Origin of the sequence: Bacillus sp. WP8 (assembly GCF_000800825.1) — a bacterium.
Taxonomy (GTDB): domain Bacteria; phylum Bacillota; class Bacilli; order Bacillales; family Bacillaceae; genus Bacillus; species Bacillus safensis.
Window position 1 is genome coordinate 2,186,475 of the sequence record NZ_CP010075.1, and the last position, 113,953, is coordinate 2,300,427.

Consider the following 113,953-nt stretch of genomic DNA (forward strand, 5'->3'; position numbering starts at 1 on the left):
TTTTCTCCACGTTCTTTCCTCCCCAATGTCGATTCCTTTAGTCTTTTGCATTTCTCTTCTGAGTGTTCAATTCGACAAAACCATGCTATCCCCTTTAAAAAACTTTAATTTTCCGAATAATAGAGCATTATCTAGCTTTTTCTATGTTTTTCTTAAAGAATCGACGATTATTGCAATTTGACAACATGCTTTTTTCCATTTTGTCGAAAAATCTCTTTTTCCTTATTTTATAACATGATGGAAGAGAAAGAAAGGGTAGAAAAAACTGCCGGAAGATTCGCGGCAGTTAAATGATCAACTTGCTTTTTTGTTTTTTTGATAAAGGTCGATTCCTGCTTCGGACAGCATCCATTCAATGTGTACGCCGTACCCGCTAGTCGGATCATTGACGAATACGTGTGTGACAGCTCCAATGACTTTGCCATTTTGAATGATGGGGCTTCCGCTCATTCCTTGGACGATTCCGCCCGTTTTACTTAAGAGCCGCTCATCTGTTACCTTCAATACCATTCCTTTAGTTGCTGGGAATTTCTGCGGTGTTGTGCTGACGATTTTAATATCAAACTTCTCCACTTTATCATGATCCACAACGGTTAAAATTTCTGCTGGGCCTTCTTTTACTTCATTTGATAAAGCGACTGGAAGTGGTTTATCTGCTACATGATTTTCAAGCTTTTCGGTTAACGTACCAAAGATACCAAAAGGGCTGTTGCGGGAGATATCTCCTATTGTTTTTCTTTCGGAAGAAAATCTCGCCAATTTTTCTCCAGGATTGCCTCCTGTACCTTTTTCAATCGATGTCACGGTTGATCTGACAATTTCGCCATTATCGACAACAATTGGTTTTTTTGTATCCATGTCAGAAATCACATGCCCAAGGGCACCATATTTTTTAGATGAAGGTTCAAAAAAGGTCATCGTGCCGATTCCTGCTGCAGAATCACGAATGTAAAGACCAATTCGATAGATGCCTTCACTTGCATCTTTTGCGGGTGTTAATGTTGTTTGAAAGGTTTTATGATCTCTCTTTATGAGCAAACGAAGGGTTTCACCCGTTTTCCCTGCTTTCTGAATAAATGGGGTGAGGTCATTCATTTTCTCCATTTTTTGACCATTGATTTCAATGATCATATCCCCTGATTGAATGCCTGCGGCTTCACCTGGTGATTTTTTGCCGTCTGCTGTTGTGATTTGATGAAAACCTACAACGAGAACTCCTACAGAGTGGAGCTTGACGCCAATGGATTGTCCTCCAGGAACGACTTTTAATTCAGGGAGAACATCAACTTTTGTTTTCTTAATAGGAAATCCTTTAAAATCATAAACAATTTCGGCTTTTCCCGCCTTTTGTCCTGTAATATCCAGCTGATTCTCTTTCTCTGAAAGGCTAAAGGCTGGCGAAGAAGCATTGGCTGACGCTTCAATCGATGTGTCAATTGAGTGCTTCTGTTTTTCAAATACAGCAACATTTGTTGGAATGCTGATGTATTCCTTCACTATGCTCATAAACCCTGTACTTATTAAAGAAACAAGGAGAATCACACCAATGGCTTTTCTCATCTTTTCGGGCATTCATTTTTCACTCTCCTCGCTCCTTACCCACACCAGAACACTCATGTTTTGGCTACATCTTTACTTTTGCCTTCTTCGAGAGGATTTATAACCGGCAGCTTTAGAAAATGATTGGATAAATTGATAAAAGAAAAAGACGATTTTATGGGTATATACGCCGTCTTTTACACAACATAAAAAAGGCAGCTGATGATTCAGCTACCCTGTTGTTTTGACATCATTTGCTTGGTGCAATAGTTCTTTTGCGTGCTGTTTTGTCAGCTCTGTGACTTCCACACCGGCAATCATCCGGCCAATTTCACTCACTTTTTCTTCATGACTTAATGGTTTGACACTCGTCAGTGTTCTGCCCGCTTTTGAGCGTTTCGAAATGAAGAGATGTGTGTCAGCCATTGCGGCTACTTGAGGCAGATGTGTAATGCAGAGCACTTGTGATCCAGATGCTACTTTGTAAATTTTTTCAGCAATGGCTTGTGCGACTCTGCCGCTGACGCCTGTATCAACTTCATCGAAGATAATGGATGTGACGTCTTGTTTGGCTGAGAAAATACTCTTCACAGCGAGCATGACACGTGAAATTTCTCCACCTGAGGCTACTTTCGATAAAGATTTCATCGGTTCGCCTGTATTTGTAGAAATGACAAATTGTGCTTGGTCGATTCCATTTTTCCCGAGCTGGACAGGTTTTCCGTCTAATAGCGGACAATCGGTGCTTCCAAAAGGCGCATATCGAATAGAAAAAGCTGTGTCAAATGAAGACTTCTCCATATACAAATCCTTGAGCTCCGTTTGGATTTGCTTCGCTAGCTTTTTGGCCCATTTTTTACGCAGCTCCGAAACGTTAAGTGCTTCCAGCAGGGCATCACGGCTCATCGCATCCAGTTTATTCTTGAGCGTCTGCAGATGGCTGTCTCGATTTTGAATTTGATCGATTTCTTCTTCAATCTTCGCCGCATACTCCAAAATTTCCTCAACGGTTGTGCCGTATTTTCGTTTTAACTGCTTCATTTCATTCAGCCTGGATTCAATAAAATCAAGACGAGCCGGATCGAATTCTAATTGATCCAGCATGCTTCGCATTTGGAAAGTTGAATCCTCTAATAAGTAGTAGGAATTCGATACTTGTTCAGATAGCTTTTTCAAATCATCATTGATCTCAGACACTTGCTCAAGCTCGCTTGAGGACATGCCAACCCAATCTAGTCCTCCTTGCTCATTACGCAAAGCGTTATACGCGTTTTGGAGTGAGGAATAGATTTTCTCGTAGTTGCTGATTTGATGACGCTCTTCCTGAAGCTTCTCATCTTCTCCCGGCTCTAACTGCGCTGCCTCAATCTCCTCTAGCTGAAATTGCAGTAAATCTAAGCGGTGCACCATTTCCTGCTCATTCTCGGACAGCTGCCTGAGCTTTTGAGCCGTCTTCATATATTGATCATATGCTTCTTGATACTGCAAGAGAGCTGGTGCAATTTCTTCTGCTCCAAATTGATCGAGCAAATGCAGATGATTTTCATCTTCCATAAGCAGCTGGTTATCGTGCTGACCATGTATATCAAGCAAAAGCCGTCCTACTTCACGTAAAAGTGAGATGGTGACAAGCTTTCCATTAATCCGGCAAATGCTTTTCCCGCTGTTGTTAATATCACGGCGGAGGATCATCATTTCATCTGATGCGTCAATTCCCTGCTCTTCGCATAGAGCAAATACAGGATGATCGGCTGGTACAAGAAAAAGCCCTTCCAGCTCTGCTTTTTTTTCACCGTAGCGGACAAATTCAGAGGACCCTCTTCCTCCCACGAGAAGTGAGACAGCATCAATCATGATGGATTTTCCGGCACCTGTTTCCCCTGTTAGGACCGTGAGTCCTTTTTCAAATGAAACCGTTAACTCTTCAATGATTGCAAAGTTTTTAATGGTTAGTTCTGCTAACACTCATTTGACACCTCTTTTAGTAAACCTGATTCTTTATAGAAGCTCTAAAATTTTGCTCGAAACTGTCTCTGTATCATCTGGAGTGCGGCAAATGATTAAAATGGTATCATCTCCGCAAATCGTTCCCATAATTTCTTCCCAATCTAAATTATCCATTAAAGCACCGATTGCCTGAGCATTACCCGGCATTGTTTTCAGAACAATTAAATGACTGGCAGCATCCATTTTAATAAATGCATCCATTAGGGATCGTTTCAGCTTTGACAGCGGGTTAAACCGCTGATCAGCAGGAAGACTGTATTTATATGTTCCATTGTTCGTCGGAACTTTCACTAAATGTAATTCTTTAATATCTCTAGAAACGGTCGCTTGTGTGATGTTATATCCATCGGCTTTCAAAATATCGACCAATTCATCTTGTGTTTCAATTTCTTGGCTTGCAATGATTTCTCTAATTTTAATATGCCTTTGACCTTTATTCATATTTGACCCCCCTAGGCGTTTTATTCTCAGTTTGTCTTTACGTTCTATGTTATATGATGCACACTTCAAAAAACAAGCATTACGTGAGATCCAGCCGATTTCGTCTTTTGACCATGTAAAAAGGAAGACAAAGGGCTAAAATAAAGATCATTTTAACCCTTTGTCAACAATCTGAAAAGGAATAATAGCGAGCTATTATTCCTTTTGTATCAATCATCTCATGTGTCAGCCGGCTCAGGGCTGTTTTTCTTTTCTTTCAATACAGAATGGGCTTCCTTCACGACTTTCTCAAGTTCTGAAACCGGAAGCGCCGTATTCTCCTCTTGATCAGGATGAAGCACTAAATGAAGCAGAAATTCAATATTTCCGTCTCCACCAGTGATAGGCGAAAACGAAACATCCTTTACATCATAGCCTTCTTTAGCAGCAAATTGATTCATCTCTTCTAGTACACCGAGGTGGACAGACGGCTCGCGCACGATGCCTTTTTTCCCAACAAGCTCTCTGCCCGCTTCAAATTGAGGCTTGACGAGTGCAATACAGTCCCCACCCGGAACAAGAATATGCTTTAAAGCTGGCAGAATGAGTTTAAGTGAAATAAAAGATACATCAATTGAAGCCACTTCTGGCAATCCTTCAGTAAAATCAGCTGGGATGGAATGGCGAAAATTGGTGCGCTCCATGACGATCACCCTGTCATCCTGCCTTAATTTCCACGCAAGCTGATTGTAGCCAACGTCTACAGCATATGATTTGACCGCTCCATTTTGAAGAGCACAATCCGTAAATCCGCCTGTAGATGAGCCAATATCAATCAGCAATTTCCCTTCAACTGTCAGGTCAAATTCTTTGAGCGCTTTTTCGAGCTTTAACCCGCCTCGGCTTACGTATTTGAGAGGATTCCCCTTCACTGTGAGCGGAGTATCACGAGCAATTTTCTCTCCTGGTTTATCCAAACGGTTTTCATTTGAGTAAACGATTCCTGCCATGATGGCACGCTTTGCTTTCTCTCTTGTTTCCATTAGTCCTTGTTCGACTAATAAAACGTCAAGTCGTTCTTTCTTTGATGTCATGATCCAATTCCTTTTCTTGGTGCTGCGGGAAGCAGGCCACGCAAAGTCTCAGCAGCCTGTGCTTTCGTCAGACCAATTTCTTCAAGCAGGGCATCAACACTTCCATGCTCAATAAATTGATCTGGGATACCCATCCGTTCTACTTTGATATGTGATGCTTTCTTGTCGTGTACATATTCTAATACACTGCTGCCAAACCCGCCTTGGAGCACAGCTTCTTCAATCGTTAAAATCGGAATCCCTTCAGAAAGAATGTCATGTAGCATCGCTTCATCAAGCGGCTTAATAAACCGGGCGTTGACGACACGAATTGATTTTCCTTCTTTTTGAAGTTCCTCAGCTGCTTGCAGCGCCATTTTAATCGTCGTACCGAATGTTAAGATGACAGCATCTTTCCCTGGACGAAGAACCTCCCAAGACCCAATCGGAATGGTTTTCAGCTGTTCATCCATTTTCACGCCCAGCCCATTTCCGCGCGGGAAACGCATGGCAATAGGACCGTCATCATACTGAATGGCTGTATTGACCATGTGCTGACCTTCATTTTCATCCTTCGGCATCATGAGCACCATATTCGGCATATGACGCATGAAGGCAATATCAAACACACCTTGATGCGTTTCTCCATCTGCACCGACAAGACCCGCACGGTCAATCCCGATAAATACATTGAGGTTCTGGCGGCAAATATCATGCAGCACTTGATCATAAGCTCTTTGCAGGAACGTTGAATAAATCGCTAAAAATGGCTTCATATCCTGCGTCGCAAGCCCAGCTGCCATTGTGGCTGCATGCTGCTCAGCAATTCCTACATCAAACATTCGCTCTGGAAATTCCTTTGCAAAGCCTTCAAGTTTTGAGCCAACAGGCATCGCAGGTGTGATGGCCACAATTCGCTCATCTTTCCGCGCAAGCTTTCTGACTGTTTCACTGACAAGACCACTCCATGACGGGGCAGCTGCTGCTGGCTTTACAAAATCACCTGTATCAATTTTGTATGGACCTGTGCCGTGCCAAGTCCCAATTTTATCGGATTCTGCCGGCTGATAACCTTTTCCTTTTTTCGTGATGACATGCAGCAAGACAGGACCTTTTGTTTTCTTTGCATATTCAAGGTTTTCAAAAAGATCTTCATAAGAATGTCCATCGACAGGACCTAAGTAAGTGAATCCCATTTCCTCAAAGAACATGCCAGACACAAGTAAATACTTGAGGCTGTCTTTAATACGCTCTGCTGTGGCAGCAAGCTTTCCGCCTACAGCTGGGATCCGCTTGAATAAATATTCGAGCTCGTCCTTTACCCATTGGTATTTGCCTGCTGTGCGCAGTCTGCCAAGCATTGTGTGAATCGCACCGACGTTTGGTGCAATACTCATTTCATTATCGTTTAAGATGACGATCATATCTTTCTTTTCATCACCGATATGATTCAGAGCTTCCAGCGCCATACCTCCGGTTAATGCACCATCTCCGATAATCGGCAAGATATATTCATCTGTTCCTTTAATATCACGCGCCGCCGCCATACCCATCGCGCCAGATAATGACGTTGAGCTGTGGCCTGTTTCCCAAACATCATGCTCGCTTTCGTTTCGTTTAGGAAAACCGCAAAGTCCTTTATATTGACGAAGTGTATCAAACTCCGCCCCTCTTCCAGTTAACAGCTTGTGAACATAAGACTGATGTCCAACATCCCAAAGGAATTTGTCTTTCGGGCTGTCAAATACTTTATGAAGGGCAACCGTAAGTTCAACGACACCCAGGTTCGGACCGATATGCCCGCCAGAGTTAGCCAAGGACTCAATTAAAAACATGCGAATGTCAGCACTAAGCTCCTCTAATTCTGCTATCGACATTCCTTTTAGAAACGTTGGATTTTTTATTGATAAAAGATCCAATCAGGATCAACTCGCTTTCAACAAAATTTCTATCTACATATATAATGCCTTATTCCTACGAAAACCAAGCGGGAATAAGAGTTGTCTCATCATGATAAACTGTTTACAGTTTACCACAATTGCTCGAAGACCCTCAAATCTAGGCTGTTTTTAATGATCTCTTGAGGCGATCAGATCACATAACTCATGCAGCAATTGCTGCTCTAATTCAAGATTTGAGACAATTTCTTTTGCACATGTGATGTGCTCGTGCAGTTTTTCTTTTGCTCCTGAAAGCGTTAATAAAGAAGGATATGTCGACTTTTCATTCGCTGTATCAGAGCCGACCCGTTTTCCTATTTTTTTTTCGCTTCCTTCGAGATCTAAAATGTCATCACGGATTTGAAAAGCAATACCGATATGATAGCTGAATTCTCTTAGTTTTTCGATTTCGTCATCTGATGCACCTGCCAGCATGGCACCTGCTGTGACGCTGAATGTGAGAAGCTTTCCTGTTTTCCGGGCGTGAATGGATTCTAGTTCTGCAAGCGGGACTTGTTTTTGCTCTGCTTCCATGTCATCAAATTGACCGCCAACCATTCCTAGCGCACCTGCTGACTTCACAAGTTCATCTACGATTTTGAGTTTTTGGTCAGGAGAGACACTGCTAGATAGCTGAGATGTAATCAGACGGAAGCTTTCTGTTAAAAGAGCATCGCCAGCGAGAACCGCTGTTGCTTCCCCGTATACTTTATGGTTGGTCGGCTTTCCTCTGCGAAGGTCATCATCGTCCATGCAAGGAAGGTCGTCGTGTATCAATGAATACGTATGAATCATCTCTACAGCACAGCCAACCGGTATGCCATCTTCTTCTTTTTTGCCGTAGGCATGTAATAAAGCAAGAACGAGAACAGGACGAATTCTTTTCCCTCCAGCTTTAAGAGAGTAAAGCATCGAAGATTTTAGGTCTTCAGGAATCTTCAATTCCTGAACATATGTAAATAAATAATCTTCAATGGCCTGTTTTCGTGTTGTTAAAAAATCCTGCAAATTACTTTTCACCAGCATCTGCCTCCTTCACTGAGAAAGGAGCCAGCTCACCGTCCTCTTTTAAAATGAAATCCATCTGCTTTTCAACGTGCTGTAATTTTTCATGACAAAGCTTTGAAAGTGTCATGCCTTCTTGAAAATAATGAATAGCTTGCTCAAGTGGTACATCTCCTTCTTCGAGCTTCCCAACGATCTCCTCAAGACCTTTCATCGCTTCTTCAAATGTCATTTGTTCTTCTTTTTGTTTATTTGATTCTGTCATGATGATTGTCCCTCCTTCTCAATAACCTCACAAATCAGACGTCCATCCTTCATGGTGATAGCCAGCTGATCCTTCGTATCGACTTGGTTCACACTTTTAATCAGTTCATCGTCTTTATAGGCTAAACTGTAGCCTCTTTCCATCACCTGAAGTGGATTTAATGCATTTAGTTTACCAAGAACAGATTGGAACTGCGAATGAATTGTTTTCATTTGCACATTCATGCTTCGGATGAGCTGTTCTGTTTCATTGGCATGGCGTTTTTTTGCTTGAAGCAGCTGTTCTTTTGGATGAAGCGGCTTCAACCTGTATGTCTGGCGGTCTAGTTGACTGCGTTTTTGTTCAATTTGTCTCGTCAGCTGTTTTTGAAAACGGTCAAATACCAAATCGAATTGCTGCTCTTTTTGCTCCTGCAATCGTTTTGGAAAACGGAAAGCATAAGAGGATTGCAGCGCCACAAGACGGTCTTTCGCTTGTGATGTTCGATTCTTCACGGCCCTTGTCAGCCGAATGTCGATGGATTTGATTCGTTCTATTAAATCGGCTGTGCTTGGAACAGCGAGCTCGGCTGCTCCTGTTGGTGTGGGTGCTCTCATGTCTGCAGTAAAATCACTGATTGTAAAGTCCGTTTCGTGCCCCACTGCAGAAATGATTGGAATGTCTGATGCGAAGATCGCTCTTGCGACAGCTTCTTCATTAAAGGCCCAAAGTTCTTCGATCGAACCGCCTCCTCTTCCGACAATCAAGACATCACAGAGCTGTTTTTCATTTGCTTCCTTGATCCTCTCTACGATTGAACGAGTGGCATTTTCACCTTGGACAAGCGCCGGAAGCACAATGATTTTCGCCTGCTGATAACGCCGGTTAATCGTTGTAATGACATCCCTGACAGCCGCTCCTGTTGGGGATGTAATGACACCAACAACCTCTGGATATTCAGGAATTGGTTTTTTATAGCGCGCATCAAATAAGCCTTCACTTGCCAGCTTTTTCTTCAGCTCTTCATAAGCGAGATGAAGAGCACCAACACCATCAGGCTGCATTTCTTTTGCATATAATTGATAGTTGCCGCTTGGTTCATATACTTGAATTCCGCCGCGTACAAACACTTTCATTCCGCTTTTTGGTAAAAAAGGCAGCTTTGCTGCGGAACGCTGGAACATGACAGCTTGCATGCGTGCGTTTTCGTCTTTTAAGGTGAAGTACACATGACCTCTTGAATGAATCTTCACATTGGATAACTCACCTTTGATCCAAATATCTTCTAAATGCGGATCAACATCAAATTTTCTTTTTATGTATTTTGTAAGGGCTGTGACCGTCACAAAGGCTTTTTCACTCATGACGTATTCCTCCTCTTCAAAAACGCACATTCATCCACCGGCAGCATGCAGGTGGATGAATGGATAAAGCTTATGCTAATGTACGTTTTGCTGATTTAACCGTATTGTGTGCAAGCATCGTAATCGTCATTGGGCCGACTCCGCCAGGGACTGGTGTGATGTAAGAAGCTTTTTCTTTTGCTCCTTCAAAATCAACATCCCCAACAAGCTTCCCAGTATCCAAACGATTGACTCCTACATCGATGACAATTGCGCCTTCTTTGATTTGGTCAGCTTTAATAAAGTTTGCTCGACCGACGGCAACAACTAAAATGTCCGCTTTTAACGTGTGTTCTGAAATATTTGCCGTTCTTGAATGACAGTAAGTAACCGTTGCGTTTTCATTTAACAGCAATTGTCCAACTGGTTTGCCGACAATATTGCTGCGGCCCACAACAACCACTTCTTTTCCAGAAAGATCGACACCCGTTTTGTTCAATAATTCAACAATACCTGCTGGTGTACAAGGAAGGAATGTATCTTCCCCAAGCAGCATTTTCCCGATATTTAATGGATGGAAACCATCTACATCTTTCTCAGGTGAAATACGTTCAATAACGGCTTTTTCAGAAATGTGTTTAGGCAGTGGAAGTTGAACAAGAATCCCGTGGAATTGATCGTTCGCATTGTACTGATCAATAAGCTGAAGCAATTCTTCTTCTGTTAAAGAAGCATCTAAATGATCAAGCTGGAAATGCATGCCCATTGCTTCTGCTGCTTTTTTCTTCCCGCGTACGTAAGAAAGTGAAGCCGGATCATCACCGATTAGAATAACGGCAAGACCAGGTGTGACTCCTTTTTGTTTTAGCTCTTCTACTTCTTTTGCTAATTGTTCACGCTTTTCTTTTGCTGTTTCTTTCCCATCGATGATTGTTGCTGTCATGTCGAATCCTCCTATTGCTGCTTTAGGTCGTTTTTAATGTTCGAAAGTACACCATTTACAAATTTCGGTGCTTTATCATCGCCGAATAATTTGGCAAGTTCAATCGCTTCATTCATTGAGACACTAACTGGGATGTCTTCTTGATACACCATCTCGTACACAGACAGCCTTAAAATGGCTCTGTCTACGTTTGCAATACGATCGAGTTTCCAATTCACTAGATGCTGTGAGATCATGTCATCAAGCTTGTCCTTTTGTTCAAGCACACCGAAAACCAGTTCCTCGAAAAAAGGATCTGATTCTTGTTCATCCAGCGCATGTGTAATGGCCTCTTTCGGATCAATATTGCTCACATCAATTTGAAATAATGTTTGTAACGCCTTTTCTCTTGCAGTTCTTCTTTTCATTATTTACTCCTTTAACCACTTTATCCGCTTGTCGTTAAGCCATACAGAGATCATAACATATTTTGACCGTGGTCGCACCAAGATCCATGCGAGCTTTGACGAAAAACGAATCAATCAACACGTGACGTTATCAATATTCGGAAATCACCCAAAAATGGGCTTTAAAAAACCAAAGAGGCAATGCCTCCTTGGTTTCACTTGAACCCTTCTTTACATTTCTTGATCTACTTCAGCCTCAGGTGCTTTTGTATCAAATTGAATGCCAACGACATGAATGTTAATTTCATTAATCGTTAAGGCAGTCATGTTTAAAAGGGTTTGACGGATATTTTCTTGTACAGCAGTGGATACCTTTGGAATGGATAGGCCAAATTCAACCACACAATACACATCGATTGTGATGCCTTCATCAGAGACATCTACTTTTACACCTTTACGGTGATTTTTCTTACCAAAGCGTTCTGCTACATCAGCAGCGAAATTGCCGCGCATTTCGGCAATGCCTTCGACTTCTGAAGCGGCGATCCCAGCAATGACTTCAATCACTTCTGGTGCAATTTGCACTTTTCCCAATTGATCTTCATCAAGGTTCATTTCAAGCAAATTGTTTTCTGACACGATCATTCACCTCCGAAAGCTGTGATTATTTCATGATTTGGTATGTTTCTAAAAACTTCGTATTAAAATTACCACTCACAAATGTTTCATGCTCGAGCAATCTAAGGTGGAATGGAATCGTTGTGTAGACTCCTTCAATGACGAATTCTTGAAGCGCACGTTTCATTTTCGCAATCGCTTCTTCTCTCGTCTTACCATATGTGATCACTTTTGCAATCATGCTGTCATAATATGGCGGAATCACATAGCCCGGATAAGCGGCAGAATCAACACGTACTCCTAAACCGCCTGGCGGAAGATACATTTTAATTTCACCAGCAGAAGGCATGAAGTTTTTCTCTGGGTTCTCTGCATTGATACGGCATTCGATCGCCCAGCCTTCATATACGACATCCTCTTGTGTAAGAGAAAGCTTCTCACCTGATGCAACCTTGATCTGTTCTTTGATCAAGTCTACACCTGTGACCATTTCTGTCACAGGATGCTCTACTTGAATACGAGTATTCATTTCCATGAAGTAGAACTTCTCTTCATTATAATCATAAATGAATTCGACTGTTCCAGCACCTGTGTATTCAACAGCTTCTGCTGCTTTTACGGCTGCTTCACCCATTTGCTCACGGATGTCTGCATTCAGTGCTGGTGATGGCGTTTCTTCAAGAAGCTTTTGCATTCTTCTTTGGATCGAGCAGTCACGCTCTCCTAAATGAATCGTATTGCCATGCTGATCTGCAAGCACTTGGATTTCCACATGTCTAAAGTCTTCAATGAACTTTTCTAAATAGACACCAGGGTTCCCAAAGTTTTGTGCCGCTTCCTGCTGCGTGATGGTGACTCCGTTAATAAGTTCTTCTTCTGTACGAGCCACACGGATTCCTTTACCGCCTCCGCCTGCAGTTGCTTTAATAATGACAGGATACCCAATACTAGCTGCTGTTGAAACAGCATCATCAAGATCTTTTACAATTCCTTGAGAACCAGGAACGATCGGGACGCCTGCACTCTTCATTGTTTCTCGCGCGACATCTTTCGTTCCCATTTTGGAAATCGCTGACGCGGTTGGTCCAACAAAGATCACATTACATTCCTCGCAAAGCTCTGCAAAGTCTGCATTTTCTGCTAAAAAGCCGTATCCTGGATGGATCGCATCTGTTCCTGTTAATTTTGCTACGCTGACGATATTCGTGACATTTAAATAACTATCTTTAGAAGCAGTTGGTCCGATGCAATATGCTTCATCAGCCATTTGTACATGCAGCGCATCGCGATCCGCTTCAGAAAATACCGCAACAGTTTCAATTCCAAGCTCTTTACAAGCGCGGATAATTCTAACTGCGATTTCTCCTCTGTTTGCAATTAATAGCTTTTTAATCATGATCGTACTCCTTACTCTGCTTTCACTAGAAAGAGGGGTTGTCCGAATTCTACAAGCTGACCGTTTTCAGCTAATACTTCGACGATTTCACCTTTTACTTCTGCTTCGATTTCATTAAACAGTTTCATCGCTTCAACGATACATACAACTGAATTTTCCTTCACCTTAGAACCTGTTGTCACGTATGGATCTGCTTCTGGTGAAGAGGAAGCATAAAATGTGCCAACCATTGGGGATGTGATTTTATGCAGATTTTCAGACGCAGTTGCCTCTTGTGCAGGGGCTTCAGTCTGAGCTGGAGCTTGTGCTGTAGGAGCTTGTTGAGCTGGAGCTGCTTGGACAGGAGCCACTGGTGCTTGTGCCGCAACTTGCTGAACGACTTCTTTATTTTTCTTCAGTTTGATTTTCGCACCTTCGTTTTCGTACGTAAATTCGTCGATTGTAGAGTCGTCAATTAATTTAATCAGTTCATGAATTTCTTCAATTTTTAACATGGATTTGCACCCCTATGTATGGATTTATCTTTTAATTATAGGCTAGTACTAAAAGTACGTACTATACACATCTTACAGGAGGATTTCAATGAATTCAACTACTATTGTGGCGAAGCGTCTCGCGAAAGCACCTTGGAAGGGGCGTCAAGCCGCATCAAAAAACGCCCTTTTCGGCAAAGGGCGCCAGTTCATTTTTTATTGATTAGTGGGCTCAAAAGTGACAGCTACGTTATCAAGACCTCTCATTTCTTTTGTGACCATATCAATAATATCGGCCGCTTGAGACTTTGATTTTTTATCAGAACGAACCGTGATGCTCACTTTATCTCCTTCAGCACTTACGAGCGCATCTTTATAGCCTTTTGTTTTGATCAAGGTCTCGAGCTGACGCTCAGTTCCTTCTGCTTCACTAAGCGCTGTCATTTGATCATATGCTTCACTTTTTTCTTGTGCCGTTGCATCGTCACTGGAGACGATTTCGTTGTATTCTTCGCGCTGCTTGCTTCGTTTATCTTCAAGCTCTAGTCTGTATGTTGTAAAAAGCTCATCGTCTGTCTGCTCTGACACAGCCTTTCCTTCTTCACCGCTTGTTTCGATATCCTCTTGTTTGCCGTTTGTTTCTTTGTCAGTGGATTTCTTATCAGCGCCTTTTTCCATTCCTTTGTCCGTTCCTTTTTCTGTTTCAACCTTTTTCTCTTCAGTCCCTTTTGATTTCATATCTTCTACTGTCACTGCATTTTCACCCTGTGGAGACATGATATAGTACACACTTAATACGACAACTAAACTTAGCATCGTTAATAGCCAAACCGTTTGTTTTTTTAACATCATTCCGAATCCTCCTTGATTTTTTTAGGGGCAACAGCCACTCTATGGCTCGGTACATCAAGCACTCGTGTAACCGCTTCAATGATGGTTTTCTTTATTTGAACGTTGTCTACTCCTTGAGCAACAACGAGGACACCTCGAATTTCTGGCTTTTTCGTTTGAACAACGACTGGTGTTTCTTCATTCCCATTTTTGATGATGACGACTTCTTCTTCTTTTGTTTGATCGGTGACACTTCGTACACCGCCTTCTTTATCTGTTTCCTCGGTCGTTGTACTTTTATTAGATTTGTTTTTTTCAAACACTTTTAAAGACGTTGCATCTACATTGACCACAATGGATACATCCTCAACGCCGATGATGGTCTCTAAAATTTCTTTCAGCTGGTTTTCGTATTCTTGCTCCACGTCCTCAATTGAATTCTTTGGTTTACCTGAGGATGCCGGTTTGAATACTTCCTGCTCTTCTGAGGATGTTTTTTTAGCAGCAGGAACCGCAGCTTGTTGTTTGCTTGATGGCGGTGACAAGATCTGACTGACTAACATGAAAGATACGCCGATAATGAATACAAGCAGCAAGTAATGGTGCTTCGTTAATTTGGGTTTCCCTTCACCTTTTTCAGGCGGCTGGAAGAATGATTTCAGCTTTTGTTTCCAGTCCTTGTTATTCATGATCTGCTGCGTCACCTCCCTCAATGTTCAGCGCGATGTGCTCAGGACTCGTATTCCAAACATCAGCCAGCGTCTCTTTCACCCTCGTGATCTCTTTGCTAGAAGATTCAGCGCTTTCCTCCTTTTGCCTGGAGAGATCAATGTCCACCTTTGCCACCGTTTCTACAGCATCACCTGTGAGCGGGGAAAGAACTGCTTTGATGCGAAATTGATCCGCCTCCATATTCTGATCCAGATGCTCCTCATCAGCCAGCACTTCTACGTGTTTCATTTCATAGCTCTCCTTCTCCAGTGGCTCCTTTGCGCTTTTTTCTAGTTGGACAGCCATTTGCTTTAAAATATATGCACGCTGAGAGGCTTGTATTTCTCTTTTTTCTAAATTCATCTGATTTTTTATTTCTTCTGACTGCGCTTCTTCCTTCCCTTTCATCAATTCTGAAAAAATTTGGTCAGGATCTGCTCGAAATAAAGCAAAAATCGGATTGAGCATTACGACGATGAGCAGCAGACTGACGACCATTTTTGCATACTTTTGCATGCTCGAATTGGGAAGCAGAAGATCAATGACAATCGCAAATAAGATAAAGAGAATAATACTTGTGATCCATTCCGTGAGAAAGCTCAAAAGGTGTCCCCTCCTTACTTCATCATCATGGTCAGGTTACCCGCAGTGATGATGACGGTAATGCTTAAAAAGAACATGAGCGACACAACTGCAAGTGCGGCAAATATATACAGCACACTTTTTGAAATGACATCAAGACAGCTGATGATGGGCCCGCCCCCTAACGGCTGAAGGATCGCGGCAGCAAGCTTATATATAAGGGCTAACGAAAGTACTTTAATCGCCGGGAAGGCGGCAATTGAAATCAAAATGGCGACCCCAACTAGTCCAACTGTATTTTTAAGTAAAACAGAGGCGCTGATCACGGTATCCGTCGCATCTGTAAACATTCTGCCTAGGACAGGGATGAAGTTTCCGGTAATGAATTTGGCTGTACGAAGAGCGATTCCATCAGTAACCGCCGCAGATGCCCCCTGAACGGAAATGACGCCGAGAAAAACGGTCAAAAAAACGGCAAGCCCGCCAATTGCCACATTTCTTAATAGCTGCGCAAGCTGGGTGACCTTGTATTGTTCGGTCAGCGTACTGACAATGCTCAATATCGCTGATAAAAAGATGAGCGGAAGAACGACATATTGAATGAAAACACCGCTCGTGTTCATTAAAAATAAAATAACAGGATGAAAGAATCCGGCTGAGACAAGCCCGCCTGATGAAGCAATAAGCGCTAGTAAAAGAGGAATAAGAGCAAGAATAAAACTGGTCATCGTTTGAATGGCTTCTGTGGCATAGGAAATCGCCACATGAAAGCTGTTGAGTGCAATAATAATCAGTACCATATAAACAAGAGCATATGCGACTTTGCTGACAGTGCTTTGTTCAAAAGCATTTTGCAAAAGCTGCAAAAGCGAACAAAAGATGGTGAGTAAAATGAGAGTACCTAGGAGCTTTCCGTTTGCAATGACCTCGTGAAATAGATAATGTACAAAGGCTTTCAGCCATGTTTGGGGAGACAGCTCTTTATCGCCGTCAATCATTTCCTTCACTGTGCCCTTTTGGCTTTCTGGCAAAAAGCCGCCATACTCGTCCAAAATGGTTTCCCAAAAGTCACTGATGGAATGAAGCTCAAGTGCATCAGCCTGTCCATTCGCCACTTCCTCTGCTGCTGGCTGTTCATTAGATAAAGGTTCTTTTTCTTCTGCCTCTGCATGCGGAGCAAACAGCCAAAAGAAAAGCATTAATCCCATTACAGCGGTCACCCGTTTCATTGTCGTCACCTCTTTTCATTTACGTCATGGACGGGATCATCCCTAAGATCGTCTCAATGATGACTGTTAAAATCGGGACTGCCATAACCAAGATGAGAATCTTACCGCCTAGCTCTATTTTTGATGCAATGGCGCCTTGTCCAGCATCTTTTGTCAGCTGAGCGCCAAATTCTGCAATATAGGCAATGCCGATGATCTTCAATATGGTTTCAACATATTTCATATTGACGCCGGCACTTGCTGCAATTTTTTCAATCATTGAGATAATGGCATAGATTTGATCAATTAAATAAAGGAAAATCACACATCCAGTAAAAACGACAAGCATAAAGGCGAAGGTTGGCTTTTGTTCTTTGACGATTAATGCTAAAAAAGTAGCGATTAAACCAAGTCCAACAATTTGTATGATTTCGATTTGTAAGCCCTCCCCTATCCTTGAAATAGAAATACGGCTTTAATCTTTTTAAACAAATCGTCTACAATGGTTGCCACCATAAACAAAATGTAGATAAACCCAAGCAGCGTCACCCACTGAGCGTACTCTTTCTTCCCCATTTGGTCTAAAATCGTATGGAGAAAGGCCACGACGATGCCTACTCCGGCAATTTGAAAAATGACGTTTACATCAACGCCCATGCTCTCGACTCCCTTCCTCTCACATCAATAAAAGAATCAGTAGTAATCCGCTTAAAAACCCGAGGCTTCTAACCATTTTTTCATTTTTCGCTTGGGCGATTTCTGCTTCTTTCTCCTCTGATTCCAAATGGCCTAAAGCAAGCTTGATGTACTTTTGCTGAGAAGTGACATCATGCTGGCCAAGAGTTTCCCCAAAGTGCTTCAGCGCCTCATATTCGCCTTTTTTCAAGACAGTCTTTTTCCAAACATCTTCAAGACTTTCGTTCCATGCATGACGTGCAGAAAAAGTCCCCACTTTCAGCTTTTCTGCAAATTGTTCAAACAGCTGATTCACAGGAGGACCTACCTGCGCTGCAATTTGCTCTGCCGCCCGTGCTAAAGGGGTTTGGCCATACATAATTTCAGCTTCAAGAGACTGGAGAGCAAAGCGCAGCTGCCGAATTTGTTTAGGTCTGTCGCTGTATCGTTTGGCAAACTCGAATCCTCCCCAAGTCGTGGCCGCGACAATGAAAATAGCGCCAATGAGCTTTAACATACGTCCACTCCCCGCCTCCATTTCATCTCTTGGCCATCCCCGCCGTAAATCCGCCCGATCGTACCTGGTCCATTGTTTCGATTTAATTCAACATATCGTTCAAACACACGAAGCTCCCATAACGGCTTAAATGAAGGACGTTTATATACATCTTCAAGTGAATAGCCATGAGCTGAGACGATGATGTTGACTCCGGCATGAATCGCTTCTAAAAGTGCCTCGACATCCTCACTTTTTCCGATTTCATCGACAATCATGACCTCTGGGCTCATTGACCGAATCATCATCATCAACCCTTCAGCCTTTGGACACGCATCGAGTACATCAATCCGGTGGCCAAAATGGTGCTGCGGCACCCCTCTTATACAACCGGCGATTTCAGAACGCTCATCAATAATGCCTGTTTTTCTAGGAGGGATTGTCTTTGTGCCTGTACTAGCAAGACGTGCTATATCCCGGAGCAATGTGGTTTTCCCCGTTTGCGGGGGACCGATGATGAGTGTATTGTGCCAGTGTTCTTCATATAAATAAGGAAGAAAGGGAAGCGCAATCCCGATTTTTTCTTTTGCAATGCGGATATTAAATGAAGAGATATCTCTTAGCCCTTTGACAAATCCGTTTTCAACGATCACTTTTCCTGCAAGTCCTACCCGGTGTCCGCCAGATATGGTGATATAGCCCTGTTTTAGCTCTTCCTCAAGTGTGTACATGCTGTAATTGCTCAGCCTGCCTAATAGCTGAGACGCATCTTCCCAGGTGGTGTGATAAGAAAGGAAACGTGGTTTTCCTCCTTGCATCAGTTCAATAGGACGATCCGTGCGAATGCGGATTTCTTCTATTTGCGCCCATTCTGCCTCTTTCAGCAGTCTGAGTTCTTGTCCAATCGAGTGCGGGAGAATATCCAACAAACTCCGCAACGAATTCCCCTCCTTTTTTTCTTCTCTAAAATGTATGATGTGAGCCGTTAATTATGCCAAGCCGTTTCACTTATAGATCCCAACAAGAATAAACACGACACCAATGAAAATGAACACGAGCTTTGCATAGGATAGCTGCCCTGCAATTTGATAGATTCCAATCGTCATCGTGATAATAAAAATGAGCGGTCCGATGATCGCCAATATACTATTGATGACCACCGCTTTCCGTACATCATTTGTGATTAAAATGAGGATGGCTGCCGTCAGTTCAATGGCGGCGGATAAGAACCTCATGCCTGCCATTGCAGCGACCGACGGGTGTATGCCTGGGAGAAATTGTTTCATATAGAACCTCCAGCTTTTTTTACACTATATGCTTGACCAGCTGGAAGTAGTCTTGTTTTTCAGGAAGGAAGAGAGATGAATGAGAGAATTGAGAGAAGGCCAGTCTTGAGGAGTCATTTTTCAATAAAAAAAGACTGTAAACACGAGGTTTACAGTCTCAGCGTGTAGACAAACCCTCGCATTCGGTGTCAGGTCTGCGCGCTGGTGCTCACGAATAACAAATTCGCTCCGCGCCAGTGCTCACCCTTCCTAGACTGCAAAGGCTTTCTATCACACTGAAAAGAAGACAAAGGCTGTAAACACGAGGTTTACAGCCTTTTTTCGTTCATTACGCTCTTGAAACGTATGAGCCGTCTGATGTATTAATCACTAGTTTATCTCCTTGGTTCACAAAGAAAGGAACGTTGACGATTAAACCAGTTTCAGTTTTTGCAGGTTTTGAACCGCCTGATGTTGTGTCACCTTTAATACCAGGCTCTGTTTCTACTACTTCTAGTTCTACTGTGTTTGGAAGTTCTACTCCAAGTGTTTCAGCACCGTACATCACGATTTGAACAGACATATTTTCAAGCAAATATTTCAGCTCATCTTTAATTTGTGCTTCACTTAGTTCAAGCTGCTCATAAGAACTTGTATCCATGAAGACATGCTGATCGCCATTAGCATACAAGTATTGCATTGTTTTTGTTTCGATTTGAGCTTTCGCTACTTTTTCGCCTGCGCGGAATGTTTTTTCTTGAATGGCACCAGTACGCAGGTTACGCAGTTTCGAACGAACAAACGCTGCGCCTTTCCCTGGTTTTACGTGCTGGAAATCCACTACTCGCCAAATACCGCCGTCCACTTCAATTGTCAGGCCAGTACGAAAATCGTTTACTGAAATCATTTTGTCATCCTCCTACATTTCACCATCATAATATGATAAGTTCTTTCGGTGAGTGGGTCAATCGTTTATTGCCGTCAGCTGTCAGGACAATATCATCCTCAATTCTCACGCCGCCGACATCTGGCAAGTAAATCCCCGGCTCAACTGTGACGACCATTCCCTCTTCTAAAACGACCTCTGATCGTGAGGAAAGGCCTGGCGCTTCATGTACTTCCATACCTAGGCCGTGCCCGGTTGAATGCCCGAAGTATTGACCATAGCCGTACTTTTCAATGATGTCTCGTGTGATGCGATCAGCTTCTTTTCCTGTTAAGCCTGGCTTGATTCTATCCACACCAGCGTTTTCTGCTTCTAATACGATATGATAAATTTCCTTTAGCTTGTCGCTTGGTGTTCCGACAGCAATCGTTCTTGTCATATCAGAACAATAGCCTTTATAGTAAGCACCGAAATCGAGTGTCACTAAATCACCAGATTCAATTACCTTTTCACTCGCTCTTCCGTGCGGCAGGCTTGAACGAACACCAGAAGCAACAATCATATCGAATGAAGATCCTTCAGCACCTTCTTTTCTCATGAAAAATTCAAGCTCGTTCATGACAGCAATTTCCGTCAGGCCCGGCTTGATGTAAGTGAGAATATGATCAAAGGCGTGATCTGCAATCTTCGCAGCTTCCTCTAATATCTTAATCTCTTCACTAGACTTAATCAAGCGCAACTTTTCAACTGATTCAGAGACTGGAACAAGCTCTATCTCACCTGCTTTGGCAGCGTACTGCTGATACGTGGCAAATGTCATATGGTTTTGTTCAAACCCAAGGCGTTTTACTCCAAATTCCTTCGCCGTTTGGGCAGCCGTTTCCACAATGTTTCCTTTATGTTCAATGATGTCATAACCTTTGACTTGATCCTTCGCTTGCTCTGTATAGCGGAAGTCCGTGATAAAAGCTGCCCGGTCCTTTGAAACAACTGCAAGGCCGGCAGATCCGGTAAAGCTGGTCATGTACTGTAAATTAAAGCTGCTCGTAATGACAAGGCCATCGATCTCTAATTCGCTTAAAAGTGTTCTTAGTTTTTCAAGTTTCATGATACTGCTCCCCCTTCACTGACTAAATAACGAATCGCCAATTTATACCCTTCTAAGCCAAGTCCAACGATTTGCCCTTGGCATACTGGAGCAAGTACAGAATGATGGCGGAATTCCTCTCTCTTATGAACATTTGAGATATGTACTTCAATGACAGATAAAGAAATACTTGCAATGGCATCTCTCAGCGCATAGCTGTAGTGGGTAAATGCACCCGGGTTAAACACGACTCCATCGTACTGATCTTCTGCTTCGTGGAGCGCATCAATCAAATCTCCTTCGTGATTCGATTGAAAGAACGTTAATTGAATGTTTGCTCGTTCTGCAAACTGGAACAAATCTGTCTCTAAATCTGTCAGCGTCTTACTTCCATAAACAGCAGGCTCTCTTTTGCCAAGCCTATTTAAATTGGGTCCATTCAGTACAAGAAAATGAGGCATATGACCACTCCTTCACCCTAATTCAATCTATATTGAGATCTGTTTCTTTTTCCTTAGAAACCTTTCGTTTCCAAAAATATTTTATCATATGAATAGGTGATTTACACTTTATTCTGTCTTTTTCCCGAGTGCCCTCGCAAGCTTTTGACTCGTCAATTCATTATATTCAAACGAAATGCTGTACCCGACAAACATGCCATATAAAATATATAGGCAAAATGTCGTTACAATGGTGCTTTGCTGCAAGTCATGTACTTGCTTTACATCTGGGAAAATGGGATTAAATACGTAAAAAACGAGCAGCCATAAAAGCCCGCCATAAACCAGACCCATCCAAAAGCCTTTGATCCTTTTTAAAAGCCCATAATAAATAAAGGCGGCTCCAATCGATAAAATTCCTAACAGCATAATACTTATAAAAGTACCAAGTCCTCCCTTTTTCCACTCTCCGAGCACAAATGGCTGAAGCAGCATGTTAGGACTCACCTCTGAAAAATGGAACACATAGGTCAGAAACCCGATAAAGCCCCAAAAAACACCGCCTACAAAGCCTGTAGCAGCTGCTCTTGCCACAAGTGATGTCGTTTGCACGGACTGATTTTTTTCTTCTTGGTTTTTCTTTTCATCACGTTTCATTTGTGAACACCTCCAGCAAGTAGTATGTCCAAAATGTCATGAAAAAAAAGGATTTCCATGCGTGAGTGTAAAATTTTTAAAACAGGGTATACTGGCTAAAAAGAGGTAGATAGAATTCTAGTAGATAATCGACCTGGGCGCTAGTGATTTCCCCTCATTTCCTGTACAATAAAGGTATAAGGAAATGCATGTAAATTACAGGAAACAGGCAGGTTGATGAAATATGTCCAATCAAACAAAACCTCCAGCTTATGGAGGGCAGGCAGTTGTCGAAGGTGTCATGTTCGGAGGTAAGAAGAACTATGTGACAGCGATTCGGCGAAAGGACCAGTCCATTGAGTTTTTGAAGCTTCCCCGGACCTCCAATAAACGAACCGCCTTTCTCAAGAAAATCCCCTTTGTCAGGGGTGTTGCTGCACTTGTTGAAGCAAGCGCAAACGGCAGTAAGCACTTAAACTTCTCCAGTGAGCGATATGACTTAGATCCTTCTGAAGATCATACTCTTGAAAAAGAACAAAAAGGCTCGAAATTATCCATGATTTTCGGCATTGCTGTGATCGGAGTTCTCTCTCTTCTCTTTAGTAAATTTGTCTTTACCCTGGTACCTGTCTTTTTAGCAGAGCTTGTGCGTCCCATCTTTTCAGGGAATTTCGCACAAATCGCAGTGGAAACATTCTTTAAATTGGTCCTTTTATTAGGCTATATTTACTTTATTTCCATGACCCCTTTAATTAAAAGAGTATTTCAATATCATGGGGCAGAACATAAAGTCATAAACTGCTATGAACAGAACCTTGACATCACAGTGGAAAATGTCCAAAAGCAATCCCGCCTGCATTATCGATGCGGCAGCAGCTTTATTTTATTCACTGTCATTGTTGGAATGTTCGTCTATTTACTCGTACCGACAGATCCTTTATGGGTGAGAGTTCTGAACCGCTTGGCGCTCATTCCGGTTGTTCTGGGCATTTCATTTGAAGTGCTTCAGCTCACGAACAAACTCCGAGAAGTGCCTGTACTTAAAGTGCTTGGCTATCCTGGCCTTTGGCTGCAATTGCTTACAACAAAAGAACCTTCTGACGATCAAGTCGAGGTAGCCATTGCAAGTTTTAATGAACTTCTTCGTTTAGAGGAAGCATCTCTAAAACAAGCGTCAGATTCTGCTCATCAAGTGATCTAACTTATAAATCCGGTAAATTCCTTCGGAGGTGGACAGTTATGAATCGCCGAGTACATCCTGCTTTTACCATTATTTTCGCTTTAGGTGTTTTGGGATTTGTGTACTTACTCACAACGAACCCAGGCAGACTTTTTACAATGCTGCTGTCTGTTGTGATCATTGGAGCGGCCCTATTTTTCCTATTTAGATGGCTGATGAATCGAAGAACTGGAACAGAAGGCAATCTTTATCGCAAAGCAGTCAAACAATCAAAACGTCGCTACCAGCAGCCTAAACCAAAAACGAAAAGCCAGATGAAAAATCGGGTCACTCATTTGCGAAGCGTGCCGACTGACCACAAGTCTAAGCCCGTCCTTCTCAAAAAGAAAAGCCAAACACATTTGACTGTGATTGAAGGCAAGAAAAACAAAAAGAAGAATCGCGCCTTATTTTAAAATGTCCAGCTTTTTAAAAATTGCTCGGCCTTCTGTCTACCTAGATCGACGAGCGCCTTTTTCTTTTCTGTCATGAGTTGAAAATCAGTGGCAATGACGTGTTCTACAGGAATAAAAATAATATGACGTTCGTGTTTTGTGGCGATATGTCTTTCGTCATGAGCACCACGCATCGTTTCAAAAAGAGCGCCAAACAGTTCAAACGCATTGCGGATGGAGTGTTGTGGGCGTTCTTTTTCGTTTGGCGTTAATGTGACACCGACGAATGGTCTTTTTTTCTCTTCAGCAAACAGCCAAATTGGAAAATTGCTAAGCACTCCTCCATCTACAATGGTACAAATGCCTTTTGAAGACTTCAGTTTGACAGGTTCGAAAAAATACGGCAGGCTGCAGCTCATTCGAATGGCCCTCGCCACGGAAAACCGCTCTGGATTCAAGCCATATGAAGGAAGGTCGTCTGGCAGTACGAGGATTTTTCCATTCGTTAAATCGGACGCAACAATTTTCAGCGAATCTTTTTTGAGGTCTCCAAACACGGTGACCCCTTTTCGTTTTAGCACATCAGTCAGCCATTTTTCCAGCCGGTCTCCTTTATAAAGACCAAGACGCCAGTAAATGGATACCCACCTAAGCATTTTGAACGGGATGAATTGACATCTTCTATCAAGCAATTGATGCTCATCCATTTCATCTAAAAGCTCCCGAATTTCCTGGCTTTTAAAACCTGCTGCGATGAGTGAAGCAATGATTGCTCCAGCACTTGTACCAGCAAGACGGACAAATTGAAATCCTCTCGCTTCAAGCGCTTCATAGGCACCAGCAAGCGCTGCCCCCTTAATGCCTCCACCTGAGAACACACCATCTATCTTCATCAAGGAGCCCCCTTTGATTTCACGCTAATAATAGTGTAGGAGCATTTGCTTTCAATTAGAACTTTAATCAAAAAGGACACCCATGCTAAGGGTGTCCTTTTTGATTAAGATTCTTGATTTGTTTGTTCGTTTTTCTTTTGAATCGCTTTCAGCTGAACAGATCGCTCATCGTTTTCTTCAAAAAATTGAACGAGATCGCCGATGCGGTCAATGCTGTTCCAGCTGAGATGATGTTCAATGCCTTCTACATCATCATAAATTTTCTCTTCATCTACACCAATGATTCTTAAAAATTGCTCCAGCAGTTCATGTCTGTATACGAGACGTTTTCCAATTTTTTTGCCTTTCGGGGTTAAAATTAGACCACGATACTTCTCATAAATGAGGTATTCATCTTTATCTAGCTTCTGAACCATTTTTGTTACAGAGGAGGGATGGACAGCGAGTGCTTCTGCAATATCAGAGACTCTGGCATATCCTTTTTCTTCTATCAGCATATAAATTTGTTCAATGTAATCTTCCATACTAGGTGTAGTCATAAAACCCCTCCATAATGCACCTTTACTTAATAATCAACCCAATTCTACACCATCGTTCATTAAAAAACAAGGAGTGTCCATCGTCTTAACGCTTGTAATTCCAATCATCTGAGGCATATTTCGTTTTGGCGAGATGATGGACAAACGCTAATTCTTCATCTGTCAGCTCATAAGGTTCAAGCTCAATATTTAATCCTTTTTCAAATCCTCTTTTAAACGCAACACGCGCATCGTCTATCGTACAAGTTCGGTCTGAGATTTCATTGATAGCAACCGCTTTGTTCTTAAAGCTTCGCTGCATCCGCTCTCTTACCCGGTCGTTAGGATAAAGGAACAAATCGAATAATTTATCCTCATCAAGGTCAATTAAAATAGATCCATGCTGGAGGATGACACCTTTTTGTCTCGTCTGAGCACTGCCCGCTACCTTTCTGCCTTCTACAACAAGCTCGTACCAAGAAGGGGCATCAAAGCATACAGAAGATCTTGGATTCTTTAAGCTTTCCTTTTCTTTATCTGTACGAGGAATGGCAAAATACGCATCGAGTCCCAGCTCTTTAAATCCTTCTAAAATGCCTTCTGAAATGACGCGGTACGCCTCTGTCACCGTTGCTGGCATTTCTGGATGTTCCTCTGACACAATCACGCTGTAGGTCAGCTCCTGGTCATGTAGTACTCCTCGTCCTCCGGTTGGTCTGCGGACAAATCCAAGACCATAGCGCTTGACAGCTTCTAGGTTGATTTCTTTTTCAACGTTCTGAAAATACCCAACAGATAATGTCGCCGGATCCCATCCATAAAAGCGGATAACAGGCGGAATGAGCTTCTCACTATGCCAATAAAGCAAGGCTTCGTCCATTGCCATGTTAAAGGCAGGGTCTTGGTTTCCTGAATCAATGAAACACCATTTCTCTTTTTGCATATAAAATCCCTTCTCTTTTACGTAGTCAATGTTAGATGATGGTGGTGACCACCGGTTTTCTCTCTTCATCAGTCTATCAAATAGGAACGGAATTGAAAATAATTCTTACCATTTATGATGACAAGTTTCTTATGCTTTACTATAATAGTATTTGTCTAAAACGTACCATCAGACAGGCTACTGTGCTGATGCTCAAGAAGGAGTCGAGTTGTATTGTCAATGTTCAACTATATCGTCCTCTCACTTTGTGGACTTTTTGTTCTTTATTCCATCGGCAGCTATATTTATCAGCAGCGCATTATGAAAACGCTGACGGAAGCAGAATTTATTAAAGGTTACCGCAAAGCCCAGCTCATTGATGTGAGAGAGCCAAATGAGTTTGAAGGCGGACATATTTTAGGGGCAAGAAATATCCCTCTTTCCCAACTAAAGCAGCGCAAAAATGAAATACGTCCTGACAAGCCTGTTTATCTCTATTGTCAAAATAATTTCAGAAGTGGAAAAGCAGCCCAAACTTTACGTAAAAATGGCTGCCGTGAGATTTATAATTTAAAAGGCGGCTTTAAAAAATGGGGCGGCCGCATTAAAACGAAGAACTAACAAAAAAGACTCTGGGAGCATGATTCCCCCTGAGTCTTTTTTCTTTATTTTCTTTCAAAAACGAGAACGGGATTCCGAGCGGCCTTTGTTTCGTCCATACGTTTCACGACGGTTGTATGCGGCGCTTCCTGCACCACTTCAGGATTCTCTTCTGCTTCTTTCGCAATTTGAATCATTGCTTCGATGAATGCATCAAGTGTTTCTTTTGATTCTGTTTCGGTCGGTTCAATCATGATACATTCCTCTACATTGAGCGGGAAGTAGATCGTTGGCGGATGGTAGCCGAAATCAAGTAATCGTTTGGCAATATCCAGTGTCCGCACACCTAATTTTTTCTGACGTTTACCTGAAAGGACAAATTCATGCTTACAGTGACGATCAAACGGCAAATCATAATGAGCGCTTAAGCGGCGCATCATATAGTTCGCATTTAACACGGCATTATCGGTTACAGCCTTTAAGCCGTCTGGCCCCATAGAGCGGATGTACGCATAGGCTCTGACGTTAATGCCAAAGTTGCCATAGAATGGCTTCACGCGCCCGATTGATTCCGGACGGTCATATTCAAAGTAAAAACGACCTTCCTTCTTTACAAGCACCGGCTTTGGCAAATACGGAATTAAATCTTTTTTAACGCCAACTGGACCTGAACCAGGACCTCCGCCTCCGTGTGGGCCTGTAAAGGTTTTATGAAGATTTAAGTGGACAACATCAAATCCCATATCCCCTGGTCTTGCTCTACTTAAAACCGCATTCAAGTTGGCTCCGTCATAATAAAGTTTACCACCTGCTCCGTGAACGATTTCAGCCATTTCTAAAATATTTTCTTCAAAGAGGCCAAGTGTATTCGGGTTTGTAAGCATTAAAGCAGCTGTTTCTTCATTAACAACGCGGCGTAAATCTTCTAGATCAACAAGCCCGTTTTCATCAGATGCGACAGTAATGGTTTCAAATCCAGCGACTGTCGCAGATGCCGGGTTCGTTCCATGAGCAGAATCAGGCACAATGACTTTTGTACGCTGATGATCTCCTCTTGCTTCATGGTACGCACGGATCATCATGAGTCCCGTCCACTCGCCATGTGCTCCTGCCGCAGGCTGTAATGTCACAGCGTCCATCCCCGTAATTTCTTCAAGATGTTCACCTAGATCGTATAGTAATTCTAATGCACCTTGTACAGTGTCTGCCTCTTGTAGTGGATGGACCTGCGAGAAACCTGCAAGGCGTGCAACCTTTTCATTAATCTTTGGATTATATTTCATCGTACAAGAGCCAAGAGGATAAAATCCGGAATCGACCCCATGATTGCGTCTTGATAATGCTGTATAATGACGCATAATATCAAGCTCAGATACTTCAGGAAGCTCAGCATCCTCATCACGGATGTACGTCTTATCAAATAAAGACGGGATCTCCTGTTCAGGTACATCTAAATCAGGCAGGCTGTACCCAATTCTTCCTTCTTTAGATAATTCAAAAATAAGCGGCTGATCTTGTTTATTCATGGCGATCCCCCAATTCCTTGATAAACGTATCAATTTCTTCTTTTGTTCTCAGCTCTGTCACGGCTACAAGCATGTGCTGCTGAAGCTCTGGGTAGTCTAGCCCTAAGTCGTAGCCGCCGATGATTCCTTTTTCAAGCAATCGTTTATTGGCTTCTTTCACAGGCTCCTGTAACTTGATCACAAATTCATTAAAATGAGCCCCTTCTACATCCGCCTGCAGTCCATATTTTTCTGCCTGCGTCTTGGCATAATGGGCTTTTTGCACGTTTTGATAGGCGATGTCTTTTATGCCTGTTTTCCCTAGTGCCGTCATGGCAACAGAAGCAGCTAACGCATTTAATGCTTGGTTCGAGCAAATATTTGACGTCGCTTTATCTCTTCGAATGTGCTGCTCACGCGCTTGAAGAGTCAGGACAAATCCACGAACACCATTTTCATCTTCTGTCTGCCCGACTAATCGACCTGGCACTTTTCTCATCAACTTTTTCGTCACAGCAAAATATCCGCAGTGAGGTCCGCCAAATGCAGCTGGGATACCGAACGGCTGCGCATCACCAACGACAATGTCTGCCCCAAGTTTTCCAGGCGGCGTCAATAGCCCGAGTGCGAGGGGATTGCTAGAGACAATGAACAGGCTTTTTCCTTTGTGTGCAAGGGGTTCAATGTCTTTTAACGGCTCGACGACACCAAAAAAGTTTGGATATTGCACGAGAACTGCTGCTGTATCATCGCAGACGGCCTTTTCCAGTGCAGCTAAATCTGTCTGCCCTTTTTTCGCAGGCACTTCAACAACTTCAATGTTTTGTCCTTTGGCGTATGTTTTCAGCACCGCTCTTGATTCAGGGTGAACCGTTTCAGAAACCACCACTTTTTTCTTCTTTGTGTGTCCCGCAGCAAGCATTGCCGCTTCTGCTAGTGCCGTCCCGCCATCATACATTGAGGAATTGGCTAGATCCATACCAGTCAGCTCAGCAATCATTGTTTGAAATTCAAAGATCGCTTGCAATTCACCTTGTGAAATCTCCGGCTGATAAGGTGTATACGCTGTATAAAATTCAGAGCGTGAGATAACATGATCGACAATGACAGGCTGGTAATGATCATATACACCAGCACCAAGAAACGATGCATAGGAAACTGTATCCTTATTCTTTGCAGCTAGCCGGGATAATTCCCTGACAAGCGCTGTTTCAGATGCGGCTTCTTTGATGTTGTATGCTCCTTTGAATCTCACCTTCTCTGGGATATCTGAAAAAAGCTCATCAATCGACTGAACGCCGATGACATCCAGCATTTCTTTCTGATCTTGCTCTGTTTGCGGCAAATATCTGTGCTTCATCCTCTATTCCCCCTCGTTATTTGGTTCTTTTATAAAATGGTGTTGTGACGATTTTGGCTTTTAGACGCTTTTTGCGAACCTGTACTTCCACCTCTGCCCCAAGCTCCGCTTCTGAGGTTTCGATCAAAGCAAGCCCGACATTTTTCTTTAATGTTGGGGATTGAGTGCCCGTTGTGACAAACCCAACCTGCTTTTCTCCTGAAAAGACTGGATAATCTGTACGCGGAATCCCTTTTTCAATCATTTCAATGCCGACAAGCTTTCGCTTCAGTCCCTCTTCTTTTTGTTTTTTAAGTGCTGCTTTTCCGATAAAATCAGCTTCTTTATCCGTTTTGACAGCAAAACCAATTCCGCCTTCTAATGGAGAAATATCCTTTGTCAGCTCCTGGCCATAAAGCGGAAGCCTTGCTTCAAATCTCAAGGTATCACGTGCACCGAGTCCGCACGGTATTAATCCTTTTGGCTGCCCCGCTTCTAATAAAGCGGACCAAAGGTGGACCGCATCTTCTGACTGGCAGTAGATTTCAAAGCCATCTTCCCCTGTGTAACCTGTTCTAGAAACGAGCACTTCTTTATTTGCGACCTCAGCTTTTGATAAAAACGTAAAAGGTTTAAGCGATGTCACCTCTTCATCCGCCACCTCTTTGATGATGTCAGCTGCAAGAGGTCCTTGAAGCGCTAGCAAGGCGGTTTGATCAGATATATTTTTGATCAATACGTCATCCTTCTCTTGGTGCTTCAAAAGCCAATCCACGTCTTTATCGATATTTGATGCATTGATGACAAGTAAATAGTGGTTCTTTTCTTTTTGGTAGACGAGCAGGTCATCTACCGTTCCGCCATCTTCATAACACATGGCTGTATATAGTGCCTTACCGTCTGTCAACTTAGACACATCATTGGTTAATAACCTTTGTAAAAAAGGAAGGGCATCTTGACCTTTGACGTCCACCTCACCCATGTGAGACACATCAAAAAGCCCTGCTTTTGTTCGAACAGCTTCATGTTCTTCTTTAATGGAAGAAAATTGTACAGGTAATTCCCAGCCCCCGAAGTCAATGGTTTTTGCGCCAAACGTTTCATACGCATGAAAAAGCGGTGTTCGTTTCAACATCAATCGTTTCCCCCTTTTTTTAGTGCAAATGCAAGCTGAATTTTCAGAAAAAAATCACAGCAAAAAAGGACAGAGCGCTCCCTTTTATCAAAAAGAAGTCTCTGTCCTTGCACCTGAAAGTTTACAGCACAACATCATTGTGCGTTTTCCCCTTTGGTGGTTTGCTAAAACGATCAGCAAACACTCTCCAGAGTTGCGTCCGGTAAGAGTACTTTTGCCTGAGAGATTCACTGAATCATTCAGCTTGCTCCTTCGGCGCCTGCCAGTGCAAAATAACCGCCAAGTCTCTCCCCATACCATCATCCGCTCATATTTTTCACATTTATTGGACATACTATCAAAATGGGTGACTTATTTTCTAGATCACTTATCAACATCCTACCATTAGAAATGGATGGAGAGCAACAGAAAAATCATTAACATTTTTAAAATAACCTTTCGATATCGTTCGCTTTTATTCATATATCTAGTCTTTTAGAGACCTCTTAAAAAATGAAGCGTTTAAAAACAGAACAATTTATCAGATCCTACTAGAAAGGCAGGCGACCACATTGAATATTCAAACGATTTTTGATCAGGAATGGGCAAATGAATTTCAGCAGCGGCTTTTATCAGACGGCCCCTGGGCGAACTGGGATATGTATCGATTAGCGACGCAGGTTCAAAAAGTCACAGCCATTGATTCATTCGAGGGACTGCAAGCTCCTGCGCACCTGCCTGCATTCACACCTTTACAGCACCAGCTCGAAGTAGCCAGAAGAGTCGTAGAAGAAATGAATGGGAAAGCCATTCTAGCAGATGAAGTGGGCCTAGGGAAAACCGTAGAAGCAGGACTCATTATCAAAGAATACATGATTCGTGGACTTGCCAAAAAGATTCTTATTCTCGTCCCCGCCTCCCTTGTATCTCAGTGGGTACAGGAGCTGCGGACGAAATTTTATATTGATGCTGTTGAACAAAAAAAGAGCTATGTGTGGGAGCAGTGCGACGTTGTCGTTTCTTCCATTGACACAGCCAAAAGACAGCCGCATCGAGACACGATTTTATCGATTGCCTACGATATGGTCATTATCGATGAAGCACACAAACTGAAAAACAATAAAACGAAAAACTATGAATTTGTGAGAAACCTGAATAAGAAGTTCTGTCTGCTGCTGACAGCGACACCTATTCAAAACCGGATCGGAGAAATATTTAATCTCGTTTCCCTTCTGAAGCCGGGCCACCTAGGAAATGAACATCAATTTAAAGATATCTTTGCCAAAAAGGACTTGCAGCTTGAAGACCATGACCGATTAAAACAGCTCGTCAATAAAGTGATGATTCGAAACCGAAGACAAGACACAGGCATCGAGTGGACAAAACGACATGTCAAAACGATTTCCATTGATTTTTCTCCGACAGAACAAGCATTGTATGATGAAATCTGCAAGTTGAAAGAGAATCCGTCTTATACAAAGCATATGTTTTCCATTATGACCTTGGAACGAGAATGCTGTTCAAGCCGTGAGGCAGTTTATATGACGATTAAAAAAATGCAGGAAGAAGAAAAGCATATTCTCGGCTCTTCTGCTATAGCGCAAATCATGGAGAAAATCAATCAAGTGGAGCAAAACTCAAAGGCGCTTGAAGTGGTCAAACTCATTCAACAGTTAAATGAAAAAGTCATTATTTTCACCGAATACCGCGCAACACAAATTTATTTACAATGGTTTCTACAGCAAAATGGCATTAGCTCCGTGCCATTTCGTGGCGGCTTTAAGCGGGGTAAAAAAGATTGGATGAAAGATTTATTTAGAGAACGGGCGCAAGTGTTAATTGCTACAGAAGCTGGCGGCGAAGGGATCAACCTTCAGTTTTGTAATCAAATCATTAACTACGACCTCCCGTGGAACCCGATGCGTTTAGAACAGAGAATCGGACGTATCCACCGCCTTGGCCAAGAACGAGATGTCCACATTTACAATATGGCAACAAACGGAACAGTTGAAGAGCATATTTTAAAGCTTTTATATGAAAAAATTCAGCTGTTCGAAAACGTCATAGGCGATTTAGATGATATTTTAACGAGAATTGATATTGAAGAAGTCGAAACAGAGTTGCATCAAATTCTCTTCCAGCATGAATCTGATGGAGACATGAAAAAGAAATTAACCCAATTTGCTTCTTATTTAACTGAAGCACAAACACCACTTTTAGAAAAGAGACAGCAGGGCTCATAAAGGAGAGTTGATCAATGGAGCAGCATGACATTCACACCTTTCTTCTCCGTTTTTTCAAGGCGAATCAATGCAGCATATTAGAAGAAAGTGCAGGACATATGACCGTACAGCTGACAATCGAAATGGATAAATTGATTATGAACCGTCCTTTTTATTGGCACTGGCTTGAAAAAACTGGCGGTGTACCTGAACCGCGGCAATTGACTTTCATCACAGATCAAAAAAAAGCGGGTGATACGGTCAGTGGTGAATTCATCCATTTCGGCTCCCCCCGGTTATTTCAAATATTTGAGGCGGTCAAACAACAGGGCCGTTTTATCCGGCTTTATGAACGAGTCAGCCCGCTCACGAACAATCAGATCGCACTTGAGCCATGGCTTGGTCTCAATGTAAAAATTTCTTACCTTGCAGACCGGAAGAAGGATAAGCTTTTATCATTAGGACTCCATCTTATACGCGGAGAAGTCATTGAACAATTTCAAGAAAAGCTGGAAGCTCGTGAGCTGTCGTCTCAAATTCCCGATTATTGTTTTACGATGAGTACAATGATTAAGCCAGAAAGCGGAATCAAACGGCTCTACAGCCTTATGGAGCGTTATGCCCATGAGGAGCCGGACGACTGGGCAGTGCGAGCCGTTCAAAAATGGAAAGAAGACTCCGAACTTTTAAACCAATTTTATGAAGGGACTTCAGACACATCTGTAGAATATGAAATAGAAAGGCAAGCACTCAAAACTTTATACGAACCAAAAATCAGTCTTACGATTGAAAATGGCGGACTTTTTTACTTACAGCAAAAAAGAGGAGGTTGACCCATAGTCCCCTCCCCTTTTATGTGACTTACAATTTTCGATCAGTCTAAAGCTAAGTTTGTCTGTTTGTATTGGGCGGAAACATGACGCAAGCAAACTATGAGGTCTTACCACCTATGTCTTTCCATTTCATGCGTTAAGTGCCTGAAATACATGATTCAGTATTTTAGGAGGGTATTTGTATGGAAAAGAAAACGAACAAATTAGACAGTGAATGGGTTCAATTATTACGTGAAGCTCGCAAGGCAGGACTAACAGTTGAAGAAGTCCGTCATTTCCTCAAATCAAATGAAAAGTCCTCTGAGTCTCCCCCTCTGGTAAGAAGTCATTCTATCAAACCTTTCTGAATGTGCTATAATATCGAAAGGAAGGTGATGACATTGATTGGCCAGCGTATTAAACAATACCGCAATGAAAAAGGCTACTCACTATCAGAACTGGCCGAAAAGGCTGGGGTAGCGAAGTCTTATTTAAGCTCAATAGAAAGAAACTTGCAAACAAACCCCTCCATTCAATTTCTTGAAAAAGTCTCCGCTGTTCTGGACGTCTCGGTTCATACACTTTTAAACGAAAAAGATGAAACCGAATACGATGGTCAATTAGATAGTGAATGGGAAAAACTAGTTCGAGATGCAATGACATCAGGGGTTTCGAAAAAGCAATTTCGTGAATTTTTAGATTATCAAATCTGGAGAAAAAAGCAAGAAGAGGAGTAAAGCGCACGTTTTAGCGCATACTCCTCCAATTGCTATGCAGATCTTGATATCAGCCTAAAGACTGGCTTTATTTTTTATCTTCGCTGTGTGCTTTTTCGTTTTCTTTCACGTAGCCTTTTTCATCCGTATGCTTTTTTGGATTGATCGTTAAACCATTCCACTGAGTCGCTTCGAAGGAAAGATCAATTTGAATCGCATCGCCTTGGTATTTATTTTGGATATAGTGACCAGCTTTATCCTTCGTCTGGTCATTGATAAATTCAATGGTCATTTCCACTTTATCGTAATCAAACGGATTCTTTGGAATGCCGTCATACTCTGGAGCCACTGTTCCATCAACAGTTGCTACATTAATTTTCCCACTTTCATGTAAAAACTTCTCATCGACGGCATGACGAAGCTTTTCAAATGCGGTCTGATCCTGTTTTGACGTTAATTGATGCAAGTCAAGCAGGTTTGCATGGTCTAAAATAATGTTTTTCGGATAACCATTTCCACCTTCGGCTCCAACCGTCAGAACACTCACCTGAAACTGACTGAGAAATTCTTCAGCTGTATTCTTACCGCCATTCTTCGCGGAAGATCCATCTGTAAACTGGCTATAATCAAGACTCATCAGCACTTGGTTTATCGCTAGTGATCCCTTATTATCAAAATGAAATTCTTTCTTGATCCGATCACCAGGTTTTAAGTTCGAAAGGTTGATGGCGCCGGAGTTCTCTTTAGCAGATAAATCCAGCTCTCCTGTCGAGTAGACCGCATTTGCCTTTTCAAAATCATTAAACGCCGCCCATGTTCCCCCGCCGATTAATGCAAGACCTAAAGCCCCTGATAATACACCTAAACGAATTGATTTCTTCATTGCCATGAATAATAAACCCCCTAATATTTTGTTTTATTGAAACCTGATTAGGTTACAAACGATTTAAGCTTGTTCCTCTGACATATGTACATCAGCCGTGTGTCTACGGTGTTTCGTTGCGCCCACAAAATGAATGGTTGAATAAACAAGCAGCATGACACCCGGTATAATAAGGAGCAAAGCAGTTCCAGCTGATGTCCCTGCATACGAAAGAAGCTTTCCTGCATAAGGAATGTTCACTCCCATATACTGCGCAGTCACCTGATCCGCTTTTACCAGCGTGCCGTCCTGATACATATTATTGTCACCCTTCGTCTCAAACGCTTTATTTGCATCCTTTCCCTTCACCCCAACAATTCGGTGGGTCACAAAGGACTGATCCTGCTTTGTTTGGAACGTAATAATATCTCCTTTTTTGAGCGTCTCAGGTGAGGCGACCTGCTTTACAACAATCAGTGACCCAGCTGAAAATTCTGGTTCCATCGAACCTGATAATACTTGCTTCAATTGATAACCGAAAATCTGAGGTTCTCCTCCTGTTGTTCTTGATGACAACACGACAATAATTGAGGCTATCATCACCGTGAACACCACCACATAAAGAATACTTCCAGACATCTTCATCCATTTTTTCATGATCCCTTCTCCCCTTCGCCTATCATTTCTCGATTTAAAAGACAGCTCCATTTAGGACGCCTTTTCTTGACACTTTGAGAGCACCATCTGTTTAGACCAAAAGTACGCCTGATCAGATGCGCCAAATCCTTTAGGATAAAAGATTTTAAATGCATAGATTCCATTTGTTTTTGCTTTATCTGTCGTGACAGTCGCTGTTTCTTGCGACAATAGGGACTTTATGGAGCCCTTTTCAAGAATATGACCATCTTGTAATGGCTCCTGACCATTTCCCACTTTATGTAATTCCCACTTCCATTCAGAGTACGCAATAGGCTGTCCACTATTTTTTAGTGTCATGCTCAGCCTTTGAGGTGCGCAGACTGTTCCTTCGATCATCGTTTGATCGACAAGCTCCAATTGACTTCGATCCCATTTTTTAGGCTGACAATGCTGATCTGTCTGTTCAAAGTTTTCACATGTTTTCATTACAAAATTTTTGTGCTCGACATCGTTAAAAGAGGCATTCGTGGATGTCATGAGGAAAGATGTCAACATCAAACAAATGGCACAAAAAAGGACAAAGAGCGACTGTTTCATTAATCCCTTCAACTCCTTGAACGGTTGTTCTTTAAAAAGAACGATTATATACAGTATAAGGAAATACCTATAAAACCCAAAACGTCAAATTAGTTCATTTTGTTCTTAAACAAGAACCATTGCGAGAAAATTCTTCCATTTTCTCATTCTTTCGCCATATTCAATATTTTTTTGTGTGACATTTGTACTTCTTAAAACTTACATAAAAATGTAGGATTTGGTCAGGATATGAAGAGGTGAGGTGATGTTAAGTGAAATATGGAAAAATCATAATCATGCTCAGTTTACTGCTGAGTCCTATGATGCTAGACGTCAAACCTGTGGATGCGAGAGGTTTGACTGCCGCCGCAGACCAATGGGAAACGCGAGCAGTCAAAGAAGCCAAAAAAAGATACCCGCTAACGCAAGTCTTATTTAAACAAAAAGTATGGGACCGCCACCGCGATAAGGAATCTGTAAAACAGTATCATATTACGTTAAAAGACCATACAAAGGAATTTGGGGTGTTTGTCACCATTTCCTATAATCCTTACTCAAATAAGGTGAATAAAGTGATTGTTGTGGAGGAATACAACTAAAATGGCATAAAAAAACCGCCTGCTGGCGGCTTTTTACTTTCGTCGATGTCGCTGACGTTTTTTAAGCATCATGGAGAAGCCAAACGGCAGAACCCCAAATAATCGCTGTGAAAACGGCGGTTTTGTTTCCATTTTTTCTTGTTTGTGTTCCTTCCGTTCGTCTCGTGGTGTATTCATATATTTAATGATTTCCTGCGTCATATATTTTACATAGTCATTTGTTTTCAAGCAAATTCACCTCTTCTTCCTTCAAGTGTTACCAGAAAGAGGATGATTTTATACACTGGCTAATCAGGGTTTGCCCATCTCATGATTTCATCGGTCTTCCAATCCAGCATCAGCTCCCGCTCATCGGATAAGCCATCCTTTGTTTTCACCCTCACCAAAGCGAGGACACGTTTTTTCTGTTGATCGCATTTCATCTGCTTCAGTGTCACATGCCCTTCTTCTGTATCAATATAGATCTTCTGCTTTTCACAAATGCGTTTTACTGAGCTGGCAGCTTCACTCACACCCACCCTAAAAAGATGCTGTTTTTTATAAAAAGAAATCGTGAGCTCTGCACTTCTCAGCTCTTTTTGAAAGCCCATCGTTATCGCTCCTAGGATCAAGAGAAAAAATAGGATCACAGCAAGCACATGCGGATAGATAAACCCTTCCTCTCTTTTCACGATTTAGGAACCACCCCTTTATATGTGAAAAAAACGGCTTCATGAACCTTACCAGATCCATCTGTGACTTTCAGGATGGCTCTATGCTGACTCGTTCTCACCTGAAATTGTTTCACCTTGTGCAATAAAGGAAGATGTCCAGCTTGATCCGTACGTTTTCGAAGCATCTCTTGATATGGCTCAATCGTTACCACTCGCCCTTGATCAGATACATACTCTAACGCATTACCTCCTTGCACCGATCGAACTGCCGTTGCACGGCTTAATTCCTCATCTAATTGCAGGACAGTTTGTTTCCACTCCATTTGTGAAAATCGGTTAATCTCTTCAAAAGGAAGGGCTTTCTCAGCTGTTGAAAAGATCAGTACAGAGCCAAAAGAGAGGAACAAAAATAGCTGCAATTGCCACAAAGCCTGGACAAGGGTAAAACCTTGTTCACCGTTCCGCAACCTGGTGAAAGCATATGGTCTGCTTTTTTTGTAAGTTGTATGATACACATCCCTTCTCTTTACTCCAATTGAATACATATGTGTTGTCGCCTCGCTTCTTTTTGACAGACGATTTTGTACCCTCTATGAATGCTTCATTCATCTGTTCATGTAAGATTTGGTAAGCTTCAAGTTTGGCTCTTACTTCCTTTTTCCCCAGCATGATTTTTTCATAGGCCGGCATAATCACAAGGGCTGCAAATAGGAAGATATGACAAGCAAACAGCGTTTCAATCGTACTAAACCCTCTATTGCTTTTGAACATGGATTCGCCCGCTTCCTAAATAAATCGTGAGTTTATACGTTTGACTGTCAAATTCGACAATGAGAGATCCACCGCTGCTTGGATGTCCATTTTCATTAAAATAGATACCTTGCGAGAATGTAGAAGTTTTGATGCTGCCCTTTTTATGCTGATAAGAAGCAATGACTTCGTTACTCTTTTGATCTATTACCTGATAAGATACATGCGGCGGTTGGATCTCAACATGCACACGTGTTTTTTTGATAAATGCAGTATATGATGCCAATTGAAGATCTTGTTTCATGAGGTTTACTTGTCTTTTGGCTTCAGCGCTTACTATTAAATTTGGGATTTTCATTCCTATGATCGACAATAGAATCGATAGAACTAGTAAGATCATTAGCTGCTCTATGAGGGTAAAACCCTTCTCATGTAAAAGTAATTTATTCATGCTTCACGTTGCCGTTTTGAATGACAATCGCTTTTCCATTAGGACAGGTTAATCCCTTTTTAACATAACCTTCTTTTTCTAACTCAGCTAAAGATGGCGTCTTCCCATCATGCTCCAATTCATACGCCATCACTTGTGTGCTGACCATTGATTTGAGCCCTTCACAGCCCTTTGCTTGAATTGCTTGGTGATGACGTGTGATATTCGGTATGGTAATGAGTAAAAGAATGGATATCACGAGCATGACAATTAACATTTCTAACAGGGTAAACCCTTTATCATTCATGTCTTTGTCCTCCTTCTTACACTTGCTCCATTAGTTGATACATTGGTAAAAGAATAGATAAATATACGATGAGTATAAGAAGTGCCGTCACACCATAGATCACCGGCTGCAGCCAAGACATCCATTTTTCAATTTTCAGCTCTGCATTCTCTAATAGAAATTGGCTGTACGTGTACATTTCTCTTGCTAGCATCCCGCTTGCTTCACCATGTTTGATGATGGCTGCAAAATGTTTTTCGAAAAAAGGACTCTCACTTACTTGATGTGCCATGCTTTCTCCTTTTCTTAACTCATCCATCATTTGTTCACCTATTTCTTGAAGAAAAGGTAAGTAGCTTTGCTGTTTAAAAGCTTGCAAACCCTCGTACATCGATAATCCAGCCTGAAGCAGTCCGCTTAGCTGAAGAGAAAAAAGGTACGTATGCATCAGCTGCATCCCTTTATATAAAAAAGGCAGCTTACTCATCACCCTCAATTTCTCAAGCGTCGACTTTTTCCTAAAAAACAAAGCATAATAGCCGGTAAGACAAATACACAGACAACTGGTGATGAGCAGAAAAGCATGAAGGAATTGAAACATTCCAAACATTCCTTGAATCAGCCAAGACATGCGGGTATCCATCGATGAGTACAAAACAGAAAATTGAGGAATGATCATATTCTGAACGAGTATCAGCACGACCAAAACCGTGAAGATGAGGAAGAGCGGGTAACGCAACATGCGTTTAAACGTGTCTAACTGCTTGACTTTTTTCTCTAAAAAACGGGCGCTTTGTTCTAAAGCACGGGCTAGACTGCCATGCTTCTCAGAAAAACATAGTATGGCGATGACTTCCCGCTGAAAATGGAGTCGCTCGAGCACCACATAAAAAGGCTCGCCTTCGTGCAGCCACTGAATACCTAGTTTTAATTGCTGCCGCTGTTGTTTTGATAACTGGATATTCACCATCACTAATGCCTCAATCAATGTATATCCAGCCTGAATTAATTGAGCCAGTTTTGATAGGCATTCAGCTTGGTCCTTTTTAGACCATACTTTAGAGGCTCGCTTCTTCATAAACCCAGCGATGGTAAGTGTTTTTTGATAAATAGCCGAGTGCCACTCCTTTACGAATTAATCTTTGCAGTGTTTCATATGACGAGTGAGCATATTCTCCTTTAGCCTCCTTGATACACTCACCAAGCTCTTTTCCGAATAGCAGTTCAAATACATTTGTTCGTCTGATCGGTCGATTTAATTTACAGTAAAGCTGACATGTTTCTCCGCAAAAAGGACAGGTGAGCTCGATTAATCGCTGGGCAGCAATCGCAACCATCGTTTGCTCAAGTTCATTCATCGTGACACCAAATTCAAGCATACGATAAAGGGCTCCTTTTGCATTTTTTGCATGGAGCGTACTCAATACTAAATGGCCTGTCAGTGCTGCTCTAATCGCCGTTCTGGCCGTTTCAGCATCTCTTATTTCTCCTAGCACAATCATATCTGGATCATGTCTTAAAATAGCGCGTAATCCTGCGGCATATGTGATGCCGGCTTTTTCATTTACTTGAACCTGTAACACTTCTTCATTTCTTGTTTCCACAGGATCTTCAAGCGTAATAATATTTCGGTTGAAATTCTTTTTTGCAAACTGGATCAGTGAATAGAGGGTTGTTGTTTTCCCCGAATTGGTTGGACCGGTAAATAAAATAAGCCCATGCGAATGCTTCAAAAATGACAATAACCTGGCTGAAGCTTTCGGAAATAGTGACAGGTGTTTTATTTTCGGAACATGATCCTGCGGCAATATTCTAATCACTAAACTCTCATCATTTACAGTTGGTAAGGTAGACATTCGAATAAACACCTGGCCGCTTCTTAGCACCACAGCTAATGACCCATTTTGCGGTCTCCTTTTTTCCCCGATATCCATAGAAGATAAAAATTTAAAATGAGCAATGAGCCGCTCGCCGGTTTTTTTATCAATGGTTCGCTGCTGGATTAAATCTGAGTCTACGCGGAAAGATACCAACGCTTCCTTTTCTTTTGGGACAATGTGCACATCAGATGCTCTCATGCGGCATGCTTCTTCTAGCAGCTCTTGCCTTAAATATTCAATCCCATACAAGTGGATCACTCCTTTCATTGATCACATTGTAGAATGGAGGAACCTGAATGACAAAAGAGCATTTTATGATTTTCATGACTAATAAAGCATGAAAACCCTCAACTCAAGATGCATCACATCATTTTTTAGAAAAGAGCATATAAAAAAACCTGACTTTTACAAGTGCAGGTTTCTTCGTCATGATGTGGCTTCTTGCTGCTGCTCTTCAAAAATGCGAAATCCTCTTTTTTCTAAAGCTTTTGCAAGGCTGTGTTCTGTATTTACTTTTGAGAAATCAATGCCGAGTTTCACTACAGTTTGAGCGATCTCTGGGCGAATGCCTGATATAATCGTCTCAATTCCTAATAGCTTCGCACTATCGACCACTTTAAACAGCTGATAAGCAACCATCGTATCAACAACGGGAACGCCAGATATATCAATAAATAAGTGCGTTAGGCGCAGTCTTGAAGCCTGTTCTAGCACGGATTCCAAAATGATTTTAGCCCGGTACGTATCGATTTCTCCGATCAATGGCAAAATCCCGATTTCCTTTGATACTGGAATAACAGGGGCACTCAGTTCTTGAATCATCTCTCTTTGTGCATTGAGCTGACTGAGTGTCACGCGGTCATACTCTTCTGATAAACGCTCAATCATATCATCAAATGTGGCGTGAAAGTGCTGATTCCACTGACACACATCTTGCAGCGTCACTTCAAGCTCTGTTTCTTGGGTGAATGTCTCAATTCTCGAACAGAAAATGTGGCGGAAAATCTTAAATTGTCCAATGATCTCATATAACGGCACCTCGTGCACTGCTCGATCACGAGCAATATCAACAGACCACTTTTTCAAATGGTTTTCTACTTTGTCTGACAGTGTCACAAGTGTTGCTGCAATGGTTTGAATAAACGCTGTGTTCTGTTCCTTCAGCTTCTTTTCCGTTTCCTCTGAAGCATGTTTAGAATATAATGAGCCTTCTTCTGTTCTTGTCTTTAGCCATTCTTCGGTCATGACAGGGGCTTCTTTTAGGATAAATTCGTATAATTGCTTTGATTTTTCATTTTTCATTTACTTCTTTCGCTCCTTTTGCACTTAAAACTCGTGACATACAATTTTTATGTATAAATGACCGTAGATGGTGAACAATATCATTACACGTTTGATATTGGGCTATAGCCAAGTGGTAAGGCAATGGACTTTGACTCCGTGATCGTTGGTTCGAACCCAGCTAGCCCAGTTCAGCACAAAAACGAAGACGGCTGAAGCATGTTTCAGCTGATCTTCGTTTTTTATTAGGAAACTGATTGATGAATCGCTTTCTTTTTTGATATTTTCATGAGTTCTCCTGGATTATAACCAACTACTAATTTATTTCCATCAATGATGATTGGTCTTCGAAGCAGTTTTGGTTTTTCAATGAGAAGCTGCAAAACCTCGTTTACTTTTAAGTCATTAATATTTAAATTTAAGCTTTTAAAAGCTTGACTTCTTGTGGCTAAAATTTCATCCATTCCTTCTGTTGTTAAAGAAAGAATCTTTTTTAATTCATCTAGAGTTGGCGTTTCTCTGAAAAGGTGACGCTCTTTAAAATCAATTTGATTCGCCTTTAACCAATGTTTTGTTTTGCGGCAAGACGTGCAGCTTGGGTATGAATAAAAAGTAATGTCACTCATTAGTCTTCCTCCTTAGGTCGTTAACCTTTTCTCTTATGGAGTAAGTACCCTCATGTTTTTCAGCATAAACACTTTTTCTTCACTTTTTCAAAAAATTTTTTTCTACATTCAAAATAAATTGTTCACACGTTGTCAAAAATGTAAATGTTTACATAACAAGTGGTGATCAGCTATAATATGATTCAAAGGGGTTTTTTTAAAGGGGAGGGAAAGAAATGAATCGCATGTTCCGCGTGCTTGGCTTTTGGACGGGTATTTTTGCTGTCATGTTCTATTTAGGACATATGAAAGATGCATCGCTGCTGTTCTTCGGTCAAACCGTTCTTTTTGTATTTTTATCCTACTTGAATCTATCCGAAAGAATGTATATTTACATTTTCGGAGCGTACTTGACGATTTTCTTTGCCGGATTTACATATTATTCGATTTTCATCATGGTTCCCGGTACCGGACATTAATTGAAAAAAGCATCTCTTCTAAAGAGATGCTTTTTTCATGCCTGCAATTAAAGAGAAAAACCATTAATAAACGGATTTTGCTCCTGCTCTGTCAGCACAGTGGTTTCCCCGCCATGCCCGCTTAATACAAGAGTTGATTCTGGCAAGGACAATAATTTATGATGGATTGATTGAAGCAGCACTTCCTGACTGCCGCCTACTAAATCTGTTCTCCCAATGCCACCTTCAAATAGCGTGTCACCAGAAATAACAAAGCCCTCTTCCGCCGAATAGTAAGACACACTGCCAGGTGAATGCCCAGGTGTATGGAACATTTCTAATGTAAACGACCCAATTTGAAGCGTTCCTTCTGTCGTAATCAATTTTTCAGCTTCTTTGACCGTAATTCCATTTCCAATCAATCGAGCTGAACCGTTTAATTCAGCGTTCGTGAGCCATTCTTTTTCATTTTCGTGTACATACAGCGGCACTCCCCACTCTTCGCGTACCTCATCTGCCGCACCAATATGATCAAAATGAGCATGTGTTAATAAGACAGCAAGCGGTGTGAGCTGTTTTTCTTTTACATAGGAAATCAGCTTTTGCGCTTCGCCGCCTGGATCAAAAATTAAGCATTCTCCCTGCTCGTTTTTCCAAATATATGCGTTCGCTTGTACATAGCCTAGTGGCATTCTTCTCCAATTCATTTTCATCACCTACTTTATTGATTCTTTTTTATTATGAAGGCTATTCAATAAAAATTCAAACAATCGTCAACTGGAATCTACTCGACAAGCTTTATGAAAACGGTTAAAATGAAAAGAAAGGAAATCAAGGGGATTGATGACAAAGGGGGACTTTCACATGATGCTCGTCATTATTTTTGGTCTAGTCACGATTTTAGCTGCGCTCGGTATCTATCGCTCACTAAAAAAAGTGAACGTACTTGCCATCGCTTTTGCTGGCGCTACATTTTTGGTTTTTGGATGGTTCACTGTCATGACCATCATCTATAGCGGTTATCCAACTGCACATTAAAAGCCTGCATCTAGCAGGCTTCAGATTGTTGACAAAGGGCTAAAATGATCTTGATTTAGCCCTTTGTCTTCTTTTCAGCGTGATAGAAAACCTTTGAAGTCTAGGAAGGACGAGCACCGGAGCGGAGCGAATTGAAACATTCGTGAGCACCGGAGCGCAGACCTGACACCGAATGCGAGGTTTGGCTACACGCTGAAAGCCTGCTTATAGCAGGCTTTTTTATTGATTTAAATGCTTATTCACGCTTTCTAATTTGCTTGTAAGCGTTGTGGTTTGATCCCGCCTATCATCGATGCGAATATTGGTCGCTACTCGGTGCAGTCCCTTTTCAAAAGGGGCTTCATGAATGCGCTGAATGACCTCAAATAAAATGGATAATTCGCCTTCAATTAACGTATTCATCGGTGTTAATTGATATTTGATTTTCCCTTCTTGTTGAAAGCCTTCTAAAATTCTTTGTACATCTGCTACGTAAGCACTGACACTTGGTGTTTCAGTGCCTATCGGAATGATGGTGACGTCTGCTATAGCCATCGTTTTTCCCCCAATCAAATTCTCATGTTTTCTCGTCCTCATTGTAACCTATCTTCAATCAATCATGCCATGCTCACGTTGCGTTTACGGCAGGTTTGTCTCGTTCTATCGTCAAATCCGCCCTCTCTACCTTTCCGATCTTTGTAAACAAAAGCAGGCATATACCTGAAACAGCTTCAATGATGCCGCCAGCCGCAATGACATACCCAGACCCAAACAGTGTTGCCATATAACCGCCAATGAGGGCGCCTAAAGGAATCATCAAGAAGGAAATCATGTTGATAATCGCGTACACTTGTGGCTGATCCTCTGCCTTTACTGACAATTGAATCATCGTATGTTCGGGTACGTTAACTGCACTTATAGCTGCTCCTAAAGCAAAAGCTGATATAAACACAAGTGGTAACAATGCGTTCATACCTGTGATGAAGAAGGCGATTCCATCAATAATCCCAGCACCTATAAACAGCAATCCATACCGATTCACCTTTATCTTTGTCAAAACAAACCCCATCAAAAATGCGCCTAGTGCGGTTGTGACTTTGATGAATGAATAGACGACCGGTCCACTATGTAAATCTTCAGTTAAATAAATAACAGACAATGCTTCCCATGGTGCCGCAGCAAAGTTTGAGCAGACACAAAAAATGGCTAACGGAAACAAAATATGATGGCTTCTAACAAGTGAAAAACCTCGAATTAATCTTTTGCCATATGATAATCCTTTTTTGGCTTTATCGATGATGGCTTCTGTTTGATATGAAATCATGAACACCAATAAAGCGGACAAAAGATAAAGAGGAATGATCACAAGCATTGTATAGCCTACGCCTACAAATGCAATCATGACACCACAAATCGTTACCGTCACAAGTCTTACGACATGACTTGCTGATTGGATGGTTGCATTCGCTTTTTGTATGAGATCCTCATGGACAAGCTTTGGAATAATCGATACAGATGCCGGTTCGTAGGAGCCTCCTGTCGCCGAATGAAGCAGCATGCAGCCAATGATGAGGACTAATGGTGTGAAACCATAAAAGTAACTAACCACGATCACAAGGATAATCGCTCCTCGTGTTAAATCAGCAAAGCACATCCAAAATTTCAATTGATGCGGCTTCATCATGGGCGTAATAAATGGTCCAACAATCGCTTGAGGGACAAAGCTGACCGCAATAAAAAAAGCTGTCCCTATTGCTCCTTTCCCTCCTAGTACCAAAAGCCATAAGATGGTGTTGAAAGATAAACTATCAGCTGTAATTTTGCACATTTTAGAAACAAATAGATAAGTAAAATTTCTTTTCCACAGGCTTTGAGCACTCAATAGTCGACATCTCCCTAAATCATATCCTTTTTTTTACATCCATATCTTTCACAATAGCTTACAAGAAAGACTTCGTCAATTACTTCAACATTGTTTTTATTGACCATAAGCAATTGATTGTTGCTCCAATATGAAAAAGCACCAGACAGGTGCTTTTAACACTTACACGCTTCCCATAAAAGCCGCTTTGTTTTTTCATAAATCGAATCAAATTGATCCATGGAAAGAGGATTTTTCCCTAGACCAAGCTCAACTGTATAGCCCTCATTATGAAATTGATAAATAAACCAATCGCGATAGCCTGCATAGCTGTCGAGATATTGGATCGGTTTGTAGCCGCTCACTTGTTCGAATCGTTTGACCATTTCTTTTGAGATGGCTGGCTCATGGCCAAGAAAACCCCAATAAATCTCTTCTCCTTGTGTATGAAGGGCAATCAGCCGGTCAAATCGTTTTCGCAGCGCAAGATTTGCCATCGCTTTCGCTTCTGGTTCTGTTAATGGCTCGCGCCCAGGATAATCCCGGTAGGACGGTGCCTTCGACTGATGACGATAGTACTCGATCTCCCAATAAGCAGGGAATTGATTGTTTAAATCCACCCCTCGAATATTTGCTTTCCATTCCCGGTAATCGGAATATCCACCGTTTAGCAGTGTGAATTCTTCACGATGAAGACCTAGTGACTCCGGTCCATTACGAACCAAATCCACTCCATCTGGATTGACCATTGGCACGATGGATAAAGCGGTGGTCTGCAGAATATGAACCGCTTCATAATGTCTAGCCTGAACCGGGTCAGACGCTGCTAAGCAAAGCGATTTCAGCCATTTTAATAAAACAGACGTCGTGATCCATTCATTTGCATGAAATGAGGCATTGAGATGAATAGAATGTAAATGCTGAACAGGCTCTGTTCGGATTTCATAAATAGGTGTATCAAGCACTGAATGACCAATGACGCTGATATGAAGAAAAGGAAATACGGCTTTCAAGCGGCTCAGCTCTTCTTCTAATTGAGCGCTATCATATTCAAATGTTCCATTGATCCAATCATCGGATTGCTGCAGTCTATAAGGCGCAATAAATTTCTGCACATCACCGATGGAATCAAATACATGGACTCCTTCTGGAAGTCTATATCCCGGTAAAAGAAGGTCATCAGTGCTTGTTTGATTAGATAAATGAAAAGCAGCTTTGCCAATACCAAGCTGCTTTGCCACAGCATCCCTCTCCGCTTCATCCAGCTGCCATTCAATTTTTCCAAACGACGTTGTCTTCATTTACATCCCTCCTCTCATACTATATGAACCGTCAGGCAAAAAAAGAAAACCTCTGCTTCTAAAAATAGCAGAGGTTTTTTCATCTATTAAGACGCCTTTTTCAGCTCCGTTTCACCTTCTTTTTTGGATGGTGAATGGTCCGGGCTGTTTCGATCATAAAATCTAAGGAGATCTCCGTATATGATTTGATCAGAGAATTGAAGCTCCTGCTTCGCTTTCTCTTCATAAGACTGACACACATTTTTATCATCTGCTGGCTCGCCTGTCTCTTTATTGTAGCAAACACCATCTGTAAAAATGCTGTCCTTCGTAATAAAGCTTCCATCACGGAGTACTGTAAAGTCATTCGTATCTTTCGATAAAAGGTCATGACCAAATTGAATTTGTTTACTTGTATCAATGCCTAGAAGATTGAGTACAGTTGGACGGATATCGACCTGACCGCCTACCGTATCAATTTCTTTTGGATGTTGATCCGTTACCCCTGGAATGTGTACAACAAACGGGACTTTTTGAAGCTGTACTTCTTCAAATGGCGTAATCTCTTTATTTAAGAATTGTCCCATGGCTTCGTTATGGTTTTCAGAAATTCCGTAGTGATCCCCATATAAAACAAAAATGGAGTTATCGTATAACCCAGCTTCCTTCATCTTTTTAAAGAAAAGCTTAAGGGCTTCATCTTGATAACGCACTGTAGGAAAGTACTTGTTCAGCGTTTTACTCTTTGAATCATATTCATCAATGAGCTTATCTTCTTCATCTAAATCAAAAGGGAAATGGTTCGTTAATGTAATCAATCTCGTATAGAAAGGCTGCGGGATCGATTTCATTAATTCAGCGGACTGCTCAAAGAACGGACCATCTTTCAGTCCCCAGCCAACTGAGTTTTCTTCATTCACATCAAATGATTTAATATCAAAGAACTTGTCGTAGCCAAAGCTATCGTAGATAAGATCACGGTTCCAGAAGCTTTTGTTATTGGCATGAATAACAGAAGAGTGGTAGCCCTCATCCTTTAACAGCTCAGGTGTCGCTGTAAACTCATTACTTGGATTTGTGAAGAACACAGCCCCTCTTCCAAGTGGATAAAGAGAATTATCTACAATAAACTCTGAGTCAGACGTTTTCCCTTGACCTGTTTGGTGATAAAAATTAGTAAAGTTATAGCTCTTCTTGATCAATTTGTTTAAAAACGGAGTAATTTCTTTCCCGTTTAATTTTTCATTGATCACGAAACTCTGTGTAGATTCAAGTGATACAAGAATCACATTTCGTCCTTTTGCTTGACCAAATGTCTTTTCATTACGGTCTGTTTGATTTGCGCTTACATAGTTTTCAATTTCAGTTAAGCTATTGCTGTCAGCAAGGGCTCGTTGGGCGGACTGCTTCGATTGCAATACCCCATCATAAATATGAAAGTTATATAAGCTGATATTTTTCACCAGCATCTCACGGTCAAATGAGCGAGTAAGCAGTTCTGGTCTTTCTGTTTCAGCTAAACCAAGGTTAAAGAAAAATGTAGCTGCCACAAATAAGTAATATGCTGCTCGTTCTTTTCGTGAAACTGTGACATCTGTTCTAAAGGAAGGCTGTTTTTTATAGAGCCAAATTAAAATGATGATATCAACAAACATCAGTAAATCGACTGGTTCAATTAAAGAGGTAATACTTGACCCGAGGTCACCCATATTGTTTGTTTGAAATAGGACGGGGATGGTTAGAAAGTCACTATAGAATCGATAAAACACAATGTTGGCTAACAAAATGAATGTCAGGATAAAGCTTGTCACGATGATATATCGATTTCGATTTTTCTCTTTGAAAAATAAACCGATACCGAAGATAAACAAGAGAAAGCTAAGCGGATTAATAAACAGGATAAACTCCTGCATGAAATTTTCAATTTTAATATTGAAGCTAGATTTATAGATAACATAGGTTTTGACCCACATCAGCAATGTCGCAATCAGTAAAAATGAAATCGCCTTTAATCTATTCTTTCGCATTGTAACCTCCTTATGCTAAGCGCGCACCCAGGCTCAGGATATACCCTAATTATTGGTGCTTCTAGAAAAATAACTAAAGTATATCTTATCCTGTATATGATGGAAAATCAATGTCTTTTTCCTCATGACAAACTTATGAATATGCTAAACATCCAATTTCATGCCTATCTATCGCTTTTTTTAATAAAAATGACATCATTATGACTTTTTTGTTCAAGACAGCCATTTGGTTTTTGCCATCCATGCACCACCGATGACACCCGCATCGTTTCCGAGTGATGCTATCACCACTTCGACATCGTCTGCGCAAGGCGGGAACGCATGTTGTTTCACAACGCGTTCTACTTTACTGCGAAGAAGCTCACCTGCTTTTGAAACACCGCCGCCAATCACAATTTTCGTTGGGTTTAAAGCACTGGCAAGATTCGCTAGGACAAGTCCAAGATGTGTCGTCACTTCTTCTACGACACGCATTGCAAGATCATCTCCGTTTTCTGCCGCTTCAAATACATTCTTTGCTGATAGCGAAGCGAGCGTGCCAAGTGAAGATGTATGCTGCTCGGTTTCTAATTTATCCTTTGCAAGCCGGACGATGCCAGTTGCAGATGCGATTGTTTCAATACAGCCTGTTCTTCCGCAGTTACAAGGTGCTCCTTGAAATGGAACGGCACAAATATGGCCAATTTCTCCGCCAGCTCCTGTCTCCCCTTGAACAACTTCACCGTTGACGATGATGCCGCCGCCAACCCCCGTTCCAAGTGTGACCATCAGGATATTTTTTGCGCCATCTCCTGCACCCTTCCACATTTCACCGAGTGCAGCAATATTCGCATCATTTTCAATGACAGATGGAAGTCCCGTCTCTGCCTCTAGGTGATCTTTCAACGGATAGTTTGTCCAGCCCAGATTCGTTGTTTTATAGACGATTCCAGATACTTTATCTACAGGTCCAGGTGCACCCATTCCAATCCCAATAAGTGCTGATTTCGGCATACTGATCTCAACCAGTTTATGGTCAATTGATTTGGCAATATCGACTGTGATCGTCTGCCCGGATTTATCCGTAGGAATCTCCCACTTATGCTGAATTTCACCATATAGATTAATGAACGCAAGCTTAATTGTCGTACCGCCAAGATCAATACCTACAAACCAATCCCCTGTCATATGCCCTCCACCTTCACATTGTTTTTCGATTTAGTTTGGCTAACTCCATTTGAAGAATCGTCATTGCGTTTGACCATTCAGTCCGGTCAATGATGCCCGATGTATACATTTCCTTCAATTCGTCTGCCATAAATTCTAATTCTACTTCACGATCTCCGAAATACACATAATTTCCAAATCTCATAAGCAGCTGCTGTACATCATATAACGTTTTCATTGTTTCCACCATTTCTTCTCATCAACAGATAGGATAAGCGTATTCATAAATGCGCTTTCAGTCAAGTCATTCAACGTGTTTGACTATTTTCGATATATTGTTTCAGCTTTAAAAATTGATCATTTTGAGGATCTTGTTTTAATGCTTTCGCTAATAGATCATCTGCTTTCGCTGTCTCTCCTTTTTCTACGAATAACAACGATAAATGATACAGTTTATTTGGATCATCTGGATCTTTTTCAAGCGACTTTTGTAAAAATTGAATAGCCTTATCAAGTTGGCCCTGCTGCGCTTCCGATAGTGCATAAATATGAAGTGCCTCAGCTGATGCATCTTTTTCGTGTACATATTCCTCTAGTCGTTCACTTGCTTCGCTATACTTTTTCTCATCAAATAAACTCGCTGCCTCACTTGTTGCCGCTGCTTCCTTTTGATTATCTGAATGAAACCCTGTATACAATCCAAAACCACCAATCAAGAGCAAAGCAGCAGTCGCAAGAAGCATTTTGACAGGCTGCGTCTGTTTAGGAAGACGGACAGCTAATGCAGCGAAAAAGCCGCCAACCAGACCGCCAAGATGCCCTGCGTTATCAATACCTGATACAGTGAAGCCTATTCCTAGGTTAATGAGAATAATGACAATAATATTTGTCCCCATCGTCCGAAAGAAAAGCTTTCGGTTTGAGATAGCTAAATATAACAGTGCCCCTAAACAGCCAAAAATCGCGCCTGATGCTCCGGCTGCAATTGCCGTATTAAACACAAAGCTCGCTATGGAGCCAAAAATGCCAGAAATCAAATAGATGAGCAAAAATCTTCCTGACCCATAAATTCTCTCAACAGCCGCTCCAACTGACCAAAGAGCAAAAGTATTAAAGAGTAAGTGCGTCAAGCCAATATGTAAAAACATTGGTGTTATCAGGCGCCACCATTCACCCTCTAAAATCAGCACATTATTTTTAGCACCAAATGCAGTTAAAGTTGCCGTATTGGTACTTCCGCCAGATAGCTCAAGTAAAAGAAACATCACCACTTGGACAGCGATCAGCAAGTAGGTGAAAATGGGTCTGCCATTTTGAAACACGGCCCGTTCTCGTTCACGCTGTTTTTCCTGATCATCAAATGCCTGGAGCACGTTCCTTTTAAGCTGCATTGCATCCTCAGCTGTGTCTCTCTTCGCTTCTTCTACATCAACTGCAAGAGATGTATTCAGCCATTTTTGCAGTTCGTTTATATCGTTTTGAAGCGTGTCTGCATTGAGTAACACAGGAGTAACTGTCACCTTATTCTCTTTTTGCGGCTCACCGTTTAAGTCTTCCCAATCATCTACTGGAACATCAGTTGTAAATTGCAGCTGCAAGAGATGAAGCGATCGTTTACGCATAGCTTCTCTCAGCTGATTGATCCGATATGTTTGCTCCTCGATATCTCGAACGATCTCCTGTCTGAAATTCACATCTTTTCTATACAGACGAATGAGATCATAGCCTGAGTTTCGTGGTGCTTCAAAAAATATTTCATCTTCTGGGTACGGACTTTGAATCATCTCGTATCCTTTTTGTCTTAGTTCATCAACAACTCGCCAAAATAGACTATCTATGACATTCATACATTCGCGCTCCATTTTTTACATTATTATAGCAAGAATCGTTCTGATCCGCATTTCAAAACAAAAAAATCCCGGCATTTGCGGGATTAGAATGCTTGGCGAATAAATTTCGTCCGAAAATATGGGATTTTCATCAACCATTTAATCAAAAAGTGACGTACTTGATTTTGGCCTAAAATCAAATTCATGAGCCGATAACGATTTTGCACGAGAACGAATGCAAACAGTGTGAACACAATGCTCCAAATCATTTTATTCATCATATTCCCTCCTATGTTCGTATCGTGGCTTAAATAGGATTTGTTTATGCATGAACCAACATTTTTATCGCCTAAAAGCAGGCCTTCACAATCTAATCCCTTGTTCTTTTGATTGAATATAATAAACCTCTCCGCACTCTGATTGATCATAAGAAACGTCAAATTGATGAAGGTCGATTAAATCCTTGAAAGTATGAGGCAGCTTACAATTCCGCTCTAACCCCTCCACCTTGTGCGGGAAGTAACTGTCGTATGGATTTGGTGTATGAACATATACAGCGTCTAAACCAGGGTCATGCTCGTGAATGCAAATCCAAGTTTGGTATGGCTTTTCAAAGCCTTCAAGCTGTTTTAGCAGCCTATGATATAAAGCGATATGAGCTTTAATATGTTCTCTTCTTATTTTTAAGCTATTTTCCCCGACTCCAAAAAAATCAAGGTGCGTATGCGAAAAAGAGAACCACGAATCGTGGTCGAGCGTTAATTGATAAGTATTCACTTCCTCCCACATATTACGGAAGTATCTTTTCTTTCCACGAAATTTTTTCAAAACATATCCCCCCGTCAGCTAAAATGCTTTTTAATGAAGAATGTTGATCGCTATCGTTCATGTAACTTTTGATCACAAACAAGACCTTCGCTCAACACAAAAAGCCCGTTCATACGTATAAGCAGCGGACTTTATTTTTGATATAAGATACCTTTCTCACTGACGATAATTGAAACCGGGATGTCGTGCGTTTCAGCCGGAATCTGCTCGGTTTGCTGTACAGTCAAACAAAGAGCAAGGGTTTCACCGTGATAATCAGCTAAGTAGCGGTCATAATAGCCGCCCCCATATCCGATACGGTAGCCTTGTCGATCAAAGCACACCCCAGGCACAATGATCAAATCGATTGATTCTTTAGATGCAGCGGTCGACGCCAGAGGGTCGGGCTCCAATAGCCCAAAGTAGCGGGATATCATCTTCGTTTCCGGTGTATATTTATAAAACGTCATCTCTTTTGTTTCGGGAAAACAGGTGGGTACACATACTGTTTTCCCCTCCTGCCATGCTTTTTCAATGAGAGGCATTGTCGGTACCTCTTTTCCTCTAGACATGGTGAGTGCAATCGTATTTGCTTGTTTCCATGCTGGCAGCTGAAACAAGTGCTCATGAAGTAAAGCGGTGCTTCGCTCGAATTCCTCATCACTCATCTGATCCAGCTTGGCTAATGTTTGAAGGCGAAGCTCTTTTTTCACACAGATCATCTCCCATCATAAAAAAACAGCAGGAAAATTCCCTGCTGCTTACTTTGTTTCACGATGTAAAGTTTGTTTTTTATCACGTGAGCAATACTTTTTGAATTCAACGCGATCTGGATTGTTTCGCTTATTCTTTTTAGTAATATAGTTACGCTCACCGCATTCAGTGCAAGCTAGAGTAATATTTACGCGCATGTTTTTCCCTCCAAACTAAAATCAATTCACATTCAGACCTAACTATAATACCACTTCTAGCTTAGGAATGCTAGAATGTTTTTTCACCAATTTCAATTTCAGTGCAATCCGTCCGGGTTCTGATCCATATCGCACGATCATTTCATGAAAAATGGCCTACTCCCCTATAAAACGTCAATCTTTCTCGTACTGTATACATGAGAAAACCCTCTTTTATTTTGACAGCCAGCAAAATTTTCATACTCGTTTTTCATTTAAAATGAAAAAAGATGAAAAAAAGGTGATTTTTTCAGCAATTCCTTTTGAAACTAGCTTTTTTATGGTATAAAAAAGAAGGGTCGAAAACTGTCTGAAACAATCATGAAAGCCTTTTATGGTTTTCAGCATTAAAATATGAATAAAAGGTGATGAAACATGGAAATTGCAATTATCGGATTGCTTGTTGTCAGTATCGTACTGATCGCATTCTCATATTTTCAAAGAGAGCCGATTAAAGAAGTCGAGCAGGAACTTGAAACACTTCAACTATCTGCAATGCAAGAAATCTATAAACTGAAAAAGAAAATGAAGGTTCTTGAAGAAGAATTACTTGAAACAAACATCGTCGTCCGCAAACATTCAGAAATTGATCCATCTATCGCAAGACAAATCATTTCAAAGCATCAAAATGGCATGTCTCCTGAGGCCATTGCGCGTGCTGAGCATGTATCTGTAGATGAAGTCAACATGATCATTAAAGACAACGAGAAGGTGCTTGTATGACGAAAAAAAGCATCCAAACGTTTGCGGCAGGTATGATTCTTGCAACTGGTGTTCTGGCAATCGTTTTTTTCCTCACTGGAAAAGATGAAGCGACGGCTGATACGACCACAAAAGAAACGCTCGCAGCGAAAGTAACAGACACTGACGTGAAAAACTATTTAGACTCTAAAAAAGAAGTCTCCGTCAGCCGTGAAACATATCAGCAGCTTCTTGATTATAAAGAAAAAGCACTGAAAGCAAATGAAGACGGCGATTCTAAAAATGATAAACAAACATCAGACAAGCCTAAAGGCAAATCGGTCAAATTCGTTATTAAAAACGGGATGAGCACAAGTGATGTTTCAGACATGCTTGAAAAGGACGGAATCATCAACTCGTCTAAAGATTTTAATGATTACGTGATTGACGCCGGCTACCATAAAGAAATTCGTGCAGGCAAGTTCAATTTAAAAACAGGGATGACGTTCAAACAAATCGTCAAAGCCTTAACAAAATAACAATAAAAACCCCTGGCGGCGTTGACCTCCAGGGGTTTTTATTATCCAAATCGACCAGATATATAATCATTTGTTCTTTGATCATTTGGCTCAGAGAACATCACATTTGTATCATTGATCTCAACAAGCTCCCCCATTAAGAAGAAGGCTGTTCTATCTGATACCCTGGCCGCTTGCTGCATGTTATGCGTCACAATGGCAATCGTATATTTCTCTTTTAATTTCATAATCAATTCTTCAATCTTTAATGTTGAGACAGGATCAAGCGCTGATGTTGGTTCATCCATTAATAAGATGTCTGGGCTTGTGGCAATAGCTCTTGCGATACAAAGACGCTGTTGCTGACCGCCGGAAAGACCTAATGCAGGCGCACTTAATCGATCCTTCACTTCATCCCAAAGGGCAACATCACGAAGCGCTTTTTCAGCGATTTCTTTCAATTGCTGCTTGCTCTTCACCCCGTGAATTCTTGGCCCATAGACGACATTATCAAAGATAGATTGAGGGAATGGGTTCCCTTTTTGAAAGACCATCCCGACATTTTTACGTAGTTCCACTAGATCGACACGGCCTTTTAAAATATTGTCACCGTTATACATCATATCCCCGGTGATTTTCACACCTGGGACAGTTTTGACCATGAGATTTAAGGTCTTGATAAACGTTGACTTTCCGCAGCCGGACGGACCGATAATTGCTGTGACTTCATGCTCTCTTATGTCTAAATCAATATGCTTAAGTGCGTGATGCTGTCCATACCAAAGGTTCATATCATTCACACGAAACACTTCTTTTTTTGCTGTTTCAGTTGCTACTGCATTCATCAAAATCCACCCGCCTTATCCAAATCGACCATTGATATAGTCTTCTGTTTTTTGCTGCGCAGGACGTGTAAAGATACGTTCAGTGGCATCATATTCTACTAGATCACCGTTTAGGAAAAAGGCCGTATGATCAGATACACGTAACGCTTGCTGCATGTTGTGAGTCACAATGACGATCGAATAATCATTTTTCAAATCTGATAATAGCTCTTCAATTTTTGCATTTGAGATCGGGTCTAGGGCAGAAGCAGGTTCATCTAATAAAAGAACGCTGGGCTTCATCGCAAGTGTACGGGCAATACAAAGGCGCTGCTGCTGACCGCCGGATAATGACAAAGCTGAGCGGTGCAGACGATCTTTGACCTCATCCCAAAGCGCCGCTTTTGTTAAGCTTTCCTCTACCGCATCATCAAGCACTGATTTTCTTTTTTCTCCCGCATACTTTAATGCATGGGTAATGTTATTGTAGATCGATTTAGGAAATGGGTTTGGCTTTTGGAAAACCATGCCGATTTCTCTTCTTAAATTGACCACATTAATGCGGTCATCCAAAATATTGAGCCCTTCGTACATGATCGCCCCTTCACTTCTCGCACCTGGGATCAAGTCGTTCATGCGGTTAATGCTGCGTAAAAAGGTTGATTTCCCGCAGCCAGATGGGCCGATTAATGCGGTAATTGCGTTCTTCTCAATTTCAAATGAAATGTGATTGACCGCTCTTTTTTCCCCATAATAAATGCTTAAATCCTGCACCTGTAAAATCTGTTCTGCTTGAAGTGGAGCCTTTTTTGCTGCAATCTCTTTTTTTTCTGCTAGCATTTGAACCATATCCCCTTCACACCTTTCTCACATTATTTTGACGTAAGCTTCTTATGAATAAATGAACCAAGCCATCTAGCTGCTAAGTTGAATACTAAAACTGAAAGCACAAGTACGGCTGATGCACCATTTGCAATGGCCTCTGCATCTGGAATGATTCCTTGTGTATTGACGTTCCATATATGAACGGCTAATGTTTCTGCCGGTCTAAAAATATTCAGCGGTGACGTATCAGAAAATGGACTCCAGTTTGTAAAATCTAGACGCGGTGTGGTGAGACCTGCTGTGAAAAGAAGCGCTGCTGCCTCCCCGAAAACTCTTCCTGATGCTAAAATCGCACCGGTAATAATAGAAGGAATCGCACCTGGAATCAGGACCGTCTTCACTGTATGCCATTTCGTCACACCAAGCGCTAGTGATGCTTCCTTTTGATCCTTCGGTACAGAGCGAAGCGCGTCTTCTGTCACCCTGACCATCACTGGCAGGTTAAACACCGTGAGCGCAAGAGCTCCTCCGATGATTGTATAGCCCCAGCCTGTTAAATTGACAAACATGAGTAAACCAAACATACCAATGACAATGGAAGGAAGTGAAGACAGCACTTCAATACATGTGCGAATAAAATCAGTGACTTTGTTTTGAGGCGCATATTCAGCCATGTACACTCCGCCGCCGACACCAAGTGGTACTGTGATCAGCATTGTAATAAACAAAATGTAAAACGAGTTAAACAGTTGGTCCCTAATGCCGCCGCCAGAGCCAATCGCACTTGAGCGAGTTGTCAAAAAGTCAAAGTTTAATTCTTTTGCCCCGTTGAAAATGATATAAGAAAACAAACCAACTAGGATCGCCGTAATAATGGCGGCACATAATCCAAAAACAATCGTGGCAAAACGATCGGTCATTTTGCTATTCATTAAATCTTCCTCCTAGACGACAAGTATCTGATAATGAGTATGAACATAAACGATACAACTAGAAGGACAAGCCCCATTGACCAAAGTGTATTGTTCTCAACACTTCCATACGTTGTGTGACCCATGTTTAACGTAATAATGGTTGTTAATGTACCAGCTGTATCCATAATGCTCTCTGGTAAATTACGTGTGTTTCCAATGACCATTTGAACGGCAAGGGCTTCTCCAAATGCTCTCGCCATCCCAAGAACGACAGCTGTCATTAATGTTGGAAGAGCTGCTGGTACAAGCACACGTCTAATCGTTTGCCATCTTGTTGCGCCAAGTGCATACGATCCCTCACGTAAGCTTTTTGGAAGGGAAGCCATTGCATCAGTTGCAATAGATGTAACGGTTGGCAAAATCATAATAGACAGAACGATCGTTCCCGCTAACAAACTGTGCCCTGAGCCGCTTGACTTGAATTGTCCAATAAACGGCACCAATACTGTAAGACCTATGAATCCGTAAACAACGGATGGAATCCCTACAAGCAATTCAATGACTGGCTGGAGAATTTTCCGGCCCCATGCAGGTGCAATTTCTGTCATAAAGATCGCTCCTGCGATGCCTAGCGGCGCTGCAATAAGTGCCGATAGAAGCGTGACGGCGATCGATCCAAAGATAAATGGAAATGCACCGTACTCCGGGTTTTCTGCTGTTGGGTTCCAATTGATACTGGTTAAGAACTCAATTGGGCTTACACCATTTACGATGAAAGATTGTAAACCCTTAATGCCAAGGAAGATGGTAATGGCGATGGATACTGCAATCATTAAGAATGCGCAGAATCTCACCAAAATACTTCCTCTTACTTCATCCATTTGCCTATTTTTCTTCGAGCTGATCAGCCGATCGCTCGCTTCTGTATGTTCTATCTGCTTCATTTTTTTCTACACTCCTATGAATGTCATAAAAGGAAAAGTGAAATGCTCCACTTTTCCTTCATCAGCAATTCAAGACCTCTTACTTATCTGATTGTTTGCCTGCTGCGTCTCTTTCTACTTTCATATTAGAGACTGAGATGTAGCCTTGATCTTTGACGATTTCTTTTTGTACTTCGTCACTCATAAGGTAATCTAAGAATTGTTTTGCTAGACCTTCCGGCTCACCTTTTGTATAAGAGTGCTCGTATGCCCAAATTGTATATTTACCGCTTTCTACATTGCTTTCTTCTGGTTTCACACCATCAATGCTAAGCGGTGTAATTTTGTCATCTGTTAAATAAGAGAATGCAAGGTATCCAATCGCACCTGGTGTTTCTGCAATCAGTTTTTTCACTGTGTTTGAAGAATCTTCTGTGATTCCTTCTGCAGGTGTTGCACCATCAAGTGCATATTTCACAAATGTTGCACGAGTTCCTGAAGAATCAGGTCTGTTAACAAGCGTGATTTTTTGGTCTTTCCCGCCAAGCTCTTTCCAGTTTTTGATTTTACCAGTGAAGATTTTTTTCAATTCGTCCTTTGTGATGTCTTTGACACCCACTTCAGGGTTTACAGCTGCGGCCATTCCAACAACTGCTACTTTGTGGTCTTTTAAAGCTTTTGCGTCGACTCCGTCTTTCTCTTCAGCGAATACATCTGAGTTACCAATTTGTACAGATCCTTCTGAAACTTGAGAAAGTCCTGTTCCTGAACCGCCGGCTTGTACTTGAATATCGGCTTTTGGATGTTTATCCATGAATTTTTCTGCTGCCGCAAGAACTAAAGGCTGCATCGCAGATGATCCTGAGATGGTAATGGAACCTGATGCCTCATCTTTGTTTGAAGCATTTCCTTTACTGTCTTTTGAATCCCCGCTTGAGCTGCTGTTTCCGCATGCTGTGACGAATGCTAACAATGCGATAGTAAGGAAAGTAAGCAGCCATAATTTGTTCTTTTTCATTTCAAGAATACCCCCTGAATAATTTGTCCTACGAGTAATACATTAAAGGTTCTTTATTAATTTCGTTTAAATGGAATGTTAAGGTTTTGTAAATGTCGAAGTTTTGTAGAGAAATTGCGGCGTTTTTTATGAATTTTGTCAATTTATATCGGAATTTTTGAAGAAAACGTAAAAAAACGCCCACAAAAAGTGAGCGTTTTTACCTATGAAAGGTCTAGTTATTTGTTTCTGCTTCATTTTCAATTTTGTTTTTGTTTTTCGCCTGTGTATCATTGCTTTCCTGTTTTGATTTCAGTTCAAAGTACTTGTCTAATACTTGTTCCCCAATATCGTTTGTAATTGGATAGCGCTGGTTGTAGTCTTGATACACCCACGGGACGACAACGGAAATGGCCACTTCAGGATTATCAGCAGGCGCGTATGCTACAAGAGTTGTATTATACGTCGGTGTACCGCGCTTGCTTTTAATTGGACCGTCATAGAATGATTGAGCGGTTCCTGTTTTGCCAGCTGGATTATACTTTTTGTTGCCAAAGTTTGAATAAGCTGTCCCTCTTGGGTTCTGCATCACAAGCTTGAAGCCTTGCTGGACACGCTTGATTTGATCACTTGTCATGTCTAGCTTATTCAATACATCCGGTTTGACGGATTCTGTCACAGCTCCAATGCCGCGCTGCGGATCTGGCTCTCTCACTTCTTTGACAAGCTGCGGACGTAAACGATACCCGCCATTTGCAATGGTTGAAACGTATTGCGCCATTTGCAGCGGTGTAAACGTATCATACTGTCCAATCGCATAGTCAAGTAGGAGACCCGATTGTGTAGACGTTCCTCTGTAGCCCGTTGCCTCGTTTGGCAGGTCAATACCAGTTTTGACGCCAAGGCCAAATTTACTGAAATTGTAGCGGAACGTATCAAATGCTTTCGGATCAATTGGGAGCGGCTGATTCTTACGATATTCGCTTTTCCCAATAGCGATCGCTGTTTTGAACATATACACGTTTGATGAACGCTCTAGTGCTGTTAAATCATTAATGAGTCCCATATTTTGATAGGATTTCTTTGGCGGTGACTGAGCGATATAGAGAGGTTCATCATACTGGGTACTTCCAATATGAATAGCGCCTGTTTTATATCCGGTCAGTACCGTTGCCCCTTTTACAGCTGATCCCATCGCATATGAGGATGTCATCGTTCCTAATGAGTAGTCATCGAACTTGTATTTTCCGTTTTTGTTTGAAATCTGCTTACCCGCAACAGAGAGAACCTCTCCATTTCTCGGGTCCATCATGACAACAAATGCGCGATCAAGAAGCTCAGTTCCCCCTCTTTGTTTCGCACTTCTCAAGTTCTTTTCAATAATTTTTTCAACCGCTTTTTGCAGCTGAATGTCAATTGTCAGCACAAGGTCTTTCCCGCTCTTACCTTCTGTTAACACTTTAGAGCTTGTGACATTGCCCTGTTTATCAGTTGTACTCTGTTCTTTTTCCTTTTGGCCCTGCAGGACATCTTCATATTGATATTCAAGATAGCTTTTTCCTACACGGTCATTTCGGCTGTAGCCGAGTGATAGATAATGCTCAAGAAGTGACTGCGGAAGACCTTCATCACTCGAGGACACACTGCCAAGCATACTGCGGAGCAGTCCTTTATACGGATAGCTGCGTGACCAGTCTGTCGTTACATCAACACCTGGCAGCTCGTCCAAATGCTCAGAGACGTAAGCAATTTCGCTCGGCTTTACATCTTCATTTTTAATAAATTGAGGCGTCAGTGCATAGCCTCCATCCATCTGCCTTTTAATGGCAAGCACTTGTAAATCTTTTTTCGTCAGTTGATTTAATTCCTTGTCTGTGATGCGTTTTAGCTGAAGCTCATATAGTTTATCATCAGAGACCTTATCGTCACCCTTTAATTCTGATTCCTTTTGAACAAGCTTTTTCGCTTCATTTGGATGCGTTAAGATCCAGAAATCTTTTTTGTCACGATCTGTGATTTTTTTCGTACTCACATGAATCATATCCGCTAATTTTGATGCCACTTTGAGCCGCTCTTCTTGTGAAGTCGTCGAGGTTCTCGTATATGTAATGGCATTTAGCGCTTTATTGCTGACAATCGTATTGTAGTTTCGGTCGTAAATTTTTCCGCGCGGAGCAGATGAGCTGACATTCACATCCTCTTGTTTCTCTGCCTGCTTTTTATAATCTTCTCCATTGACAATTTGCACAAACCCGAGTCTAACGACAACGCCGGTAAAAATAATAAACGCGGCTAAAAATAATAAATTCAGCCGGATCGGAAGTGTTTTGCGCCCTTCCTTCGCGTCTTTTTTGTTTTTCTTGTTTCTCATCACATCACCTTTTCTATCAAGAAAGAAATGGCACCCCTTTTTGTGTTTAAAAGGTGCCATCATCATTTTAGCGGTTTTTCTATCATTTATCTAGAAATTTGATGTTCCATTGGTAAGAAATTTTACCTTTCTCCCTTAATAAGGTTCGTGTGAGAAACTGGCTTTTGACCGTCAGCCTCTTTCATATCAGCTGTTTTTTCTTTTAAATGAATATCTTTTACAAAATAATAAATGAGGGTATGTCCCGCCCCGAGCACAACAAGAGATGCTGGGATTCCGAGCTCATCACCTAGTAAGGTGACAGACAACAGGAACAAAATAATCGAACTAATACGGCCGGCATTTAAAAATAGCTCTCTGACCACAATATATTCAATTCTGGCCTTTCTGGCATACCTTGCATGGCCGATGACATCATATGTTAAGGATACATAAGGAACAAGCAGGAGCGGATATCCTATTGCAATCGCTACCGCATACATGAGAAGTGAAACATAGGACAAGTGGAAGACGATTAAAAACAGGGCGCCGTATAAAATCAGACCGCCAAGCATAATCGCCTTCTTCCGCCACTTTTTCTTAATCAAACGCGTAGCGAAGAAATAAGCAAAAAACGCAACACCTGAATTCACTAAACCAAACGTCCCGAGAGCAAGCTCACTGTTTGTTGCAATAAACACGAAGACACTGATTAAGAAGACAAAGACCCCTTCACGAAGCCCTTGAAAAAAGTGTGCTGATGTAATCCTACGCCAGTTCTCGTCTGCATGGCGTTCTTTCCAAATTTGTTTGATGATAAATTTGCCTTTTGACTGTCTTCTTTTGAGGAAAAAGCTCATCACAACCGCTAGTGAAAACAAAAAAAGCGATAATGTGAAAATGACTGTGTAGCCTGTATCATCCGTTAACTGAGAAATGACAATCCCCGCAATGAGAGGACCGATCATGCCGGCAGTTGAGGAAAGCACCCCGAGAAACCCATTAAAGAAGTCTCTTGTTTCAGGCTCGGTGATCTCAAAGGTGAGTACGTTAAAAGCAAGCCAGTAAAAACCATAGCCAATCCCAAGGACACTTCCCAATAAAACAAGCCGTGCGGCCGCTTGTTCTCCTGCCATTAAAACAATTAAATAAAAAGCGGCTAAAAAGATGACACCGAAACGAAGGACAAACGCCCGGTCTATTTTTTTAGCGAGCCGGCCAGCGAATAAAAACGTAATGGGCTGAAGCACCACAATGGCCAAGTTATAAATCGCAAGATCCGTGAATTTCCCAGACTGTTTCCATAAGTACACATTTACAAACGTATTTGAAAGCGCAATGGCAAGTGCGTATAACCCGCCAATCGTGAGGAGGAGCAATAAATCTCTTGTAACATCCATGTCCCCGAACATTTTCTTTAATCTGCTCATACAATTCATTCTCCTTTTCTACACAATAGTCTGTCTCATCAAAAGGCAGATATGTAAAAAAAGGAGGGAAAATATAAAAAGACCTGCTTCTCTTGAAAGCAGGTCTTTTAGAATCAAATCATTATTTTGCTTCGCTGTAAAGGCGAGCTACTTCATCCCAGTTCACAACATTCCAGAATGCTGAAATGTAATCAGGACGACGGTTTTGGTAGTTTAGGTAGTAAGCATGCTCCCAAACGTCTAGTCCTAGAATTGGCGTTTTTCCTTCAGTTAAAGGAGAATCTTGGTTTGGCGTGCTTGTGATTTCAAGTTTTCCGTTGTTCACAACAAGCCATGCCCAACCAGAACCAAAGCGTCCTGCAGCTGCTGCAGCGAAATCAGATTTGAATTTTTCAAATCCGCCTAATTCTTTTTCGATTGCATCTGCAAGTTCACCAGTTGGTGCGCCGCCACCGTTTGGTGAAAGAAGCGTCCAGAATAATGAGTGGTTTGCATGTCCTCCGCCATTGTTACGTACAGCTGTACGAATGTTTTCAGGCACTGAGTTTAAGTTAGCCACTAGCTCTTCAATTGATTGATCTTCAAGAGCTGATACACCTTCGATTGCTTTGTTTAAGTTTGTTACATATGTGTTGTGGTGTTTTGTGTGGTGAATCGTCATTGTTTCCTTGTCGATATGTGGTTCTAATGCATCGTAAGCATATGGTAATTCTGGAAGTTTAAAAGCCATGGTTAATTTCCTCCTTAAAATGTATGTACTGAAATGCTTCCTTTGTAAGTCAGCAATTCACCCTACTCAAAGAGTATCAAAAGAAACAGCTTGTTTCAACGTTATTGCTCATGTTCTGAAACATTTCAGTGTTTATTTTGTCTTTAGCCCTTTAGATAAAGTTTTAAACACCCTTTTTCAACTTAGCGAAGGACATAAAATAAAAAGATGCCCAGCATCAGCGCTTGAATCAATCCTTTTGCAAAAACACCTGATACAAATCCAATTAATGAGCCTAATCCGACTTTCACACTCGTCTTCAAATCTTTTTGATGAACAAGGAGCTCTGCAATGACACTCCCGAGAAATGGACCAATAATAATTCCTGCAATGGGGATCACAAAAGGACCAGCTAATAACCCAATGGTGCTTCCCCAAATAGCTGCCTTGCTGCCGCCAAAGCGCTTGACCCCTATAAGATTTGAGACATAATCCGCCGCAAATAAGACGGCAGTAAACATCGCTTGAATGAGCCAGAACGTCAGTGTAAGCGGCTCGAAACTAAAGAAGAAGCCATATAGAATAAATCCGAGTACCATAAAGACCACACTCGGAATAATTGGATAAACCAGTCCAACAAACGCAATGATAAATGCACAGCCAATCAGTATCCAATACAGCACATCCAAGACCCTGCCTCCTCCTTTTTATTTGCTGTATACATTATGCCTCATTCCTTCTATCTTAACCAGTGATGAGGGCCATACTTGTACTTGATGGATAGACATTGATACAATATGAGAAATAGAAAAGAATGTAGGAAGTGAATGGGTATTGAACGTATTTAATCTATTGTTAAAAGGAATTTATTCACCAAAAAATATTGCCAAAGCAAGATTTACAGGGATCGGTAAAGCGATTTTATTCATTTTTATCCTTTCAATTATCGCAGCAGTTCCTCAGGGATATCACATGAGTCAAGAGATCTCGAATGCGATGTCAGGATTTCAGCACGTGATCAAAAAAGATTTACCCGACTTTTCAATTGAAAAAGGAAAGCTTCAAGCGGATCAAAGTGCACCAATAGAAAAAGAAGAAAACGGCATTACGATCATCTTTGATCCTGCTGAAAAAATAAAAGCAAGTGAACTTGAATCAAAGCAAACAGCCATTGCTTTATTAAAGGAAAAAGCAGTGATTGCGATTGATGGGCAAATGACAGATATTCCATACCAGCTCCTTGGCGGAACGCTGACAAAAGACGAACTTGCTCGCGTCACAAATCAGAACCAAGCGATTATTATCCCTGTCATCTGTGTACTGCTATATTTATCAACTGCGGCGCTCATGTTTATTAGCGCAACATTCCTTGCAATGCTTGGTACATTTATTAAACGAATGCAGCAAAAAGAGCTGTCTTTCCAAATGCTTTGGAAGCTCTCCGCTTATTCACTCACATTAACAACGGTCTTTTTCGCTATCATGAGTGCATTAAACACACCTGTTGCAAACTCATTTTTATTAAATTGGGTCATTAACTTTATCTTTTTATATCTTGTGGTAAAAGAAATACCTGCAAAAAAAGCAAATGATCCATCCAATAAGGATTTGTCTACACAATGAAAGCTCCCCCGTCTCGGAGGAGCTTTTTATGTATGTTCATACGCTAGGACTCATCTGGATGGATGATCGCAAATAAATAATGATCCTCCCACACTCCGTTAATCTTTACTTTTTTACGATTTAGTCCCTCATTTTCAAAACCTGTCTTTTCAAGCACACGAATGGAACCCCTGTTACTCGGCTTTACTCCAGCCTCAATCCGGTGGAGATTCAACTCATAAAAGGCATAGTCAATGATTAAACGAATGGCTTCTGTCATATATCCTTTTCCGCCCTGCCTTTGATCGAGTACATACCCGAGCCAAGCTCCTTCTATCGGACCTCTTACGACAGAACTTAAAGAGATCGTCCCAATTAAGACACCTGTTTCATTTAAGAAAATACCATGCATGTATGATTCATCTTGTTCACTTCTTTGCCTACTCCGCTGAATTCGTTCAATTTGACGAGGTAACGTGAAGAAATCATCTTTGATCAAAGGTGTAAATTCCTGAAAATATGAGCGATTCTCAAGTTCTAATGTTAACAGTGCTTCTGCATCATTTTCTGTTAGTGTTCTCACATATATATGCTGACTAACTTTCTTCATAAAATCTCCCCCCTTTCTTATTTTATCATAATCGTCATATGAGATTGCTCTCCTATTTACACCAACGACCCAAGCAGTTTTATTACAAGACATACTAGAACTAACTAGAACCATCCTTTCCAGCTTTTCTCCTCTTTTTTGGTTCTATCATTTCAGGACATGCATAGACTGAAGTAAACTCTTAAAAGCGGTGAGTAAAATGCGGCGAATTCTTTTTTTACTAATCAGTTTATTTGTCCTCTTTATTATCTTTTTTGATTTAAAAAATGGAACCATTCCTGTTGAGGAAAACCCAGCCGTTCCAGCAAGTGCCCTTCAAACAGCTGAGAAAAAGACATATAAGAACGTTACGGTAAAACAAGGTGAAACGGTCCTCTCCATCGTACATACAAGCAAGCCACTTGATGATGTCATTAAAGATTTCGAGGAGCTGAATCAAGGTGTGAAAGCGAACGAAATCAGAGCAGGCAGTACATATAAGTTTCCTGTCTATAAGAGATAAAACGTTAATTCCTTGTCATTCATACGAAGAGACTGTTACAATATGAACTGTAAAACACGACGTACACGGCAAAGAATTGCTTGTACACTAAGGAGCGATTGACAAGTGAGTGAAGTCACACATCGTACTAAAACGCGTCCCGTCAAAGTGGGACCTTTAACTATAGGTGGAAATAATGAGGTTGTCATTCAAAGTATGGCAACAACCAAAACACATGATGTCGAAGCGACAGTCGCTGAAATTAAACGTTTAGAAGAGGCAGGCTGTCAAATCGTGCGTGTCGCATGTCCAGATGAGCGTGCAGCAAATGCAATTGCGGACATTAAAAAACAAATTAACATCCCGCTTGTTGTGGATATTCATTTTGACTACAAGCTTGCACTGAAAGCGATTGAAGCAGGCGCAGACAAAATCCGAATCAATCCAGGAAACATTGGAAGAAGAGAAAAAGTTGAAGCTGTTGTCAAAGCAGCAAAAGAAAAAGGCATTCCAATTCGTATTGGGGTAAACGCTGGTTCATTAGAGAAAAAGATTCTTGATAAATACGGCTACCCAACTGCAGATGGTATGGTCGAAAGTGCACTGCATCACATTAAAATTCTAGAAGACCTAGACTTTCATGACATCATCGTCAGTATGAAAGCATCTGATGTAAACCTTGCAATTGAGGCATACGAAAAAGCGGCTAAAGCCTTTGATTATCCTCTTCATCTTGGGATTACAGAATCAGGTACGTTATTTGCAGGTACAGTTAAAAGTGCAGCTGGACTTGGCGCTATTTTGAATATGGGGATTGGGAACACACTCCGTATCTCATTAAGTGCTGACCCAGTTGAAGAAGTAAAAGTAGCACGTGAATTGTTGAAATCATTTGGTCTTGCATCAAATGCAGCAACACTAATCTCCTGCCCAACTTGTGGACGAATTGAAATTGACCTTATCAGCATTGCAAATGAAGTCGAAGAATATATTTCTAAAATCAAAGCTCCGATTAAAGTAGCAGTCCTCGGCTGCGCTGTAAATGGTCCAGGTGAAGCGCGTGAAGCAGATATCGGCATCGCAGGTGCTAGAGGCGAAGGATTATTGTTCCGTAAAGGTGAAATTGTTCGTAAAGTACCTGAAGAAACAATGGTCGAAGAACTGAAAAAAGAAATCGATAAAATCGCTGAAGAACATTATGCGAAAATGGAAGCTGAAAAAGAAAAACAAGCGAATGCATAACAAAAAACGCCTGACGTCATTGTCAGGCGTTTTTCTGTCCTTGTTAAAAGAACGGGGTGATAAATATGCCTAGGATGACGGAAACAATTCCGATCCCGATTGACCACGCGCCAAGCGCATGTGCTCCTTTTCTTCGTGCAATATAACCAACGACGATGGCCGCTACCCCTAATAGCACCGGCAAGACAAATAATGAGATAATCGCAATCGCGAGTGCTGTATAGCCTATCCCCTTACTGCCCGAATCGTCACCTGCATGGTCACGTCCTCGTCTATCTTCTCGATCTCTTGATGCTTGATATGGCTCTGCAATTTCAGCAGCTGTTTCCTCTAAATAGCCATCATCATTACTAAAGTGTGTGTCGATTTCACGATCATTTCTTCTGAAATCCTCGTCTCTTTCCATGATCAATTCCCCCTTTTGGTTAATAGAAAGGAGCTTTTTTAGTATGAGCAAAAATGTCTGTTTCATGTTTGCTAAAACTTGCTGGAATTGTGAAATGATTATGTTACACTTTAAGAGTATAAAAATGAGGAGTGTGGGCATGTTACGTTTAGGAATTGATATTGATGGTACAGTGACGGCGCAGGACACCTTTGTTCCCTATTTAAACGAGTCGTTCCAATGTGCCATGACACTAGATGATATGACAGAATATGATTTGACGAAGCTTTTAAAGATTTCTCAAGAAGAATTTTGGGGCTGGATGAATGAGCATGAGCCTCTTATTTATAAACAGGCAAAGCCTGCTGAGGGTGCTAAAGAAATCCTCGACCAAATGAAGCAGCAGCACAAATTGATTTATATTACAGCAAGAAGGCAGCAGCATTCAGATATCACCTACAAGTGGTTTCAAGAACATGACGTGCATTATGATGACATTGAGCTGGTTGGCGGTCATCATAAGCTGGAAGCCGTTCAAAAGCACAAGATTGATGTATTTTTTGAAGACCATCACGGCAATGCCACAATGATTGCAAAAGAGGCAGACATCCCGGTTATACTTTTTAACTCCCCTTATAACCAGATGCCAATTGACGACAGAATTATTCGCGTAAACAACTGGCACGAAGCGTCTCAATGGATCAAACAATATGAACAAAGTCTGCAAGCTGCTTATTAGGGTAGAAAAGCCGATACGTTTAATGTATCGGCTTTTTCGATGGAGCAAGCTGCCCTTCTTTCATGAGGAAATGGTACAACGCTCCCTTCATGCCTGCCTGATTCAAGTAATAACACGTTTCCAGCTTCACCTGAATGTTCTTCCACGCAGGCAGTGTATGTAGGTGTTTCTCAATACTTGATAGTAAATCTGGTCTTGCGCTCACGCCGCCGCCAATGAGAATTTTTTCTGGATTGAGGACGGTTGCTACATTGTAAATGCCAATGGCGATTCGCTTGTACCACTGATCCACCAGTTTTTCAATGGACGGATCGTGCTTCGCCTTTTCAAAAATGTCTTGTCCGTCTATTTGTGTACTTTGCGGAATTCCTTGCTTTTCTTTATAGCTGCGAATGAGTCCAGCCGTTGAAGCGCTGCTGTTGAGTGTTGTAAATTGTCCATTGTCTGTTTCTGTCAGCATCATGCCAAATTCACCGCCGCGAAAGGAAGCCCCACGCACAAGCTGACCACCAGCGAAAATACCACCGCCAACACCTGTGCCAAGCGTCATACAAATAAAGCTGTCACACTCTTTCGCATGGCCGCTATATTTTTCTGCGAGAGCTGCACAGTTCGCATCATTTTCCACTTCTACACGAAGAGATGTCTTCTCTTCTAAAAGTGTTTTTACATTTTGACCATTTAAGGCGATGATGGCGCCTGCAAATTCTGTATAACCTGATTCACTGTCCACAAAGCCTGGAAGACTGATGGCGATACCCCTGACATCCTGCTTCCTTTGATAATCCCTGACCACACCCGCCATTGCTTCTAAAAACGGTTCAAGCTGCCGACAGTTCGTCTGATAGTCACCACTAGTGACCAGCTTTCCATCCTGATCCATTAATCCATGTTTCGTTCTCGTCCCGCCTACATCAAACACGACGTAATAAGCCACTTTTGACCCCTCCCTTTACTCCAAAAGACTCAAATTGCACGCTGTATTACCTTGATCTCATTTTAATGAAACAGCCTCTCTTTGTAAAACGTTTTCAAATGACAAAACAAAAAAGCCAGCTCATGGCTGGCTTTTTCACGAGTGAACTTCCTTCGGTTCGCAGGAAGGACACGTTCCGTATATTTCAAATTTATGTCCGCTAATATGATAATCCTCTAGATCGGCATCAAGCTTGTCCATAGGACAGGCATCGATTTCTTTTGTTTTCCCGCATGTAAGACAAATAAAGTGATGGTGATGATGGGAAAATGAACATTTGAAACGGAATAGTTTCTCCCCTGACAATTCCGTTGTTTCTAATATTCCAAGGTCTTCATATAGTGACAAGTTTCGATAAATTGTATCAAAGCTAAGACCCGGGTAATCTTCACTTAGTGCCGTCAGCACATTTTTAGCGGTCAAATATTTATCAGAATCAGAAAACAATTGAAGCATATCTTCACGTTTGCTTGTATATTTGTAGCCTTTTTCCTTTAATAAATCAAGCGCTTCTTGTACGTTCATGTTGATTCCCCCTTCTGAATTTCCCAATACTAATACACCCGATTAAAATCAAAATAGACAGCATCACAATGGTTCCGCCTGGCGCTAAATCAAGATAATAGCTTAAAATCAATCCGGCTAATACCGACAATTCACCAAACAAGATCGAAAGGAAAATCGCCTGTTTAAATCCTTTGGCAATGCGGATACTTGCCGCAACAGGAAGCGTCATGAGCGCCGACACAAGCAGTGTACCGACGATACGCATCGATGCCGCAATGACAAGTGCAACGACTAAGATAAAAATAAAATGAATCCATTTTGCTGAAATACCAGAAGCCTTTGCATGCTCTTCATCAAAAGAAAGCAAAAACAATTCTTTATATAAAAGCACAACAACTAACACAACAACGAGTGAGATCCCTACAATAATCCAAAGATCGAGTCTTGACACCGCACTGACACTTCCGAATAAATAACTAAACAAATCTGTATTAAAGCCATTCGCTAGTGAAATGAAGATGACGGAGATCCCAATTCCCCCTGATAAAATAATGGGAATGGCAAGCTCCTGATAATGCTTATACACGGAGCGCAGACGTTCAATAAACAATGAACCAGCAACAGAAAAAGCCATCCCTAAGTACAGCGGGCTTACCCCTGTCAAAAGGCCAAACTTTTTATCAAGAAATAGACTTGCGGCAATACCGGCAAGTGATACGTGACTGAGGGCATCTGCAATAAGCGAGAGCCTTCTGACGACAATAAATACACCAAGTAAGGGCGCAATAAAACCAATCAGTAACCCTGCGATAAACGCATTTTGTAAAAATTCATAATGAAAAAATGGAAATAGCATTATTCATGTCCCCCATGATGGTGATGGTCGTGATGAATCACTTGAATGTCATGCCCGTAAAATTGGGATAGCGCCTGATCATCCATCGAATCAAACGCTTCTGCATCCCCGTGGAAATGCAGTGTCTGATTTAAACAAGCCACATGGGTGACTTTATCGGAAACGGTGCCAACGTCGTGTGTGACGAGAATTAAAGACATTCCTTTTTCTTTGTTCAATGTTTCGAGCAGCTGATAAAAGCCTTCTACTGTCCGCTGGTCTACCCCAACTGTGGGCTCATCCAAAATGAGCAGCTTTGGCTGACTGACAAGCGCACGGGCAATAAATGCGCGCTGCTGCTGACCGCCAGATAGCTCCCCGATGTTTTGATGCTTTAAATCTTGTATACCAACTGAGCGAATGGCATCTTCCACTTGCCATTTATCCTGCTTGCTCATTCGTTTAAACAAACCAATTTTCGCGGTCAATCCGCTTGCGACGACCTCATATACAGAAGCAGGGAAACCCGTATTGAAGCTATTCGCCTTTTGAGAAACAAATCCAATTTGATCCCAGTCTCTAAATTTTGAAACAGGCGTGCCAAATAGCTTTAATTCCCCTTGCTGCGGTTTAATGAGCCCAAGCAGGCATTTTAATAAGGTTGTTTTACCAGAACCATTCGGTCCAACAAGTGCTAGAAAGTTTCCTTCCTCTACTGTTAAATGAATGTGATCAATGACATTTCGCTGTCCATATGAGTACGAAATGTCCTTCATTTCAATAATTGGCTTTGCCATGAATCTTTCCACCTTTAATCAATATAAAAAGAATGATTACGATTTATACAACAAAAAGAAAATGGCTTTTGCCATTTTCTCCGTCCATACATACATTTCATTATATAAAAGAAAGATAAAAAAGTAAAATAAAAGCTAATGAATGGCTGTTTTGAACTTACCGCCTTTTGTTTCATGCGTATCCATAATCGTGATAAATGCTTGGTCATCAATTTCAAATACGATGGATTTCAGCTTTGTAATTTCAAGCCTTGTGACAACGGCGTAGATGACATCTTTTTCTTCATCTGTATAGCCGCCTTTTCCTCTCAGCTTTGTCGTTCCCCTGCCGAGTCGATGCAGAATCGCATCTGAAATTTCATCATAATGATCTGATACGATAATGACAGCTTTTGTTTCATCAAGCCCTTGAATGACAGCATCAATTGTTTTCATTGCCAAATAATATGTCATGACAGAATACATAGCCTGCTCTGGTCCGAAAACAAAGCCCGCCCAAATAAAAATGAACACATTGACGATCATAACAAACTCACCGACGGAGAAAGGGATTTTTTTCGTCAAAAGAATTCCTAAAATCTCTGTTCCATCCATTGAGCCTCCATTACGGATGACAAGTCCAACACCAAATCCAAGTAATAGCCCGCCAAATACAGTGGCTAAGATCGGCTGTGTTGTAAATGCCTCCACATGATGAAGTGAAGATTCGATCACGGCTAAGCTGACAATCCCAATCACAGTGGAAACCAGAAAGGTTTTCCCAATATGCTTGTATCCTGATATCATAAATGGAATATTTAAAATGACAACAATCGTCGCAAAATTAATAAACGGGTTATCTGTAAAGAGATAATCCAAAATTAGCGAAATGCCGATGATGCCCCCATCAATAATATTGTTTGGCACTAAAAATAATTCAATGCTGACTGCTGCACATGCAGCCCCTACTAGAATCAGGAAAATTCTCAAAATAAAATGAGGCACTGATTCCTTTCTATGCTGTTTACTATTTGCCATACGTTCTCCCTTCTACACATGTTAAATTTTCAATGAACATTTTATTCACTTTACTATTTTATCATTTCACAGAATAAAATAAAATTTTTTGCACATTTTCCGTTTTCGCCCATACATTGTTACAGAGGGGAGGAATGGAATTGATTTTAATCCAAAAAATTGTCCTGCAGCGGCTCAATCAGATCACAGCAAATGATCTGTTAAGGTATGCGAAACAGTATGGCGTTAGTTTAACGTCACATCAAGCAGCTGAGGTTGCCAAACTCATGAACGGGAAAAACATCAATATTTTTAATGATTCAGAGCGTAACCGGCTCCTTAAGCAAGTGGAAGCGATTACTTCTAAACAGACAGCACAGACTGTGAATGATTTGTTTAACCAGTTTACAAGTTAAGCAAAAAAGGGCCGCATTTAGCGGCACCTCAACATGTTTATATCCTTTTTTATTGACCTGTAATTTTATCTAGTAAGCCTTCATCAAATTGCTTTTCTTTCAGCATCGCAATTTCGAATTTGTAAGGTGGTTTTTTGTTCTTTTTATCTTCACCTACATAAGGCGTTTCTAGAATTTTTGGCACATCTTGAAGCTGCGGATGATGCACAATATAGTTCAGTGCATCGAAACCAATTTCACCAAAACCGATATTTTCATGTCGGTCTTTTCTTGCGCCTTGTACGTTTTTACTGTCATTAATATGAAGAACTTTGATTCGGTCAATACCGACGATTCGGTCAAATTCTTCTAATACACCATCAAAGTCACTCACAATCGGGTAACCAGCATCGTGCGTGTGACACGTATCAAAGCAGACAGAAAGAGCTTCGTTATGTGTCACGCCGTCGATAATTTGGGCAAGCTCTTCAAAGCTTCTTCCACACTCTGATCCTTTTCCTGCCATTGTTTCAAGTGCGATTTGAACCTCTTGACCTTTCACAATGACTTCGTTTAAGCCTTCAATGATTTTTTGAATCCCTGCTTCTGCCCCTGCTCCAACATGCGCACCTGGGTGAAGAACAATTTGTCTTGCACCTAGCGCTTCCGTACGCTCGATCTCAGAGCGCAGGAAGTCTACGCCAAGCTCAAATGTCGCGGGATTCACTGTGTTTCCAATATTGATAATATACGGAGCATGGACGACGATATCTGTCATGCCGTGCTCTTTCATATGCGCTTGTCCAGCTTCAATATTGAGGTCTTCGATTTTTTTGCGGCGCGTATTTTGCGGTGCACCTGTATAAATCATAAACGTATTCGAACCATAAGAGGCAGCTTCTTCACTCGCTGCAAGAAGCATATGTTTTCCGCTCATGGATACATGTGAACCAATCTTTAACAATGTTTCCCCCTACTTTCCATTACGCTTTGACTTTCTACGTTCCTGTCTTTTGATTTTATCCATCTCACGTGTCATTTTCTTTTTATATCCAGGTTTGACGGCTTTCGGTTTTCTCACAAGACGTTTTGCTTTTTCTTCAATTTCATTTGGTGCTTTTTTACGTCTTTGACGCTTCAGACGGTCATCTGCATCTCGCCATTCACCATGAACAATGGTTTTGTTTTCAAACACAACGCCCATTTTCTCAATTTGAATGAGTGCATCCTCATCAGCCAGCTCATAAATGGTCATGGCAATTCCAGATGAGCCAGCACGAGCTGTTCTTCCAACGCGGTGCACATAAAAATCAAGATCAGATGGTAGCTCATAGTTAATCACGTGGCTGACGCCTTTAATGTCAATTCCGCGAGCTGCAAGATCAGATGCCACAATATAAGTGAACTCCAAATCTTCAATTTGTTTCATGACTTTTTTACGTTCGCGCGGCGTTAAACCGCCATGAAGCACACCGATTTTCATTCCTTTTTCTTGTAGGAACGATGCGATTTCATCAACAGTTGTTTTTGTATTGGCAAAAATGATCCCTAAATATGGCTGTACATTCGTCACCATTTCATGGAGCAATTTTAATTTATCACGCTGTTTAGATGGAACTAAAATATGCTGAATGTTTTCTGCTGTAATCCGTCTTGGTTCAACATGCGCATACTTTGGATTGTCCATATATTTTTTCAGGAAAGGCTTTAGTTTTTCTGGGATGGTTGCAGAGAACACTAGCATTTGCAACTGTTCTGGCATTTGTGCACCAATACGGTCCACATCTTCTAAAAATCCCATATCCAGCATTAAATCCGCTTCATCAATGACAAGAGAGGTCGCTTTGTAAACATTCAGCGCCTGCTCATGAATGAGATCAGCAATACGTCCAGGTGTGCCGACAACCAAATGCGGCTGGTTTTTTAGCTTTTGAATCGATTTCTGCTTGTCCGTTCCACCAATGTAAAGCTTTGCTTTGATCTCTTCTTCTGGAGAAGCATTCTTTAAAATCGTTTGAGCTTCTTTGAAAATTTGATTGGCTAATTCTCTTGTAGGCGCAGTAATCACGACTTGTACCTGCTCTTTGCTTGGATCAATTGAATGAATCAGCGGCAGTAAGTACGCATGAGTTTTTCCTGTTCCTGTTTGTGACTGGCCAATCACGCTTTCTCCTTTTAAAACAGCAGGGATGATTCTTTTTTGAATATCAGTCGGCTCATAAAAGCCTAGTTCATGAATAGCATCTATAATAAAAGGCTTTAATTCATATGTCGTAAATTTTGTTTCTTTCATGTTTTCACTCCTTAAGGCAATGCCTTTTTGCTCATCTCCTCATTATAGCTGATTTTCAGTAAAAAAACCATGTCCGCTTTTCCTACAGGAAACCAATTGATGCTTCCTTGCATAACCTATGAAGAGAAAGAGAATGCAGTAAGGGAGGTACAAGTATGTTAGGGCAAAGGCCTATGGGCGATTTTCAGCCGCGCCGCCCCTCACGCCGGCACCTTGGAAATGGCGGACAGCCCCGAATGTTTCAAAGAGGGCAGCAGCCTCCTATCCAACAGCCTTTTCAAGGGCAAGGCAATCCATTTCAGCAAATGATGCCTCGCTCCCCGTCTGTACAGGGAGGCGGTTTACCCGGGATGGGCGGAATTCCAGGAGGTGAGAGCCGTGCACTAGGCGGCGGAGCAGGAATTAAAGGCATGCTCTCTAAATTTCTTCCTGGCGCAGGAGGAGCTGGAGTCTCTGGAGGTGGTGCGGGATTACAAGGAATCCAGAGCTTCACGAATCCTGCGACTCTCTCAAGCATGTTAGGAAATGTTCAAAAAGTGCTCGGGATGGCGCAGCAATTTACGCCAATGATTCAGCAATACGGTCCTTTAGTGAGAAACTTACCTGCAATGATTAAACTGTACAGCCAGCTTGGCAGTGCGGACGATGATGAAGCAAATGCAAATGACGATGATGCAGAATCAACGGAGACCAGCGCGGAAACAGAAGTGCCCGAGGAAGAAGCACAAACTGATGAAATAGAAGAAAATGTTGAACCCGAAGACATTCTTGTCAAAAAAGCAGCACCACACACATCACCTGCTTCTGAAGCAAAACCGAAAAAAAGATCTGGCAGCTCTGTTCCAAAACTATATGTCTAGTGATCTTTTAACGGCGAAGTGTTCACTGCGTATAACAATCTTTGATATATACGCTTACTTTGGCTATAATGGAAGCAAGAGAATGATAAAAAGCCGTTTTTTACGGCTTTTTATATTGTTCTTCTCTAGCAGCACTTCCCTACAGGAGGACGAATAAATGAATGTAATTAAAATATCGCCGCGTGGCTATTGCTATGGCGTTGTGGATGCAATGGTCATTGCTAAAAATGCCGCACTTGATAAGAACTTGCCACGCCCAATTTATATATTAGGTATGATTGTACACAACAAACATGTCACTGATGCCTTCGAGGAAGATGGAATCTACACACTGGACGGACCAAACCGCTTAGACATTTTAAAACAGGTAGAAAGCGGAACAGTCATTTTCACGGCTCACGGCGTTTCTCCCGAGGTTCGTCAAATCGCAGAAGAAAAAGGCCTTGTCGCCATTGATGCGACCTGTCCTGATGTCACGAAAACCCACGAACTCATTTCAGAGAAAACAGCCGATGGCTATGACATTATTTATATTGGGAAAAAAGGGCATCCTGAGCCAGAAGGAGCTGTCGGAGTAGCCCCTGACAAGGTACATCTTGTCGAAACAGAAGCCGATATTGAGGCGCTCGATCTAACATCAGAAAAACTGCTCATCACGAACCAAACGACGATGTCTCAATGGGATGTCCACGATCTGATGGAGCTGATTAAAGAGAAATACCCTCACGTCGAGTATCATCAAGAAATTTGCCTTGCGACACAGGTGCGTCAAGAAGCTGTCTCGCAGCAAGCTGGTCAAGCCGATTTAACCATTGTTGTCGGCGATCCAAAAAGTAATAACTCCAACCGTCTCGCACAGGTGTCAATGGAGATAGCCGGAACGCAGGCTTACCGTATTGGCGATTTAAGCGAACTCAAGCTGGAGTGGCTACAGGGCGTCAAAACCGTTGCTGTTACTGCTGGTGCTTCAACACCAACACCTATTACAAAGGAAGTCATTCGTTTCTTAGAAAACTATGAACCGGATGATGAAACGACTTGGAAGATTGAACGGACCGTTCCTCTTTCTAAAATTTTACCTCGCGTCAAAACAAAGAAATAAGAAAACGTCAGAGCGGATATGCTCTGACGTTTTTTGTTTACATAAATTGAAATGGGTTTGTGTTTGATTCAGAAACAAAGAGCTGTACGTCATACTTTTTATCTGCACATAGCGATTGAAGCTTCGCCTTTACGCCCTCTTTCATAATCTTTTCAGCATAATGCCCTGGGTCCACTACGTTCAGCCCAAGCATCATGGCATCATGCGCAACATGGAAATAAAGGTCTCCTGTCACATACACATCTGCACCCATTCTTTTCGCTTGATGGATGTATTTATTTCCGTCTCCGCCAAGCACCGCCACTTTTTTCACTACAGCGTCTTGATCTCCTACAAAACGAGCACCATTCACATCTAGCTTCGTTTTCACAAATTGTGTGAAATCTCTAAGTGTCATAGGCTCATTTAGCTCTCCAATACGGCCAAGGCCTTTTTGAATAGGAGGAAGATCTGTCGTGTGTACACTATAGGCGACTTCTTCATAAGGATGTGCTTTGATCATGTCGCGAATCACTTGTTTTTCTATGCTGGCTGGGAAAATGGTTTCAATCCGCACTTCTTTCACAAATTCTAATTGACCCGACTCCCCAATAAACGGCTTAGCTTCTTCTGATGGCAAAAAGCTGCCTGTCCCTTCATTTGAAAACGCACAATGGCTGTAGTTGCCGATATGTCCTGCGCCCGCATTTCCTAAAGCTGTCCGGATGGCCTCTTCAAACTCTTCAGGGACATACAAAGCAAGCTGTTTGATTGGATCCTCGTATGTCGGCACTAGCACACTTGTTTCTTCAAGCTCTAAAGCCTCAGCAAGCAAGTCATTGACTCCGCCATCAGCTACGTCTAAATTCGTATGTGCCACATATACCGCAATATCATGTTTGATACATTTTTCAATGATCCGTCCAGCTGGCTGATCTGTCGCTACATGTTTTAATGGTCGAAAAATCGGCGGATGGTGAGCAATAATGAGATCCACTTTTCGCTCGATCGCCTCATCTACTACATTCTCTAATACATCTAGGGTGATCATCACATTACTTACTTTTTTATTTAATGTTCCAATCTGGAGACCAATTTTATCACCTTCCATGGCATATGCCTTTGGTGAAAATTGTTCAAACAATTGGATGATTTCATGCCCGTTTACTGTTTTAGCCAACAGTCAAGACCTCCTTTAGCATCTTTATTTTCACATTCAGCTCTTCAAGGCGCTCTTTGTTTTCTTCTGTCCGTGCTGCCTGCTGAATTTGACTTTCTATCTTCTCCATATGCTGAAGCTCTTGCATCCACTTGCGCTGGAAGACGTCATTTTGCTCTTTCGCAAGAAACGGACCAACGAGCATGCCTGCTTCAAGGGACATCCCTTCATAAGCTTTATCTTTATCGCCTTTTTCTGCGATGATGATTTCGTATATTTTGCCGTCCTCTTCTAAAATGACTTCATCCATCAATTCATACCCCTCTTGATAAAGCCATAAACGAATATGGTGGGCATGGATATTCGGCTGAAGAATGAGCCGCTCATGGCCTGCGAGCTTATGCCTTCCTTCATTTAGAATGCTTGCGATGAGTGCCCCGCCCATACCTGCAATCGTCACAGCATTCACTTCACCTTTTTCAATGACTTCAAGGCCATTTCCTTTTCTGACCGATATCTGTTCATCTAATTCAAGTCTATGTACTTGCTGCTGCGCCGATTGGAGCGGTCCATCGGTAATTTCACCAGCAATGGCTTTCACTGCTTTTTGATGCAGGATCGCATAGCATGGCAAATAGGCATGGTCTGAGCCGATATCAGCGAAGACTGCCTCATCTGGTAAAAAGTCTGCGACTTTTTTTAATCGTTTGGATAAATTCATTTCATTCATACGTATCACTACTTTTCTTTAATGTTCATACTTGTCTATCTTATATAAATTATGGACTTTTTAAAAGTCGTTTTCAAATGAAAAAAGCTCTTCTTTTGAAAAAGAGCTTTTTGTGTAAGGTTATTTAATTTTAGATACCCATTCCGCCATTTCATCGAGCTTTTCATTCGGAATCAGCCCGCCTGGCATCCCGTTGCCGCCTTCTTGAATTTTCTTCTTGATGTCAGCTACTTCAAGCTTGTCTCCAACACCTTTTAAAGCAGGACCTGCGCCGCCTTCATAATTTTCCCCGTGACAGCTTAGACAGTTCTGTTTATATAATTCTTCCGGCGTCGCATTTGCTGTCTCTTCTTGCTTTTGCTCCTTGCCCCCTGAGGCAATTTTTTCTTCATCTTTCAGCCCCTTCATTGATAAGAAAAAAGTGAGTCCAATACCTAAAATGGCAATCAATAAAAATGGTATAAGTGGATTCCGTTTCATTTCTTTCATCCTCCCCTTTGTGAAAACCCCTTTGAGACTATGCAAACAATTCTAATTCTACTTTAATTTTACAAAAAGTAAACGAATTATGATACAAAACTTTGGTCAAGTTCACAGATTAGACAAAAATGATTCAAGATGAGAAATGAAGCCTTCAGCACATTTAGATGTATTTTTTATACATCTTTTCTCTAAGAACGTTGCAAATTCATTTGTTATTCAGTAAAATATAATCAGATTGAAAAAAGCGTTTTCATTTTTGATAAGAAAGAACGGATCTCTTTCAAGATCCGTCCGGTTTCTACTCTAAGAAGTCTTTTAATCGTTTACTTCTGCTTGGGTGTCTTAATTTACGAAGAGCTTTCGCTTCAATTTGTCGGATACGCTCTCTTGTTACGCCGAACACCTTACCAACCTCTTCTAACGTGCGTGTTCTTCCGTCGTCTAGTCCGAAACGTAGTCTCAGCACATTTTCTTCACGGTCCGTCAGCGTGTCTAATACATCTTCAAGCTGCTCTTTTAAGAGTTCGTACGCAGCGTGGTCAGATGGAGATGTCGCCTCTTGGTCTTCGATAAAATCACCAAGATGCGAGTCATCTTCTTCACCAATCGGTGTTTCTAAAGATACAGGCTCTTGCGCAATTTTAAGAATCTCTCTTACCTTTTCTGGAGTTAAATCCATGTCTTCAGCAATTTCTTCAGGCGTTGGTTCTCTGCCTAGGTCTTGCAGAAGCTGTCTTTGAACACGGATCAATTTATTAATGGTTTCCACCATATGAACCGGGATCCGGATTGTTCTCGCCTGATCGGCAATCGCACGTGTGATCGCCTGTCTAATCCACCAAGTCGCATATGTTGAGAATTTATATCCTTTGCGGTAATCAAACTTCTCAACCGCCTTCATCAGACCCATGTTTCCTTCTTGAATCAAGTCAAGGAACAGCATACCACGACCGACATAGCGTTTCGCAATGCTGACAACGAGACGAAGGTTTGCTTCCGCTAATCTTCTTTTTGATTCCTCATCGCCCTCTTCGATCTTTTGAGCGTACGTAATTTCTTCTTTAGCAGATAACAAGTTGACGCGTCCGATTTCTTTTAAGTACATACGAACAGGGTCATTGATTTTGACACCTGGTGGTACACTTAAATCATTCAGGTCAAATTCTTCTTCCGCTTTAGCCAGCTGCTGAACATTTGGGTCTTCTGTCTCTTCGTTTTCACTAATGAGCTCTACACCCTGTTCGCCTAAGTATTCATAGTATTCATCCATTTGGTCTGATTCAATTTCAAAGCTAGACATACGCTCTGCAATTTCTTCGTATGTTAAAACGCCCCGTTTTTTACCCGTTTCAGTGAGCTTATCTCTCACCTGTTCAAAGGTTAATTCAGTTTCGGTTTCGTGGGCTTGTTTATCAGCCATTATGGATCCCTCCTTCCAAAGCTTGCAACGAATTCTAAAGTAACTTGCGATTTGCTTCCGCCCTGCTTTTCTCTCTCTGTCAAACAGAAGACGAAGCAAATAGGAATAAAATAAATAATGATGAAGGCAAGATGCTTGCGGTCTTATGCTCCTCCCGTAAAGGATTCATTGCCAGCCGTAAGTCCTGTCATTAATAATAGACGTATTACTTCAGCGAACGGTTCAACTGAATAATTTCTTTTGCAAGTGTTGCCGCTTTGAAGAAATCTTTTTGCCTCTCCGCTTCTGCACGTTCTAGTTCTTTTTCCTTTATCATTGACAAATTCCGATGATTCAACACTTTTTTTACATAATCACTTAATTCAGCTTCACTTAGTTCGTCTCCGACTTGAATCATCAATATATCCGTCAGCAGCTGATTCATGACATCATCTTCTATCCGGTTCATCAGATGCTGAGGCGTTGGTTCTTTGCCTTCTTCATACAAGGCATAAATGTACGTTGCCAGCGCCCTGTGCGAATCTATATTAAATTCAATCCCGATTCTGTCAAGTACTTTGCGGATCACGTCATCGCTTTTTAACATATGAGCAAGCAGCATTCGCTCTGCATTTTCATATGCCGGCCGCAGACGCTTTCTTCTTACTTGTGTTGACAGATGTGCACGCCGTTTTTCAAGCCCGTTTTCTTCCTGCGTGCTTTTGGTTTCTTGCCGCTGCTGCTTTTCAAACAGCTCCAGTTGTTCTTTTAATGAATCAAGTGAGATCGAAAACTCCCCAGCAAGCTGTTTCATGTAAATCTCTTGCTCCAAAGAGCCGTTTAACCGGCTGATTTCTCGGAGAACCTGCTTCATATAAGTAAGACGGTCTCCTTCGTCTGATAAGTTTTTTCCTCTTCGGAAAAAATTCATCTTAAACGTCATTAATGTCACACTTGCATCTATGATGTCATTCCTAAATTTCTCGCCGCCATATTTACGAATGTAATCATCTGGATCAAGTCCATCTGGTATCATGGCAACGCGAACTTTACATCCTCTTTTTCCAAGCAAATCTGATGCTTTCATGGTCGCTTCGTATCCGGCCGTATCAGAGTCATAGCAAAGGATGATCTCTTCAACGTTCCGCCTGAGAAGCTTTACGTGCTCTTCTGTAAGAGACGTACCCATTGTTGCAACACTTTCACCGACACCTGATGTAACAGCTGAGATGACGTCTGCAAATCCTTCAAAAAGAACTGCGCGTTCGCGTTTGCGAATATGCATACGTGCGTCATGAAAGTGATAAAGCAGCTTACTTTTATGAAAAAGCGGCGTTTCAGGACTATTCATATATTTAGGCTGCTGATCACCAAGCGATCTTCCGGAAAAAGCGATGACCGTTCCATGATGATCATGAATGGGAAACATGACACGATCTCTAAAGCGGTCAAAAAAGCCTGTGCCGTTTTCACGTTGAATCAAAAGACCAGCCTTCTCCATCATCACAGGATCAAATCCTCGTTTTTCTAAAAACTTGGTCACGAAATCCCAAGAATCAAGAGCATACCCGATCTCAAACTTGGCAATTGTTTCATCCGTAAAGCCTCTGGACCGTAAATAATCGAGTCCGTTTTGACCTTCCTTTGTATTTACCAGCAAATGGTGGTAAAATTTCTTAAGAAGCTCATGGGCCTCAATCATTTTATGATCTGCTGTGTCCTCCTGCTGAGAGGAACTCATCTGAGCATTCGCCACCTGATCAGGCAGATCAATATGGTACTTATCAGCCACATGTGAAACGGCTTCAATAAATGAGTAGCCTTCCATTTGTCTGAGGAACGAAAACACATTGCCTCCTGCACCACAGCCAAAACAATGGAAGATTTGCTTATCTGCTGAAACAGAGAATGAAGGAGTATTTTCACCATGGAATGGACAAAGACCGAAGTAATTTCGACCTTGCTTTCTAAGCTGTACGTATTCTCCAATCACTTCGACAATGTCTGCGTTTTTTTGGATCTGCTCCAAAAGTTCATCTGGTATACGTTTGCTCATCCTAATAACACTCCGTCGTACATTATTCGCCTTTTAATTTAAAAATCCTTCATGATTCGACAGGATTTTTTGTAGTTGCGCCATAAATCGCTTCTTATCCTCTTCTAAAAGCTTTTTGGGACCTTTTCCGTATACACCTTTTCTTCGCTGTTTGCTGGAAACATGCCTGCGTTCCAAATCAAAATCAATTGTTTCGTTTGTGTACATTCGTCCTCTTTCAGACAGAACAATGACCTGTCTCGGAAGCAGTAAGGAGGCAAGACCAATGTCTTGGGTGACGACAATATCATGTGCGGCAGCTGAGTTGGCAATGACTAAGTCCGCTGCTTCCTTATGTGTATCTACAAACCGCCAATCTTCAAGTGGAGATCTTTTGGTTTGAAAATGCTCATATGAAGCAATGAATGTCACTGGTACTTGAAATTGAGATGCGACAGAAAGGATTTCGTCTTTTACAGGACAAGCATCTGCATCGACATAAATCGTCCTCTCTTTTTTACGTTCATTCAGGTGACTAATTCTCCATCCCTCCACCTTATTCCTGCTTTAGAGAAGCAAAAAGACCATACTTTTCCCCCATAGAGCAATCAACAGTAAAACTCATTTTGTCGAAAAGTTATGTTCAGAATCACTTGACTTCTGCCAATATTAGTTTATTCGTTCTTGACTTAACTTAAACCTAAAATCAATCATTTTATCACAATTTTTTATTATAATACAAATGCAGCAAATATGCTATTGTTTTTGTTTACCCGTTTCCCACCATAGGAAAAACCCAGGAGGAGCATCCTGAGTTTATTCGGAACCTCTTTTGGTCAGCATTTGATGAATGACATTTGCCGTTTCCTCAACTGCTTTATTCGATACATCAACGACTTGACAGTTAATGCGGTCAACCACTTTTTCAAAATACTCTAGTTCCTCTTTAATCCGCTCAATGTTCGCATAAATAGCGCGATCATTTAAACCAAGAGATTTTAAACGCTCTTTGCGAATATGATTTAGTTTGTCTGGACTAATTTTCAAACCGATACATTTCTTCGGATCAACTGAAAATAACTCTTCTGGCGGATCAACTTCAGGTACAATTGGTACGTTCGCTACCTTCAGCCGTTTATGCGCCAAATATTGAGATAATGGTGTCTTAGACGTGCGTGATACACCAATGAGCACAATATCAGCCTTTAGAATACCTCTTGGGTCTCTGCCGTCATCGTATTTCACAGCGAACTCGATGGCTTCTACCTTTTTAAAATAGTCCTCATCTAATTGACGTACACGACCCGGCTCATGTTTCGCTTCATTTCCATAGGCCGTCTCCATTTTATCAATGAGTGGACCGATGATGTCATAATAAACAACACCATTTGCTTCTGCTTCCTCGATTAAGAATTGGCGCATTTCTGGCACAACAAGAGTAAAGCAGACGATCCCATTATCTGCTTTCGCCAGTGAAATGACTTCTTTAATCGTACCAACATCCTCTACATACGGGATTCTTCTAATATTTGAATGGTCTGATGAGCCGCCATCAAATTGGCTAAGTGCCGCTTTGACCACGAGCTCTGCCGTTTCTCCTACTGAATCTGATACCACAAAAATTACGCGATTACTCATAACATCCCCTCGCAGTCTTCTGTCATTAGATTATTTCGTTCTCCGATAAGCTGACAAGTATTTTCGTCATGTTTGTTTTCGTGATTCTTCCGACTACTTCAAAGCCTTTTTCCGTATCTTTTATCACAGGAAGTGCATCTATTTGCTTTTCAATCAAGTGCTTCGCCACATCCATAATGAAATCTTCTTTGCGGCAAACGGTGATGTTCGGCATTCTTGTCATAATAATATGGACAGGGATAGATGGGAGCTCCTGTTTCCCTATACTTGCGCGAAGGAGGTCTTTTCTTGATAACACCCCTGTTAAAATAGAGTGATCATCCACAACGAATAATGTGCCCACATCCTCTAAAAACATCGTACAAATCGCATCATAAACCGAAACATTCTCATGTATCACCACTGGAATGGATTGAAAGTCTTTCACTTGAAGTTTTTTCAGCTTATCTGCGAGAAGCTGCGTGCCTGTTTTTCCTGTGAAAAAGTAGCCGACCCTTGGTCTTGCTTCTAAAAAGCCTGACATTGTTAAAATGGCTAAATCCGGTCTGAGGGTCGCCCTTGTTAAGTTCAGCCGATCGGCGATATGCTCTCCAGTGATCGGACCATTCTCTTTGACAATCTGTAAAATCTGCTCTTGCCGTTTATTTAACTCGATTGTACTCACCACCTTTAAATAGAGAGAGCGAAATCTTTATTTTATGTATATCATTTTCATAACTCATCATATTATAGCGCATCTTTGTCCGAATGAAACAAAAATCCACTCAAAAACCGTGAATTAAATGAGTAAAAAACGATTGCCCTTCGGAAAAGGCAACCGTTCTTAGGTATTTATTTTACAATTAAATTGTTCATATTCGCAAATGATTGAATCACTTTGGCCAGTTTGACCATCTGTGCCAAACGATTTCGCTTCAGTTTTTCATCATCCGCATGAACCATTGTGTGATCGAAATAATGAACGATCGGTGTTTTTAACGTATCCAGTGCCTCAAGTGCCAAGCTGTATTGTCCTGCTGCTACATGTTCCTTGACAGCTTTCTCTACTTGCTGATACGCCTCAAACAGCTTTTGCTCATGTTCATTTTCAAACAGTTCAGGCTGAATCTCTGCGTCTTCGCCTTTTTTACTGATTGAAATGACGCGTCCCAATGCTTCAGCTGTTTCTTTAAAGCTTTCTTGTTTTACACTCTCTTCAAGAACAGCTGCTTTTTTGACGACTGCATATGGCTCAATATTTTCAACATCAAGCACTGCATCAACAACATCATGGCGGATATGCTCTGCTTGAAGAACATATTTTAAACGATGCGTTAAAAATTCAATTAGAGCAGCTTCATGTTCTGTCTTTACTTGAGCAAGTGCTAACAGCTCTTTAAATGAAATATTCCAATGACGGTCGAGCAGGGTTTGAACGATACCACTCGCTTGTCTTCTAAGTCCATAAGGATCTTGAGAACCTGTAGGGATCACATCGATTGAGAAGAATGAACAAATAGAGTCGAGCTTATCTGCTACGGCCACAATTGCACCAATCAAAGTAGACGGCGCCTCGTCTCCAGCAAAGCGCGGCATATAATGCTCGTTAATGCTTCTTGCCACTTCTTCATGTTCACCAAGAGCTCTTGCATATTTCTCACCCATGATTCCTTGTAATTCAGGGAATTCATAGACCATTTGAGTCACAAGGTCAAACTTCGAAATACTTGCTGCTCTAGCCACGCGTTTTGTTGTTTCGTCATCTGCTCCGACATGCGCCGCTAGACGGGTTGCAATGTCTGTCACTCTCTTCAGCTTGTCGCCGATTGTTCCAAGTTTCTCATGGAATACCACTTTATCAAGCTTTTTAATATTGTCTTCAATCACTAGTTTTTCGTCTTCTTTATAGAAGAATGCAGCATCTGATAAACGTGCGCGAAGTACTTTTTCGTTCCCTCTTGCGACATTTTCCAGCGCCTCACTGTTTCCATTTCTGACTGTAATAAAATGCGGCAATAATTCTCCTTGCTCATTTTTCACAGGGAAGTAGCGTTGATGCTCTTTCATTGTTGTCACCAATACTTCTTCCGGCAATGCAAGAAACTCCTCTTCAAAGGAACCAGACAGCACAGTTGGATATTCTACAAGATCGTTCACTTCTTCTAGAAGTTCAGGATCAACAGGAATGACCCAGCCTTTTTCTGAAGATAGCGCATTTAGCTGTTCAGTAATTAATTGTTTTCTTTTATCTGAGTCTGCAATCACAAATTGATCGCGCAAAGTTTGTTCATAAGAAGCAGGTGAGTCAATGCTGGCTGTCGTACCAAGGAAACGATGTCCTCTTGTTTCACGGCCGCTTTTCACCCCGGCAATTTCAACAGGTACAATCTCTTGTCCAAATAAACAAACAATCCATTTAATCGGACGGATATAGCGTAAATCTTCGCTTCCCCATCTCATGTTCTTTGGAAAGCTTAATGAAGCAGCGATCTCACCTAACGCTGGGAGAAGGTCTTTGACTTGCTTCCCTTCTTGAAACTTTTGGACATGGACATAATCCACTCCTTTGATCTCTTTGAAATAGAGATCATCTGTTGAAGCACCTTGGCCCCGGGCGAAGCCTTCAGCAGCTTTTGTCCAATTGCCTTCAGCATCTTGGGCAATCTTTTTAGCTGGACCTTTTGCTTCTTCTTTGATGTCTTCTTGTTTTTCTGCAACACCTTTCACAAGTACAGCAAGACGTCTTGGTGAGTTGAATAAAGCAGTCTCTTCGAATGAAATATTTTGCGTTTCAAACCATGCTTTTACTTTCTCACCTAGCTGTTTTGTGCTCTCTGGCATGAAACGAGCCGGCATCTCTTCTAAGCCGATTTCAAGTAATACATCTTGTTTATTCATGAGAAGCCGCCTCCTCTTTTAGCATAGGGAATCCCAATTTTTCGCGTTCTTCATAATAGGTTTTGGCTACTTTTCTTGCTAACTGACGCACTCTTCCGATATAACCAGTCCGCTCAGTCACAGAAATAGCGCCCTTTGCATCGAGCAGGTTAAACGTATGAGAGCATTTGAGGACATAATCGTATGCCGGGTGAACAAGTCCTTTGTCCATTTGACTGTGTGCTTCTTTCTCATAGGTTGTAAATAGCTCGAACAGCATGTCAGTATTAGATGTTTCAAATGTATAAACAGAGTGCTCATATTCAGCCATTAAGAATAAATCTCTGACCGTAAATCCGTCTGTCCATTCAAGATCGAAGACATTTTCTTTGTCCTGGATGTAAGAAGCAAGACGTTCAATACCGTATGTGATTTCAACAGAAACAGGCTTACATTCTAATCCGCCGACTTGTTGGAAATACGTGAATTGCGTAATTTCCATCCCATCAAGCCATACTTCCCAGCCAAGTCCTGCACAGCCAAGAGATGGATTTTCCCAGTTATCTTCCACAAAACGAATATCATGTTTCAGCGGGTCAATGCCAAGTGCTTTCAATGATTCAAGATATAGTTCTTGAATATTGTCAGGTGATGGCTTAATGATCACTTGAAATTGATGATGCTGATACAATCTATTTGGGTTTTCTCCATATCTGCCATCAGCTGGGCGTCTTGAAGGCTCTACATATGCTACCTTCCAAGGCTCTGGGCCGATGCTTCTGAGGAACGTGTATGGACTCATCGTTCCGGCACCTTTTTCTGTGTCATAAGCCTGCATTAATACGCAGCCTTCATTTGACCAATGCTTTTGCAGCGTCAAAATCATGTCTTGAATATTCAATGATCGCACCTCCATCTTTTCTACACCAACCGCTATGTATGGCGGGTGGGATTAGAACCTTGTAAGAGAACACAAAAACTCCCGTCTCTATGCTCGCAAGGTTCTTTGCAAACATAGGGACGAGAGTTTTTCCCGCGGTTCCACCCTATTTGCTGGTGTCGTAGCATCCAGCCGCTTTGTTTTACGCTGCTCAAGAATGCCTTTCGTTACGCCTCCATCCTTAGCTCACACCGCCCTAAGGTCGCTTTTTATGGATTTTACGTAAGTACTTCTTTCTGTCAATGCAACATATTTTATCTTAGATGATCTTACAAAAAGTCATGGGAGATGTCAACTTTTGTTTTCGTCACCCATTAGCTTTTTCATGGATTCCATCTGATTCATGAATTTTTTTGATTTTAAATAGAGGCCGGAATATTCGTCATAGTAGTGATCAAGCACTTGACGAATTTCTTGTTTCGTCTGAGGCTTCACATCAACCTGACCAAGCCTTGATAAATCAAAATAATGAAACAAACGGAGCAGCCTTGCAGCTGCGGGGGATAAGGGCAGTTTATATGGATCTTTCGAAAAACAATTTTGACAAATAAAGCCGTTATCTCTTATCGAGAAATGGAACTGCCCTTCTTTTTGACCACAGTGAACACATTGATCAAGTTCAGGCTTCATCCCCATCACTGATAACATTTTAACCTCTACGATAAATAAAATAATATCAGCATCTGTGCCTTCGTTGAGATGACGCAGAGATTGAAGCAGAAGCTCAAACAAATAAGGGTTTGGCTTTTTTTCATCTGTCCCTTTATCAATCAATTCCGTCATATATGCGGCATATGCGGTCAGAAATAAGTCTTCCCGAATGGCCCGCATACTTTCAATCATTTCGCCTTGCTGGAGCGTTCCAAGTCCTGTTGATGATTGGATAAGAAAGGTGCCGTATAAAAACGGCTGACTTATGGCTGACAGGCGGCTGTTTGATTTTTTTGCGCCTCTTGCCATCACGCCAATTTTCCCATGTTCTCTAGTGAGCAGCGTGACAATTTTGTTTGTTTCGCCATAATCTGTTGTTCTAAGGACGATTCCTTCACTTTTAATGAGCATTTGTCTACACTCCGAGCGCTGGAGGGGGTCAAGAATTATAAAATTGGAAAATCAAATCGTGCTATTTCTTCTTCAAGTACATCGGGTCTTTCCAGGTTCTCCTTTTCTAACTCTTTGAAAAGCAGATACGTGTCAACGCTTCCTGTTTGTGAAAATACGTTCCATGTAAAATTCAACATAAAAACCCCACCTTTCTTTATTAGAAGCAGCAACGCTACATCCAACATATTAATTTTATCTTGACCAGGCTACCTCCATTTCATGATAAACAATTTTTACTAATCGAACCGCACCATTGTCAGATTTACTGACAAATGCAGCGATTTTTTAATATTCGTCTTCTCTAAATCCGAAGTCACGAAGGTGAGTGGATTTATTACGCCAGTCCTTCTGAACTTTGACCCAAAGCTCTAAATACACTTTTGAGCCTAGAAGTGCTTCAATATCTCTGCGCGCTTTTTGTCCCACTTCTTTTAACAAGCTGCCTCGTTTACCAATGACGATCCCTTTTTGCGAATCACGTTCTACGACAATGGTTGCCGCGACATGGATCTTGCCATTTTCATCTGGCTTAATCGATTCAATCGCAACCGCAATACTGTGCGGAATCTCTTCTCTCGTTAAATGCAGCACTTTTTCACGAATTAATTCAGAAATAATAAACCGTTCTGGATGATCTGTTACTTGATCTGCCGGATAAAATTGAGGGCCCTCTGGAAGATAACCTTCAATCTGCTGAAGAAGCGTGTCGATATTGTTTCCTTCAAGAGCTGAAATTGGCACAATTTCCTTGAATGGATAACGTGTACGGTATTCATCAATTAAAAGAAACAGTTCATCTGGATGAATTTGGTCAATTTTATTCACGACAAGGAACACCGGTGTAGATGTTTGCTTTAGTCGTTCAATGATGAATTCATCACCTTTGCCATAGCCTTCCTGTGCGTTGATCATAAATAAGATCAGGTCGACTTCCTTCAGTGTATTTTGAGCCACCCTCATCATAAAATCACCAAGCTTATGCTTAGGTTTATGAATCCCCGGTGTATCGATAAAGATCGTTTGTGATGTGTTCGTTGTCAGGACACCTTGCACTTTGTTTCGCGTCGTTTGGGGCTTATCGCTCATGATGGCGATCTTTTGTCCAATAACGCGATTAAGAAAGGTTGATTTCCCTACATTTGGTCTTCCAATAATTGATACAAATCCTGATTTGAAGCTTTCGTTAGTCATTTAAATCCTCCGGTGAAAATGCTCCTGGCAATAGTTCGTTTACTGTTGTTTCGTATATATGTCCTTTTAAGTTCGTTAGAATCACTGGCATGTCAGGTGCACATAGCTCTGAAATGACCTGTCTGCATGCGCCGCACGGCGAAACAGGACGGTCTGTATCAGCCACCACTGCTAACATTTGAAAAGATGTAATGCCTTCTGAATAGGCTTTAAAAAGTGCTGTTCTTTCCGCACAATTACACATACCATATGCTGCATTTTCAATGTTGCAGCCGCCATACACTTTTCCATCATTCGACAGTAACGCTGCACCGACTTTGAATTTAGAATAGGGTACATATGCAAAATCTCTTGCTTTGATTGCTTCTGAAATCAACTCTTGTTTGTTCATTCCTAGTTCCCACTTTCAGAAGAAATGGTACCACTGTCACATTTATATTTTACATAATTCACGTGACATTTTCACGCCCATTTCTAAAAATGTTAATAAATAGTAATATTGTTCTATTGCATGATCTTCGGTAAGAAGATGATCAACCCAATCATAACCGAAATCGCGGCGTAAACGCAAACAGCGCCTGCCGCAGCGTCCTTCGCCCTCTCTGCAAGCGGGTGTCTTTCTTCTGTCATCAGATCCACTGTATGTTCAATGGCTGTATTGACAAGTTCAAGCGCAAACATCCCCCCGCATAGAAGAAGAACGATCAACCATTCAAATGGGTCAATGCGGAACCAAAAGCCGCAGATCACCACGATGATGGCTGCGACTGTGTGAAATCGAAAATTCCGTTCATTCAAGAAAGTTCGCCATATTCCTCTAAATGCATAATAAAAACTTCGAAAAAAACGGGCGAGCGGCCTTCTTTTCTTACGATGATCTCGAAAGGCCATAATCATCCAAGATTTTTGTCTGTTTGGCGAACATTTCTTTTTCATCTTCCTCTGTCATATGATCATACCCGAGCAAATGAAGGAAGCCATGAATCGTTAAGAATCCAAGCTCTCTCATAAAGGAATGTCCATATTCCTCCGCCTGCTCTTTCGTTCGATCTACACTAATGATAATGTCACCAAGTACAGGCGGGATATCATCCGCTCCAATGATTTCAATCTCCCCTTCTCCTTCTTCCTCAAGTGCAAAGGAGATCACATCTGTTGGCGCGTCTTTTCCGCGGTATTCTTTATTGATTTGATGAATCTCTTCATTCGAAACGATCGTCACTGATACTTCCGCTTGATCCTTGACCTCAAGTTCGTCTGCAGCAAACTGAAGAAGCTTTTCCACTTCTTCAAGCTGCTCTTTTGATACTTGTCCTGTTTCATCTATTAAATCGATTAACAATGTCATTTACTTCACCTTCTGCTTCGGGGCATCTGGATATTCAATCCGAGAATGGAAAATCCCCTTTAATGTTGTACAAATTGTTTGGCTGATAATATTTAATTCTTTAAATGTCAGGTCACATTCACTAAATTGCCCGTCCTGCATTTTATCCGAAATAATGCCTTTGACAAGCTTTTCAATCCGCTCTGGATTTGGATTATGCATGGAACGAACCGCCGCTTCAACGCTGTCAGCCACAGAAATAATCGCTGCTTCTTTTGATTGCGGCTTTGGACCAGGGTAACGGAATTCTTCTTCTGTCACCTGATCATCACGCTCTTTTGCCTTATAGTAAAAGAACTTTAAAAGAGACTTTCCGTGATGCTGTTCTGCAATGTCGACAAGCTCTTCAGGAAACTTCTTTTCTCTCAGCATATCAGCGCCATCTGTCGTATGGGCAATAATAATATTTTTACTCAGCTGAGGAGAAAGCTTGTCATGCGGGTTATCAATGTTCATTTGGTTTTCGATAAAGTATTGCGGTCTTTTCGTTTTCCCAATGTCATGATAATAAGCGCCGACCCTTGCTAAAAGACCGTTTGCACCGACTGCTTCACATGCAGCATCCGCTAAATTCGCCACCATGACACTATGATGATATGTACCTGGTGTCTCAGTTAAAATCTTTTTGAGCAACGGATGATTTGGGTTAGATAATTCAATCAGCTTCATTGTGGAAAGAATGCCAAACATGCTCTCAAAAACAGGCATTAAGCCAATGACCAAGATAGATGATGCAAACCCTGACACAATCGCCATCATGAGGTTCACACCGATTTCAAGCCCTGATGGTGAAGAGTTTTGGATCAGTGTAATGGATAAAACCATAAGCACATTCACCAAGGCCACCAAAAGCCCAGCCTGCAATATTTTTGATCTTGCATTATGTTTTCTTAAAAATAAAATACCTGCCATCCCGCTCATCAGATAATAAGCGCAGATCACATAGTTAAAGACGCCGGTTACTCCTTGATTAAACATCATACTGCCGCAAAGAGCAAATACAAGACCGGAGAAGATTGCTAACCGCTCATTAATGAGCAGTTTGATCAGCATCGTGCCAAGTGCCACTGGCACAACATAGCCTATCGTCGTATATTTCGTTTCCTGGAAGAGGCTGAACACTTCCATGATAATTAAAATAATCGTAAAAATAAGCGAGTAGAGCAGTAATGATTTATTCTTATGAACAAGCGACTTTTTTCTCGATTCAAGGGAATGAATAATCGCTGCTAAGAACAGGCCAATTAATATGAAAAGACCACTTACAGGCTTAAATAAATTTGAGCTGTTTAATAGACCCGTGAGTTCTAATTTGCGATAAACTTCCCGGTCGATGAGCTCTCCTTCTTCAACTAAGATTTGCCCTTGCTTAATTTGCACAGGCTGAATATTGTCAGCCGCTTCCTGTCTTTTCTTCTCTGTTGCCACTGGGTCAAATACATAGTTTGGGATGATCGCAAATTCACCGATTTCTTTCGCTGCATTTAAGTATTTTGATGGAATCGAATTGTTTTCAAGTTCTGTTTTGACTTGTTTTTTCTCATCTTGTAATTTCGCTGCTGTGATTTCTTTACTCATCAGTGAATTCACCACTGTGATGATGGAATCCTTAGTAAATGAGAGATTCTCATCACTTGCCTGAAGCAGTGCTTTGATGGATTGATCCGAAACAGCTTCCTGCATATCTGTTGTGAGCTTTTCTTTGACACGCTTGACCATTTCTTGATCTGATGGCGCTTTCTCTTTATCATCAGCTGCTTTCTTCTCTTCTTTAATGGCTTCAAAGAGGGATGAGATGAGGTCTACACGATTATCAGAATACGCTTTTTTGAGCGTATATTGATCTTCTACTTGATCTGTTGCTTCTTGTTTCTTTTCTTCTGTCGCTTCTTGATCATCAACAGTTGACGGAGAATAGATGGTCTGTTCGCTCACAGAAAATAAATCTAAGTCGAGCGATTCAGGCTTAACATGGAAGAAGAGCACCACGAATAAAATGGCTGCTAAAGCAGCGTACAGCAAAACATTTAAATAACGTGAGCGCTCCATTTTCTGAGGTTCTTTTTTAGACAGCAGTCTTTTGCGCTTACTGCCTTTTTGATTCTTTCTCAAGGAAAGTACCTCCTTTTTTACTTTAAACCACGATCGAAACAAAATGACCCGATGAAGACGATCGGGTCACTCAGTTCATTTTTGCTTTTCGTATGCGCCAATGATCTTCGCCACAAGCGGGTGTCTGACCACATCTGTCTGGTCTAATTCAATAAATGAGATGCCCTTGATATCTGCAAGCATGTCCTTTGCAGCCGCAAGACCTGACTGCATGCCCTTTGGCAGATCAATCTGTGTAATATCTCCTGTAATGACCATTTTAGAACCAAAGCCAAGTCTCGTCAAAAACATTTTCATTTGGGCAGGTGTTGTATTCTGCGCTTCATCTAAAATAACAAATGCATCATCAAGCGTCCGGCCTCTCATATAGGCAAGGGGCGCTATTTCAATCACGCCGCGCTCGATTAAACGTTCCGTATGATCACTGCCAAGCACATCATGCAAGGCATCATATAGTGGTCTTAAATAAGGATCTACCTTTTCCTTTAGATCGCCTGGTAAAAAGCCAAGACTCTCTCCTGCTTCAACAGCTGGTCTTGTCAGGATAATCCGTTTCACATGTCCATTTTTCAATGAATGTACCGCATTGACGACTGCCAAATACGTCTTCCCTGTACCAGCTGGTCCAATTCCAAAGACCAGGTCATCTTTTTTCATCGCCGCAGCATATTCCCGCTGGCCGATTGTTTTCACCCTGATCGACTTTCCTTTGGCATTTTTCGTAATTTCATCTTCATACATATTCTCAAAATAATTCAGCTTGTTTTTTTGCGCCATTTTAATGGCATAGACGACATCCCGTTCAGATATCTCGATTCCTTTACGGATGAGATGTAAAAGAGATGTGATCAAACGGCTTACTGTATCTCTCGATGCTTCCTCACCAGAAACATACACTTTTTCTCCACGCGTAATAACGGAGACGTTCAGCTCGTTTTCCATTAGTTTCAGATAAGCATCTTGATTGCCAAATAAAGCAATCGCTTCGTTTGGACTATCCAATTTTTGTTGAATCTCAAGTAAATGTTCTGTCATTCTCTAGTCTCCCTGAACAATAGGTGTTGGTTGAACAATATCTTCTATTACTTGGTAAAGGATGATTAACTTAACTTTACCATTCCCTGTTGTCTCGTGCAAAACTTTTTCACTTTTCACCTCTCCTGTTTGACCTAGCTTCTCTTCTAATTCTTTTTTACCCATTTTAATCCCTGCTTGAACCGCTTCTTTATTTGTGTATTCTCGATTTATTTTCTCACTTTCACGTGTGATTTCCTTTTCATAAGAGAATGGGAGCTGCATGTTTAAGAAATGAAGCGGATGAACTTCTGTTTCTGTTTTTGGCTGCTTGAAATCATCCTTTTTAAAAGAAAAGCCCCAAAATGGCAGTGAGCCTCCAAATGCGGAGAGCTTGTGCTTTGTCTTCATTTTACCCGTAAAGACGTCAAAAGATGTTCGAAGAGGGACAGAAACTTCAGAACGATACCACGTTTCACCATAGATTTTCGCTTTGGCTCCTACCGTTTTCTGCTGATCTTCGCTGCCAATGAGTCCAGAGACAAGCATCTGTCCTTTCTTTACATGTTCATCAACCGCGGCGAGCGGCTCCCCTTTTTCTACATACATTCTCGTGATGACAGCCTTTTTCTTGGCGACGATATGCTGAGGACTCGTGTATTTTTCTTTTTCGGGTTCATTTTTTTCCACAACTTTCATTTGAAAGGTTGTGCCGTTTAGTTCAACGCCAACCCATGTGATGCTTTGAATATTGGTTGTCAGGGATTTTTGAATTTTTTCAGGTGTTCCCATTAGAAACTGAAAACGTCCTTTTTGCACCCCAATGTCGTCTAAATGCTTTCTCATTTGATGTTCAGTTTCTGGATTGGCTCCTTTAATATCAATTTTCCATACCATGTTTGAAAGAGCAAATATCGTCACTAGAAAGCATACAATCCCAAGGGTAAATCCGATATTCTTCCTTGACCAAAGAAGTAGAAACGGAAAGCCCTTCTTTTGATGAAATGAACATGTCACGTCATGATGTCTGCGTACCTTTCTGAAGGCATGTACATCTGATAGGCGAATAAATAAGCGCACGCTGTCTTGACGGCGGCTCACTTGAAACATTGTGATCCCCTGCCTCGTGCACTCATTGATGAGCCGCTCAATGCCATTTCCTTTGATCTCCACTTCCACTCTGCCAATAAAATAGCCGAACCATTTATTCTTCACGCTTCTCCCCTCCGTCAGTTAAGAATCAATATAACGGACCTCATCGATTTTCCCTTCCAATAAAATCTCTTCTGGCAAAATCGTTTTAATCACAAAATCTTTCCCTGAAATAATGCATTGTCCCTGTTTGAGCATCAGCCTTACCTCTTGATCACTGAAAAGCAAAAGCCCTTTATGGTTCTCTATGTAAATGTGGAGTCTGCCAACCATCGTAATACGGGGAAGATCCATCATCACGTCTGGAGGGATTTCAAGTGTTCTTGTCAGCCATGCTTTAAGTCGATTTTTTCTTTTTCCCATTCAATAAGAACCCCTTCCCACCTCATGTGTATGAGATCAAACTGAAAGATGGTGAGACTGATGAGAAAGCCTCTATATCATCCTATTCCTCAGGGGTTCATATCATGCTAATGAATCCCGTAAAACAGCCGTTTCAGCATTTTCTTTATGAAAAATCGTTATCAGACAAAAAAAGCCCCCTTTTTTGAAGGGGGCTTTCTTCTTTATCTTTTATATGGCCGTTTCATCGTTCTGTGCGGCTTTTTCGCGCGCGGCTCTCCAAATACTTCTCCAAGGATCATTCCTTGAACAATTGTATCTTGGTTCAGATTCTCAATGACTTTTGGCCTCACTTCAGCAGATGCAGCCTTTGGCCTTGTCAGCTCTCTTTCAAGCGATTGAAACTCTTTGTTCAACTCGTTTTTTCTTTCTTCCATTTCGGCAAGTGTAGCCGTATAGCGATCTTGTAAGGACTGAGAAGTTTTTTTCTTCATCCCGCCATGATCATGTACATCACCGAAATCGTCCAGCTGATCCGTCACGACTGGATCTGGACTTGTTTGCTTTGTTTGCTTCTGGGGCACCGGCTTACGCTGAGGAGCGGGCTTCTTTTGCTGATTCTGCTCTTCGTTTTCCTCTTGTTTGCCGATCTTCCCAAAGACGGCAGAGATGATACCAATGATAATCGCAATTAGTAGCGGATTTTCAAATAGAATGTCCAATGGGCTCCCTCCTTAAAGCGTGAGAGGATGCTTATTTGTTTTCATTATCAGATGGACCTTTTGCCATTTTACCAAATGAATCTCTCATATCCGTATCAGCATCGATATTTTTAATGTTCATGTAGTCCATGACACCAATATTACCTTCACGTAATGCTTCAGCCATTGCAAGTGGTACTTCAGCCTCTGCTTCTACAACTTTCGCGCGCATTTCTTCAACTTTCGCACGCATCTCTTGCTCTTGTGCAACAGCCATTGCGCGGCGTTCTTCTGCTTTCGCCTGTGCAATGTTTTTGTCTGCTTCTGCTTGGTCTGTTTGCAGAATCGCCCCGATGTTTTTACCGATATCCACATCTGCGATATCAATCGAAAGAATTTCAAATGCAGTACCTGAATCTAATCCTTTACCAAGAACCGTTTGAGAAATCATATCAGGATTCTCAAGAACCTTTTTATGATTATCTGATGAACCGATTGTCGAGACAATCCCTTCACCTACACGGGCAATAATTGTTTCTTCCCCTGCACCACCGACAAGACGGTCGATGTTTGCACGAACTGTAATACGTGCTTTTGCTTTGACTTCAATCCCATCCATCGCAACACCAGAGATAAATGGTGTTTCAATGACTTTAGGGTTTACACTCATTTGAACTGCTTCTAGTACATCACGTCCTGCTAGGTCGATGGCTGCACAGCGGGCAAAGTTCAATTCGATATTCGCGCGTTGAGCTGCAATTAATGCGTTCACAACTCTGTCCACGTTACCACCTGCAAGATAGTGGCTCTCCAGCTGGTTAATCGTCACATCAAGACCTGCTTTATGTGCTTTGATGAGCGGGTTGACCACTCGGTTTGGAATCACTCGGCGCAGTCTCATTCCTACAAGTGTAAAAATGCTCACTTTTACGCCAGCCGCTAGGGCAGAAATCCACAGCATCACCGGTACAAAGGTGAAAAAGATCGATAGAACAATCAAACCTGCTGCGATAATCACAAATAATAGTAAAGTAGATGGATCCATTTTATTCCTCCTCTAAAATCAGTATATCTATACTTTCCTCACGACAATGCGTGAGCCTTCCGCTTTCACAATTTTTACTTGTTCATCTTTATCGATAAATGCACCTTCTGACACAACATCAATGCGCTCATCTCCGAGTACGATCGTACCAGATGGACGAAGTGCAGTGGCTGTCACTGCAATTTGCCCAACAAGATCTTCTCTTGTTTCATTTGAGACATAACCGCTTTCCTTATTGGTTGAATCGGTTAAAATGAACTTTTTAAAGAATTTCATACGTTTCCCCAACACCTTTGTCAATAAAATAACTGCTATGATTGAAACAGCAGTGGCAATCAAGATGGAAATCGCCATTTCTGTAAAGCTTCCAGCTGCTAAAAATAAGCTGACAACGACACAGATCAGTCCAATGACACCTACGATTCCCCCTGGCAAAAACAATTCCAGAATGATGAGTGCAATCCCTGCTAAAAACAGGAATAACGTCTCATATCCTGCAAAACCTGCCACGAGATGACCATAAAAGAATAGAAGAAGCGCTGTCACTCCCATGGTGCCCGGGACCCCAAAGCCAGGAGAATAGAGCTCAACAACTAACCCTAAACTTGCAATGGATAAAAGGATTGGAATGACAATTGGGTGCGTAAGAAAACGCGCAACCTTTTCAGCAAAGCTCACTTCATCGTATTGAACAGAAGCATCTTTTAATTTCAGCTTCTGAAGCAAGTCATCCATATTTTTTGCTTCTCCTTCTGCATAACCGAATTTAAGCGCCCGGTCTGTGTTGAAGGTGAGCAATTCTCCTTTTGGTGCACCGGCTTCTTTTGCATCTATATCTATATCCGCCATGGCAAGAGCATATTTTGGATCACGCCCCTGCTTTTCGGCAGCATCACTCATTTCAGCAAGCCATAGAGATTCAGATTTTTGATCGGCAGCATTGCCTTCTCCATCGATGATCGCAGCAGCCCCCATCTTTCCATTCGGGGTCATATAAATTTGATCGGCATTTAGCGCGATGAAGGCCCCGGCTGAAAGCGCTCTATGATTGACAAACGCTGTCACTGGGATATCAGAAGCACGAATCGTATCTGCGATCTCAAGCGCTGCATCGACTGCACCACCTGGTGTATTGATGTCAAGAATAATATGCTTCGCCCGCTCCGACTTTGCCTGCTCAAACGATCGTTCAATGAATTTAGAAAGTCCTTTTTCTACTGTATCTTCAATTGGGATAACATGAACTTTCTGATCTGCTGATTTCGCGGTCAATTGAACCCCTAATAACAAGCATATTATAAAACAACTGAAGAGAGCAATAGAAATTTTTATTTTTTTCATCTATTTGGTGATCCCTCCTCTCTTTCTTCCATTTTACCGTTCCTTTACATACGTTACAAATGTATCATAGGTTTCATTTTTATATGACAGAATCACGAGGGCATAAAAAAAGTACCCTTCTAACAATAGAAGGATACTTTTTTATTGAGACAGCTGCTCGCTGACAAGTCTGTTAATGACAGCTCCATCAGCTTTACCTTTTACTTTTGGCATAATAGCGCTCATGACTTTACCCATATCAGCCTTCGAGGAAGCACCTGTTTCAGTAATCGTTTCTTTCACGATCGTTTGCAGTTCTTCTTCAGAAAGCTGTTCAGGTAAATAAACGTCTAATATGTCAATCTCTTTTTGAACTTTATCTACTAAATCTAAGCGATTAGCTTTCGAAAATTCATGGAGGGAGTCTTTACGTTGCTTAATCTCGCGGGAAAGGACGGTTAGTTCCTCATCGCCGGTCAAACTGTCTTTCTTAAGCTTAATTGCTTCATTTTGCAGCGAAGCCTTTACCATACGAATGACAACAAGCTTGTCTTTCTCACGGTTTTTCATCATAAGCTTCATATCAGAATTTAATTGCTCAAGAAGACTCATAAAATCCACCCTCTTTAGAATTTACGTTTTCTAGCAGCTTCAGACTTTTTCTTGCGCTTTACGCTAGGCTTTTCATAAAATTCACGCTTTCTTGCTTCTTGCAATGTTCCAGTTTTGGATACACTGCGTTTAAAGCGACGAAGAGCATCTTCAAGCGATTCGTTTTTTCTAACGACCGTTTTTGACATTCTCTTTCCCTCCCTCCGAATACACCAATCGACTGCATTAAAAAAAGATATACATGCAAAACATGTACCTAGACATTATAATATAAGCCCAGTGTGAGGTCAACTAAGTGATTTGGAAATATATTTTCGTCATGAGCAGGTAGACAAGTCCATATATTCATTGGTAAGAGGAGGACTTTTCTATGATGGCGATCATTTATTTTTGTGCACTTATTTTCATTTTTTTATGGTCAATGGGCTTGCTGAGAAAAGGATTAATGGCGCTTGCGTCGTCTCGTATTGAGAAATCACTTCTTCTCTTTACAAATCACCCGGTCAAAGCATTCTTGGTCAGCATTGTGTTTACAGGGGTTCTACAAAGCAGTTCTGCTTTTATGGTTATCGTCATTGGCTTTGTCAGTACTGGCATTCTCTCTTTTAAAAAATCGATCCCAATGATTCTTGGAACCAATATCGGCTCCACGTTTACGACAGAATTTATCGCCATTCAAATGGACGTGTTCATGTGGGTTTTAATCATAGCCGGTCTTGTATTTATCCTTTTTGGCAGGACATCTTTTAGACATGCAGGAAAAAGTTTATTTGGGCTCGGGATGATCTTTTTTTGCATTCAAGGGTTCTCAAAAATTGCAGGGATGATGACAAGTCAGCCTGAGACATTGCGTTTTCTTGAAATGATGCAGCATTCAGACTGGACAGCGCTGCTTTCGGGTACCATTTTCACAGCGATTGTTCATTCGAGCTCCGTCTGTATCGGTATTTTAATGGGATTTATGAATGAGGGAACTGTGGCACTTCAGGAAGGCATCAGCTTTGTGTTGGGGTCCAATATTGGGACATGTATTACGGCTGTGATGGCTGCAATATCCGGCGGCTACGCAGCCCGTCAAACGGCTTATGCACACGTCGTGTTTAATGTGCTCGGGGTTCTTTTATGCCTCCCGTTTCTCGCCCTGATCACAGAGGTTGTCGCCCTTCTCGCAAGCTCTCCTGCCCAGCAGATTGCGCATTTCAGCCTGCTGTTTAATGTGGCAAGCTCTCTCCTCTTCTTTCCGTTCATTCACCCTTTTCACGGATTGATCTTGTGTCTCATGCCGAATCAGTCAAAATAAAAGAAACCGGCTTGCCCTTTTGGCTGCCGGTTTTTTATCTATTATGAGGTCATTCTCACTTTGTCTGGCTGCACATCATCGCTGATGCGAACGAATTGTCCTTCGTTATAAGGATAGCCCGCTTTCGTAATTTTCACTTTGACCAGACGGCCGATCATGTCCTCTGTCCCTTCAAAAACAACTTTCATGTAGTTATCGGTATAACCAACATAAAGATTGTGGTTTCCTTCTTGTTCTTTGAAGGATTCTTCCGGAATAATCTCTAGCACATCACCTTCGTATGCTGATGCATACTCTTTCGCAAGCTGGTCAGAAAGAGCGATCAAACGGTGGACACGTTCGTTTTTCACATTCTCATCCACTTGATCTTCCATTCTTGCAGCCGGGGTACCTGTACGTTTGCTGTAAGGGAATACATGCAGCTCAGAGAATTGATGGTCTTTGACAAAATTGTACGTTTCCAAGAACTCTTCTTCTGTTTCCCCAGGGAATCCAACGATTACATCAGAGGTGACAGCAAGTCCCGGCAATGCTTTTTTCAGCTTTGTTAAACGCTCTGCAAAGAATTCCATCGTATATTTACGGCGCATTCTTTTCAGCACAGTATTTGAGCCAGATTGAAGCGGGATGTGTAAGTGTCTGACAATTTTATCTGACTGATCAAGCACTTCAATCACTTCATCTGTAATTTGACTTGCTTCAATAGATGAAATACGGATTCGTTTCAAGCCAATAACACGTTCATCTAATTCTCTCAGAAGCTTTGCAAAGTTATAATCCTTTAAGTCTTCTCCGTATCCGCCTGTGTGAATACCTGTAAGCACAATTTCTTTATAGCCCGCATCAACAAGCTGCTGCGCTTGATTGATGACCTCTTCTGGATCACGAGAACGAAGAAGGCCGCGCGCCCAAGGAATAATGCAGAATGTACAGAAATTGTTACAGCCTTCTTGGATTTTTAATGAAGCGCGCGTTCTGTCTGTGAAGGCAGGAACATCAAGTTCTTCAAACACACGTGCTTTCATGATATTGCCAACCCCGTTGATCGGCTGTCTTTCTCTGCGGTATTCTTCAATATAGCCTAGTAATTTATGTCGGTCCTGTGTTCCAACCACAATATCAACACCAGGAATCGCCATGATTTCTGCTGGTGATGTTTGCGCATAGCAGCCTGTTACACAAATGACACCATCCGGGTTATGGCGAATGGCTCTTCTAATGACTTGGCGGCTTTTCTTATCGCCTGTATTCGTGACCGTACATGTATTAATGACATATACGTCTGCTTTTGATTCATACTCTTTTCTTTCATAGCCAGCTTCTTTAAACAGCTGCCAGATCGCCTCTGTTTCATAGTGGTTGACCTTACAGCCAAGTGTATGGAACGCTACTGTTCCCATCATGATTCACCTCTTAATAACTCTGTTTGATAAGATATAGCAGAAAGCGCATATAAAGGAGCAGTTTCTGTTCTTAAAATGCGTGGTCCAAGCCCGCAAATGACTGCACCAAGCGTTTCAAGCTCTTCAATCTCCTTTTCTGCCAAACCGCCTTCAGGGCCAAAAACCACTAGCAAGGTTTGTCCGCCTTTCATCTGTTGAAGCACAGTTTGAAAACGGCTTTGCTCTCCTTCTTTCGATGATTCTTCGTATGCAACGACACATTTATCGAATTCACCAGCTAATTGCGTCAGCTCTTTAAACGTTGATACTGAATAAACACGGGGAATGATATTCCGGTAGGACTGCTCGGCTGCTTCTTTCGCGATTTTCTCCCAGCGCTCTCGTTTTTTATGTGACTTTTTTTGGTCAAGCTTTGTAATAGAACGAGCCGCTTGAAACGGAATAAAAGCACTTGCGCCAAGCTCTGTGCCTTTTTGGATAATGAGCTCAAGCTTATCTCCTTTTGGAAGACCGCTTGCAATCGTCACCCTAATCGGAAGTTCTCTGTCCTGATTTGTCCAGCTTTCAAGGTGGCAAATCACTTCCTCCTTTGTTATTGTATCAATTTTACTGAGCGCTTCAAAGCCGTCTGTCGTTAAACAAAGGATTTCCTGCCCTGCTTTCATCCGCATGACATTGGAAAGATGATGTACATCTTCACCTTTTATAACGATGGCTCCCTTTAACGTCACTTCTTCTTTCGTGAGGTCGATAAAATATCGTTGCATACGTGTCCTGACACCTACTCGCTTTATTTTTTCGCTATAATGCTGACCCAATCTTCCATTGACAGCACTTCAACAATGTCAAAACCTGCTTCTTCTAATGCTGTTTTGACCTGTAATTTCTTTTGTCCAATGATGCCTGATGTAATGAAATAGCCATCTTTCTTCAATAGGTCATAGGCTTGATCTGTAAAGCGCAAAATCACTTCTGCCAGAATGTTGGCGACAATCACATCACGCTCACCTGAAATCCCATCAAGCAAATTGTTTTGTTTGACCGTCACTTGGTCACTTACACCATTTAGTTCGATGTTTTGCTTCGCACTTTCTACCGCAACGGTGTCGAGATCAAAGGCTTGAATGTCCTTTGCACCAAGCATCGCTGCTGCCACACTTAAAATTCCAGAGCCTGTTCCAACATCAATCACCGTATCGTTTTCCTTCACGTAGCGCTCAAGCGCCTGAATGCAAAGGACGGTTGTTGGATGCGTACCTGTTCCAAATGCCATTCCAGGATCCATTTCAATAATCAGTTCATCAGAATGAACCGGTGTATATTCTTCCCACGTTGGAACGATGGTGAATTTTTCAGAGATTTTCACAGGATGATAGTATTTCTTCCAGGCGGTGGCCCATTCTTCTTCATTTACTTCACAAATTGACAGTGTATTGCGTCCAAGGTCAATATCGTATAGAAGAAGATTGTTGATGGCTTCTTTGATCTCATCTACCGTTTCCATCAAAAAGCTGTTCATTGGAAGATAGGCTTTCACAATGACACCTTCATCCGGATAGTCATTCGGATCGAGCTGGTAGATCTCACCGTATACATTTTCACGTTCCTTGACTAAATCAAGCGGGTCCTCAATCACGACACCACTTGCACCTGCTTCATGCAAAATATTGGTGATCGGTTCCACCGCTTCATTTGTTGTATGGACGCTAATTTCTGACCACTTCAATACTACCAACTCCTTATCCGTCTTACTCGCCTTTAAATGCGCGTTTTACCTTATCGAAAAAGCTCATTTCTTGTTCGTCTGGTTTATTTCCGCTCACTTCAGCAAATTTTCTAATGATATCTTTTTGATTGTCTGTTAAATTTGTCGGTGTGACAACACGTACAACGATATGCTGATCGCCTTGGCCGTAGCCGCGTACATTTTTCACACCTTTTCCTTTAAGTCTAAACTTCGTGCCAGTTTGAGTGCCAGCAGGAACTTTTAATTTTACTTTTCCGTGTAATGTCGGCACTTCAATTTCGTCACCTAATGCAGCTTGGGCAAAGGTGAGCGGCATCTCGCAGTAAATGTCATCTCCATCACGTTCGAAGAATTCATGCGCACGCACATGGAACACAACAAATAGATCGCCTGGAGGTCCGCCATTTACACCTGGTTCACCTTGGCCAGACACTCTGAGCTGCTGGCCATCATCAACACCTGCAGGGATCGTCACGTTAATTTTCTTACGCTTACGCACTTTTCCAGAGCCGCCGCATGTTGAACATTTATGGTCGATTTCTTTCCCTGTTCCGCTGCAGTAGTTACATACTCTGCGGTTGACCACTTTACCAAACGGAGTGGATTGCTCAACATTTAATTGACCAGAGCCGCCGCAATGTGAACAGGTTTTTGCCTGCGTACCAGGCTTTGCACCTGATCCATGACATGTTTCACAAGTTTCTTCACGAGGGATTTCAATGGTTGCTTCTTTTCCAAATGCCGCTTCTTCAAACGAAAGCGTCATTGTATATTGCAGATCCGCTCCTTGGCGCGGTGCATTTGGATCTCTTCTTCTGGCTCCGCCGCCAAAAATACTAGAGAAGATGTCATCAAAGCCGCCGAAGCCGCCAAAGTCTCCTCCTCCGCCAAAACCGCCGCCGCCAAAGCCTTGGTTTGGATCGGTATGACCGAACTGGTCATAATGCGAACGTTTTTGATCATCAGAAAGGGTTTCATAGGCTTCTTTTACTTCTTTGAATTTCTCATCTGAGCCAGCTTCTTTATTAATATCAGGGTGATACTTTTTTGAAAGCTTGCGGTATGCCTTTTTGATTTCGTCCTTTGAGGCGCTCTTACTTACGCCAAGCACTTCATAGTAATCACGCTTACTCATCTCTTCACACTCCCGATTTTCTCACATAAATACGATTGTATCATTTTGATTTAACCTTTTTCAATTCCTTTCATCGTTGAAAAGAAAAAAAGTCAAAGCCAAGAGATCCTGACTTTGACTTTCTGACGAGTACGTTTCAGCAGTCTTTTTCAAAAGTAAAGGTGATTATTTTTTCTCTTGATCGTCGTTTACTTCTTCGTATTCTGCATCCACTACATTGTCATCTGCTTTTTGAGCACCTTCAGCGCCTTCTTGCTGAGCTTGTGCTTGTTTTGCAGCTTCTTCATAGAGCTTTGTCGTTAATTCTTGAACGATTGTTTGCAGCTCATCTTTTTTCGCTTTGATGTCTTCAAACTCGCCTTTTTCGATCGCAGCTTTTAGCGCATCTTTCGCGTCATTTGCTTTTTTCACTTGCTCTTCATCGATTTTGCCTTCTAGATCTTTTAATGTTTTTTCAGTTGTAAACACTAATTGATCTGCTTCGTTGCGCACTTCGATTTCTTCTTTTTTCTTCGCATCTGCTTCAGCATTTTCTTCTGCTTCTTTTACCATTTTTTCGATCTCATCATCAGAAAGACCTGAAGAAGATTTGATTGTGATGTTTTGCTCTTTGCCTGTACCCATATCTTTCGCACGTACGTTGACAATACCGTTTTTATCGATATCAAAAGATACTTCGATTTGCGGTACGCCGCGTGGTGCTGGCGGGATATCAGTCAATTGGAAGCGGCCTAATGTTTTGTTATCTGCAGCCATTGGGCGCTCACCTTGCAGGACATGGATATCTACAGCAGTTTGGTTGTCAGCAGCTGTTGAGAATACTTGAGATTTACTTGTTGGAATTGTTGTATTGCGTTCAATCAGCTTCGTGAATACGCCGCCCATTGTTTCAATTCCTAAAGAAAGTGGTGTTACGTCAAGAAGAACAACGTCTTTGATATCCCCTGTGATCACTCCACCTTGGATCGCTGCACCAAGTGCAACTACTTCATCAGGGTTTACACCTTTATGAGGCTCTTTGCCTGTTTCTTTTTTGATTGCTTCTTGTACTGCAGGAATACGAGTTGATCCACCTACAAGGATGACTTTATCAATCTCGCTAGCAGATAAACCAGCATCTTTCAGTGCTTGACGTACAGGTGTCATTGTACGCTCTACAAGATCTGCAGAAAGCTCTTCGAATTTAGCACGCGTTAACGTTAATTCAAGGTGAAGAGGTCCTGCTTCTCCAGCTGTGATAAATGGCAGTGAGATTTGTGTAGAAGATACACCAGAAAGATCTTTTTTCGCTTTTTCAGCAGCATCTTTTAAACGCTGAAGCGCCATTTTATCTTTAGAAAGATCAATGCCATTTTCTTTTTTGAATTCAGCCACTAGGTGATCAATGATGACTTGGTCAAAATCGTCTCCACCTAGACGGTTGTCCCCAGCAGTTGAGCGCACTTCAAAGACGCCGTCTCCAAGCTCAAGGATCGATACGTCAAATGTACCGCCGCCAAGGTCGTATACAAGAATCGTTTGATCTTCTTCTGTTTTATCTAAACCATACGCAAGTGCAGCTGCTGTTGGTTCGTTGATGATACGTTCTACTTCAAGACCAGCAATTTTACCAGCATCTTTCGTTGCTTGACGTTCTGCATCGTTGAAGTAAGCAGGAACTGTGATAACAGCTTTTGTTACTTCTTCGCCAAGATAGCCTTCAGCGTAAGATTTAAGGTGCTGAAGAATAATCGCAGAGATTTCCTGCGGTGTATAGTTCTTACCTTCAACTTCTACTTTATAATCAGTACCCATATGTCTTTTAACAGACATGATCGTGTTCGGGTTTGTAATTGATTGACGTTTTGCTACTTCACCTACTTGGCGCTCTCCGTTTTTAAAAGCGACAACAGATGGTGTTGTACGTGCTCCTTCAGCGTTAGCAATGACTTTTGGCTCGCCGCCTTCAAGTACTGCAACACATGAGTTTGTTGTTCCTAAGTCAATCCCAATGATTTTACTCATATTCGATGACCTCCCATTATGTAGTTATTGATTTACTTTTACCATTGATGGACGAATAACTCGGTCTTTGAGTTTATAGCCCTTTTGCAATTCTTCTACAACGATATTTGAATCGTAGTTTTCATCTTCAACTTGCATGACGGCTTGATGAAGGTTTGGATCGAACTCTTTGCCGACAGCTTCAATTGGTTCAACGCCTTCATTTTTCAACGCTTCTACCAGCTGGCGGTAAACCATTTGCATTCCTTCTAACAAACTTTTCGTCTGCTCATTGTCTGGATCAATTCCAAGCGCTCTTTCAAAGTTATCAAGAGCTGGGAGAAGATCACTGACAACATGTTGAGAACGATATTTTTGCACGGTCTCCACTTCAGTTCGAGCACGGCGTTTATAGTTTTCAAAATCTGCTTGAACACGCAGAATTTTGTTTTCTTTTTCATCTAGAAGCTGCTGCAATTCATCGATTTTTTCTTGGAAGGCAGACTGTTCATCATTTGTTACTTCCTCAGTATCTGCTTGAACTGCTTCTTCTTGTGCTTCAACCTCTGCTTCTTGCTCAGGTGTCTGTTTTTCTTCTGACATTGTGTTCACCTCCCTCAAAAGATTCAAAAATACGAAGGGGCTGTGCCCCTATCTTTTATCACCCTACTCATCATACAAATTGGAAAGTGCGTTTGACAAGTCTTTTGATACATGATGCAAGAGACTGACAACCCTGCCATAATCCATACGGGTTGGACCAATGACGGCAATGGAGCCGAGTGATTTTTGATCAATCGAATAAGTAGCTGTGATTAAACTGCAGTTCTCCATCGCTTCCAAATTGTTTTCTGAACCGATTTTAATGGTGATTCCTTGCTGATTTGGATGAAACAGCTGCATGACATCATTCTTTTGCTCAATAAGCATCATGAGTGAACGGATGCGGTCAATATCATGAAACTCCGGCTGATTCAACATATTAATCTTCCCGCCAAAGAAAAGTTTTGATTCATTTTGAGTCGATGTAAATGTATTGCCGAGCGCATCTAAAATATGATCATAATCTTTTAAATGCGTACGAAGAAGCATCACAACTTCTTTATACATTCTGTCCTTCAGCTGATCCATCGGGACTCCGGCTAGGCGGCTGTTTAAAATATTCATCAGCTTCTCAATATCGGAGACATCGAGATGCTCAGAGAAGGTAATGGTTTTGTTTTCAACATGTCCGCTGTCTGTAATCATGATCGCCACTGCTTTGTTTGGCTGAACAGGGACAAGCTGAATTTGCTTTAATCGATTTTCACTTAGCTTTGGACCAAGCACAATCGATGTATAGTTTGTGAGATCTGATAAAATTTCCGCCGATTTTTGAACTGTCTTTTCCAGCTCAAAAATTTTCTCCTGAAAGGCCGACTGGATGAGCACAAGCTCTTTAGACGACAGTTTTCGCGGAGAGAGCAAATGATCTACATAATAACGATATCCTTTTTCGGAAGGAATTCTTCCTGATGAAGAATGGGTCTTTTCAATAAAACCAAGTTCCTCCAAATCAGCCATTTCGTTTCTAATCGTCGCAGAGCTGAATGTAATGTCTTCTTTTTTAGAAAGAGTCCTTGATCCAACTGGCTGCGCCGAACGAATAAAGTCATTAATGATGACTTGCAGAATCAAAAGCTGACGATTTGTTAACATCATCATCACCCCTGTTAGCACTCTCTTTCAACGAGTGCTAATTGTATAAACAAAATTACCAAACTCAAATTAAAATGTCAATTATAACTCACCGAGAAACGCTTGAAATACTTCATTGCCTAACAATTTTCCTTTTCTTGTTAAACGTATCCCCTTGTCATCTTTTACAATGAGGCCTTTTTCTTCTAAATCTTCAAGAACAGTGGAAAAAAGTGCTTCTGGTGCAGCACCATATTTTGCTTGGAAATCAGCGCTTTTCACCCCTTCGATTTTTCGAAGACCTAAAAACATTTCTTCTTCTATTTGCTCTGCTTTTGTGACCTGGTGTGTTTCCTTATACGGGAACCCTGTTTGGTCAATCAGCTCCAAATAATGTTTCACCGGCCCTGCGTTCACATTTCGGATGCCATCTACATACCCGTGTGCGCCTGCACCAAAACCGAAGTAATCTTCATTGCTCCAATAGGTCAGGTTATGCTGGCTTTCAAAGCCAGGTTTGGCGTAATTGCTAATTTCGTACTGCTTTAATCCATGGCGCTCCATTTCATCCATCACAAGCTCATACATTTCAGCCTCACGTTCTTGCGGCGGTAAATGAAGTTTTCCTTTTTGCATTAAGTTGTAAAAAACGGTTTTCGGCTCGACGATGAGTGAGTAAACCGAATAATGCTCTGCCCCCAGTGAGAAAGCTGTCTCAAGTGAATTCATCACATGATGCTTTTCTTGATGCGGCAAGCCAAACATGAGATCGAGGCTAATATTATCAAATCCAACCGCTCTAGCTCGCTCAAAGGATGTAAGGACATCCTTCTTTTGATGAACTCGTCCAATTTTCTTGAGCAAATCGTCTTCAAAAGTTTGAACGCCAAAGCTCAGCCGATTCACGCCGGCTGCTTTAAGCACATGCAGTTTCTCAAGCGATAATTCATCTGGGTTTGCTTCTACTGCAAATTCAATCAGATTTTTTGTCGGCTTTAATACGCTGTGAATGCTGTTCATGAGCTTGTCTAGCTGACTGACAGTCAGTGATGTCGGGGTTCCCCCGCCAATAAAAATTGTCTTTAGTTCCTGCTCGCCTTTTTGCTCGATCGTGTGCTGCATCTCTTTCTCAAGAGCCGCTAAGTATTCGTCGACTGGCTGCGTTTTGATGAAAAATTTATTGAAATCACAATAGTGGCAAATATGCTCACAAAATGGAATGTGAATGTATGCTGCTTTCATTAGATGACACCTTCTTTACAGGTAAAGAGCCGCAGTTTATCGCTGCGGCGTCTTTGTTTGTTATCGACTATAAACGTCAAGGCAGACATTGTAAAGCAGGTAGCCTTGAGGATGTTATTTTTTTGGTGTGCTGTCGTCCATCTTCAGCACAGCCATAAATGCTTCTTGCGGGACTTCAACAGAGCCCACTTGCTTCATGCGCTTTTTCCCTTCTTTTTGCTTCTCAAGAAGCTTTCTTTTCCGGGAAATGTCTCCACCATAACATTTAGCAAGTACGTTTTTACGCATCGCTTTAATGGTGGAACGAGCAACGATTTTTTGACCGATTGCTGCTTGAACCGGCACTTCAAAGTGCTGGCGTGGAATCAATTCTTTTAGCTTTTCTACGATGATCTTGCCTCGTTCATATGCATAATCGCGGTGAACAATAAAGGAAAGGGCATCGATTTTTTCGCCATTCAGCATAATATCCATCTTCACCAGCGTCGAAGGACGATAGCCAATCAGCTCATAATCAAAGGACGCATAGCCTTTTGTGTTGGACTTTAGCTGATCAAAGAATTCGTATACGATCTCTGCCAAAGGAATTTCGTACACAATGCTCACGCGGTTCGCATCAAGATACTGCATATCAATGAAATTCCCGCGCTTTCCTTGGCAAAGCTCCATCACAGAGCCTACATAGTCATTCGGCACCATCATTGTTGCTTTTACATACGGTTCTTCAATTCGCTCAATCTTTTGCGGATCAGGCAGATTGGACGGGTTATCTACGACAATTTTTTCTCCATCTGTCATATATACATCATAAATAACACTTGGCGCTGTCGTAATCAGATCAATTTTAAATTCACGTTCAATCCGTTCCTGGATGATTTCCATATGAAGCATTCCAAGGAAGCCGCAGCGGAAACCGAAGCCAAGTGCTTGGGATGTCTCTGCCTCATATTGAAGTGAAGAATCATTTAATTCAAGCTTTTCTAACGCTTCACGTAAGTCGTTGTATTTCGCTGTATCAATTGGATAAAGTCCGCAGTATACCATTGGGTTTAGCTTTCTGTATCCCGGCAGTGCTTCTTTCGCAGGGTTTTCCGCGCTTGTAATCGTATCCCCTACACGTGTATCACCGACATTTTTAATCGCAGCGGTTAAGTAGCCAACATCTCCAACGGTGAGTTCGTCTGTTGGCATGGCTTTTGGTGTGAAAACGCCAACTTCAAGTACTTCAAATTCTTTCCCCGTCGCCATCATTTTAATTTTCTGACCCGGTCTGACGGTTCCTTCGACAATTCGTATGTACGCAATAACGCCGCGATACGCATCGTAAAGAGAATCAAAAATAAGGGCTTGAAGTGGTGCTTCTGGATCTCCAGCGGGAGCCGGCACCTTTTCAACGATTTGTTCTAAAATATCCTCGATTCCAATACCCGCCTTAGCAGAGGTGAGAACAGCTTCAGACGCATCCAACCCGATGACATCTTCAATTTCTTCTCTTACACGCTCAGGCTCTGCACTTGGCAGATCGATTTTGTTGATAATCGGAAGAATTTCTAAGTTGTTATCAAGAGCTAAATAAACGTTCGCAAGTGTCTGTGCTTCAATTCCTTGTGCTGCATCTACTACAAGAATCGCACCCTCACAGGCAGCTAGGCTTCGAGATACCTCATAGGTGAAGTCGACATGCCCTGGTGTATCAATCAGGTGCATGATATATTCTTCCCCATCCTTCGCCTTATACTTCAGCTGGACAGAGTTTAATTTAATCGTTATGCCGCGTTCACGCTCTAAATCCATGGAATCAAGCAATTGTTCTTTCATTTCCCGTTGAGTAATCGCCGCTGTTTTTTCCAAAATACGGTCTGCCAATGTGGATTTCCCATG

At 41.6% G+C, this 113,953-nt stretch carries 130 protein-coding genes, 1 tRNA gene and 2 riboswitches (2 of these 133 only partly in view); of the genes, 21 read left to right on the forward strand and 110 right to left on the reverse strand.

Going from position 1 to position 113,953, the window contains the following annotated elements; genetic code table 11:
• The 27 genes from spo0A to QR42_RS11020 form a co-directional block, all read right to left on the reverse strand.
• Positions 1-10, reverse strand: partial view of a sporulation transcription factor Spo0A gene (gene spo0A, locus QR42_RS10890; RefSeq protein ID WP_024422935.1) — the start only. It extends 794 nt beyond the left edge of the window; only the first 10 of its 804 coding nucleotides appear in the window; the start codon lies at positions 8-10; its stop codon lies beyond the left edge, outside the window.
• Between the two features lie 284 nt (positions 11-294).
• Entirely contained in the window at positions 295-1,572 is a 1,278-nt protein-coding gene (gene spoIVB, locus QR42_RS10895) for a SpoIVB peptidase (RefSeq protein ID WP_039179850.1), read from the reverse strand.
• Positions 1,573-1,770: 198 nt separating this feature from the next.
• Positions 1,771-3,504 carry a DNA repair protein RecN gene (recN, locus tag QR42_RS10900; RefSeq protein WP_039179853.1) on the reverse strand — a complete coding sequence of 578 codons (1,734 nt, stop codon included), beginning with the start codon at positions 3,502-3,504 and terminating at the stop codon, positions 1,771-1,773.
• A 33-nt stretch (positions 3,505-3,537) separates the two neighbouring features.
• Positions 3,538-3,987 (reverse strand): transcriptional regulator AhrC/ArgR, encoded by a 450-nt coding sequence (ahrC, locus tag QR42_RS10905; RefSeq protein WP_024422938.1) that lies wholly within the window; start codon positions 3,985-3,987, stop codon positions 3,538-3,540.
• A gap of 218 nt (positions 3,988-4,205) precedes the next feature.
• Positions 4,206-5,060: a TlyA family RNA methyltransferase gene (locus QR42_RS10910; protein ID WP_039179856.1), complete on the reverse strand. Its 855-nt coding sequence runs from the start codon at positions 5,058-5,060 to the stop codon at positions 4,206-4,208.
• Complete coding sequence (gene dxs / locus QR42_RS10915; protein ID WP_039179859.1) at positions 5,057-6,958, reverse strand: 1-deoxy-D-xylulose-5-phosphate synthase; 1,902 nt, start codon at positions 6,956-6,958, stop codon at positions 5,057-5,059. Before dxs ends, QR42_RS10910 begins: the two co-directional genes overlap by 4 nt.
• Before the next feature lie 150 nt (positions 6,959-7,108).
• Positions 7,109-8,005, reverse strand: coding sequence for a polyprenyl synthetase family protein (locus QR42_RS10920; RefSeq protein WP_200885514.1), 897 nt, complete (start codon positions 8,003-8,005; stop codon positions 7,109-7,111).
• Positions 7,989-8,249, reverse strand: coding sequence for an exodeoxyribonuclease VII small subunit (locus tag QR42_RS10925; protein WP_039179863.1), 261 nt, complete (start codon positions 8,247-8,249; stop codon positions 7,989-7,991). The genes QR42_RS10920 and QR42_RS10925 overlap by 17 nt, the downstream gene beginning before the upstream one ends.
• Entirely contained in the window at positions 8,246-9,592 is a 1,347-nt protein-coding gene (gene xseA, locus QR42_RS10930; protein WP_039179866.1) for an exodeoxyribonuclease VII large subunit, read from the reverse strand. Before xseA ends, QR42_RS10925 begins: the two co-directional genes overlap by 4 nt.
• Positions 9,593-9,662: 70 nt before the next feature.
• The gene (folD, locus tag QR42_RS10935; protein ID WP_039179869.1) at positions 9,663-10,514 is read right to left on the reverse strand and encodes a bifunctional methylenetetrahydrofolate dehydrogenase/methenyltetrahydrofolate cyclohydrolase FolD; all 852 of its coding nucleotides are present in this window, start codon (positions 10,512-10,514) and stop codon (positions 9,663-9,665) included.
• Between the two features lie 11 nt (positions 10,515-10,525).
• On the reverse strand, positions 10,526-10,921 hold the full coding sequence (gene nusB / locus QR42_RS10940; protein ID WP_012010530.1) for a transcription antitermination factor NusB: 396 nt from the start codon (positions 10,919-10,921) through the stop codon (positions 10,526-10,528).
• Positions 10,922-11,131: 210 nt separating this feature from the next.
• On the reverse strand, positions 11,132-11,539 hold the full coding sequence (locus QR42_RS10945) for an Asp23/Gls24 family envelope stress response protein (protein WP_034280262.1): 408 nt from the start codon (positions 11,537-11,539) through the stop codon (positions 11,132-11,134).
• Positions 11,540-11,564: 25 nt separating this feature from the next.
• A complete protein-coding gene (gene accC / locus QR42_RS10950) occupies positions 11,565-12,914 on the reverse strand; it encodes an acetyl-CoA carboxylase biotin carboxylase subunit (RefSeq protein WP_039179872.1) in 1,350 nt (449 codons plus the stop codon).
• A gap of 11 nt (positions 12,915-12,925) precedes the next feature.
• Complete coding sequence (gene accB / locus QR42_RS10955) at positions 12,926-13,408, reverse strand: acetyl-CoA carboxylase biotin carboxyl carrier protein (protein WP_039179875.1); 483 nt, start codon at positions 13,406-13,408, stop codon at positions 12,926-12,928.
• 195 nt (positions 13,409-13,603) lie between these two features.
• Entirely contained in the window at positions 13,604-14,236 is a 633-nt protein-coding gene (locus QR42_RS10960) for a SpoIIIAH-like family protein (protein WP_200885528.1), read from the reverse strand.
• Positions 14,236-14,907 (reverse strand): stage III sporulation protein AG, encoded by a 672-nt coding sequence (spoIIIAG, locus tag QR42_RS10965; RefSeq protein WP_039179881.1) that lies wholly within the window; start codon positions 14,905-14,907, stop codon positions 14,236-14,238. The genes QR42_RS10960 and spoIIIAG overlap by 1 nt, the downstream gene beginning before the upstream one ends.
• Positions 14,900-15,532, reverse strand: a complete 633-nt coding sequence (gene spoIIIAF, locus QR42_RS10970; RefSeq protein ID WP_039179884.1) for a stage III sporulation protein AF — start codon at positions 15,530-15,532, stop codon at positions 14,900-14,902. Before spoIIIAF ends, spoIIIAG begins: the two co-directional genes overlap by 8 nt.
• 14 nt (positions 15,533-15,546) lie before the next feature.
• Positions 15,547-16,740, reverse strand: coding sequence for a stage III sporulation protein AE (spoIIIAE, locus tag QR42_RS10975; RefSeq protein ID WP_039179887.1), 1,194 nt, complete (start codon positions 16,738-16,740; stop codon positions 15,547-15,549).
• Positions 16,741-16,759: 19 nt separating this feature from the next.
• On the reverse strand, positions 16,760-17,173 hold the full coding sequence (gene spoIIIAD / locus QR42_RS10980; protein ID WP_087978339.1) for a stage III sporulation protein AD: 414 nt from the start codon (positions 17,171-17,173) through the stop codon (positions 16,760-16,762).
• On the reverse strand, positions 17,170-17,376 hold the full coding sequence (spoIIIAC, locus tag QR42_RS10985) for a stage III sporulation protein AC (RefSeq protein ID WP_003153142.1): 207 nt from the start codon (positions 17,374-17,376) through the stop codon (positions 17,170-17,172). The genes spoIIIAD and spoIIIAC overlap by 4 nt, the downstream gene beginning before the upstream one ends.
• Positions 17,377-17,395: 19 nt before the next feature.
• The gene (gene spoIIIAB, locus QR42_RS10990; RefSeq protein ID WP_024428003.1) at positions 17,396-17,911 is read right to left on the reverse strand and encodes a stage III sporulation protein SpoIIIAB; all 516 of its coding nucleotides are present in this window, start codon (positions 17,909-17,911) and stop codon (positions 17,396-17,398) included.
• A complete protein-coding gene (gene spoIIIAA, locus QR42_RS10995) occupies positions 17,905-18,828 on the reverse strand; it encodes a stage III sporulation protein AA (protein ID WP_039179890.1) in 924 nt (307 codons plus the stop codon). Before spoIIIAA ends, spoIIIAB begins: the two co-directional genes overlap by 7 nt.
• A gap of 66 nt (positions 18,829-18,894) precedes the next feature.
• Positions 18,895-19,176 (reverse strand): YqhV family protein, encoded by a 282-nt coding sequence (locus QR42_RS11000; protein ID WP_039179893.1) that lies wholly within the window; start codon positions 19,174-19,176, stop codon positions 18,895-18,897.
• A 328-nt stretch (positions 19,177-19,504) separates the two neighbouring features.
• Positions 19,505-20,062 (reverse strand): elongation factor P, encoded by a 558-nt coding sequence (gene efp, locus QR42_RS11005; protein WP_024422954.1) that lies wholly within the window; start codon positions 20,060-20,062, stop codon positions 19,505-19,507.
• 25 nt (positions 20,063-20,087) lie between these two features.
• Positions 20,088-21,149, reverse strand: coding sequence for a M24 family metallopeptidase (locus tag QR42_RS11010; RefSeq protein ID WP_039179897.1), 1,062 nt, complete (start codon positions 21,147-21,149; stop codon positions 20,088-20,090).
• Complete coding sequence (gene aroQ / locus QR42_RS11015; RefSeq protein ID WP_034280247.1) at positions 21,146-21,589, reverse strand: type II 3-dehydroquinate dehydratase; 444 nt, start codon at positions 21,587-21,589, stop codon at positions 21,146-21,148. Before aroQ ends, QR42_RS11010 begins: the two co-directional genes overlap by 4 nt.
• 108 nt (positions 21,590-21,697) lie before the next feature.
• Positions 21,698-22,225: a YqhR family membrane protein gene (locus QR42_RS11020; RefSeq protein ID WP_039179901.1), complete on the reverse strand. Its 528-nt coding sequence runs from the start codon at positions 22,223-22,225 to the stop codon at positions 21,698-21,700.
• 223 nt (positions 22,226-22,448) lie between these two features.
• Between QR42_RS11020 and QR42_RS11025 the strand changes: the two genes are divergently transcribed.
• On the forward strand, positions 22,449-23,405 hold the full coding sequence (locus tag QR42_RS11025) for a DUF1385 domain-containing protein (protein ID WP_039179902.1): 957 nt from the start codon (positions 22,449-22,451) through the stop codon (positions 23,403-23,405).
• Positions 23,406-23,443: 38 nt separating this feature from the next.
• Complete coding sequence (locus tag QR42_RS11030; protein WP_039179905.1) at positions 23,444-23,839, forward strand: SA1362 family protein; 396 nt, start codon at positions 23,444-23,446, stop codon at positions 23,837-23,839.
• Here QR42_RS11030 and QR42_RS11035 read toward each other — a convergent pair.
• The 3 genes from QR42_RS11035 to QR42_RS11045 form a co-directional block, all read right to left on the reverse strand.
• Positions 23,836-24,711, reverse strand: coding sequence for a patatin-like phospholipase family protein (locus QR42_RS11035; RefSeq protein ID WP_039179908.1), 876 nt, complete (start codon positions 24,709-24,711; stop codon positions 23,836-23,838). The two genes, QR42_RS11030 and QR42_RS11035, sit on opposite strands and share 4 nt — an antisense overlap.
• Before the next feature lie 104 nt (positions 24,712-24,815).
• Entirely contained in the window at positions 24,816-25,250 is a 435-nt protein-coding gene (mntR, locus tag QR42_RS11040) for a transcriptional regulator MntR (protein ID WP_003215946.1), read from the reverse strand.
• Between the two features lie 85 nt (positions 25,251-25,335).
• Positions 25,336-26,172 (reverse strand): lipoate--protein ligase family protein, encoded by an 837-nt coding sequence (locus QR42_RS11045; protein ID WP_039179911.1) that lies wholly within the window; start codon positions 26,170-26,172, stop codon positions 25,336-25,338.
• Between the two features lie 219 nt (positions 26,173-26,391).
• Here QR42_RS11045 and QR42_RS11050 point away from each other — a divergent pair, with 219 nt between their 5' ends.
• The gene (locus QR42_RS11050; RefSeq protein WP_039183198.1) at positions 26,392-26,772 is read left to right on the forward strand and encodes a rhodanese-like domain-containing protein; all 381 of its coding nucleotides are present in this window, start codon (positions 26,392-26,394) and stop codon (positions 26,770-26,772) included.
• 44 nt (positions 26,773-26,816) lie between these two features.
• Here the strand turns inward: QR42_RS11050 and gcvPB are convergent, their stop codons facing one another.
• The 3 genes from gcvPB to gcvT are packed head-to-tail and all read right to left on the reverse strand — an operon-like array spanning position 26,817 to position 30,730.
• The gene (gene gcvPB / locus QR42_RS11055; protein WP_039179914.1) at positions 26,817-28,277 is read right to left on the reverse strand and encodes an aminomethyl-transferring glycine dehydrogenase subunit GcvPB; all 1,461 of its coding nucleotides are present in this window, start codon (positions 28,275-28,277) and stop codon (positions 26,817-26,819) included.
• Positions 28,270-29,616 carry an aminomethyl-transferring glycine dehydrogenase subunit GcvPA gene (gene gcvPA, locus QR42_RS11060; protein ID WP_039179917.1) on the reverse strand — a complete coding sequence of 449 codons (1,347 nt, stop codon included), beginning with the start codon at positions 29,614-29,616 and terminating at the stop codon, positions 28,270-28,272. The genes gcvPB and gcvPA overlap by 8 nt, the downstream gene beginning before the upstream one ends.
• A 16-nt stretch (positions 29,617-29,632) precedes the next feature.
• A complete protein-coding gene (gene gcvT / locus QR42_RS11065; protein ID WP_039179920.1) occupies positions 29,633-30,730 on the reverse strand; it encodes a glycine cleavage system aminomethyltransferase GcvT in 1,098 nt (365 codons plus the stop codon).
• Between the two features lie 99 nt (positions 30,731-30,829).
• Positions 30,830-30,923, reverse strand: a riboswitch (glycine riboswitch).
• A gap of 3 nt (positions 30,924-30,926) precedes the next feature.
• A riboswitch (glycine riboswitch) is annotated at positions 30,927-31,033 on the reverse strand.
• Between the two features lie 248 nt (positions 31,034-31,281).
• On the opposite strand from gcvT, the gene QR42_RS11070 reads away from it, so the two are divergent.
• From QR42_RS11070 to sinR, 4 genes are all read left to right on the forward strand, one after another.
• Complete coding sequence (locus QR42_RS11070; protein ID WP_039179923.1) at positions 31,282-32,952, forward strand: DEAD/DEAH box helicase; 1,671 nt, start codon at positions 31,282-31,284, stop codon at positions 32,950-32,952.
• Between the two features lie 14 nt (positions 32,953-32,966).
• Complete coding sequence (locus tag QR42_RS11075; RefSeq protein ID WP_039179926.1) at positions 32,967-33,764, forward strand: YqhG family protein; 798 nt, start codon at positions 32,967-32,969, stop codon at positions 33,762-33,764.
• 182 nt (positions 33,765-33,946) lie between these two features.
• Complete coding sequence (locus tag QR42_RS19040; RefSeq protein ID WP_073206269.1) at positions 33,947-34,111, forward strand: anti-repressor SinI family protein; 165 nt, start codon at positions 33,947-33,949, stop codon at positions 34,109-34,111.
• A gap of 33 nt (positions 34,112-34,144) precedes the next feature.
• Positions 34,145-34,480: a transcriptional regulator SinR gene (gene sinR / locus QR42_RS11080; RefSeq protein ID WP_024422969.1), complete on the forward strand. Its 336-nt coding sequence runs from the start codon at positions 34,145-34,147 to the stop codon at positions 34,478-34,480.
• A gap of 67 nt (positions 34,481-34,547) precedes the next feature.
• Here the strand turns inward: sinR and tasA are convergent, their stop codons facing one another.
• Genes tasA through tapA form a run of 3 tightly spaced genes read right to left on the reverse strand, consistent with a single transcriptional unit; the run spans position 34,548 to position 36,557 of the window.
• Positions 34,548-35,348 (reverse strand): biofilm matrix protein TasA, encoded by an 801-nt coding sequence (tasA, locus tag QR42_RS11085; RefSeq protein WP_039179929.1) that lies wholly within the window; start codon positions 35,346-35,348, stop codon positions 34,548-34,550.
• Positions 35,349-35,405: 57 nt separating this feature from the next.
• Positions 35,406-35,978: a signal peptidase I SipW gene (gene sipW, locus QR42_RS11090; protein WP_039183199.1), complete on the reverse strand. Its 573-nt coding sequence runs from the start codon at positions 35,976-35,978 to the stop codon at positions 35,406-35,408.
• A 51-nt stretch (positions 35,979-36,029) separates the two neighbouring features.
• Complete coding sequence (tapA, locus tag QR42_RS11095) at positions 36,030-36,557, reverse strand: amyloid fiber anchoring/assembly protein TapA (RefSeq protein WP_039179933.1); 528 nt, start codon at positions 36,555-36,557, stop codon at positions 36,030-36,032.
• A 299-nt stretch (positions 36,558-36,856) separates the two neighbouring features.
• Here tapA and QR42_RS11100 point away from each other — a divergent pair, with 299 nt between their 5' ends.
• Positions 36,857-37,135 (forward strand): DUF3889 domain-containing protein, encoded by a 279-nt coding sequence (locus tag QR42_RS11100; protein WP_231120214.1) that lies wholly within the window; start codon positions 36,857-36,859, stop codon positions 37,133-37,135.
• A gap of 33 nt (positions 37,136-37,168) precedes the next feature.
• On the opposite strand, the gene QR42_RS11105 is transcribed toward QR42_RS11100, so the two are convergent.
• The 9 genes from QR42_RS11105 to QR42_RS11145 all read right to left on the reverse strand — a co-directional run bounded on the left by QR42_RS11105 (position 37,169) and on the right by QR42_RS11145 (position 42,436).
• Complete coding sequence (locus tag QR42_RS11105) at positions 37,169-37,363, reverse strand: YqzE family protein (protein WP_024718846.1); 195 nt, start codon at positions 37,361-37,363, stop codon at positions 37,169-37,171.
• Between the two features lie 59 nt (positions 37,364-37,422).
• Positions 37,423-37,806: a competence type IV pilus minor pilin ComGG gene (locus QR42_RS11110; RefSeq protein ID WP_039179939.1), complete on the reverse strand. Its 384-nt coding sequence runs from the start codon at positions 37,804-37,806 to the stop codon at positions 37,423-37,425.
• Positions 37,803-38,333 (reverse strand): competence type IV pilus minor pilin ComGF, encoded by a 531-nt coding sequence (comGF, locus tag QR42_RS11115; RefSeq protein WP_257218391.1) that lies wholly within the window; start codon positions 38,331-38,333, stop codon positions 37,803-37,805. Before comGF ends, QR42_RS11110 begins: the two co-directional genes overlap by 4 nt.
• Positions 38,242-38,559, reverse strand: coding sequence for a competence type IV pilus minor pilin ComGE (gene comGE / locus QR42_RS11120; protein WP_039179945.1), 318 nt, complete (start codon positions 38,557-38,559; stop codon positions 38,242-38,244). The genes comGF and comGE overlap by 92 nt, the downstream gene beginning before the upstream one ends.
• Positions 38,543-38,989, reverse strand: a complete 447-nt coding sequence (gene comGD / locus QR42_RS11125) for a competence type IV pilus minor pilin ComGD (RefSeq protein WP_039179947.1) — start codon at positions 38,987-38,989, stop codon at positions 38,543-38,545. The genes comGE and comGD overlap by 17 nt, the downstream gene beginning before the upstream one ends.
• Positions 38,982-39,275, reverse strand: a complete 294-nt coding sequence (gene comGC, locus QR42_RS11130; RefSeq protein WP_024422977.1) for a competence type IV pilus major pilin ComGC — start codon at positions 39,273-39,275, stop codon at positions 38,982-38,984. The genes comGD and comGC overlap by 8 nt, the downstream gene beginning before the upstream one ends.
• 16 nt (positions 39,276-39,291) lie before the next feature.
• Positions 39,292-40,332 (reverse strand): competence type IV pilus assembly protein ComGB, encoded by a 1,041-nt coding sequence (gene comGB / locus QR42_RS11135; RefSeq protein ID WP_039179950.1) that lies wholly within the window; start codon positions 40,330-40,332, stop codon positions 39,292-39,294.
• Positions 40,313-41,383, reverse strand: coding sequence for a competence type IV pilus ATPase ComGA (gene comGA / locus QR42_RS11140; protein ID WP_084096410.1), 1,071 nt, complete (start codon positions 41,381-41,383; stop codon positions 40,313-40,315). The genes comGB and comGA overlap by 20 nt, the downstream gene beginning before the upstream one ends.
• Positions 41,384-41,560: 177 nt before the next feature.
• Complete coding sequence (locus tag QR42_RS11145; RefSeq protein WP_039179956.1) at positions 41,561-42,436, reverse strand: STAS domain-containing protein; 876 nt, start codon at positions 42,434-42,436, stop codon at positions 41,561-41,563.
• A gap of 98 nt (positions 42,437-42,534) precedes the next feature.
• Between QR42_RS11145 and QR42_RS11150 the strand changes: the two genes are divergently transcribed.
• Positions 42,535-42,605, forward strand: a tRNA-Gln gene (locus QR42_RS11150).
• Positions 42,606-42,660: 55 nt separating this feature from the next.
• Here the strand turns inward: QR42_RS11150 and QR42_RS11155 are convergent.
• Positions 42,661-43,041 (reverse strand): Spx/MgsR family RNA polymerase-binding regulatory protein, encoded by a 381-nt coding sequence (locus QR42_RS11155; RefSeq protein ID WP_007501232.1) that lies wholly within the window; start codon positions 43,039-43,041, stop codon positions 42,661-42,663.
• Between the two features lie 215 nt (positions 43,042-43,256).
• Here QR42_RS11155 and QR42_RS11160 point away from each other — a divergent pair, with 215 nt between their 5' ends.
• Positions 43,257-43,499: a DUF2626 domain-containing protein gene (locus QR42_RS11160; RefSeq protein ID WP_003217440.1), complete on the forward strand. Its 243-nt coding sequence runs from the start codon at positions 43,257-43,259 to the stop codon at positions 43,497-43,499.
• Positions 43,500-43,546: 47 nt separating this feature from the next.
• Here QR42_RS11160 and QR42_RS11165 read toward each other — a convergent pair whose 3' ends face one another.
• Entirely contained in the window at positions 43,547-44,185 is a 639-nt protein-coding gene (locus tag QR42_RS11165; RefSeq protein WP_039179959.1) for an MBL fold metallo-hydrolase, read from the reverse strand.
• A gap of 157 nt (positions 44,186-44,342) precedes the next feature.
• Between QR42_RS11165 and QR42_RS19045 the strand changes: the two genes are divergently transcribed.
• Positions 44,343-44,516, forward strand: coding sequence for a DUF2759 domain-containing protein (locus QR42_RS19045; protein ID WP_003217333.1), 174 nt, complete (start codon positions 44,343-44,345; stop codon positions 44,514-44,516).
• A 219-nt stretch (positions 44,517-44,735) separates the two neighbouring features.
• Here the strand turns inward: QR42_RS19045 and QR42_RS11175 are convergent, their stop codons facing one another.
• The 11 genes from QR42_RS11175 to rpmG all read right to left on the reverse strand — a co-directional run bounded on the left by QR42_RS11175 (position 44,736) and on the right by rpmG (position 54,356).
• Positions 44,736-45,050 carry an MTH1187 family thiamine-binding protein gene (locus QR42_RS11175; RefSeq protein ID WP_034319597.1) on the reverse strand — a complete coding sequence of 105 codons (315 nt, stop codon included), beginning with the start codon at positions 45,048-45,050 and terminating at the stop codon, positions 44,736-44,738.
• Positions 45,051-45,123: 73 nt separating this feature from the next.
• Positions 45,124-46,377: an MFS transporter gene (locus tag QR42_RS11180; RefSeq protein WP_039179966.1), complete on the reverse strand. Its 1,254-nt coding sequence runs from the start codon at positions 46,375-46,377 to the stop codon at positions 45,124-45,126.
• Positions 46,378-46,532: 155 nt separating this feature from the next.
• Complete coding sequence (locus QR42_RS11185) at positions 46,533-47,657, reverse strand: M14 family metallopeptidase (protein ID WP_039179969.1); 1,125 nt, start codon at positions 47,655-47,657, stop codon at positions 46,533-46,535.
• 86 nt (positions 47,658-47,743) lie between these two features.
• Positions 47,744-49,663, reverse strand: a complete 1,920-nt coding sequence (locus tag QR42_RS11190) for an LTA synthase family protein (protein ID WP_039179972.1) — start codon at positions 49,661-49,663, stop codon at positions 47,744-47,746.
• 213 nt (positions 49,664-49,876) lie between these two features.
• Positions 49,877-50,830, reverse strand: a complete 954-nt coding sequence (locus QR42_RS11195) for an ROK family glucokinase (RefSeq protein WP_039179975.1) — start codon at positions 50,828-50,830, stop codon at positions 49,877-49,879.
• 13 nt (positions 50,831-50,843) lie between these two features.
• Positions 50,844-51,047, reverse strand: coding sequence for a YqgQ family protein (locus tag QR42_RS11200; protein ID WP_008342322.1), 204 nt, complete (start codon positions 51,045-51,047; stop codon positions 50,844-50,846).
• Between the two features lie 70 nt (positions 51,048-51,117).
• Positions 51,118-52,656, reverse strand: a complete 1,539-nt coding sequence (locus QR42_RS11205) for a rhomboid family intramembrane serine protease (RefSeq protein WP_039179977.1) — start codon at positions 52,654-52,656, stop codon at positions 51,118-51,120.
• Between the two features lie 86 nt (positions 52,657-52,742).
• Entirely contained in the window at positions 52,743-52,916 is a 174-nt protein-coding gene (locus QR42_RS19365) for a hypothetical protein (RefSeq protein WP_162473402.1), read from the reverse strand.
• Positions 52,917-53,001: 85 nt separating this feature from the next.
• Positions 53,002-53,466, reverse strand: a complete 465-nt coding sequence (locus QR42_RS11210) for a hypothetical protein (protein WP_039179980.1) — start codon at positions 53,464-53,466, stop codon at positions 53,002-53,004.
• 131 nt (positions 53,467-53,597) lie between these two features.
• A complete protein-coding gene (locus QR42_RS11215; RefSeq protein WP_039179983.1) occupies positions 53,598-54,158 on the reverse strand; it encodes a 5-formyltetrahydrofolate cyclo-ligase in 561 nt (186 codons plus the stop codon).
• 48 nt (positions 54,159-54,206) lie between these two features.
• Complete coding sequence (gene rpmG / locus QR42_RS11220) at positions 54,207-54,356, reverse strand: 50S ribosomal protein L33 (RefSeq protein ID WP_008360061.1); 150 nt, start codon at positions 54,354-54,356, stop codon at positions 54,207-54,209.
• A 414-nt stretch (positions 54,357-54,770) separates the two neighbouring features.
• On the opposite strand from rpmG, the gene QR42_RS11225 reads away from it, so the two are divergent.
• Together QR42_RS11225 and QR42_RS11230 are read left to right on the forward strand one after the other, a co-directional pair.
• Entirely contained in the window at positions 54,771-55,118 is a 348-nt protein-coding gene (locus tag QR42_RS11225; protein ID WP_024422989.1) for a hypothetical protein, read from the forward strand.
• Positions 55,115-55,615, forward strand: a complete 501-nt coding sequence (locus QR42_RS11230) for an endolytic transglycosylase MltG (protein WP_039179985.1) — start codon at positions 55,115-55,117, stop codon at positions 55,613-55,615. The genes QR42_RS11225 and QR42_RS11230 overlap by 4 nt, the downstream gene beginning before the upstream one ends.
• Before the next feature lie 41 nt (positions 55,616-55,656).
• Here QR42_RS11230 and pstB (QR42_RS11235) read toward each other — a convergent pair whose 3' ends face one another.
• The 9 genes from pstB (QR42_RS11235) to QR42_RS11275 form a co-directional block, all read right to left on the reverse strand.
• A complete protein-coding gene (gene pstB, locus QR42_RS11235) occupies positions 55,657-56,439 on the reverse strand; it encodes a phosphate ABC transporter ATP-binding protein PstB (protein ID WP_039179987.1) in 783 nt (260 codons plus the stop codon).
• 15 nt (positions 56,440-56,454) lie between these two features.
• Positions 56,455-57,267, reverse strand: coding sequence for a phosphate ABC transporter ATP-binding protein PstB (gene pstB, locus QR42_RS11240; protein WP_024422992.1), 813 nt, complete (start codon positions 57,265-57,267; stop codon positions 56,455-56,457).
• Between the two features lie 23 nt (positions 57,268-57,290).
• Positions 57,291-58,175 carry a phosphate ABC transporter permease PstA gene (gene pstA / locus QR42_RS11245; protein ID WP_039179988.1) on the reverse strand — a complete coding sequence of 295 codons (885 nt, stop codon included), beginning with the start codon at positions 58,173-58,175 and terminating at the stop codon, positions 57,291-57,293.
• The gene (gene pstC / locus QR42_RS11250) at positions 58,175-59,101 is read right to left on the reverse strand and encodes a phosphate ABC transporter permease subunit PstC (protein WP_039179990.1); all 927 of its coding nucleotides are present in this window, start codon (positions 59,099-59,101) and stop codon (positions 58,175-58,177) included. Before pstC ends, pstA begins: the two co-directional genes overlap by 1 nt.
• A gap of 79 nt (positions 59,102-59,180) precedes the next feature.
• Entirely contained in the window at positions 59,181-60,098 is a 918-nt protein-coding gene (locus QR42_RS11255) for a phosphate ABC transporter substrate-binding protein (protein ID WP_039179996.1), read from the reverse strand.
• A gap of 214 nt (positions 60,099-60,312) precedes the next feature.
• Complete coding sequence (locus QR42_RS11260) at positions 60,313-62,448, reverse strand: peptidoglycan D,D-transpeptidase FtsI family protein (protein ID WP_039183202.1); 2,136 nt, start codon at positions 62,446-62,448, stop codon at positions 60,313-60,315.
• A 122-nt stretch (positions 62,449-62,570) separates the two neighbouring features.
• On the reverse strand, positions 62,571-63,857 hold the full coding sequence (locus QR42_RS11265; RefSeq protein WP_039179998.1) for an MFS transporter: 1,287 nt from the start codon (positions 63,855-63,857) through the stop codon (positions 62,571-62,573).
• 121 nt (positions 63,858-63,978) lie between these two features.
• On the reverse strand, positions 63,979-64,587 hold the full coding sequence (gene sodA, locus QR42_RS11270; RefSeq protein WP_007501264.1) for a superoxide dismutase SodA: 609 nt from the start codon (positions 64,585-64,587) through the stop codon (positions 63,979-63,981).
• 182 nt (positions 64,588-64,769) lie between these two features.
• Positions 64,770-65,255 carry a DUF456 domain-containing protein gene (locus QR42_RS11275; protein ID WP_039180001.1) on the reverse strand — a complete coding sequence of 162 codons (486 nt, stop codon included), beginning with the start codon at positions 65,253-65,255 and terminating at the stop codon, positions 64,770-64,772.
• Positions 65,256-65,400: 145 nt separating this feature from the next.
• Here QR42_RS11275 and QR42_RS11280 point away from each other — a divergent pair, with 145 nt between their 5' ends.
• Positions 65,401-66,189, forward strand: a complete 789-nt coding sequence (locus QR42_RS11280) for a DUF1189 domain-containing protein (RefSeq protein WP_039180004.1) — start codon at positions 65,401-65,403, stop codon at positions 66,187-66,189.
• A 43-nt stretch (positions 66,190-66,232) separates the two neighbouring features.
• Here the strand turns inward: QR42_RS11280 and QR42_RS11285 are convergent, their stop codons facing one another.
• Positions 66,233-66,778: a GNAT family N-acetyltransferase gene (locus tag QR42_RS11285; RefSeq protein ID WP_039180006.1), complete on the reverse strand. Its 546-nt coding sequence runs from the start codon at positions 66,776-66,778 to the stop codon at positions 66,233-66,235.
• A 199-nt stretch (positions 66,779-66,977) separates the two neighbouring features.
• Here QR42_RS11285 and QR42_RS11290 point away from each other — a divergent pair, with 199 nt between their 5' ends.
• Together QR42_RS11290 and ispG are read left to right on the forward strand one after the other, a co-directional pair.
• Complete coding sequence (locus QR42_RS11290; RefSeq protein WP_039180007.1) at positions 66,978-67,280, forward strand: hypothetical protein; 303 nt, start codon at positions 66,978-66,980, stop codon at positions 67,278-67,280.
• Positions 67,281-67,385: 105 nt separating this feature from the next.
• The gene (gene ispG / locus QR42_RS11295; protein WP_024423001.1) at positions 67,386-68,501 is read left to right on the forward strand and encodes a flavodoxin-dependent (E)-4-hydroxy-3-methylbut-2-enyl-diphosphate synthase; all 1,116 of its coding nucleotides are present in this window, start codon (positions 67,386-67,388) and stop codon (positions 68,499-68,501) included.
• A gap of 43 nt (positions 68,502-68,544) precedes the next feature.
• Here the strand turns inward: ispG and QR42_RS11300 are convergent, their stop codons facing one another.
• Complete coding sequence (locus tag QR42_RS11300; RefSeq protein WP_039180010.1) at positions 68,545-68,907, reverse strand: DUF308 domain-containing protein; 363 nt, start codon at positions 68,905-68,907, stop codon at positions 68,545-68,547.
• Positions 68,908-69,046: 139 nt separating this feature from the next.
• Here QR42_RS11300 and QR42_RS11305 point away from each other — a divergent pair, with 139 nt between their 5' ends.
• Positions 69,047-69,625 (forward strand): 5' nucleotidase, NT5C type, encoded by a 579-nt coding sequence (locus QR42_RS11305; protein ID WP_039180012.1) that lies wholly within the window; start codon positions 69,047-69,049, stop codon positions 69,623-69,625.
• A 19-nt stretch (positions 69,626-69,644) separates the two neighbouring features.
• Here QR42_RS11305 and QR42_RS11310 read toward each other — a convergent pair whose 3' ends face one another.
• The 5 genes from QR42_RS11310 to QR42_RS11330 form a co-directional block, all read right to left on the reverse strand.
• Positions 69,645-70,562, reverse strand: a complete 918-nt coding sequence (locus QR42_RS11310; protein ID WP_039180014.1) for an ROK family protein — start codon at positions 70,560-70,562, stop codon at positions 69,645-69,647.
• Positions 70,563-70,697: 135 nt separating this feature from the next.
• Positions 70,698-71,126, reverse strand: coding sequence for a zinc uptake transcriptional repressor Zur (locus QR42_RS11315; protein WP_003217433.1), 429 nt, complete (start codon positions 71,124-71,126; stop codon positions 70,698-70,700).
• Entirely contained in the window at positions 71,104-71,964 is an 861-nt protein-coding gene (locus QR42_RS11320; RefSeq protein ID WP_024423005.1) for a metal ABC transporter permease, read from the reverse strand. The genes QR42_RS11315 and QR42_RS11320 overlap by 23 nt, the downstream gene beginning before the upstream one ends.
• Entirely contained in the window at positions 71,964-72,740 is a 777-nt protein-coding gene (locus tag QR42_RS11325) for a metal ABC transporter ATP-binding protein (RefSeq protein WP_024423006.1), read from the reverse strand. Before QR42_RS11325 ends, QR42_RS11320 begins: the two co-directional genes overlap by 1 nt.
• A gap of 135 nt (positions 72,741-72,875) precedes the next feature.
• Positions 72,876-73,757, reverse strand: a complete 882-nt coding sequence (locus tag QR42_RS11330) for a YitT family protein (RefSeq protein ID WP_039180016.1) — start codon at positions 73,755-73,757, stop codon at positions 72,876-72,878.
• A 140-nt stretch (positions 73,758-73,897) separates the two neighbouring features.
• On the opposite strand from QR42_RS11330, the gene QR42_RS11335 reads away from it, so the two are divergent.
• Positions 73,898-74,152, forward strand: a complete 255-nt coding sequence (locus tag QR42_RS11335) for a DUF2624 domain-containing protein (RefSeq protein WP_024423008.1) — start codon at positions 73,898-73,900, stop codon at positions 74,150-74,152.
• 49 nt (positions 74,153-74,201) lie between these two features.
• Here QR42_RS11335 and QR42_RS11340 read toward each other — a convergent pair whose 3' ends face one another.
• Both QR42_RS11340 and QR42_RS11345 read right to left on the reverse strand, forming a co-directional pair.
• Positions 74,202-75,095, reverse strand: coding sequence for a deoxyribonuclease IV (locus QR42_RS11340; protein WP_039180018.1), 894 nt, complete (start codon positions 75,093-75,095; stop codon positions 74,202-74,204).
• 9 nt (positions 75,096-75,104) lie between these two features.
• Entirely contained in the window at positions 75,105-76,424 is a 1,320-nt protein-coding gene (locus QR42_RS11345; RefSeq protein WP_024423009.1) for a DEAD/DEAH box helicase, read from the reverse strand.
• Positions 76,425-76,579: 155 nt separating this feature from the next.
• Here QR42_RS11345 and vrrA point away from each other — a divergent pair, with 155 nt between their 5' ends.
• Positions 76,580-77,284, forward strand: a complete 705-nt coding sequence (gene vrrA, locus QR42_RS11350) for a VrrA/YqfQ family protein (protein ID WP_039180021.1) — start codon at positions 76,580-76,582, stop codon at positions 77,282-77,284.
• A gap of 157 nt (positions 77,285-77,441) precedes the next feature.
• Positions 77,442-78,386, forward strand: a complete 945-nt coding sequence (locus QR42_RS11355; protein WP_024423011.1) for a 4-hydroxy-3-methylbut-2-enyl diphosphate reductase — start codon at positions 77,442-77,444, stop codon at positions 78,384-78,386.
• Positions 78,387-78,423: 37 nt separating this feature from the next.
• On the opposite strand, the gene QR42_RS11360 is transcribed toward QR42_RS11355, so the two are convergent.
• The 25 genes from QR42_RS11360 to rpsU form a co-directional block, all read right to left on the reverse strand.
• The gene (locus QR42_RS11360; RefSeq protein ID WP_039180024.1) at positions 78,424-79,545 is read right to left on the reverse strand and encodes a Nif3-like dinuclear metal center hexameric protein; all 1,122 of its coding nucleotides are present in this window, start codon (positions 79,543-79,545) and stop codon (positions 78,424-78,426) included.
• Positions 79,538-80,254: a tRNA (adenine(22)-N(1))-methyltransferase gene (locus tag QR42_RS11365; RefSeq protein WP_039180027.1), complete on the reverse strand. Its 717-nt coding sequence runs from the start codon at positions 80,252-80,254 to the stop codon at positions 79,538-79,540. Before QR42_RS11365 ends, QR42_RS11360 begins: the two co-directional genes overlap by 8 nt.
• 120 nt (positions 80,255-80,374) lie before the next feature.
• Positions 80,375-80,734: a cytochrome c550 gene (gene cccA / locus QR42_RS11370; RefSeq protein ID WP_034280134.1), complete on the reverse strand. Its 360-nt coding sequence runs from the start codon at positions 80,732-80,734 to the stop codon at positions 80,375-80,377.
• A gap of 301 nt (positions 80,735-81,035) precedes the next feature.
• Positions 81,036-82,157, reverse strand: a complete 1,122-nt coding sequence (gene rpoD, locus QR42_RS11375) for an RNA polymerase sigma factor RpoD (protein ID WP_008342392.1) — start codon at positions 82,155-82,157, stop codon at positions 81,036-81,038.
• Between the two features lie 205 nt (positions 82,158-82,362).
• Positions 82,363-84,192, reverse strand: a complete 1,830-nt coding sequence (dnaG, locus tag QR42_RS11380) for a DNA primase (protein ID WP_039180032.1) — start codon at positions 84,190-84,192, stop codon at positions 82,363-82,365.
• A 33-nt stretch (positions 84,193-84,225) separates the two neighbouring features.
• Positions 84,226-84,726: a YaiI/YqxD family protein gene (locus QR42_RS11385; RefSeq protein WP_024423016.1), complete on the reverse strand. Its 501-nt coding sequence runs from the start codon at positions 84,724-84,726 to the stop codon at positions 84,226-84,228.
• Positions 84,727-84,987: 261 nt separating this feature from the next.
• Positions 84,988-85,809 carry a pyruvate, water dikinase regulatory protein gene (locus QR42_RS11390; protein ID WP_008342399.1) on the reverse strand — a complete coding sequence of 274 codons (822 nt, stop codon included), beginning with the start codon at positions 85,807-85,809 and terminating at the stop codon, positions 84,988-84,990.
• A 25-nt stretch (positions 85,810-85,834) separates the two neighbouring features.
• Entirely contained in the window at positions 85,835-86,473 is a 639-nt protein-coding gene (locus QR42_RS11395) for a transcriptional regulator CcpN (RefSeq protein WP_039180035.1), read from the reverse strand.
• Between the two features lie 167 nt (positions 86,474-86,640).
• Complete coding sequence (glyS, locus tag QR42_RS11400) at positions 86,641-88,686, reverse strand: glycine--tRNA ligase subunit beta (RefSeq protein WP_039180040.1); 2,046 nt, start codon at positions 88,684-88,686, stop codon at positions 86,641-86,643.
• A complete protein-coding gene (gene glyQ, locus QR42_RS11405; protein ID WP_012010611.1) occupies positions 88,679-89,566 on the reverse strand; it encodes a glycine--tRNA ligase subunit alpha in 888 nt (295 codons plus the stop codon). The genes glyS and glyQ overlap by 8 nt, the downstream gene beginning before the upstream one ends.
• Before the next feature lie 330 nt (positions 89,567-89,896).
• The gene (recO, locus tag QR42_RS11410; RefSeq protein WP_039180043.1) at positions 89,897-90,667 is read right to left on the reverse strand and encodes a DNA repair protein RecO; all 771 of its coding nucleotides are present in this window, start codon (positions 90,665-90,667) and stop codon (positions 89,897-89,899) included.
• 35 nt (positions 90,668-90,702) lie between these two features.
• The gene (locus tag QR42_RS19055) at positions 90,703-90,846 is read right to left on the reverse strand and encodes a YqzL family protein (protein WP_003217288.1); all 144 of its coding nucleotides are present in this window, start codon (positions 90,844-90,846) and stop codon (positions 90,703-90,705) included.
• Between the two features lie 148 nt (positions 90,847-90,994).
• Positions 90,995-91,900, reverse strand: coding sequence for a GTPase Era (gene era / locus QR42_RS11415; protein ID WP_007501305.1), 906 nt, complete (start codon positions 91,898-91,900; stop codon positions 90,995-90,997).
• Entirely contained in the window at positions 91,893-92,291 is a 399-nt protein-coding gene (locus tag QR42_RS11420) for a cytidine deaminase (protein WP_008356263.1), read from the reverse strand. Before QR42_RS11420 ends, era begins: the two co-directional genes overlap by 8 nt.
• Positions 92,292-92,404: 113 nt before the next feature.
• Positions 92,405-92,791, reverse strand: a complete 387-nt coding sequence (locus QR42_RS11425; protein WP_024423020.1) for a diacylglycerol kinase family protein — start codon at positions 92,789-92,791, stop codon at positions 92,405-92,407.
• Positions 92,769-93,248 (reverse strand): rRNA maturation RNase YbeY, encoded by a 480-nt coding sequence (gene ybeY / locus QR42_RS11430; RefSeq protein WP_024423021.1) that lies wholly within the window; start codon positions 93,246-93,248, stop codon positions 92,769-92,771. The genes QR42_RS11425 and ybeY overlap by 23 nt, the downstream gene beginning before the upstream one ends.
• Entirely contained in the window at positions 93,249-95,360 is a 2,112-nt protein-coding gene (locus tag QR42_RS11435) for an HD family phosphohydrolase (RefSeq protein WP_442852931.1), read from the reverse strand.
• A gap of 114 nt (positions 95,361-95,474) precedes the next feature.
• Positions 95,475-96,434 (reverse strand): PhoH family protein, encoded by a 960-nt coding sequence (locus QR42_RS11440; RefSeq protein ID WP_039180050.1) that lies wholly within the window; start codon positions 96,432-96,434, stop codon positions 95,475-95,477.
• 3 nt (positions 96,435-96,437) lie between these two features.
• Positions 96,438-97,628 carry a sporulation protein YqfD gene (yqfD, locus tag QR42_RS11445; RefSeq protein ID WP_039180053.1) on the reverse strand — a complete coding sequence of 397 codons (1,191 nt, stop codon included), beginning with the start codon at positions 97,626-97,628 and terminating at the stop codon, positions 96,438-96,440.
• 18 nt (positions 97,629-97,646) lie between these two features.
• The gene (gene yqfC, locus QR42_RS11450; RefSeq protein WP_012010618.1) at positions 97,647-97,928 is read right to left on the reverse strand and encodes a sporulation protein YqfC; all 282 of its coding nucleotides are present in this window, start codon (positions 97,926-97,928) and stop codon (positions 97,647-97,649) included.
• Between the two features lie 203 nt (positions 97,929-98,131).
• Positions 98,132-98,629: a hypothetical protein gene (locus QR42_RS11455; RefSeq protein WP_039180054.1), complete on the reverse strand. Its 498-nt coding sequence runs from the start codon at positions 98,627-98,629 to the stop codon at positions 98,132-98,134.
• A gap of 31 nt (positions 98,630-98,660) precedes the next feature.
• Entirely contained in the window at positions 98,661-99,653 is a 993-nt protein-coding gene (gene floA / locus QR42_RS11460; RefSeq protein ID WP_039180057.1) for a flotillin-like protein FloA, read from the reverse strand.
• Between the two features lie 27 nt (positions 99,654-99,680).
• Complete coding sequence (locus QR42_RS11465) at positions 99,681-100,994, reverse strand: NfeD family protein (RefSeq protein ID WP_039180060.1); 1,314 nt, start codon at positions 100,992-100,994, stop codon at positions 99,681-99,683.
• A gap of 141 nt (positions 100,995-101,135) precedes the next feature.
• Entirely contained in the window at positions 101,136-101,585 is a 450-nt protein-coding gene (locus tag QR42_RS11470) for a GatB/YqeY domain-containing protein (RefSeq protein WP_024423028.1), read from the reverse strand.
• A gap of 14 nt (positions 101,586-101,599) precedes the next feature.
• Positions 101,600-101,773, reverse strand: a complete 174-nt coding sequence (rpsU, locus tag QR42_RS11475) for a 30S ribosomal protein S21 (protein WP_003152957.1) — start codon at positions 101,771-101,773, stop codon at positions 101,600-101,602.
• A gap of 182 nt (positions 101,774-101,955) precedes the next feature.
• Between rpsU and QR42_RS11480 the strand changes: the two genes are divergently transcribed.
• The gene (locus tag QR42_RS11480) at positions 101,956-102,885 is read left to right on the forward strand and encodes a Na/Pi symporter (RefSeq protein WP_039180062.1); all 930 of its coding nucleotides are present in this window, start codon (positions 101,956-101,958) and stop codon (positions 102,883-102,885) included.
• Positions 102,886-102,926: 41 nt separating this feature from the next.
• Here the strand turns inward: QR42_RS11480 and mtaB are convergent, their stop codons facing one another.
• The 9 genes from mtaB to lepA all read right to left on the reverse strand — a co-directional run.
• On the reverse strand, positions 102,927-104,285 hold the full coding sequence (mtaB, locus tag QR42_RS11485; RefSeq protein WP_024423030.1) for a tRNA (N(6)-L-threonylcarbamoyladenosine(37)-C(2))-methylthiotransferase MtaB: 1,359 nt from the start codon (positions 104,283-104,285) through the stop codon (positions 102,927-102,929).
• Positions 104,285-105,055 (reverse strand): 16S rRNA (uracil(1498)-N(3))-methyltransferase, encoded by a 771-nt coding sequence (locus QR42_RS11490; RefSeq protein ID WP_024427953.1) that lies wholly within the window; start codon positions 105,053-105,055, stop codon positions 104,285-104,287. Before QR42_RS11490 ends, mtaB begins: the two co-directional genes overlap by 1 nt.
• 23 nt (positions 105,056-105,078) lie before the next feature.
• Entirely contained in the window at positions 105,079-106,014 is a 936-nt protein-coding gene (gene prmA / locus QR42_RS11495) for a 50S ribosomal protein L11 methyltransferase (protein ID WP_024423032.1), read from the reverse strand.
• Between the two features lie 22 nt (positions 106,015-106,036).
• Positions 106,037-107,170 carry a molecular chaperone DnaJ gene (gene dnaJ / locus QR42_RS11500; RefSeq protein ID WP_039180066.1) on the reverse strand — a complete coding sequence of 378 codons (1,134 nt, stop codon included), beginning with the start codon at positions 107,168-107,170 and terminating at the stop codon, positions 106,037-106,039.
• A gap of 165 nt (positions 107,171-107,335) precedes the next feature.
• Complete coding sequence (dnaK, locus tag QR42_RS11505) at positions 107,336-109,174, reverse strand: molecular chaperone DnaK (protein ID WP_039180067.1); 1,839 nt, start codon at positions 109,172-109,174, stop codon at positions 107,336-107,338.
• 24 nt (positions 109,175-109,198) lie between these two features.
• Positions 109,199-109,756 (reverse strand): nucleotide exchange factor GrpE, encoded by a 558-nt coding sequence (gene grpE, locus QR42_RS11510; RefSeq protein ID WP_024423035.1) that lies wholly within the window; start codon positions 109,754-109,756, stop codon positions 109,199-109,201.
• 63 nt (positions 109,757-109,819) lie between these two features.
• Entirely contained in the window at positions 109,820-110,851 is a 1,032-nt protein-coding gene (gene hrcA / locus QR42_RS11515; RefSeq protein ID WP_003217350.1) for a heat-inducible transcriptional repressor HrcA, read from the reverse strand.
• A gap of 81 nt (positions 110,852-110,932) precedes the next feature.
• Positions 110,933-112,072, reverse strand: coding sequence for a radical SAM family heme chaperone HemW (gene hemW / locus QR42_RS11520; protein WP_024423037.1), 1,140 nt, complete (start codon positions 112,070-112,072; stop codon positions 110,933-110,935).
• Positions 112,073-112,186: 114 nt separating this feature from the next.
• Positions 112,187-113,953, reverse strand: the 3' portion of a protein-coding gene (gene lepA, locus QR42_RS11525; protein WP_024423038.1) for a translation elongation factor 4. 72 nt of this gene lie beyond the right edge of the window; 1,767 of the gene's 1,839 nt are visible here — the last part of the coding sequence; its start codon lies off the right edge, out of view; its stop codon occupies positions 112,187-112,189.

Bases quoted from the DNA above. Each gene is read 5' to 3' on its own strand.
- spoIVB (WP_039179850.1), bottom strand. From the start codon at position 1,572: ATGCCCGAAAAGATGAGAAAAGCCATTGGTGTGATTCTCCTTGTTTCT.
- ahrC (WP_024422938.1), bottom strand. From the start codon at position 3,987: ATGAATAAAGGTCAAAGGCATATTAAAATTAGAGAAATCATTGCAAGC.
- QR42_RS10910 (WP_039179856.1), bottom strand. From the start codon at position 5,060: ATGACATCAAAGAAAGAACGACTTGACGTTTTATTAGTCGAACAAGGA.
- QR42_RS10920 (WP_200885514.1), bottom strand. From the start codon at position 8,005: ATGCTGGTGAAAAGTAATTTGCAGGATTTTTTAACAACACGAAAACAG.
- QR42_RS10925 (WP_039179863.1), bottom strand. From the start codon at position 8,249: ATGACAGAATCAAATAAACAAAAAGAAGAACAAATGACATTTGAAGAA.
- xseA (WP_039179866.1), bottom strand. From the start codon at position 9,592: ATGAGTGAAAAAGCCTTTGTGACGGTCACAGCCCTTACAAAATACATA.
- folD (WP_039179869.1), bottom strand. From the start codon at position 10,514: ATGACAGCAACAATCATCGATGGGAAAGAAACAGCAAAAGAAAAGCGT.
- nusB (WP_012010530.1), bottom strand. From the start codon at position 10,921: ATGAAAAGAAGAACTGCAAGAGAAAAGGCGTTACAAACATTATTTCAA.
- accC (WP_039179872.1), bottom strand. From the start codon at position 12,914: ATGATTAAAAAGCTATTAATTGCAAACAGAGGAGAAATCGCAGTTAGA.
- accB (WP_039179875.1), bottom strand. From the start codon at position 13,408: ATGTTAAAAATTGAAGAAATTCATGAACTGATTAAATTAATTGACGAC.
- QR42_RS10960 (WP_200885528.1), bottom strand. From the start codon at position 14,236: ATGTTAAAAAAACAAACGGTTTGGCTATTAACGATGCTAAGTTTAGTT.
- spoIIIAG (WP_039179881.1), bottom strand. From the start codon at position 14,907: ATGAATAACAAGGACTGGAAACAAAAGCTGAAATCATTCTTCCAGCCG.
- spoIIIAE (WP_039179887.1), bottom strand. From the start codon at position 16,740: ATGAAACGGGTGACCGCTGTAATGGGATTAATGCTTTTCTTTTGGCTG.
- spoIIIAC (WP_003153142.1), bottom strand. From the start codon at position 17,376: ATGGGCGTTGATGTAAACGTCATTTTTCAAATTGCCGGAGTAGGCATC.
- spoIIIAB (WP_024428003.1), bottom strand. From the start codon at position 17,911: ATGTTAAAGCTCATTGGCGCTATTTTCATTGTCGCGGCCACGACTTGG.
- QR42_RS11000 (WP_039179893.1), bottom strand. From the start codon at position 19,176: ATGAAACAATTTCTCCCAGGCATACACCCGTCGGTCGCTGCAATGGCA.
- efp (WP_024422954.1), bottom strand. From the start codon at position 20,062: ATGATTTCAGTAAACGATTTTCGTACTGGCCTGACAATTGAAGTGGAC.
- QR42_RS11010 (WP_039179897.1), bottom strand. From the start codon at position 21,149: ATGAAACTTGAAAAACTAAGAACACTTTTAAGCGAATTAGAGATCGAT.
- aroQ (WP_034280247.1), bottom strand. From the start codon at position 21,589: ATGCCTCATTTTCTTGTACTGAATGGACCCAATTTAAATAGGCTTGGC.
- QR42_RS11020 (WP_039179901.1), bottom strand. From the start codon at position 22,225: ATGAAACGTGATGAAAAGAAAAACCAAGAAGAAAAAAATCAGTCCGTG.
- QR42_RS11025 (WP_039179902.1), top strand. From the start codon at position 22,449: ATGTCCAATCAAACAAAACCTCCAGCTTATGGAGGGCAGGCAGTTGTC.
- QR42_RS11030 (WP_039179905.1), top strand. From the start codon at position 23,444: ATGAATCGCCGAGTACATCCTGCTTTTACCATTATTTTCGCTTTAGGT.
- QR42_RS11035 (WP_039179908.1), bottom strand. From the start codon at position 24,711: ATGAAGATAGATGGTGTGTTCTCAGGTGGAGGCATTAAGGGGGCAGCG.
- mntR (WP_003215946.1), bottom strand. From the start codon at position 25,250: ATGACTACACCTAGTATGGAAGATTACATTGAACAAATTTATATGCTG.
- QR42_RS11045 (WP_039179911.1), bottom strand. From the start codon at position 26,172: ATGCAAAAAGAGAAATGGTGTTTCATTGATTCAGGAAACCAAGACCCT.
- QR42_RS11050 (WP_039183198.1), top strand. From the start codon at position 26,392: ATGTTCAACTATATCGTCCTCTCACTTTGTGGACTTTTTGTTCTTTAT.
- gcvPB (WP_039179914.1), bottom strand. From the start codon at position 28,277: ATGAATAAACAAGATCAGCCGCTTATTTTTGAATTATCTAAAGAAGGA.
- gcvPA (WP_039179917.1), bottom strand. From the start codon at position 29,616: ATGAAGCACAGATATTTGCCGCAAACAGAGCAAGATCAGAAAGAAATG.
- gcvT (WP_039179920.1), bottom strand. From the start codon at position 30,730: ATGTTGAAACGAACACCGCTTTTTCATGCGTATGAAACGTTTGGCGCA.
- QR42_RS11075 (WP_039179926.1), top strand. From the start codon at position 32,967: ATGGAGCAGCATGACATTCACACCTTTCTTCTCCGTTTTTTCAAGGCG.
- QR42_RS19040 (WP_073206269.1), top strand. From the start codon at position 33,947: ATGGAAAAGAAAACGAACAAATTAGACAGTGAATGGGTTCAATTATTA.
- tasA (WP_039179929.1), bottom strand. From the start codon at position 35,348: ATGGCAATGAAGAAATCAATTCGTTTAGGTGTATTATCAGGGGCTTTA.
- sipW (WP_039183199.1), bottom strand. From the start codon at position 35,978: ATGAAAAAATGGATGAAGATGTCTGGAAGTATTCTTTATGTGGTGGTG.
- tapA (WP_039179933.1), bottom strand. From the start codon at position 36,557: ATGAAACAGTCGCTCTTTGTCCTTTTTTGTGCCATTTGTTTGATGTTG.
- QR42_RS11100 (WP_231120214.1), top strand. From the start codon at position 36,857: ATGATGCTAGACGTCAAACCTGTGGATGCGAGAGGTTTGACTGCCGCC.
- comGF (WP_257218391.1), bottom strand. From the start codon at position 38,333: ATGTATTCAATTGGAGTAAAGAGAAGGGATGTGTATCATACAACTTAC.
- comGE (WP_039179945.1), bottom strand. From the start codon at position 38,559: ATGTTCAAAAGCAATAGAGGGTTTAGTACGATTGAAACGCTGTTTGCT.
- comGD (WP_039179947.1), bottom strand. From the start codon at position 38,989: ATGAATAAATTACTTTTACATGAGAAGGGTTTTACCCTCATAGAGCAG.
- comGC (WP_024422977.1), bottom strand. From the start codon at position 39,275: ATGAATGATAAAGGGTTTACCCTGTTAGAAATGTTAATTGTCATGCTC.
- comGB (WP_039179950.1), bottom strand. From the start codon at position 40,332: ATGAAGAAGCGAGCCTCTAAAGTATGGTCTAAAAAGGACCAAGCTGAA.
- QR42_RS11145 (WP_039179956.1), bottom strand. From the start codon at position 42,436: ATGAAAAATGAAAAATCAAAGCAATTATACGAATTTATCCTAAAAGAA.
- QR42_RS11155 (WP_007501232.1), bottom strand. From the start codon at position 43,041: ATGAGTGACATTACTTTTTATTCATACCCAAGCTGCACGTCTTGCCGC.
- QR42_RS11160 (WP_003217440.1), top strand. From the start codon at position 43,257: ATGAATCGCATGTTCCGCGTGCTTGGCTTTTGGACGGGTATTTTTGCT.
- QR42_RS11165 (WP_039179959.1), bottom strand. From the start codon at position 44,185: ATGAATTGGAGAAGAATGCCACTAGGCTATGTACAAGCGAACGCATAT.
- QR42_RS19045 (WP_003217333.1), top strand. From the start codon at position 44,343: ATGATGCTCGTCATTATTTTTGGTCTAGTCACGATTTTAGCTGCGCTC.
- QR42_RS11175 (WP_034319597.1), bottom strand. From the start codon at position 45,050: ATGGCTATAGCAGACGTCACCATCATTCCGATAGGCACTGAAACACCA.
- QR42_RS11185 (WP_039179969.1), bottom strand. From the start codon at position 47,657: ATGAAGACAACGTCGTTTGGAAAAATTGAATGGCAGCTGGATGAAGCG.
- QR42_RS11190 (WP_039179972.1), bottom strand. From the start codon at position 49,663: ATGCGAAAGAATAGATTAAAGGCGATTTCATTTTTACTGATTGCGACA.
- QR42_RS11195 (WP_039179975.1), bottom strand. From the start codon at position 50,830: ATGACAGGGGATTGGTTTGTAGGTATTGATCTTGGCGGTACGACAATT.
- QR42_RS11200 (WP_008342322.1), bottom strand. From the start codon at position 51,047: ATGAAAACGTTATATGATGTACAGCAGCTGCTTATGAGATTTGGAAAT.
- QR42_RS11205 (WP_039179977.1), bottom strand. From the start codon at position 52,656: ATGAATGTCATAGATAGTCTATTTTGGCGAGTTGTTGATGAACTAAGA.
- QR42_RS19365 (WP_162473402.1), bottom strand. From the start codon at position 52,916: ATGAATAAAATGATTTGGAGCATTGTGTTCACACTGTTTGCATTCGTT.
- rpmG (WP_008360061.1), bottom strand. From the start codon at position 54,356: ATGCGCGTAAATATTACTCTAGCTTGCACTGAATGCGGTGAGCGTAAC.
- QR42_RS11225 (WP_024422989.1), top strand. From the start codon at position 54,771: ATGGAAATTGCAATTATCGGATTGCTTGTTGTCAGTATCGTACTGATC.
- QR42_RS11230 (WP_039179985.1), top strand. From the start codon at position 55,115: ATGACGAAAAAAAGCATCCAAACGTTTGCGGCAGGTATGATTCTTGCA.
- pstB (WP_039179987.1), bottom strand. From the start codon at position 56,439: ATGAATGCAGTAGCAACTGAAACAGCAAAAAAAGAAGTGTTTCGTGTG.
- pstB (WP_024422992.1), bottom strand. From the start codon at position 57,267: ATGGTTCAAATGCTAGCAGAAAAAAAAGAGATTGCAGCAAAAAAGGCT.
- pstA (WP_039179988.1), bottom strand. From the start codon at position 58,175: ATGAATAGCAAAATGACCGATCGTTTTGCCACGATTGTTTTTGGATTA.
- pstC (WP_039179990.1), bottom strand. From the start codon at position 59,101: ATGAAGCAGATAGAACATACAGAAGCGAGCGATCGGCTGATCAGCTCG.
- QR42_RS11255 (WP_039179996.1), bottom strand. From the start codon at position 60,098: ATGAAAAAGAACAAATTATGGCTGCTTACTTTCCTTACTATCGCATTG.
- QR42_RS11260 (WP_039183202.1), bottom strand. From the start codon at position 62,448: ATGAGAAACAAGAAAAACAAAAAAGACGCGAAGGAAGGGCGCAAAACA.
- QR42_RS11265 (WP_039179998.1), bottom strand. From the start codon at position 63,857: ATGAGCAGATTAAAGAAAATGTTCGGGGACATGGATGTTACAAGAGAT.
- sodA (WP_007501264.1), bottom strand. From the start codon at position 64,587: ATGGCTTTTAAACTTCCAGAATTACCATATGCTTACGATGCATTAGAA.
- QR42_RS11285 (WP_039180006.1), bottom strand. From the start codon at position 66,778: ATGAAGAAAGTTAGTCAGCATATATATGTGAGAACACTAACAGAAAAT.
- QR42_RS11290 (WP_039180007.1), top strand. From the start codon at position 66,978: ATGCGGCGAATTCTTTTTTTACTAATCAGTTTATTTGTCCTCTTTATT.
- QR42_RS11300 (WP_039180010.1), bottom strand. From the start codon at position 68,907: ATGGAAAGAGACGAGGATTTCAGAAGAAATGATCGTGAAATCGACACA.
- QR42_RS11305 (WP_039180012.1), top strand. From the start codon at position 69,047: ATGTTACGTTTAGGAATTGATATTGATGGTACAGTGACGGCGCAGGAC.
- QR42_RS11315 (WP_003217433.1), bottom strand. From the start codon at position 71,126: ATGAACGTACAAGAAGCGCTTGATTTATTAAAGGAAAAAGGCTACAAA.
- QR42_RS11320 (WP_024423005.1), bottom strand. From the start codon at position 71,964: ATGCTATTTCCATTTTTTCATTATGAATTTTTACAAAATGCGTTTATC.
- QR42_RS11325 (WP_024423006.1), bottom strand. From the start codon at position 72,740: ATGGCAAAGCCAATTATTGAAATGAAGGACATTTCGTACTCATATGGA.
- QR42_RS11330 (WP_039180016.1), bottom strand. From the start codon at position 73,757: ATGGCAAATAGTAAACAGCATAGAAAGGAATCAGTGCCTCATTTTATT.
- QR42_RS11345 (WP_024423009.1), bottom strand. From the start codon at position 76,424: ATGAAAGAAACAAAATTTACGACATATGAATTAAAGCCTTTTATTATA.
- vrrA (WP_039180021.1), top strand. From the start codon at position 76,580: ATGTTAGGGCAAAGGCCTATGGGCGATTTTCAGCCGCGCCGCCCCTCA.
- QR42_RS11355 (WP_024423011.1), top strand. From the start codon at position 77,442: ATGAATGTAATTAAAATATCGCCGCGTGGCTATTGCTATGGCGTTGTG.
- QR42_RS11365 (WP_039180027.1), bottom strand. From the start codon at position 80,254: ATGAATGAAATGAATTTATCCAAACGATTAAAAAAAGTCGCAGACTTT.
- cccA (WP_034280134.1), bottom strand. From the start codon at position 80,734: ATGAAACGGAATCCACTTATACCATTTTTATTGATTGCCATTTTAGGT.
- rpoD (WP_008342392.1), bottom strand. From the start codon at position 82,157: ATGGCTGATAAACAAGCCCACGAAACCGAAACTGAATTAACCTTTGAA.
- dnaG (WP_039180032.1), bottom strand. From the start codon at position 84,192: ATGAGCAAACGTATACCAGATGAACTTTTGGAGCAGATCCAAAAAAAC.
- QR42_RS11390 (WP_008342399.1), bottom strand. From the start codon at position 85,809: ATGAGTAATCGCGTAATTTTTGTGGTATCAGATTCAGTAGGAGAAACG.
- glyS (WP_039180040.1), bottom strand. From the start codon at position 88,686: ATGAATAAACAAGATGTATTACTTGAAATCGGCTTAGAAGAGATGCCG.
- recO (WP_039180043.1), bottom strand. From the start codon at position 90,667: ATGCTCATTAAAAGTGAAGGAATCGTCCTTAGAACAACAGATTATGGC.
- QR42_RS19055 (WP_003217288.1), bottom strand. From the start codon at position 90,846: ATGTTGAATTTTACATGGAACGTATTTTCACAAACAGGAAGCGTTGAC.
- era (WP_007501305.1), bottom strand. From the start codon at position 91,900: ATGACTAACGAAAGCTTCAAATCAGGATTTGTATCAATTATTGGAAGA.
- QR42_RS11420 (WP_008356263.1), bottom strand. From the start codon at position 92,291: ATGAACAAACAAGAGTTGATTTCAGAAGCAATCAAAGCAAGAGATTTT.
- QR42_RS11425 (WP_024423020.1), bottom strand. From the start codon at position 92,791: ATGGCCTTTCGAGATCATCGTAAGAAAAGAAGGCCGCTCGCCCGTTTT.
- ybeY (WP_024423021.1), bottom strand. From the start codon at position 93,248: ATGACATTGTTAATCGATTTAATAGATGAAACAGGACAAGTATCAAAA.
- QR42_RS11440 (WP_039180050.1), bottom strand. From the start codon at position 96,434: ATGACAGAACATTTACTTGAGATTCAACAAAAATTGGATAGTCCAAAC.
- yqfC (WP_012010618.1), bottom strand. From the start codon at position 97,928: ATGGGAAAAAGAAAAAATCGACTTAAAGCATGGCTGACAAGAACACTT.
- floA (WP_039180057.1), bottom strand. From the start codon at position 99,653: ATGGATCCATCTACTTTACTATTATTTGTGATTATCGCAGCAGGTTTG.
- QR42_RS11465 (WP_039180060.1), bottom strand. From the start codon at position 100,994: ATGAAAAAAATAAAAATTTCTATTGCTCTCTTCAGTTGTTTTATAATA.
- QR42_RS11470 (WP_024423028.1), bottom strand. From the start codon at position 101,585: ATGAGTCTTCTTGAGCAATTAAATTCTGATATGAAGCTTATGATGAAA.
- rpsU (WP_003152957.1), bottom strand. From the start codon at position 101,773: ATGTCAAAAACGGTCGTTAGAAAAAACGAATCGCTTGAAGATGCTCTT.
- QR42_RS11480 (WP_039180062.1), top strand. From the start codon at position 101,956: ATGATGGCGATCATTTATTTTTGTGCACTTATTTTCATTTTTTTATGG.
- mtaB (WP_024423030.1), bottom strand. From the start codon at position 104,285: ATGGGAACAGTAGCGTTCCATACACTTGGCTGTAAGGTCAACCACTAT.
- QR42_RS11490 (WP_024427953.1), bottom strand. From the start codon at position 105,055: ATGCAACGATATTTTATCGACCTCACGAAAGAAGAAGTGACGTTAAAG.
- dnaJ (WP_039180066.1), bottom strand. From the start codon at position 107,170: ATGAGTAAGCGTGATTACTATGAAGTGCTTGGCGTAAGTAAGAGCGCC.
- dnaK (WP_039180067.1), bottom strand. From the start codon at position 109,174: ATGAGTAAAATCATTGGGATTGACTTAGGAACAACAAACTCATGTGTT.
- grpE (WP_024423035.1), bottom strand. From the start codon at position 109,756: ATGTCAGAAGAAAAACAGACACCTGAGCAAGAAGCAGAGGTTGAAGCA.
- hrcA (WP_003217350.1), bottom strand. From the start codon at position 110,851: ATGTTAACAAATCGTCAGCTTTTGATTCTGCAAGTCATCATTAATGAC.
- hemW (WP_024423037.1), bottom strand. From the start codon at position 112,072: ATGAAAGCAGCATACATTCACATTCCATTTTGTGAGCATATTTGCCAC.